Annotated in this window: 106 protein-coding genes, 2 tRNA genes and 1 pseudogene (1 of these 109 running past the window's edge); 69 read left to right on the top strand and 40 right to left on the bottom strand. The window is 58.7% G+C overall.

Annotated elements, in window-relative coordinates:
* Positions 1–252: 252 nt before the first annotated feature.
* From rpsO to rbfA, 6 genes are all read right to left on the bottom strand, one after another.
* Positions 253–522, bottom strand: coding sequence for a 30S ribosomal protein S15 (gene rpsO, locus A8B82_RS04255; protein ID WP_067288615.1), 270 nt, complete (start codon positions 520–522; stop codon positions 253–255).
* Between the two features lie 177 nt (positions 523–699).
* A complete protein-coding gene (locus A8B82_RS04250; protein ID WP_067288612.1) occupies positions 700–1,617 on the bottom strand; it encodes a calcium-binding protein in 918 nt (305 codons plus the stop codon).
* A 100-nt stretch (positions 1,618–1,717) separates the two neighbouring features.
* Positions 1,718–2,251: a DUF1643 domain-containing protein gene (locus tag A8B82_RS04245; protein ID WP_067288609.1), complete on the bottom strand. Its 534-nt coding sequence runs from the start codon at positions 2,249–2,251 to the stop codon at positions 1,718–1,720.
* Positions 2,252–2,258: 7 nt separating this feature from the next.
* Positions 2,259–3,182, bottom strand: coding sequence for a tRNA pseudouridine(55) synthase TruB (truB, locus tag A8B82_RS04240; protein WP_067288606.1), 924 nt, complete (start codon positions 3,180–3,182; stop codon positions 2,259–2,261).
* 102 nt (positions 3,183–3,284) lie between these two features.
* Positions 3,285–4,019, bottom strand: coding sequence for a phosphodiester glycosidase family protein (locus A8B82_RS04235; RefSeq protein WP_067288603.1), 735 nt, complete (start codon positions 4,017–4,019; stop codon positions 3,285–3,287).
* On the bottom strand, positions 4,016–4,435 hold the full coding sequence (gene rbfA, locus A8B82_RS04230) for a 30S ribosome-binding factor RbfA (RefSeq protein ID WP_067288702.1): 420 nt from the start codon (positions 4,433–4,435) through the stop codon (positions 4,016–4,018). Before rbfA ends, A8B82_RS04235 begins: the two co-directional genes overlap by 4 nt.
* 81 nt (positions 4,436–4,516) lie before the next feature.
* Between rbfA and dapB the strand changes: the two genes are divergently transcribed.
* Positions 4,517–5,338, top strand: coding sequence for a 4-hydroxy-tetrahydrodipicolinate reductase (gene dapB / locus A8B82_RS04225; RefSeq protein ID WP_067288600.1), 822 nt, complete (start codon positions 4,517–4,519; stop codon positions 5,336–5,338).
* Positions 5,339–5,432: 94 nt separating this feature from the next.
* On the top strand, positions 5,433–5,789 hold the full coding sequence (locus A8B82_RS04220) for a dihydrodipicolinate reductase (RefSeq protein WP_067288598.1): 357 nt from the start codon (positions 5,433–5,435) through the stop codon (positions 5,787–5,789).
* Positions 5,790–5,805: 16 nt separating this feature from the next.
* Here A8B82_RS04220 and A8B82_RS24745 read toward each other — a convergent pair whose 3' ends face one another.
* Entirely contained in the window at positions 5,806–6,069 is a 264-nt protein-coding gene (locus tag A8B82_RS24745) for a DUF1674 domain-containing protein (RefSeq protein ID WP_082899132.1), read from the bottom strand.
* Positions 6,070–6,173: 104 nt separating this feature from the next.
* Between A8B82_RS24745 and A8B82_RS04210 the strand changes: the two genes are divergently transcribed.
* Positions 6,174–7,448 (top strand): RsmB/NOP family class I SAM-dependent RNA methyltransferase, encoded by a 1,275-nt coding sequence (locus tag A8B82_RS04210; protein WP_067288595.1) that lies wholly within the window; start codon positions 6,174–6,176, stop codon positions 7,446–7,448.
* A gap of 657 nt (positions 7,449–8,105) precedes the next feature.
* Here A8B82_RS04210 and A8B82_RS04205 read toward each other — a convergent pair.
* Positions 8,106–8,582, bottom strand: a complete 477-nt coding sequence (locus A8B82_RS04205; protein ID WP_067288593.1) for a winged helix-turn-helix transcriptional regulator — start codon at positions 8,580–8,582, stop codon at positions 8,106–8,108.
* A 141-nt stretch (positions 8,583–8,723) separates the two neighbouring features.
* Between A8B82_RS04205 and A8B82_RS04200 the strand changes: the two genes are divergently transcribed.
* The 6 genes from A8B82_RS04200 (at position 8,724) to A8B82_RS04180 (ending at position 13,821) form a co-directional block, all read left to right on the top strand.
* Complete coding sequence (locus A8B82_RS04200; RefSeq protein ID WP_067288590.1) at positions 8,724–9,020, top strand: YciI family protein; 297 nt, start codon at positions 8,724–8,726, stop codon at positions 9,018–9,020.
* 14 nt (positions 9,021–9,034) lie between these two features.
* Positions 9,035–9,877: an SDR family NAD(P)-dependent oxidoreductase gene (locus A8B82_RS04195; protein WP_201120737.1), complete on the top strand. Its 843-nt coding sequence runs from the start codon at positions 9,035–9,037 to the stop codon at positions 9,875–9,877.
* A 269-nt stretch (positions 9,878–10,146) separates the two neighbouring features.
* A complete protein-coding gene (locus A8B82_RS23845) occupies positions 10,147–10,401 on the top strand; it encodes a hypothetical protein (RefSeq protein ID WP_138069664.1) in 255 nt (84 codons plus the stop codon).
* 114 nt (positions 10,402–10,515) lie between these two features.
* Entirely contained in the window at positions 10,516–11,259 is a 744-nt protein-coding gene (locus A8B82_RS04190) for an SDR family NAD(P)-dependent oxidoreductase (RefSeq protein ID WP_235604615.1), read from the top strand.
* 2 nt (positions 11,260–11,261) lie between these two features.
* Entirely contained in the window at positions 11,262–11,876 is a 615-nt protein-coding gene (locus A8B82_RS04185) for a 2-hydroxychromene-2-carboxylate isomerase (RefSeq protein WP_067288578.1), read from the top strand.
* Positions 11,877–12,042: 166 nt separating this feature from the next.
* Positions 12,043–13,821, top strand: a complete 1,779-nt coding sequence (locus A8B82_RS04180; protein ID WP_067288577.1) for an acyl-CoA dehydrogenase C-terminal domain-containing protein — start codon at positions 12,043–12,045, stop codon at positions 13,819–13,821.
* Positions 13,822–13,931: 110 nt separating this feature from the next.
* Here A8B82_RS04180 and A8B82_RS04175 read toward each other — a convergent pair whose 3' ends face one another.
* The 4 genes from A8B82_RS04175 to A8B82_RS04160 form a co-directional block, all read right to left on the bottom strand.
* Positions 13,932–15,197, bottom strand: coding sequence for a TetR/AcrR family transcriptional regulator (locus A8B82_RS04175; RefSeq protein WP_067288574.1), 1,266 nt, complete (start codon positions 15,195–15,197; stop codon positions 13,932–13,934).
* 138 nt (positions 15,198–15,335) lie between these two features.
* On the bottom strand, positions 15,336–17,066 hold the full coding sequence (locus tag A8B82_RS04170; RefSeq protein WP_067288697.1) for an aldehyde dehydrogenase family protein: 1,731 nt from the start codon (positions 17,064–17,066) through the stop codon (positions 15,336–15,338).
* 33 nt (positions 17,067–17,099) lie between these two features.
* Positions 17,100–18,731, bottom strand: coding sequence for a long-chain fatty acid--CoA ligase (locus tag A8B82_RS04165; RefSeq protein ID WP_138069662.1), 1,632 nt, complete (start codon positions 18,729–18,731; stop codon positions 17,100–17,102).
* Between the two features lie 13 nt (positions 18,732–18,744).
* Positions 18,745–20,376: a GMC family oxidoreductase gene (locus A8B82_RS04160; protein ID WP_067288568.1), complete on the bottom strand. Its 1,632-nt coding sequence runs from the start codon at positions 20,374–20,376 to the stop codon at positions 18,745–18,747.
* Positions 20,377–20,993: 617 nt separating this feature from the next.
* Between A8B82_RS04160 and A8B82_RS04155 the strand changes: the two genes are divergently transcribed.
* The 5 genes from A8B82_RS04155 to A8B82_RS04135 all read left to right on the top strand — a co-directional run bounded on the left by A8B82_RS04155 (position 20,994) and on the right by A8B82_RS04135 (position 25,320).
* On the top strand, positions 20,994–21,440 hold the full coding sequence (locus A8B82_RS04155; protein WP_201120736.1) for a hypothetical protein: 447 nt from the start codon (positions 20,994–20,996) through the stop codon (positions 21,438–21,440).
* A gap of 172 nt (positions 21,441–21,612) precedes the next feature.
* Positions 21,613–22,041, top strand: a complete 429-nt coding sequence (locus A8B82_RS04150; protein WP_235604614.1) for a PaaI family thioesterase — start codon at positions 21,613–21,615, stop codon at positions 22,039–22,041.
* On the top strand, positions 22,038–23,246 hold the full coding sequence (locus A8B82_RS04145) for a multidrug effflux MFS transporter (protein WP_067288560.1): 1,209 nt from the start codon (positions 22,038–22,040) through the stop codon (positions 23,244–23,246). The genes A8B82_RS04150 and A8B82_RS04145 overlap by 4 nt, the downstream gene beginning before the upstream one ends.
* Before the next feature lie 71 nt (positions 23,247–23,317).
* Positions 23,318–24,511 carry an acetyl-CoA C-acyltransferase gene (locus A8B82_RS04140; protein ID WP_067288557.1) on the top strand — a complete coding sequence of 398 codons (1,194 nt, stop codon included), beginning with the start codon at positions 23,318–23,320 and terminating at the stop codon, positions 24,509–24,511.
* A 272-nt stretch (positions 24,512–24,783) separates the two neighbouring features.
* The gene (locus A8B82_RS04135) at positions 24,784–25,320 is read left to right on the top strand and encodes a winged helix-turn-helix transcriptional regulator (protein ID WP_067288555.1); all 537 of its coding nucleotides are present in this window, start codon (positions 24,784–24,786) and stop codon (positions 25,318–25,320) included.
* Between the two features lie 33 nt (positions 25,321–25,353).
* On the opposite strand, the gene A8B82_RS04130 is transcribed toward A8B82_RS04135, so the two are convergent.
* From A8B82_RS04130 to A8B82_RS04125, 3 genes are all read right to left on the bottom strand, one after another.
* A complete protein-coding gene (locus A8B82_RS04130) occupies positions 25,354–26,511 on the bottom strand; it encodes an iron-containing alcohol dehydrogenase (protein ID WP_067288552.1) in 1,158 nt (385 codons plus the stop codon).
* 128 nt (positions 26,512–26,639) lie between these two features.
* Entirely contained in the window at positions 26,640–26,792 is a 153-nt protein-coding gene (locus A8B82_RS24135; protein WP_161489416.1) for a hypothetical protein, read from the bottom strand.
* 26 nt (positions 26,793–26,818) lie between these two features.
* Positions 26,819–27,811 carry an NAD(P)H-dependent flavin oxidoreductase gene (locus A8B82_RS04125; protein ID WP_067288550.1) on the bottom strand — a complete coding sequence of 331 codons (993 nt, stop codon included), beginning with the start codon at positions 27,809–27,811 and terminating at the stop codon, positions 26,819–26,821.
* A gap of 491 nt (positions 27,812–28,302) precedes the next feature.
* On the opposite strand from A8B82_RS04125, the gene A8B82_RS04120 reads away from it, so the two are divergent.
* On the top strand, positions 28,303–30,375 hold the full coding sequence (locus A8B82_RS04120) for a 3-hydroxyacyl-CoA dehydrogenase NAD-binding domain-containing protein (RefSeq protein ID WP_235604613.1): 2,073 nt from the start codon (positions 28,303–28,305) through the stop codon (positions 30,373–30,375).
* Between the two features lie 262 nt (positions 30,376–30,637).
* On the opposite strand, the gene A8B82_RS04115 is transcribed toward A8B82_RS04120, so the two are convergent.
* Complete coding sequence (locus tag A8B82_RS04115; protein ID WP_067288546.1) at positions 30,638–30,802, bottom strand: rubredoxin; 165 nt, start codon at positions 30,800–30,802, stop codon at positions 30,638–30,640.
* Positions 30,803–30,827: 25 nt separating this feature from the next.
* Positions 30,828–31,787 carry a fatty acid desaturase gene (locus tag A8B82_RS04110; protein WP_082899124.1) on the bottom strand — a complete coding sequence of 320 codons (960 nt, stop codon included), beginning with the start codon at positions 31,785–31,787 and terminating at the stop codon, positions 30,828–30,830.
* 142 nt (positions 31,788–31,929) lie between these two features.
* On the opposite strand from A8B82_RS04110, the gene A8B82_RS04105 reads away from it, so the two are divergent.
* From A8B82_RS04105 to A8B82_RS04085, 5 genes are all read left to right on the top strand, one after another.
* Complete coding sequence (locus A8B82_RS04105) at positions 31,930–33,030, top strand: helix-turn-helix domain-containing protein (protein WP_161489415.1); 1,101 nt, start codon at positions 31,930–31,932, stop codon at positions 33,028–33,030.
* A gap of 603 nt (positions 33,031–33,633) precedes the next feature.
* Complete coding sequence (locus A8B82_RS04100; protein ID WP_067288538.1) at positions 33,634–34,239, top strand: TetR/AcrR family transcriptional regulator; 606 nt, start codon at positions 33,634–33,636, stop codon at positions 34,237–34,239.
* Positions 34,240–34,525: 286 nt separating this feature from the next.
* A complete protein-coding gene (locus A8B82_RS04095) occupies positions 34,526–36,994 on the top strand; it encodes a 2Fe-2S iron-sulfur cluster-binding protein (RefSeq protein WP_067288532.1) in 2,469 nt (822 codons plus the stop codon).
* A gap of 214 nt (positions 36,995–37,208) precedes the next feature.
* On the top strand, positions 37,209–38,024 hold the full coding sequence (locus A8B82_RS04090; protein ID WP_067288529.1) for an oxidoreductase: 816 nt from the start codon (positions 37,209–37,211) through the stop codon (positions 38,022–38,024).
* A 71-nt stretch (positions 38,025–38,095) separates the two neighbouring features.
* Positions 38,096–38,992 (top strand): alpha/beta fold hydrolase, encoded by an 897-nt coding sequence (locus tag A8B82_RS04085; protein WP_067288528.1) that lies wholly within the window; start codon positions 38,096–38,098, stop codon positions 38,990–38,992.
* A gap of 532 nt (positions 38,993–39,524) precedes the next feature.
* Here the strand turns inward: A8B82_RS04085 and A8B82_RS04080 are convergent.
* Positions 39,525–39,851: a 2Fe-2S iron-sulfur cluster-binding protein gene (locus A8B82_RS04080; RefSeq protein WP_067288695.1), complete on the bottom strand. Its 327-nt coding sequence runs from the start codon at positions 39,849–39,851 to the stop codon at positions 39,525–39,527.
* Positions 39,852–40,228: 377 nt separating this feature from the next.
* Here A8B82_RS04080 and A8B82_RS04075 point away from each other — a divergent pair, with 377 nt between their 5' ends.
* The 3 genes from A8B82_RS04075 (at position 40,229) to A8B82_RS04065 (ending at position 43,946) form a co-directional block, all read left to right on the top strand.
* Positions 40,229–41,515: a cytochrome P450 gene (locus A8B82_RS04075; RefSeq protein WP_082899122.1), complete on the top strand. Its 1,287-nt coding sequence runs from the start codon at positions 40,229–40,231 to the stop codon at positions 41,513–41,515.
* 53 nt (positions 41,516–41,568) lie between these two features.
* On the top strand, positions 41,569–42,699 hold the full coding sequence (locus A8B82_RS04070; RefSeq protein ID WP_082899121.1) for an iron-containing alcohol dehydrogenase: 1,131 nt from the start codon (positions 41,569–41,571) through the stop codon (positions 42,697–42,699).
* A 467-nt stretch (positions 42,700–43,166) separates the two neighbouring features.
* Positions 43,167–43,946, top strand: a complete 780-nt coding sequence (locus A8B82_RS04065; protein WP_067288512.1) for a helix-turn-helix transcriptional regulator — start codon at positions 43,167–43,169, stop codon at positions 43,944–43,946.
* Between the two features lie 43 nt (positions 43,947–43,989).
* On the opposite strand, the gene A8B82_RS04060 is transcribed toward A8B82_RS04065, so the two are convergent.
* Complete coding sequence (locus A8B82_RS04060; protein WP_082899120.1) at positions 43,990–44,562, bottom strand: MarR family winged helix-turn-helix transcriptional regulator; 573 nt, start codon at positions 44,560–44,562, stop codon at positions 43,990–43,992.
* 199 nt (positions 44,563–44,761) lie between these two features.
* Between A8B82_RS04060 and A8B82_RS04055 the strand changes: the two genes are divergently transcribed.
* The gene (locus A8B82_RS04055; protein ID WP_067288509.1) at positions 44,762–46,276 is read left to right on the top strand and encodes an AMP-binding protein; all 1,515 of its coding nucleotides are present in this window, start codon (positions 44,762–44,764) and stop codon (positions 46,274–46,276) included.
* 26 nt (positions 46,277–46,302) lie between these two features.
* Here A8B82_RS04055 and A8B82_RS04050 read toward each other — a convergent pair whose 3' ends face one another.
* The 3 genes from A8B82_RS04050 to wrbA all read right to left on the bottom strand — a co-directional run bounded on the left by A8B82_RS04050 (position 46,303) and on the right by wrbA (position 49,123).
* On the bottom strand, positions 46,303–47,217 hold the full coding sequence (locus A8B82_RS04050; RefSeq protein WP_067288507.1) for a hydroxymethylglutaryl-CoA lyase: 915 nt from the start codon (positions 47,215–47,217) through the stop codon (positions 46,303–46,305).
* Positions 47,217–48,440 (bottom strand): CaiB/BaiF CoA transferase family protein, encoded by a 1,224-nt coding sequence (locus tag A8B82_RS04045; protein ID WP_067288506.1) that lies wholly within the window; start codon positions 48,438–48,440, stop codon positions 47,217–47,219. The genes A8B82_RS04050 and A8B82_RS04045 overlap by 1 nt, the downstream gene beginning before the upstream one ends.
* 83 nt (positions 48,441–48,523) lie before the next feature.
* On the bottom strand, positions 48,524–49,123 hold the full coding sequence (wrbA, locus tag A8B82_RS04040) for an NAD(P)H:quinone oxidoreductase (RefSeq protein WP_067288504.1): 600 nt from the start codon (positions 49,121–49,123) through the stop codon (positions 48,524–48,526).
* 165 nt (positions 49,124–49,288) lie between these two features.
* Between wrbA and A8B82_RS04035 the strand changes: the two genes are divergently transcribed.
* From A8B82_RS04035 to A8B82_RS03995, 12 genes and pseudogenes are all read left to right on the top strand, one after another.
* On the top strand, positions 49,289–50,470 hold the full coding sequence (locus A8B82_RS04035) for an alpha/beta hydrolase (RefSeq protein WP_067288502.1): 1,182 nt from the start codon (positions 49,289–49,291) through the stop codon (positions 50,468–50,470).
* A gap of 39 nt (positions 50,471–50,509) precedes the next feature.
* Positions 50,510–51,679: an acetyl-CoA acetyltransferase gene (locus A8B82_RS04030; protein ID WP_067288499.1), complete on the top strand. Its 1,170-nt coding sequence runs from the start codon at positions 50,510–50,512 to the stop codon at positions 51,677–51,679.
* Between the two features lie 88 nt (positions 51,680–51,767).
* Positions 51,768–52,403, top strand: a complete 636-nt coding sequence (locus tag A8B82_RS04025; protein WP_201120735.1) for a VOC family protein — start codon at positions 51,768–51,770, stop codon at positions 52,401–52,403.
* A 78-nt stretch (positions 52,404–52,481) separates the two neighbouring features.
* Positions 52,482–53,690 carry an NAD(P)/FAD-dependent oxidoreductase gene (locus A8B82_RS04020; RefSeq protein ID WP_067288496.1) on the top strand — a complete coding sequence of 403 codons (1,209 nt, stop codon included), beginning with the start codon at positions 52,482–52,484 and terminating at the stop codon, positions 53,688–53,690.
* 73 nt (positions 53,691–53,763) lie between these two features.
* Complete coding sequence (locus A8B82_RS24655; protein ID WP_268873790.1) at positions 53,764–53,892, top strand: hypothetical protein; 129 nt, start codon at positions 53,764–53,766, stop codon at positions 53,890–53,892.
* A pseudogene (locus A8B82_RS24405) lies at positions 53,893–54,027 on the top strand (IS3 family transposase); the annotation flags it as partial.
* A gap of 418 nt (positions 54,028–54,445) precedes the next feature.
* Positions 54,446–55,477, top strand: a complete 1,032-nt coding sequence (locus A8B82_RS04015) for a TRAP transporter substrate-binding protein (protein WP_082899119.1) — start codon at positions 54,446–54,448, stop codon at positions 55,475–55,477.
* The gene (locus tag A8B82_RS04010) at positions 55,474–55,995 is read left to right on the top strand and encodes a TRAP transporter small permease (protein ID WP_067288489.1); all 522 of its coding nucleotides are present in this window, start codon (positions 55,474–55,476) and stop codon (positions 55,993–55,995) included. Before A8B82_RS04015 ends, A8B82_RS04010 begins: the two co-directional genes overlap by 4 nt.
* A 13-nt stretch (positions 55,996–56,008) precedes the next feature.
* Positions 56,009–57,319: a TRAP transporter large permease gene (locus tag A8B82_RS04005; RefSeq protein WP_138069661.1), complete on the top strand. Its 1,311-nt coding sequence runs from the start codon at positions 56,009–56,011 to the stop codon at positions 57,317–57,319.
* 109 nt (positions 57,320–57,428) lie between these two features.
* Positions 57,429–58,250, top strand: a complete 822-nt coding sequence (locus A8B82_RS04000) for a 2-keto-4-pentenoate hydratase (protein WP_067288689.1) — start codon at positions 57,429–57,431, stop codon at positions 58,248–58,250.
* 185 nt (positions 58,251–58,435) lie between these two features.
* A complete protein-coding gene (locus A8B82_RS23840) occupies positions 58,436–58,858 on the top strand; it encodes a YybH family protein (RefSeq protein ID WP_138069660.1) in 423 nt (140 codons plus the stop codon).
* 364 nt (positions 58,859–59,222) lie between these two features.
* Positions 59,223–60,203 (top strand): quinone oxidoreductase family protein, encoded by a 981-nt coding sequence (locus A8B82_RS03995; protein ID WP_235604612.1) that lies wholly within the window; start codon positions 59,223–59,225, stop codon positions 60,201–60,203.
* A 205-nt stretch (positions 60,204–60,408) separates the two neighbouring features.
* On the opposite strand, the gene A8B82_RS03990 is transcribed toward A8B82_RS03995, so the two are convergent.
* The 3 genes from A8B82_RS03990 to A8B82_RS03980 form a co-directional block, all read right to left on the bottom strand.
* Entirely contained in the window at positions 60,409–61,422 is a 1,014-nt protein-coding gene (locus A8B82_RS03990; protein WP_067288485.1) for a quinone oxidoreductase family protein, read from the bottom strand.
* Between the two features lie 547 nt (positions 61,423–61,969).
* Positions 61,970–65,080, bottom strand: a complete 3,111-nt coding sequence (locus A8B82_RS03985; RefSeq protein WP_067288482.1) for an efflux RND transporter permease subunit — start codon at positions 65,078–65,080, stop codon at positions 61,970–61,972.
* Positions 65,081–65,082: 2 nt separating this feature from the next.
* On the bottom strand, positions 65,083–66,192 hold the full coding sequence (locus A8B82_RS03980; RefSeq protein ID WP_067288479.1) for an efflux RND transporter periplasmic adaptor subunit: 1,110 nt from the start codon (positions 66,190–66,192) through the stop codon (positions 65,083–65,085).
* Between the two features lie 74 nt (positions 66,193–66,266).
* On the opposite strand from A8B82_RS03980, the gene A8B82_RS03975 reads away from it, so the two are divergent.
* The 3 genes from A8B82_RS03975 (at position 66,267) to A8B82_RS03965 (ending at position 69,119) form a co-directional block, all read left to right on the top strand.
* Complete coding sequence (locus A8B82_RS03975; RefSeq protein ID WP_138069659.1) at positions 66,267–66,722, top strand: TetR/AcrR family transcriptional regulator; 456 nt, start codon at positions 66,267–66,269, stop codon at positions 66,720–66,722.
* 89 nt (positions 66,723–66,811) lie between these two features.
* Positions 66,812–67,627, top strand: a complete 816-nt coding sequence (locus A8B82_RS03970) for an oxidoreductase (protein ID WP_067288474.1) — start codon at positions 66,812–66,814, stop codon at positions 67,625–67,627.
* 142 nt (positions 67,628–67,769) lie between these two features.
* A complete protein-coding gene (locus A8B82_RS03965) occupies positions 67,770–69,119 on the top strand; it encodes an MATE family efflux transporter (protein WP_201120734.1) in 1,350 nt (449 codons plus the stop codon).
* 364 nt (positions 69,120–69,483) lie between these two features.
* On the opposite strand, the gene A8B82_RS03960 is transcribed toward A8B82_RS03965, so the two are convergent.
* Positions 69,484–70,506, bottom strand: a complete 1,023-nt coding sequence (locus A8B82_RS03960; protein WP_067288469.1) for a LacI family DNA-binding transcriptional regulator — start codon at positions 70,504–70,506, stop codon at positions 69,484–69,486.
* Between the two features lie 143 nt (positions 70,507–70,649).
* On the opposite strand from A8B82_RS03960, the gene iolG reads away from it, so the two are divergent.
* From iolG to A8B82_RS03910, 10 genes are all read left to right on the top strand, one after another.
* Entirely contained in the window at positions 70,650–71,648 is a 999-nt protein-coding gene (gene iolG, locus A8B82_RS03955) for an inositol 2-dehydrogenase (RefSeq protein ID WP_067288466.1), read from the top strand.
* A gap of 113 nt (positions 71,649–71,761) precedes the next feature.
* Positions 71,762–72,682, top strand: coding sequence for a sugar ABC transporter substrate-binding protein (locus tag A8B82_RS03950; protein ID WP_067288463.1), 921 nt, complete (start codon positions 71,762–71,764; stop codon positions 72,680–72,682).
* A 73-nt stretch (positions 72,683–72,755) separates the two neighbouring features.
* Positions 72,756–73,862, top strand: coding sequence for an ABC transporter permease (locus A8B82_RS03945; RefSeq protein ID WP_067288460.1), 1,107 nt, complete (start codon positions 72,756–72,758; stop codon positions 73,860–73,862).
* A gap of 1 nt (position 73,863) precedes the next feature.
* Positions 73,864–74,682: an ATP-binding cassette domain-containing protein gene (locus A8B82_RS03940; protein WP_067288457.1), complete on the top strand. Its 819-nt coding sequence runs from the start codon at positions 73,864–73,866 to the stop codon at positions 74,680–74,682.
* 210 nt (positions 74,683–74,892) lie between these two features.
* Positions 74,893–76,830, top strand: a complete 1,938-nt coding sequence (locus A8B82_RS03935) for a bifunctional 5-dehydro-2-deoxygluconokinase/5-dehydro-2-deoxyphosphogluconate aldolase (RefSeq protein ID WP_067288456.1) — start codon at positions 74,893–74,895, stop codon at positions 76,828–76,830.
* Between the two features lie 12 nt (positions 76,831–76,842).
* Complete coding sequence (iolD, locus tag A8B82_RS03930) at positions 76,843–78,687, top strand: 3D-(3,5/4)-trihydroxycyclohexane-1,2-dione acylhydrolase (decyclizing) (RefSeq protein ID WP_067288454.1); 1,845 nt, start codon at positions 76,843–76,845, stop codon at positions 78,685–78,687.
* A gap of 23 nt (positions 78,688–78,710) precedes the next feature.
* Positions 78,711–79,607 carry a myo-inosose-2 dehydratase gene (iolE, locus tag A8B82_RS03925; protein ID WP_067288452.1) on the top strand — a complete coding sequence of 299 codons (897 nt, stop codon included), beginning with the start codon at positions 78,711–78,713 and terminating at the stop codon, positions 79,605–79,607.
* A gap of 9 nt (positions 79,608–79,616) precedes the next feature.
* Positions 79,617–80,411: a 5-deoxy-glucuronate isomerase gene (gene iolB, locus A8B82_RS03920; protein WP_067288449.1), complete on the top strand. Its 795-nt coding sequence runs from the start codon at positions 79,617–79,619 to the stop codon at positions 80,409–80,411.
* Positions 80,412–80,441: 30 nt separating this feature from the next.
* Positions 80,442–81,221, top strand: coding sequence for a TIM barrel protein (locus A8B82_RS03915; protein WP_067288444.1), 780 nt, complete (start codon positions 80,442–80,444; stop codon positions 81,219–81,221).
* Between the two features lie 694 nt (positions 81,222–81,915).
* Positions 81,916–81,992: transfer RNA gene (locus A8B82_RS03910), tRNA-Arg, on the top strand.
* Positions 81,993–82,102: 110 nt separating this feature from the next.
* On the opposite strand, the gene A8B82_RS03905 is transcribed toward A8B82_RS03910, so the two are convergent.
* The 9 genes from A8B82_RS03905 to leuC all read right to left on the bottom strand — a co-directional run bounded on the left by A8B82_RS03905 (position 82,103) and on the right by leuC (position 91,332).
* The gene (locus A8B82_RS03905) at positions 82,103–83,587 is read right to left on the bottom strand and encodes a Tad domain-containing protein (protein ID WP_067288439.1); all 1,485 of its coding nucleotides are present in this window, start codon (positions 83,585–83,587) and stop codon (positions 82,103–82,105) included.
* 635 nt (positions 83,588–84,222) lie between these two features.
* A tRNA-Pro gene (locus tag A8B82_RS03900) sits at positions 84,223–84,299 on the bottom strand.
* Positions 84,300–84,319: 20 nt separating this feature from the next.
* Entirely contained in the window at positions 84,320–85,330 is a 1,011-nt protein-coding gene (locus A8B82_RS03895; protein ID WP_138069667.1) for a DMT family transporter, read from the bottom strand.
* A gap of 133 nt (positions 85,331–85,463) precedes the next feature.
* On the bottom strand, positions 85,464–86,570 hold the full coding sequence (leuB, locus tag A8B82_RS03890) for a 3-isopropylmalate dehydrogenase (RefSeq protein WP_067288421.1): 1,107 nt from the start codon (positions 86,568–86,570) through the stop codon (positions 85,464–85,466).
* A gap of 83 nt (positions 86,571–86,653) precedes the next feature.
* Entirely contained in the window at positions 86,654–87,646 is a 993-nt protein-coding gene (locus A8B82_RS03885; RefSeq protein ID WP_082899118.1) for an endonuclease/exonuclease/phosphatase family protein, read from the bottom strand.
* On the bottom strand, positions 87,643–88,467 hold the full coding sequence (locus A8B82_RS03880) for a hypothetical protein (protein WP_235604611.1): 825 nt from the start codon (positions 88,465–88,467) through the stop codon (positions 87,643–87,645). The genes A8B82_RS03885 and A8B82_RS03880 overlap by 4 nt, the downstream gene beginning before the upstream one ends.
* Before the next feature lie 303 nt (positions 88,468–88,770).
* Positions 88,771–89,376 (bottom strand): 3-isopropylmalate dehydratase small subunit, encoded by a 606-nt coding sequence (leuD, locus tag A8B82_RS03875; protein WP_067288410.1) that lies wholly within the window; start codon positions 89,374–89,376, stop codon positions 88,771–88,773.
* Between the two features lie 87 nt (positions 89,377–89,463).
* A complete protein-coding gene (locus tag A8B82_RS03870; RefSeq protein WP_067288404.1) occupies positions 89,464–89,868 on the bottom strand; it encodes a DUF308 domain-containing protein in 405 nt (134 codons plus the stop codon).
* A gap of 57 nt (positions 89,869–89,925) precedes the next feature.
* Positions 89,926–91,332, bottom strand: a complete 1,407-nt coding sequence (gene leuC, locus A8B82_RS03865) for a 3-isopropylmalate dehydratase large subunit (protein WP_067288402.1) — start codon at positions 91,330–91,332, stop codon at positions 89,926–89,928.
* Between the two features lie 299 nt (positions 91,333–91,631).
* On the opposite strand from leuC, the gene A8B82_RS03860 reads away from it, so the two are divergent.
* The 3 genes from A8B82_RS03860 (at position 91,632) to rlmH (ending at position 94,251) form a co-directional block, all read left to right on the top strand.
* Positions 91,632–92,984 carry a mechanosensitive ion channel family protein gene (locus A8B82_RS03860; RefSeq protein WP_067288399.1) on the top strand — a complete coding sequence of 451 codons (1,353 nt, stop codon included), beginning with the start codon at positions 91,632–91,634 and terminating at the stop codon, positions 92,982–92,984.
* Positions 92,985–93,396: 412 nt separating this feature from the next.
* Positions 93,397–93,762, top strand: coding sequence for a ribosome silencing factor (gene rsfS, locus A8B82_RS03855; protein ID WP_082899128.1), 366 nt, complete (start codon positions 93,397–93,399; stop codon positions 93,760–93,762).
* Positions 93,763–93,780: 18 nt separating this feature from the next.
* Positions 93,781–94,251, top strand: a complete 471-nt coding sequence (rlmH, locus tag A8B82_RS03850) for a 23S rRNA (pseudouridine(1915)-N(3))-methyltransferase RlmH (RefSeq protein WP_067288397.1) — start codon at positions 93,781–93,783, stop codon at positions 94,249–94,251.
* Positions 94,252–94,327: 76 nt separating this feature from the next.
* On the opposite strand, the gene A8B82_RS03845 is transcribed toward rlmH, so the two are convergent.
* Both A8B82_RS03845 and A8B82_RS03840 read right to left on the bottom strand, forming a co-directional pair.
* Positions 94,328–94,681, bottom strand: coding sequence for a hypothetical protein (locus A8B82_RS03845; RefSeq protein ID WP_067288392.1), 354 nt, complete (start codon positions 94,679–94,681; stop codon positions 94,328–94,330).
* Between the two features lie 43 nt (positions 94,682–94,724).
* Entirely contained in the window at positions 94,725–95,417 is a 693-nt protein-coding gene (locus A8B82_RS03840) for a DUF599 domain-containing protein (protein WP_067288389.1), read from the bottom strand.
* A 79-nt stretch (positions 95,418–95,496) separates the two neighbouring features.
* Here A8B82_RS03840 and A8B82_RS03835 point away from each other — a divergent pair, with 79 nt between their 5' ends.
* From A8B82_RS03835 to A8B82_RS03810, 6 genes are all read left to right on the top strand, one after another.
* Entirely contained in the window at positions 95,497–96,945 is a 1,449-nt protein-coding gene (locus A8B82_RS03835; RefSeq protein WP_067288386.1) for an FAD-linked oxidase C-terminal domain-containing protein, read from the top strand.
* Positions 96,946–97,021: 76 nt separating this feature from the next.
* Positions 97,022–98,131, top strand: coding sequence for an FAD-binding protein (locus tag A8B82_RS03830; RefSeq protein WP_067288384.1), 1,110 nt, complete (start codon positions 97,022–97,024; stop codon positions 98,129–98,131).
* The gene (locus A8B82_RS03825) at positions 98,128–98,496 is read left to right on the top strand and encodes a hypothetical protein (protein WP_067288381.1); all 369 of its coding nucleotides are present in this window, start codon (positions 98,128–98,130) and stop codon (positions 98,494–98,496) included. The genes A8B82_RS03830 and A8B82_RS03825 overlap by 4 nt, the downstream gene beginning before the upstream one ends.
* Positions 98,497–98,529: 33 nt before the next feature.
* Complete coding sequence (glcF, locus tag A8B82_RS03820; RefSeq protein ID WP_067288378.1) at positions 98,530–99,900, top strand: glycolate oxidase subunit GlcF; 1,371 nt, start codon at positions 98,530–98,532, stop codon at positions 99,898–99,900.
* Positions 99,901–99,996: 96 nt separating this feature from the next.
* Positions 99,997–100,785, top strand: coding sequence for a trypsin-like serine peptidase (locus A8B82_RS03815; RefSeq protein ID WP_067288375.1), 789 nt, complete (start codon positions 99,997–99,999; stop codon positions 100,783–100,785).
* A 145-nt stretch (positions 100,786–100,930) separates the two neighbouring features.
* Positions 100,931–101,401, top strand: coding sequence for an Hsp20 family protein (locus tag A8B82_RS03810; protein ID WP_067288372.1), 471 nt, complete (start codon positions 100,931–100,933; stop codon positions 101,399–101,401).
* A gap of 254 nt (positions 101,402–101,655) precedes the next feature.
* Here A8B82_RS03810 and A8B82_RS03805 read toward each other — a convergent pair whose 3' ends face one another.
* Positions 101,656–102,117 (bottom strand): hypothetical protein, encoded by a 462-nt coding sequence (locus A8B82_RS03805; RefSeq protein ID WP_067288371.1) that lies wholly within the window; start codon positions 102,115–102,117, stop codon positions 101,656–101,658.
* A 273-nt stretch (positions 102,118–102,390) separates the two neighbouring features.
* On the opposite strand from A8B82_RS03805, the gene A8B82_RS03800 reads away from it, so the two are divergent.
* Complete coding sequence (locus A8B82_RS03800) at positions 102,391–103,152, top strand: hypothetical protein (RefSeq protein ID WP_067288370.1); 762 nt, start codon at positions 102,391–102,393, stop codon at positions 103,150–103,152.
* Between the two features lie 74 nt (positions 103,153–103,226).
* On the opposite strand, the gene A8B82_RS03795 is transcribed toward A8B82_RS03800, so the two are convergent.
* Positions 103,227–104,702: an NAD-dependent succinate-semialdehyde dehydrogenase gene (locus A8B82_RS03795; RefSeq protein ID WP_067288368.1), complete on the bottom strand. Its 1,476-nt coding sequence runs from the start codon at positions 104,700–104,702 to the stop codon at positions 103,227–103,229.
* Between the two features lie 98 nt (positions 104,703–104,800).
* On the opposite strand from A8B82_RS03795, the gene A8B82_RS03790 reads away from it, so the two are divergent.
* The 10 genes from A8B82_RS03790 to A8B82_RS03745 all read left to right on the top strand — a co-directional run bounded on the left by A8B82_RS03790 (position 104,801) and on the right by A8B82_RS03745 (position 114,519).
* Positions 104,801–105,592 carry an alpha/beta hydrolase gene (locus A8B82_RS03790; RefSeq protein ID WP_067288365.1) on the top strand — a complete coding sequence of 264 codons (792 nt, stop codon included), beginning with the start codon at positions 104,801–104,803 and terminating at the stop codon, positions 105,590–105,592.
* A gap of 181 nt (positions 105,593–105,773) precedes the next feature.
* The gene (locus A8B82_RS03785) at positions 105,774–106,865 is read left to right on the top strand and encodes a histidine kinase dimerization/phosphoacceptor domain -containing protein (RefSeq protein ID WP_067288356.1); all 1,092 of its coding nucleotides are present in this window, start codon (positions 105,774–105,776) and stop codon (positions 106,863–106,865) included.
* Between the two features lie 125 nt (positions 106,866–106,990).
* Positions 106,991–108,067, top strand: a complete 1,077-nt coding sequence (locus A8B82_RS03780) for a hypothetical protein (protein ID WP_067288355.1) — start codon at positions 106,991–106,993, stop codon at positions 108,065–108,067.
* A gap of 114 nt (positions 108,068–108,181) precedes the next feature.
* Positions 108,182–109,303, top strand: coding sequence for a hypothetical protein (locus A8B82_RS03775; RefSeq protein ID WP_067288354.1), 1,122 nt, complete (start codon positions 108,182–108,184; stop codon positions 109,301–109,303).
* A 107-nt stretch (positions 109,304–109,410) separates the two neighbouring features.
* Positions 109,411–109,608 carry a hypothetical protein gene (locus tag A8B82_RS24465; protein WP_067288353.1) on the top strand — a complete coding sequence of 66 codons (198 nt, stop codon included), beginning with the start codon at positions 109,411–109,413 and terminating at the stop codon, positions 109,606–109,608.
* 15 nt (positions 109,609–109,623) lie between these two features.
* The gene (locus A8B82_RS03765) at positions 109,624–111,564 is read left to right on the top strand and encodes an ATP-binding protein (RefSeq protein WP_067288352.1); all 1,941 of its coding nucleotides are present in this window, start codon (positions 109,624–109,626) and stop codon (positions 111,562–111,564) included.
* Positions 111,561–112,256, top strand: coding sequence for a hypothetical protein (locus A8B82_RS03760; protein ID WP_138069657.1), 696 nt, complete (start codon positions 111,561–111,563; stop codon positions 112,254–112,256). The genes A8B82_RS03765 and A8B82_RS03760 overlap by 4 nt, the downstream gene beginning before the upstream one ends.
* Complete coding sequence (locus A8B82_RS03755; protein WP_067288348.1) at positions 112,256–113,611, top strand: DUF6638 family protein; 1,356 nt, start codon at positions 112,256–112,258, stop codon at positions 113,609–113,611. Before A8B82_RS03760 ends, A8B82_RS03755 begins: the two co-directional genes overlap by 1 nt.
* On the top strand, positions 113,612–113,878 hold the full coding sequence (locus A8B82_RS03750) for a hypothetical protein (RefSeq protein WP_067288346.1): 267 nt from the start codon (positions 113,612–113,614) through the stop codon (positions 113,876–113,878). It abuts the gene before it with no gap.
* A gap of 11 nt (positions 113,879–113,889) precedes the next feature.
* A complete protein-coding gene (locus A8B82_RS03745) occupies positions 113,890–114,519 on the top strand; it encodes a DUF1523 family protein (protein WP_067288344.1) in 630 nt (209 codons plus the stop codon).
* A 124-nt stretch (positions 114,520–114,643) separates the two neighbouring features.
* On the opposite strand, the gene A8B82_RS03740 is transcribed toward A8B82_RS03745, so the two are convergent.
* Positions 114,644–115,343 carry the 3' portion of a DUF5928 domain-containing protein gene (locus A8B82_RS03740; RefSeq protein ID WP_067288343.1) on the bottom strand. It continues 878 nt past the right edge of the window, so 700 of the gene's 1,578 nt are visible here — the last part of the coding sequence; its start codon lies off the right edge, out of view; its stop codon occupies positions 114,644–114,646.

The following is a 115,343-nucleotide window of genomic DNA, read 5'->3' as shown; positions in this document are numbered from 1 at the left end:
GCATTGCCTCCCCGGTCAGCTGGCTGACCAGCCCCGCAGCCAATCCGGCATGGCGTTTTCGGCCTGTCCCGGCAGAGCGACGGACGGGGTGCCGAACGCGGCACACAGCACCTTGATCGCATCCGCTTCCGTCCCCGCAAATCGCGTCAGCAGAGGGGTGCAATCGGGGCTTGCGATATGCGCGACTGCGCAAACAAAAAAAGGGCCGCCTTCCTTGCGGAAAGCGGCCCTTTTATCAAAACCGATAGGCGCTTAGCGGCGCAGGCCCAGACGTTGGATCAGGTCCTGGTAACGGGCCACATCCTTGCTTTTGACATAGTCCAGCAGCTTGCGGCGTGTTGCCACCATCTTGAGCAGGCCACGGCGGCCGTGGTTGTCTTTCTTGTGGGTCTTGAAGTGCTCTGTCAGCGTTGCGATACGCGAGCTGAGCACGGCAACCTGTACTTCGGGCGAACCTGTGTCGCCTTCCGAAGCACCGAATTCCTTGATCAGGCGTGTCTTTTCTTCTGCAGTGATCGACATCGGGGTCTCCTTCTTGAGAAAGGGTTAATCGGAATGGCGCAGGCCGGGATGTCGTCCAGCACAGGCCCATGGAGAAATCGACCCTGAATCAGATTCGAGGCCGATGGGGGCGTATATGAAAATCCCCAGGCTTTGGCAAAGGGTTATTCGCGGGCTGGTGATTGCGTATCTTCGCCGCTAACCAAGGAACCCCAGCCCCTGTGCCGTGCTGAGCGGGATCAGCGAGATATCGGCAGCCTCAAGCAGGCTGTTGCCGTGCAAGGTCGCCATCACCTGACTGCCCATGACGATCTGAAGCTGGCTATCGTCCTCCGGGTTCTGGATCACGGATATCTGCGGTTCTTCTGCGCCTTCGTTGCTGTCGTCCCAGACAAACAGCAGAGAATCCTCCTGCGGTTCGAAATCCATCATCTCGGCCGGGCCACCCGTTCCGATCCAGTCGCCCAGCACGATCTGGTCCGCCCCGTCCCCGGCAGTGACGATATCGCCCTGACCGGCGATGATCAGGTCGTCGCCGCCACCACCGTTCAGATAATCACCCACATCGCTGTCGCTGATCCCCGGTGCCAGCGTGTCGTCCACAATGCCCGACAGCGTGTCATCGCCCCAGCCCCCGAACAGGGTATCACTGCCCGCCCCGCCATGCAGGGCGTCGTCGTCGAGCCCGCCCATCAGCGCATCGTCGCCCGCCCCGCCATACAACAGGTCATCCCCGGCAGAGCCTTGCAGGCTGTCATTGCCCGCATTGCCGTGGATCACGTCATCGTCATTGTGCCCGGCCAACTGGTCATCTTCGTCGCCGCCGAACAGGTCGTCATCCCCGTCTTCGCCGTGCAGGGTGTCATCGCCCATGCCCCCCTGCAGGCTGTCGTTTCCTGCCGCGCCGTGGATGTCGTCATTGCCCGCGCCGCCGTCGACGACGTCGTCGCCACCGTATCCGCCAATCTGGTCGTTGCCGTCGCTGCCAGTCAGCATGTCATCACCATCGCTGCCGGACAGGATATCACCCTCCGCCTCGGGCTCCTGCGCAGCGATGTCCACATAGACAACGGCGCTGACCGCCATCAAACCCATCAACCCGGCAAGAAACATCATCGGCGCACACCATCAAATCAAGGCATGGCGCAACGCGCACCACCCCTCGGGCATCTTCCAGAAAAACCGCCAATGGGTCAAAACCAAACCGGAAGACTGGTTAATGCGGGGTTATTGCGGCGGCGTCCCGAACCCACTCTTCAGGCTGTTGCGCATAGGGCAGGTACAGCGGATGGCGCGGATGCCCGGCCTTGGACAAGCCCAGATGGAACAGGGGCGCGGCACCGGCCATCAGCATCCTTGCCACCTGCGGCCCCCGGTCCAGATGCGCGCCGTGAACACCCCAGGCCGCGATGACGTGATCGGCCCAATCCATCCCTTCGGCCAGCACCGAATCGTTTTCCGGCCCTACCGGATCATCCGCCGCCCGCATGTCGCGCGGATCGGTGGCGCGCCAGGCAAAGATATTCGTCACCCGAAATCCGCCGTATCCAAGGTGCCGTGCGCGCCGTTCGCAGCGCTCCACTGTCGGATCGTTCTGCACCTCCGTTGCGGTGGAGGGGTTCAGCATTACGAACATCACCTTCAACGCGGCTGCATCCCAGACCCGCGTCAGGCTGTAACGGTAAGCCCCGCAACTGGAATAGACCGCTGTGGAGGGCGCGTCGCCCTTGGTATGGCTGCGGGTGATCATGCCTGCCTTACGAATCGCCGTCCTGCGACAGGTTAAACACCCGCGAGGGGTGCAGCTCGCCCGCCTTGAACCGGCCCACGGCAACGGCCTGTCCCTCGAAGGAGGCCCAGCATTCATCGCCGTATTCGACGCCGGATGCGATCACCATGCCGGGGTTGCCGTTGCGCAGCCGGGTGGCCCCCTCGGCGGTGGCCTTGACCTCGGGCAGGTCGTCCAGCCCGACCTCAAGCGGTTGCAGATGCGCATCCAGTTCCGGCGTGCGCGCCATTTCGGTGATCTGGTCCAGCGTCAGGCCGTCCGCCGCGTCAAACGGCCCGGACCAGACCCGACGCAGGTCGCGGACATGGCCAAGACAGCCCAGTTTCTGTCCCAGATCACGGGCAATCGACCGCACATACCCGCCTTTGCCACAGACCATCTCAAGCGTGACATGGTCGGTGTCGGGCCGGTCGGTCAGCAACAGGCTTTCGACAAAAAGGGGCCGCGCGGCCAGTTCCATCTCTTCGCCGTCCCGTGCCCGCTTGTAGGCCCGCTGGCCGTCGATCTTGACGGCGGAAAACTGCGGCGGCACCTGCTGGATGTCGCCGACAAAATCCGCCAGCGCTGCCTTGATCGCGTCGTCATCGGGGCGCAGCTCGGATGTGCCCAGCACTTCACCCTCGGCGTCATCCGTGTTTGTGGCGATGCCCAGCCGGATGGTGAATTCATAGGCCTTGAGCGCGTCGGTGATGTAGGGAACCGTCTTGGTCGCCTCGCCCAGCGCAATCGCCAGCACGCCTGTCGCCTCAGGGTCCAGCGTTCCGGCGTGACCGGCCTTCTTTGCGTCCAGCGCCCAGCGGACCTTGTTCACAACGGCGGTCGATGTGGGACCTGCCGGTTTGTCCACGACCAACCAGCCGGAAATATCTCTGCCCTTGCGTTTGCGCGCCATGTCTCACCTGTCTGTTTCGCGTGGGAGCCTATACAGACAGCCGCCCCCGCTGCCCAGCAGATATCTGCATTTTGGAACAACGGCACCGTCTCCCGCAGGCGATCAGTTGGGTTCGACCACACCGACGATTGGCCCGATGGCAGTGAACCCCACATCATCGCGGCCCAGACCGGGCGCGCGCAGCCGCGAGACGTTGCCATCGAAGTAAAGCGCATTCGGCAGGCCCAGACGGTCGCGAAAGAACGTGCCGAACGCGTGAAATGTGACCGTATTGTCCGATATGACAAAGACCGCCCGCGTGCCATCGGCCGAGGTGCCGACGCCGTTGCGGATGTAACGCGACGTGCTGGCCTTCAGGAATCGCGGATGCAGCTTGCCGTCGATGACCAGCATCGGCCCCGATTGCGTGGCAGAGCGGCAGGCGGGCTTTGCCTTGAGAAAGGCGGTGGTTTCCATGACATCGGCGCGGCCCTCGCGGATGCAGAAGATCCCGTTGGGCAGCAGGCCGAAATTGCCGGGGCCATCGGTGCTGATCACGTCCTGCACCTGATGGCCATTCTCCAGATAATAGCCAACCGGCGCGCGGTTCTCGTGATACATCCCCGCATTCATCGCAAAGCCAAGGTGAAGCCCCCTGGCCGCAAGCGCCTTTTCCACATTTCCGAAATGCCCGTAGATGCTGCCGGTCTCGTCTGTCAGGAACAGCTCCAGCCGCTCTTTCGTCAGGTCAACGTCGCAGATGGAGAATTTATTTCCGCCATAGCTTTCCTTGCGACAATCCGTTGCCTGTGCAGTGCCTGCCACAACCATCAGGCAGAGCCACAGCAGCAGTCTCATCCGTCGCTGTCCGGCCCGGTGGGCGCATCGGCGTCACGGCGCACCGCTTCCTGATTCAGCATGCGGCGGGTTTCGTCCATCTGGTCAAAGGTCTCGTCCAGACGAAACCGCAGTTCGGGGGCGAACTTCAGCGTCAGCTTCCTGGCCACCTGCCTGCGCAGCTCGCCCTTGTTGCGGGCCAGCAGCTTGATCAGCTCGTCCTGACCTTCGCCGCCCAGAGGCAGCACATAGGCTGTGGCAATCTTCAGATCGGGAGAGGTTCTGACCTCGCCCACGGTGACTGACATGCGGTTGAGATCGGTGTCATGCACGTCGCCACGCGCCAACACCTCGGACAGCGCCCGGCGGATGGTTTCGCCGACCCGCAATTGGCGTTGTGACGGGCCTGCGCCCTCGTGACTCTTGTTTCTGGACATGACCTCCATCTAAGACTTTGCAAGGCTTTTGCCAAGGCGGCGAATGCAAGCTAAACGGGCCTGAGCAAAGGAGCGCAGATCATGGCAAAACTTCCCGGTGTCACAATTACCGGCGCTTCCGGGCGCATGGGGCAAATGTTGATCACGCAGGTGCAGGCGTCAGAGCAACTGGTGCTCGCAGGCGCGGTCGAACGGTCTGGTCACCCCTGGGTCGGACAGGACATCGGCATGGCCATGGGGGGCGCTGCCATTGGCGTGACGGTCAGCGATGACGCCCAAGACGCGATTTCCGCCGCCGATGTGGTGATAGACTTTACCGCGCCCGCCGCGACGGTTGCCTTTTCGGCCCTTGCTGCGGCGTCGGGCGTTGTGCACGTGATCGGCACCACCGGCATGACCGACACCGAAATCGCGCAGCTTGCACCGGCGGCGGAAAAGACGGTGATCATCCGGGCGGGCAACATGAGCCTTGGCGTCAACCTGTTGACGCAACTGACCAAACGCGTCGCCGCAGCGCTGGACGCGGATTACGACATCGAAATCGTCGAGGCGCATCACAACAGAAAGGTCGATGCGCCCTCCGGCACGGCCCTGATGTTGGGCGAAGCCGCCGCAGAGGGGCGCGGCGTGAAGCTGGCCGAGGTCTCTGACAGGGGGCGCGACGGCATTACTGGCGCGCGTCAGCGCGGTGACATCGGTTTTGCCGCCATCCGGGGCGGTGACATCGTGGGCGAACATGACGTGATGTTTGCCGCCGAAGGCGAGCGCATCATCCTGCGTCATGTGGCATCGGACCGCTCTGTTTTTGCGCGCGGCGCGCTCAAGGCAGCAGTTTGGGGCCTTGGAAAGGCACCGGGGCAGTATGACATGCTGGATGTTCTGGGCCTGAACGACGGGCGCTGAACCGGTGGTTTTTTGCGCGTCAATTCTCCGAGGGTGAAACTTCCCCTGTCCTTTCGGCGTGATTGCACCAGATCATGCCAAAAGGAGAGTACATATGAGACCCCTTTCATTCGCGTTGACCGCGGCCCTTGTCACAATGGCCGCCCCTGCATTTGCCGATTTCCAGAAAGTCACCACACGCAGCGATTTCATCGCGCTTGTGGGTGGCAAGACCCTGACTCGGCCGCTGGTCAAGATACAGGTGCTTCCAGACGGCCAGATCGCTGGCAAGGGCGCGGCCTGGGCTGTGACCGGGCAATGGCAGTGGAAGGGCGAATATCTGTGCCGCAGCCTCGAATGGGGTGGCGATGACCTTGGCTACAATTGCCAGGAAGTGAAGGTAAATGGATCGAGTGTCCGCATCACCTCTGACCGTGGTGCCGGGCAATCAGCGGACTTCAGCCTCCGTTAAGATCCGGGGTCAGGCCTCAAAAATCGACCGCGATTCCTTTTTTCTCCCAATCGCCGTATCTGATCGGCTCGGGTCCGTCTCTGCCGCCCAGTTCGGGGGGCAGGTCCAGCGCTGCGGCGGCCTTCCGGCGCGCTTCGGCCTCGTCCAGCGCGCGCTGGGCGGCGGGGGGAATGGGCTTTGGGGCCGGATTCGGCTGCGGCGGGAGATCGGGCCCCGGCGTCGGGGTCGGATCGTTCGGCGTATCCGGGATCGGCTTTGGGGCCGGTGTCGGGTTCCGCATGTCGACGGGCTCTGTCATGTCATCCTCTTGAGCGGCTGCCGCCTTTGATATACGCCGCCTCATGGGCACGGCAACCCCGGCCCCCGACCAGAAAAGGCAATGGCATGGCAGACACAGGCGTACAGGCACGCAGAAGCGCCGTATATCTTCTGGACCAGATCCTGGGGGAGGAACCGCGCCTGATGTCTGAATTGCTGGCGGGCGGTGCGCTGGACAAACTGCCGCCCGACGACCGCGCCCGCGCGCAGCGGCTGGCCCAGGAAACCCTGCGGGGCTTGGAACGCGCCGACCGGCTGCTGCAAAAACACGTCAAGAAATCTCCGCCGCTCACGGTGCGCAATGTGCTGCGGGTTGGCACGGTCGAACTGTGCCAGGGCGGCGCGGCGCATGGTGTGGTGAACGCCATGGTGAATCTCGTCTCGCAGCACCGGACATTGAGCCACCTCAAGGGGTTGACCAACGCCGTCCTGCGCAAGATCGCCGCCGAAGGGCCGGAAGCCTGGGGCGCGCTGCGTGCGCCACGCCTGCCGAAATGGCTGCGCGGCCCGCTGACCGAGGCCTGGGGCGCGGATGCAATTGCCGCGATGGAGGTATCGCATTTTGCCGGTGCTCCGCTCGACCTGACGGCCAAGGGTGATCCGCAGATGCTGGCAGAGGCGACCGGCGGGGTGCTGCTGCCCACGGGGTCGGTGCGCGTGATGGATGCGGGTCAGGTTTCCAACATGCCGGGGTTTGCGGCAGGCGACTGGTGGGTACAGGACGCTGCCGCCGCGCTGCCGGTCCGCATCCTTGCGCCCAATGCGGGCGAACAGTTGCTGGACCTCTGCGCGGCCCCCGGCGGCAAGACCATGCAACTGGCCGCAGCCGGGGCCGATGTCACCGCCGTCGATACCTCTGCCGCCCGTATGGTGCGGGTGGGCGAAAACCTTGCGCGGACAGGCTTGCAGGCCAGGCTGGTGACCCAGGACGCCCGCGCGGTGACCGGTGCATATGATGCGATCCTGCTGGATGCGCCCTGTTCCGCCACGGGCACCCTGCGGCGGCACCCGGATCTGCCCTATGCCAAGGACGGATCGGAATTCGGCGATCTGATCGAATTGCAGGCGGAGTTGCTGGACCACGCCTGGTCCCTGCTGAAACCCGGTGGTCGGTTGGTGTTCTGCACTTGCAGCCTCTTGCCCGACGAGGGGGAGGTGCAGGTGGACGAGGCGCTGGAACGGCACACCGACATGGCTGTTGATCGTGACGCATTGATGGTGCCGGGGGTCGAAGCGGGTTGGGTCACGTCAGAGGGCGGTCTGCGGTTGCGCCCGGATTTCTGGGCGGACCGGGGCGGGATGGACGGATTCTATATCGTCTGCCTGCGCAAGGGCGGCTGAAGGCGCGCTGTCTGTCGGTCCAAGGTAACCGCGGCCGCGCCCGGCGGACTGGAGCGTTAAACGTCAGGTGGCAAGAGTTGCTTCCAGGTAAACGCGCAACGTCTGTCTTATGACTTTCCCTGTCTCCATGTGAACAGGGTTTCTCTGCCCGAAGCAACATTTGTAGCGGGCAGAGGCGGCGAGGGGGTCGTGAACCGCTTGGTCGTGATGGGCCGTCTTAAAGATTGACCGCCCGTCGTCTTTCATGAGGGCTGAACAGATAGGTCACTTCTGCGCAGTCGCCGCGCCGATTTGATCTCTGGCCCCGACAATCGCGAAAGATTTGCTTTGCTTCTTTGAAGTCAAAGTTTGGGTCCCACCAGTGAGTCGTGACCTTGTCCGATGGCCTTGGGTCCAAGTTCCAACTGACTTTCAGTGTTAATTCAGAACCATATATTGCCCTGAAACACGGCGCGTCCAGTTCGCCTCGCCCCCAATCGCGTTGTGCGGTTGCGGTGCAAACAGCCGGGTCACGTCGCAGGAAGGTCCATCGCGGGTGGCTGGACGAATGCGCGCCCTCGGGCCGCGAGATGTCAGCCAAATTGCCCCGCCTAAAACTTGATAAGCCCATTCCCTGCTGCGCTGTGCGCTCATGGGACATTGGCGATGTCAATTGCCTCAGGTTATAGGCCGGACGCCGTCGTTGTCGCTTTCGCCCAGGGGTGCAGATGGCCTGGCGAGGCGAAGCGGTCGCGTCCCGATCGGTGCACCGGTGGCTCTATCTATCGAAACCAGATCAATTTCTGTTTCTGCTTCGACATCGTAGAAACGGGCGAATTCTCCCCCGCCCCGGTGTTTTCTACCCCAAACCGCAAGCGCCAGCAAAACGGGCAGAAGATCGAGGCCCTCCGGCGTTAACAGATATTCGTCGCGGCAGGGGCGTTTGGAATAGCGCCGTTTCTCAAGCAACCCTTCTTCGGTCAGGGTGGCCAGTCGGTTCGACAGCATCGTCGGAGCGATGCCCAGACTTTTTCTGAACTCTTCGAAACGGGTGAGGCCCGCATGCGCATCGCGCATGATGAGCATGCTCCACGAATCCCCAAAGAGCGCGAGGCTTCGCGCGATGAGACAGGGGAGGGTCGAAACATTTTTCATGTAAATTTCATTTTGGCACTGACAAGCTATCAAAATGATAGTATATCGTTCATCGTCGCCGGTCCACAAAAATCGCGCGGCAAAAGTAGTCGAATGTCATCAACAGGGGGATGCACTTCCCCGAACTCCGGAGAGACAAAGATGAAATACTATCTGTGTAAATACATCCCGCCGCGTGCGGACTTTTTGGCGACGATGAGCGCGGATGAGAAAGTTTGGATGGGGCAACATGGTGCCTTTCTCGACGATCTTCTCGAAAAGGGCACGGTCGTGGCGCATGGACCCGTCATGGATCCTGCAGGCGGCTACGGTGTCTCGCTCTTCCGGATTGCTGATGATCAAGACATTGCGGTTATCACCGCGCAAGACCCGGTCGTGATGAACGGCGCAGGGCATTATGAGCATCATCTGATGCGACATCTGAAGGCGCGCGACTGACACTAAACACACCTGTGCGCCGTGCAGCGCTTGCCAAACCAATCCCGGCGTTTGAAGCGTCGCAATCTTTCAAGGAAACAGAAATGACTGTCGCCCTTATTACTGGCGCCTCGAGCGGCATCGGTTCGATCTACGCAAGCCGCCTGGCAGCCCGTGGACATGATCTCGTCCTGGTTGCCCGCGCCGCCGACCGGCTGAACGCACTCGCCGAAGAGCTCCGTTCCACCCATGGTGTGAACATCGAAGTGATCACCGCAGACCTGACAGATGCCGCACAGTTGGGGACGGTAGAACAGCGGCTGCGTGCCGACCCGCCGGTCGATATTCTGGTGAACAATGCCGGTGCAGGTGTCGCCGGTGGCCTGGCCAACTCCGATCCTGCCGCGCTGGAAAACCTGCTGCGCCTGAACACGCTGGCACCAACCCTGCTTGCGGCGGCGGCCGTTGATGGCATGGTGAAACGCGGCGGCGGTTCTATTGTCAATATCGGTTCAGTGCTGGGTCTCTTGCCTGAGTATGCACCGGGCATCTATGCCGCGACGAAATCCTATATGCTGACCTTGTCGCAGAGCCTGCACACGGAAGTCGGCGGACAGGGTATCTATGTGCAGGCGGTTCTTCCAGCAGCGACCCGTACCGAATTCTATGCGCGTATGGGTGGCGATATCAGCGCGATGCCCGCAGCGATGGAAGCCGACGATCTCGTTGATGCGGCCCTTTCCGGCTTCGACCAGAAAGAGCTCGTGACCATTCCCCCGATCCCCGATGTTGCAGCCTGGGAGGCCTTTGAGCAGGCCCGCATGACGATGGCGGGCGGCTTCACCAACACCAAGCCCGCAGAAAGATACCGCGCATGACATCACGGGCTGCCCGAACATTCGGGCAGCCGACATCGTGAATCACCAGGCCGCCGGGCCGTTCCGGCGGTCGGTGTCGGGGCTGCTATACGGGTGCCTTGGGCGAACAGGTCACGACGCCTCTGAAGGCGAAGGCAACTGATGACCTTTTGACTTTCTGCCGTTGCTGTTCGCGAGCGGCCTGTCCCCGGTTATTCAGTATCCCACTGGCCAGACGCGCCGAAGAAGTGCGGCAGCATTCTTTCGCCGACAAGATCATGGAGCCCCAAATGGCAACCGCCGCCGTGCAGGATTTCGGCACGGGGGTGTGGGTTGCCGGCCCCGCACTATTTGGGCGATCCAGCCCGCCAGCCACCTGTTTGCATCTGCGCGCGAGGAATCAGACGACACCGGATCTTCAGAAAAAGTCGCAGGACATGCTAACTGGAGCTCGGGCCTTACCTGTGCGAGAACTAAATACAAGAATTAAAATAGAACTAATGAAGCCGGCGAAATCCTTCGTAGCGGCAAAAATTTCAACTTGACCAAGTTTGAGTGTTGATTTAGTTAATACTAATATAGAACTCACTGATGATCGGCGCACATGCCATCGTTCAGCGGTTCCGGGCCCTGATGGCCCTTGCAGGGGAGGAATGACTTTGAGCGCACCTAAACGAAACGCTTCTGTCGCGGTTGTCGGCGCCGGTGACTATATCGGCGGAGAGATTGCCAAGAAATTCGCGTCAGAAGGCTTTGACGTCTATGCGGGCCGTCGCGGTGGCGACAAGCTGGAGGGGCTGTTCGACGAAATCAGGGCAGCCGGTGGCAGCGCACAGGGCCGGTCGCTCGACGCGCGGGTTCCCGAAGATGTAACGGCATTCCTGCAAGAGGCCGAGGCCATATCGCCCCTGGAGGTGGTAATCTTCAACATCGGCGCAAACGTCAATTTCCCCTTGGTGGACACCACCGACCGTGTGTTCCGCAAGGTCTGGGAAATGGCTTGTTTCGCAGGCTTCGTGACAGGCCGAGAAGCGGCCCGTATCATGCTGCCGCGGGGCAAGGGGAACATCTTTTTCACCGGTGCCACTGCCGGTCTGCGCGGCGGGGCCGGTTATGCCGCTTTTGCCAGCGCCAAATTCGGCCTTCGCGCGGTCGCTGAAGCCACTGCGCGCGAGATGATGCCGCAGGGCCTGCACGTTGCACATCTGGTGATCGACGCAGCCGTCGACACGGCTTGGGTGCGCAATCTTGTCGCTTCGAAGGAAGGTGCCGAGGCTTTGGAAAAAGAGGGTCGTTTCATGGATCCCGCCGCCGTGGCCGAGGCCTATTGGTCGCTTTACAACCAGCGCCAGGATGCCTGGACCTTCGAAATGCAAATTCGTCCCTCTGGCGAAACGTGGTGACCATGAAAGTTGAATTCCTCTTCGACTTCGGCAGTCCGAATGCCTATTTGTGCCACCGTGTGATCCCCGAGATCGAGCGTCGCACGGGTGTTACCGTTGCCTATGTGCCGATCCTGCTGGGTGGCATCTTCAAGGCCACCGGCAACCGCTCGCCGGTCGAGGTCTATGCCGGTGTGGAAAACAAGAACAAATACGACGCATTGGAAACTGAGCGGTTCTGTGCTGAACATGGCATCACCGACTTCAGCTTCAATCCGTTCTTCCCGATCAACACACTTGTGCTGATGCGCGGCGCGATCGCGGCGCGCAAGTTGGGTGTGTTCGAACCCTATGTCGATGCAGTCTACCGATACATGTGGAGCGACCCGCGCAACCTGAATGACCCGTCTGTCATCGGCGCATCGCTGACCGAGGCGGGGCTTGATGCTGCCGCACTGATCGCGAAGTCCCAAGACCCCGAGGTAAAACAGGAGTTGGTACAGGCGACCCAGGAGGCCGTTGAACGTGGCGCCTTTGGGTCGCCGACTTTCTACGTCGATGACGAGATGTATTTCGGCAAGGACAGGTTGCACATGGTCGTTGCAGAGATTGAAAAGCGCAAGGCTGAGACCGCCTGACGTCGAGGGCCTGCGGGCAAACGGAAATCTGGCTGCTTTCGACAGCCAGGATACCTGACAGCGGGCATGGCGTGGCCGGTGCCATTTGTTCGCGCGCAATCAGGCACAAGTTTTGATCTGGGACAGGCCTTTTGCGGGTCGTCGGGTCTGAAGGAGAACGGAAATCATGACGAAATACAGCATCCCGATCGCGGATTATCGCTTTGTCCATACAGCTCTAGGGCTGGATGAACTGTCCAGCCTTCCGGGGCACGAGGATCTGTCCTGGGACCTTATCGAACAGATCCTGCTTGAAGCTGGACGCTTTGGCAGCGAAGTGCTGCTACCGCTCAACCGGCAAGGTGACGAGATTGGCGCAAAGTTCGAGGACGGCAAGGTGACGTCGCCTCCGGGGTTCAAGGAGGCCTATGACCGCTTTGTCGATGGCGGCTGGCTTTCGCTGACCGGGCCGGAAGAATTCGGCGGGCAGGCGCTGCCGCATTTCATGGAATACTGCGTCACCGAGATCCTCAGCGCCTGCAACATGACCTTCCTTCAGTACACCGGTCTGACCCATGGTGCGGCGATGGCAATCGAGGCTCATGCCAGCGAAGAGTTGAAGAACACCTATCTGCCCAACATGATTTCCGGAGTTTGGTCCGGGACGATGTGTCTGACCGAGGCGCATGCCGGCACCGATCTCGGCCTGATGCGTACCAAGGCGCAACCGGGCAATGACGGCACCCATATGATCACCGGCACCAAGATCTTCATCACGGGTGGCGAGCAGGACCTGTCGGATAACATCGTCCATCTGGTTCTGGCCAAACTGCCGGATGCGCCAGAAGGGGCGGGCGGTATTTCGTTGTTTCTGGTGCCGAAATTCATTCCCGACGAGAACGGCGCGCTCGGGGAGCGCAATACGGTCACCTGTGGGTCGATCGAACACAAGATGGGCATGAAGGGCTCGGTTGCCTGTGTGATGAATTTCGACAACGCCAAGGGCTGGATCATCGGTGAACCGCACAAAGGCCTCAGGGCGATGTTCACAATGATGAATACCGAACGTCTTTTGTTGTCAGGCATGGGGCAGGGTGCGGCGGAAGTCTCTTATCAGACTGCGGTCGACTATGCCCGCGACCGGCAGCAGAGCCGGTCGATCAGCGGCGCGAAGCGCCCCGATCTGGCGGCCGATCCGATCATCGTTCACCCGGATGTGCGTCGCATGCTGTTGACCATGCGGTCGCTCGGCGAGGGCGCGCGGGCGCTGGCACTTTGGGTCATGAAGCATGTCGATATTGCCGACCGTCATCCGGACGCCGCCACGCGCGCGGATGCGGCGGCTTTCGTGGCGCTGATGACGCCGGTGGTCAAGGTCTGGCTGTCCGAGATCGGTATTGAAGCGGCCAACCACGGAATTCAGGTCTTTGGTGGCCACGGCTATGTCCGCGAATGGGGGATGGAACAGATCCTGCGCGATATTCGCATCGTCTCGCTCTACGAAGGCGCGAACGGCATTCAGGCGTTGGATCTGGTGGCCCGCAAGCTGCCGATGGAGAAGGGCCGGATGGTTCAGCACTTGTTCCGGCCCATCGAAGACCTGATTGCCGAACACAGCGACAACGCGGCTTTGGCCGAAACCATCAAACCTCTGGAAAAGCTCTTTGGCACGTTGAAACGTGCCACCGCCGTACTGACGGAAGCAGGTGCCGCCGATCCCGACGCTCTGGCTGCCGGCTCCATGGACTATCTGAAAATCCTGTCGCTGACAGCGCTTGGGTTTGTCTGGGCCAAGATGGTGATCACCGCCGAGACCGACACCAGCTTTCCCAAGGAACAGCGTGACGGCAAGCGTGCGATGGCGCGGTTCTTCTTTGCCAGGGTCTCTCCACAGGCCGACAGCCACATGGCCGCGCTGGAAGCCGGACCGGATACGCTGATGGAACTTGCCGACGCCAGCGTGTAATCTTGGTCAAGGGAAACTGGATGCTGGAGAGCGTCACGCAGGATTCTTCGTGACGACTGCGGCCTCCTGTGCCTCAACCCGAATCCAGTTTTCTGCGGTTGGTCAGGGGTTCAGCGCACGGCTTCGATCTCGGGTTTGACGAGGTATTTACCAGCGGCGATCAACTTGAAGTCAGCCTCGAATTCCTTTCTGACGAGAGCCAGAGTCGACAATTGCGGGCTGGAATAATGAATGCGAACCAGCTTGCCTGCGAATTGCGCGACAGCCAGGATGCCAAGCGAATGCTGGGGCCGTCCGAGAACCTGTTCGAAAACCCGGTCCCAGGCCACCGCCTGACTGCGTATCGAATCCCAGACCTTTAGACGGATCGCCGGTTGCCGGGAGGCTTCAATCCAGAACTGATAAAGTGTCAGGCTTTCCTGCGCGAAGTTCATCGCTTCACGTTGCAGGATGACTGCTGTCGTGTCGGAAAGTTGCTCGAACGTCCAGGACTGACTGCCAGCCTCTGCTGCAACCTCGCGATAGCGATCCTTCGATGCCTCGAAAAGCGCAACCTGGACATCTTCGAGGAGCGCCGAAATACTCGGGTAGTGATAGCTGGGTGCCGAAGCTGCCAGCCCCAGCATGGCGGCGACCTTGCGGTGGGTCAGGGCGGACATGCCCTCTGTGGTCACCACTTCAATCGCGGCCTCCAATATTCGCGCCCGCGTCTTTGCTTCTTTTGGTGCCTGCCGCGCCTTTTTCTGATCTGGAACGGCGGCCTGAACGATGTGTTTTGACGGTTTCCAGATTTCCATTGCCGGACGTTGCCGCAGAAACGTATCGTCGACCTGACGTTTTCGCAGATCAAGGCCCAGACCCATGTAGGTCAGTCCGACCACGAGGTCGATCCGTGACCGGAGCGCTTCATCACTGAAGTCCGGCTCTATCAAATCCCTTATGCGTCCCCAGACGTCCTGAAGTTCCTGCATGGATTCACAGACCAGGGCAGCACTGTCCGGGTTACGCAGACCGTCCAGAAAGACTTCGGCCCAGGCCAAAGCCTGCTCTCGATTTTCATCAACTGTGATGCGGATCACCCTGATGGTAAATTCCGACATACTTTGAGGAACATGATCCTTGCGCAGGTATCTTTCCAAAGCCCGGTCGAATCTGTGCCGATAGCGTTCCAGCACCGTCTTGGAAACCGACACCAGAATGTCGGCCTTCTTGGGGAAATAATAGGTCGTCAGCGCCAGCGAGACGCCGGCCTTTTGGGCGAGCTTGCGATGGGTCAGGGCAGACAGGCCTTCGGCGGCGATCAGGCCAATGGCGGCGTCGGTCATGTTGCGGAGAGTCTCGACCGAACGCGATTGCTTGGGTTTCTTGGCGTACATGGTGCCCGGACGGCCTTTCGTTCGATCGACCCGCAGAGATTATGAACTGCGCCGCCTTGGATTTCGGTGGGCGGCGCAGCGTTCGGCCGCCCACCAGTTCAAGCCCGATTATCAAATCAGATAACTGACCGGCAATGCCTATCCAAGCAATGCATTGAAAAAAATGCGCGGGATCTTGAACCAACTTGGCCGGTGCAAAAAGCGTGTCAGCAGGCGACCAAGGCGCACTTGTCTGCGGTTGGTGACGAACCAGGGCGGCCGTGGCAGCAGCGTCATTCCACCGGACAGCATCGCCCGCGGGGTGGGGCGCCAGGGCGCGCGCAGGATGGTGCGTTCGGTCTTGTCGAACATATAGGCGTTGTGAACCGAGCCGATGCCGGACTGTACGTCATCCAGAGTGTGCCCCGGAAACGCGCCCCAAGGCGTTTGTGAGATCGAGAAGCCGACAAGGGCCCAGGTGTTGATCCCGATGGTGCCATAATGAAGATCGGAGATGATCGATTCGAAGCGTTTCTTGCCGATACTTCGGATGGTTCTGGGGTGGATCAGGACACTAGCCCCCAGGGTGCCATGCAGGTTTTCGTTGGCCCATTTGACCGCCGCCACCAAATACGCTTCCGCGTTCTTGGCGGTGATCTTGTGGACTCCCAAAGCGGGACCAAAGACCTCGGTTTCGGCGTGATGCTCTTTTGAGTGCTCGGTGAATTCCGAGATCAGGAAGGGCGATGACTTGCCACGTGGCAGCATGACGATGTTGTCGCCATGCTCTTTGAAGTCGTTGACCCGCTGTTCGGTGCCTGGGTAGAAGGCGATCCGGTCCGACTTGGAGATGTGCCGCTTGACGGCCTCCATCAGCTTGCCGGTCTTGCTCCAGTTGCCCGGCAAAACCAGTGTCTGACAGGCGATGCAGTTATAGCCGGAGTTATAGAGCTTCTGGGTTGCGATATGTTCCGCCTGAAAGGCGATATCAGCCCTGGTCCAGGGACCGGGCACGATGATCGTCGGGCAGACTGCGCCCAATTCCGAAGTGACACGGCGGGTATTGCGCGGTGTCCCGGCGGCCTTGTTCGCCTTGCCCTGTGCACCGGGACCCCAGACAATGGCATCATGGGTGGCACCCGCGCCGGTGATGTGGATTTCTTCGATGTCCGGGTGACTGGTCAGATATTCGCCGACAACCCCGTCGCCGCGCACAATGCGCAAGGCGTCGATGTCGATCAGCGGTTTCAGGGCCTGGTTGAAAATCGGGGTCAGATAGTCGTTGACCGGGTTCATCTTCAAAATCACCACCTGATGCTCGACAAACAGCTTATAGAAGCAGTCGAGCGGCGCGATGGAAGAGATATTGCCCGCGCCCAGAACCAGTGCGACCTTGCCTTTGCGCTCATTCGCAGGCGCGTTATAGCTGCTGGCTGTATTATCCTTCAGATTGTTCAGGGTCACGCCGTCCTGCATCCAGACTTCGGCCGAGACACCAGACATCAAAAGCCGGTCCCACTTGTTGTGTGGCATGACCCTGACCGCCACTTGCCCGGACGTTGTTACACGCTTGGACAGGCCGTTCAGAAACTTTTTGCCTTCCATCTGCGACAGGGTCTCCATCAGACCGTTGCAGCCCGCGATGGCGGCATAGGGTCCGCCGAACCACTCTTCACCGACCTGTTTGGAGTCGGCCGGCAACATCTTGCGGCGCCCCGAAATCTCGACCCAGGCTGGCGCCTGCTGCATTATTCTGTCTTTGACTTGCGCCAACAGACCAAGCCGTTTGGCAATCGAGGTTTGGGCCCAACTGTCCTTGGCCGCCACAAGCGCAGCGATATCGGAATCGAGCTGCGAGTAATCTTCGGGAGCAATGTCCTTGTGTTCCATCGTCATCTCACTTTTTCTCCATGTTGAAAGTTGTCAGGCGGTTTCGGTTATCAGCACGTCGCCATAGGTTTCGCGCAGCGTAGCCTTGAGTACTTTTCCGGTCGCGCCGAGTGGCAGTTGCTCGACAAAAATCACCTTGTCCGGCACCTGCCAGCGGGCAACTCTGTCGTCGAAAAGCGCCAAGATCGTCGCCTCCGTGACGTCCGCCCCAGGCTTTTTCTGAACAATCACGATCGGGCGCTCGTCCCATTTTTCGTGGCGCGCGGCGATAGCGGCGGCATTGGCGACACTGGGGTGCGCGATCGCGATATTTTCAAGCTCGACGGTCGAAATCCATTCGCCCCCTGACTTGATGATGTCCTTGGCGCGATCGCGAATGCGCATAAAGCCGTTTTCGTCGAGCGTCGCCACATCGCCGGTATCAAACCAGCCATCGTCGGTCAGCGCGCTGGCACCGCTGCGGTGATAGCTTTCCACGATCCAGTGGCCGCGGATCTGCAGCGCGCCCTGGGTCGTGCCATCATTGGGCAGGGCGGTGTCGGCGTCATCGACAATCCGCAGTTCAACGCCATAGGGCGGGCGGCCCTGCGATTCACGGATTTTCGCGCGCTCGGTTTCAGGCAGGCCAAGCTGGCTTTTCACCTCGCGGTTCACTGTGCCCTGCGGCGAGGTTTCGGTCATGCCCCAGACATGTACCGCCTCAACGTCATAAAGCTCACGGAACGTGCGGATCATCGAAGGCGGCATGGCCGAACCGCCGACAAGCGTGCGCTTGAGGCTGGGCACCTTGGAACCGGACTGTTCAAGGGCCTGCAACAGGCCCTGCCAGATGGTGGGGACACCCAATGCAATTGTCACCTCTTCGTCGTCAATCAGTTTCACCAGGTTTGGGCCGTCCATGAACGGTCCGGGCAAAACCAGCTTGGAACCAATCGCTGCCGCGCAATACGGCACCCCCCAGGCGTTGACGTGGAACATCGGCACCACCGGCATCACGGTGTCGTGGTTGGAGAGCGCAAGGCCATCAGCGGTGTTGCCGCCAAGGCAATGCAGGACTGTCGACCGGTGGGTATAAAGAACGCCCTTGGGCAGTCCGGTGGTGCCAGAAGTATAGCACAGGCTCGACGGTGTATTCTCGTCGAGGTCGGCGGGATAGCGGTAATCGGCGTCACCCGTCTCCAGAAGTTCATCATAGAACATCAGGCCGGGCACCATCGCTGCCGCCTCTTCATCGCGCGGCCCCAGCAGGACGATGTGTTTTACAGTATTGAAATGCGCGCCAAGCTTTGCTGCGTAGCCCAGAAACGTCTTGTCGAGGAACAGAACCTTGTTTTCGGCATGGTTCACCACATAGGCGATCTGTTCGGGTGTCAGGCGCGGATTGATCGTGTGGCAGATCAGCCCGCTGCCGGAGACGCCAAAGTAAATCTCAAGGTGACGGCGGTTGTTCCAGGCAATTGTGCCGCAGCACTCGCCGAACGTGATGCCAAGCTTGGCCAGGGCCGAGGCCAGACGCCGGGAATTGCGCGCCACCTCTCCCCAGGTGCTGCGGTCAATGTTTCCGGCTGTTTCAACCGAAACGACCTCGCTTCCTGGGTAGTTACGCTCTGCGTGATCAATCAGCGAACCGATCGTCAACGGAAAGTACATCATTGAATTTTGCACGGTGTTTCCTCCTTTATTCTGCCGCGGCACGCGCCGGAAGGCGTCCGCGAATGATGTCGGCTGCGCGCTCTGCAACCATGATTGTCGGGGCATTTGTGTTGCCGCCCACCAGCGTCGGCATGACCGACGCATCGACGACACGCAGTCCTTCGATGCCGCGCACGCGCAGCTCCGGGTCGACCACGGCCATATCGTCCGTGCCCATCTTGCAGGTGCCGACCGGGTGATAGATTGTATCGGCGCGGGCTCGGATATGGCTCTCCCAATCCGCATCGGTCATGTTGTCGCCGACGCCGAAGAATTCGCTGACCTCGTGCTGCACCATCGAGGGCGCTTTCATGATCTGGCGCGCCATCTTTGCGCCCTTGATCATTGCGTCCATGTCGCGGCGGTCGGTCAAAAAGGCAGGGTCAATGCCCGGCGGCGCCAATGGATTGGCGCTTTGCAAAAAGACCTCGCCGCGCGAATGTGGCCGCAAGACGCACATATGGGCAGAATAGCCGTGACCCAGGTGCAATTTCCGCAGATGATCGTCGACCATGCCGATGGTAAAGTGAAGCTGGATGTCGGCCCGTTCGAGGTTGGGATCGGTTTTGAAGAATGCCGCGCCCTCGGCACCGGAGGAGGCCGCCATACCTTCGCCTGTTCGCATCCAATTTATGACGTGCCCGGCAATCCGAAGCGCCGGGACCGGCCCGACACCAAAGCCGCCTTTGTAACTGGTTACGAACGACAGGACAAAGTCGATGTGATCCTGCAGATTCTGGCCGACGCCCGGCAATTCATGCACCATGCCGATGCCGTATGGGCGGATATCCTCGGGCCGTCCGATGCCGGACAACTGCAACAGCTGCGGTGAATTGAAGGCGCCGCCGCAGAGCAGAACCTCGTGCCGCGCCTCGACCGTCTTGTCGGCGCGACCCTGACGATAGGCCACGCCGGTGGCCCGCTTGCCTTCAAACAGGATGCGTGTCGCCTGGGCTTTGGTAATGACCGTGAGATTGGGGCGGTGCCGGTTCGGAGCCAAATAGCCAAAGTTGGTCGAGCAGCGCTCGCCGCGCTTTTTGCCTTTGTGGAACTGGGTCACCTGAAAGTATCCGACGCCCTCATTGTCGCCGGTGTTGAAATCATCGACCTGACGTAGTTGCATTTCCGTGCCGGCCTTGACGAAATCGTCGCTGATCGAGCGTGGCGACCGCAGCTTGGACACCTGAAGCGGCCCGCTGTCACCGTGGAACTCGTTGCCGCCAAGTTCATGGTTCTCGGCGCGCCGGAAATAAGGCAGACAATTGTCCCAGTTCCAGCCTTCGCAGCCCAGATTGTCCCAGTCGTCATAATCCGATTTATGGCCGCGCATATAGATCATGCCGTTGATTGCGCTGGAGCCGCCCAACCCCTTGCCGCGCGGCTGATAGCCGCGACGCCCGTTCAATTCTGGTTGCGGCACCGTGTCATAGTTCCAGTTCGCGATCCGGCCATTGCTGCCAAAGATCGGAATCATGCCGATCGGAATTCGAATGATGAGGCTGCTGGCATTGCCGCCTGCCTCAAGAAGGCAAACCGAAACATTCGGATCTTCGGTCAGGCGGGCTGCCAAAACAGCACCCGCCGAGCCCCCTCCGACAATAACGTAATCGTATTTCATGTGCTCCTCCCCGAGCAATTTCCGTCGATCTTGCATCCGCGGCCCGCCGGGCATTTGGTAGTACCGGAACACGTTCAGTGACCCTGGTATCCAGCGCCACGCGCAGCGCACGCAGATCTCCGCTCCTCAAACCTTAGGGCACTCAGCATTGTCACAAGAGTGCCGTCCGAAATGGCCTTTCGTTTTCAAGTGACGGCCATGAACGGCACCGCTTGGGGCGGCACTGTCCATCGGTCCATCAAGGCACCATGACGAAGTTACTGACGGAACGTACAGTTCCTTTCCGTTGCGCGGTGGAATCAGCGCTGCGATGTTCAGGTTTCATCGCCGGTTCACCATCTCATTCGAGATGGCGCAGTCCATTATCATATGCCAATTTCTGATCTTCGTTTCTCTCCCAGTGATCGTCAGATAGCGCCGCGATCACGCCCTCCAGTGACTCCTTTTTAGACTCACTTTCGCTTGACGCAACAAAAATCTGAACATATGTACAGTTTTTGAAGGGGGCGTCTGTTTACCTGCGTCCAGATGGAGGGGCAGCACCGTGGATGCTGTAGTCACATACACATGGATTGCGTCAGGATAGCCCCGCTAGTCGGGCCCGAGCCGGACCCAAGTTGAACCAGCTACAAGAATCAAATTTGGAAGCAGAAGGCGGACCCATGCGAAACGCGCTTAATGTGTCAACGGCACGAACAGCTATTGGTACGACCTGTCGCGGCTTTTTCAATGCGACCCCGCCGACTCAGCTTGCCGCCCACGCCATCAAAAACGCGATGCCGCGCCGTGGTGTCGATCCTGCGGAAATCGACAATTGGCGGCTTTGCCGCGCATTGCCGCAAGGCTTTGTACGCACGACCGGGTGCACAGGGGCCCTGCGTGCGGGGCTACCGGTGACCGTTTCGGGCATCACACTTGATCGGGAATACACCTCGGGGCTGATTGCGATGGCCACCGCATCCAAGCGGGTGAGCCTGGGCGGAATGGCTCTCGCCGGGGCGAAACCGGATGAAATGTGCATCGGCGGTGGTATGGGCGCAATCGAACCGTCTGAGGTTCTTTGACAAATGCAAATGAACATAGTCACTTATTGGAACGCGATTCATTTCATGGAATGGACCGCCGATTTCACCGGAGCCGAGAAGGAAATTTGGCATGACGACTAATGCAGACGGCGCGCAAGCGGAATTGCCGCCAGCGGGCGGAAAGAAGCTTTCGCGTGCAGAGATCATGCAGATGACCGGCTTTGAAATGGTCAAGGGCCTGTCCGCCAATGTTGTGCCGCGCCCGCCGATGAAGCAGATCATGCCGTTCGAAATGCTCATGCCCGAGAGAATCGGCGAAGTCGAACTCGTCGCGACACCAGAGCCGCGGTTTGCAAATTTGCTGAATATGGTTAACGGCGGTTGGGGCATGACCTTGCTGGACACGGTCATGGGACTGGCTGCACAAAGTACACTGAATGTCGGTGAGATGGCCCCGACCCACGAGACTTCGGTCAAATTTATCCGCCCGATCCCGTTGGACATCGGACCGCTGCGCATCATCGGCAAAGTCGTTTCGCAGGGAAAAACGCTGATCACACTGGAAGGGCGGATCGAGAATTACGAGGGCAAGTTATTCGCCCACGGCACCTCGACTTGCGTTGCCGTGAGCGCATTATGAGCGTTGCAGCAGAGCGCCCGCTGACCCGTGGTATCATAGTTCTCCTGGCGGCGCTGGCGGCGTTGGGGGCGCTGGCGACCAACATCATTCTTCCGGTCTTTCCGCGCATCGGTGCCGAGCTGGGTGTGGATCAGCGCGCATTGACGGTGACTCTCAGCAGCTTTTTCATCGCCTTTGCGGTGGGGCAGCTTGTCGTCGGTCCATTCTCTGATCGGTTTGGCCGAAAATGGACAGTCATGAGCGGTCTCGTGCTGTTCGTGATCGGCAGCGTGCTCTGCGCGATGGCCAACGACCTCTCTGAATTGGTCCTGGGCCGTATCGTCCAGGCGCTTGGGGCCTGTGCGGCGTCAGTTCTGTCGCGCGCCATCGCCCGCGACCTGTTCGAAGGGCCAGCCCTGGCGCGGGCCATGTCAACGGTGATGATCGCCATGGCAGCGGCGCCGGGCTTTTCACCTTTGATCGGCAGCACTCTGGATAGCCTGTTCGGCTGGCGTATCACCTTTGTCTTGGTCGCCGTCATCGGCGCTGTGCTGGCGGTGTTCTACTGGATCGGCGCGGGGGAGACCTTGCCAAAGGCTTCGCGGGTCAGCATGTCCGTGACCGCCATTCTCGCCAATTACGGTCGCCTCTTCGTCGATCGGTTGTTTCTGTTTCCGGCATTGGCGGTCAGCTTTGCGGTGGGAGGGCTCTATACGATCTTCGCCACCGCCCCGGCAGTGTTGATCGGCACCTTTGGCCTGAGCGCGTTCCAGCTTGGCCTGTTCTTCGCCGGAACGGTTCTTGTCGTTTTCGCTGCGAGTTTTCTGGGCCCGCGCCTGTCGCAGAGATTTGGCCCGGCCCGTATCGGCATGGTGGGCATTCTGATCAATCTGATTGCGGCGAGCTTGCTGTTGGGCCTGGGCGAAATGCTCAGCTTTGCCTCGTTCTGCGGGGCGCTGACGTTCTATCTGTTCGGCAGCGGGTTCATCGCCCCGCTGGGAACAGCGATTACGCTTCAGCCCTTTGGTAAGCAGGCTGGTTTGGCCTCGGCATTGCTGGGCTTTCTTCAAATGGCATTTGCAGCGGCTGGTGCCACAGTGGCGGCCATGCTGCCAATGTCGGCAAACGGTGCGCTGGCCAACGTCCTGCTCATATCGTCGGCGCTGTCGTTGCTGATTTTTGCACCCGTTGCATTCAAGCGCAGAGCTGGCGCGCAGGTAACCTGATCTCAGATCTGTATGAAAAAATATCTCTCAGCGGGACTGTTTCGCTGAAATAACATCCAAAGGAAAAGACCATGACTACCACCTCAGACCCAATCGTTATCGTCTCGGCGGTTCGTTCGCCGCTCGGCCGGTTTCTCGGTGATCTTGCGCCGCTGCAAGCCAGCGAGCTTGGAGCCCATGTCATTCGATCGGCGCTTGAACGTGCCAATCTTGCAGCCGACATGGTTGAAGAGATGTTCATGGGCTGCGTCCTGCCCGCCGGGCAGGGACAGGCACCCGCCCGACAGGCGGCACGTGGGGCCGGACTGCCTGATGCGGTAGGTGCAACGACAATCAACAAGGTGTGCGGATCGGGGATGAAGGCGACCATGCTGGCGCATGATCTGATCCGGGCCGGAACTGCCGAGATTATCGTCGCCGGTGGCATGGAATCGATGTCGAACGCGCCTTTCCTTCTCAAACAGGCGCGTTCGGGCTATCGCGCCGGACATGGGCAGGTCTTTGACCACATGATGCTCGACGGGCTGGAAGACGCCTATGAACCCGGTCGTCCCATGGGCGATTTTGGTGAAGCTGCTGTCGAGGCTTATCAGTTCACCCGTGCCGATCAGGATGAATTTGCAGTCGAAACGCTGACGCGGGCCCGCAAGGCGATAGAAGACAAAGCCTTTGCCAATGAGATCGCGCCCATAGACGTGCCGGTAAAAGGCGGCGTCAAGCAGGTCGATACAGATGAGCACCCGTTGAAAGTCTCGCCTGAAAAGATCCCGACATTGCGCCCGGCCTTCCGCACAAATGGCACCATCACTGCGGCCAGCGCTTCGGCAAATGCCGATGGTGCCGCGGCATTGATCCTGACCCGTCGTTCCGTAGCCGAGCGTGAGGGCCTGCCGATCCTGGCCGAGATCAAGGCCCATGCCACCCATAGCCAGGAACCAGCCTGGTACACCACCGCGCCAATTCCGGCGATCCGCAAGGTGCTGGAAAAAACTGGCTGGAGCGTCGCCGATGTTGACCTGTTCGAAATCAACGAGGCATTTGCCGTGGTCGCGATGGCGGCAGCCAAGGATTTGGGGATCGCCCGCGACAAGCTCAACGTCAACGGCGGTGCCTGCGCGCTTGGCCATCCGATCGGCGCCACCGGCGCCCGGTTGATTGTCACATTGCTGCACGCCCTGCAGCGGCGCGGTTTGACGCGCGGCGTGGCGTCGTTGTGCATCGGTGGCGGTGAGGCGACCGCGATAACGATTGAACTTGCGGCCTAAGCCCCGCAACTTGCCGCGTTAGCACAACTTCCGCAAACCCGGTCAGGCACCACGTTGGTATCCGCCCTTACCTTGGGGCGGATGCAGGCATTGGAAACTTGCATTGGAAAATGGAAGACCCGGCCTGGATCTGACCGTCTTGACCCATAAAAAGAACTCGTTCGGAATTGCTAACCCTATTGGCTCTGCACTTTTTAGTTGTGGGTACCTTGACGTTTGCGCATATTAGTTCATATTTTACACTGACCGCAGCTCAAAAGGACCATTGACCGATGCAATGGAGCGAACTCGGAGATCAACACTGTTCCTTCTCGCGGACCTTGTCCGTAATCGGCGACCGCTGGACTCTCATGATCGTCCGCGATTGTTTCCTGAAGGTGCGTCGTTTTGATGATTTTCAGCGCCGTCTTGGGATCGGACGGCCTATTCTGACCGACAGGCTCAAGAAACTTGTCGAACATTTTGTTCTGACCAAAGTTGCCTATCAGCAGAACCCCACGCGTTACGAATACCGGCTCACCCAGAAAGGGTTGGACCTTTATCCTATCGTCATGTCCCTGGTCCATTGGGGCGATATCCACATGACCGGGGGCAAGGGGCGTCCGCTTCTGCATCAACACCTTGAATGCGGGCAAATTTTCGAGCCGGTGATGACCTGTTCGGAATGTGGTGAAGAGGTAACAGCGCGCGAAGTGCGTGTTATTCCAGGCGAGGGCGCTGACAGCGCCATCCATTTGCCTTTGGGTGTGCTTCCCGACAAACCGCACAAACATCCACACAAGCCGAGACGCGCTGCCAAGCAGGCCTGAACGTGTCAGGCCTGCCAGCGAACATGATCGACCTCAGGCCGCAAGCTTGAGGATCGTTTTCACGTCGGCTTCGTTCGTGATCGGGTGTGGGTTCAGTTTCACGAACATGTGGTTGATCGCAATCGACGCGATCTTGTCGAAGTTGGCTTCTTCAACGCCGACCTGCTTAAGTGTCGAGGGCAGGCCGAATTTGTCGAACAGGGCGCGCAGCGCTGTTGGCGCGTCCTGGCCATCCTCTGCCCGCAGCGCTTCAGCGAGCCTGACTTGCGCCTCGCCTGTCGAGGGCGCGTTGTAGCGTAGAATACTGGGCATCATCACCGAGGTGCAGAAATAATGTGGGACGTTGAACGTACCACCGAGAACGTGACCGATGCCGTGGCTGGCACCCATCATCACCCGAACCTGCAGGCCCGACGCGGCAAGCCAGGCACCATGTTGCGAAAGGCGTCGCGCTTCGAGGTCAGTGGGATCGGCAAGGGTCGCGAGCATGCCGTCGCGCAGCGCGCGGATTCCGGCGAGCACGACGGCATCTGTAAGAGGCGTGCCGTTTCTTGAGCACAGTGCCTCGATGCCGTGATCCATCGCGCGGGTGCCCGAGCCAAACCACAATTCTGTCGGGGTCAGCATGGCCAACTCCGGGTCCATGATCACCGAAACCGGCATCATCAGCGGATGGAAGAAGATTTGCTTGAGGTTGGTGCGTTCGTCAGTGACCAGCGCGGCGGCGTTGAATTCACCGGCGTTCAGTGTCGACGGAACCACGACCACCCGGAACGGCGGCGGCTGGAACCGGATTTTGGGTTCGATCCCGACGTAATCGTCCAGGCTGGCTTCGGTGGGCGGATTGTCCCCCATCAGCATCGGTACAATCTTGGCTGCGTCCATGATCGACCCGCCGCCAATCGCCACGATCAGATCGGCACCGGCGTCGCGCGCTTTGCCCGCCGCGTCCAGACAGGCCTTGCGAGTGGTGTGCTGAGGCATGCCATCATAAGTGCCTGCATAGCGGTCGCCGAGCGCCTTGCGGATCTTTTCAATCTCTTCGGTCTTGGTATTCAACGTCCGGCTGGCCAGGAAGAAGACCCGTTTGGCACCGACCAGATCGACCTCGGCCAGGACCGCCTGCGCCGCAGGCTTGCCGTAGATCACCCGCTCCATCTCTGGAAAATTGTGTTGTCCCTCAAGTCTCATGGTGTTGTCCCTTTCTGTCAGGCTAGGTACTGCGCGACGTGTTGCAAATGATGTTGGTTATTGTTGCCGGATAAGTGAACGGTTCTACAGAAGACGATTGGCGAAATGCGGTTCATCCACCTGTTCGGTCATACTGATACCGCTGTGCAGTTGAATCGACTTTGGTCGTCCACGTCTCTGTCACGCCTTTTGTCCGACAACCGACCAGGCAGTTCAGCGGCGAAGAACTCACGAACCTCGCCGTTGAAGCGTTCTTCTTCGGCAGTGTTGGCAAGGTTCATGAGCCCGCTCTTTCCAGCGGAGAGGGTCAGGAGGCTGCGGCCATCGGTGCTGAGATCAGGCCGAATTGACGGCGAATGATCTCGTCGGCCTGTGCCATCGTGCGGTCGATCAGTTCGGCCACGGTCGGGATATCGTCGATCAGGCCGGCCACCATGCCGCAAGACCAGGCCCCGGCGTCCATTTCGCCTTTGTACATGATCCGCGGATAGACGCCCGCGACTTCGTCGGCGATGTCCTCGAACTTGAGGCTTGCCCCAAGCTCCTTTTCCTTCTCAATCAAACGCTCCACACCCTTGTTGTTCAGAACTCGCTCTGTGTTGCGCAGCGGGCGCATCACCAGCCGGGTGTCGAGCTCGGTCGCATCCAGAATCGCCTGTTTCACATTCTCATGCACCGGCGCGTCCTTGGTCGCGACAAAGCGCGTGCCCATGTTCATGCCACCGGCGCCAAGCGCCAGCGCGGCAACCAGCGAACGTCCGTCCGCCATGCCACCCGAAGCGACGAAGGGAATCTTCAGCTCGTCAGCGGCGCGCGGCAGCAGGATCATGTTGGGAATGTCGTCCTCACCGGGGTGGCCACCGCATTCGAAACCGTCGACGCTGACGGCATCGCAGCCAATCGACTCGGCTTTCAGGGCGTGGCGTACCGAGGTGCATTTGTGGATGACCTTGATTCCCGCTTCGTGCAGTGCCGGCAGCACTTGGGACGGATTATTGCCTGCGGTCTCTACAATTTTGACGCCGCTTTCGATGATGACCCGGACATAGCCCGGATAGTCGGGGGCATTGACGGCAGGCAGGAAGGTGAGGTTCACGCCAATCGGCTTGTCCGTCATCTCCTGGCAGCGCGCGATCTCCTTGGCCAGGTTCTCGGGCGACCCTTGCGTGAGTGCGGTGATAATTCCCAACCCACCCGCGTTCGATACCGCCGCGGCAAGTTCTGCCAAACCGACGCAATGCATGCCGCCCTGGATGATCGGGTGTTCGATGCCGAAAAGTTCCGTGATGTTTGTTCGCACTGGAAATGCCTCCTCTCGTTTAGGCCGCCGTCAGCCGAAGGGCGTCTGGGTGCTAACTTAGTGCTAATAATGAACTGTAGTTTTCTGTGTGGCAAGAGGGCAGTTCACTTTGACGCAACGTCCTTGCGTCAGTAATGCAGCATTCGCATCTGGCCACTGGTCGTCGAAAGCGCCTGGCCTGATTCCCGAAGCCCTCAATAATCAGTTTTAATATATGACCAACCATTCAAATCCGGATTTTCCGCCAGCATATTAAATCAAAACAATTTATGGAGCCAAAAAACTGCTTGTGATGTCTTGGTCTTATAAATAGGTTTTATATTAGCACTAACTTGAACAAAGTGATGTCGAGGCGGATTTTGGTGCGAAGACCGCTTTGATCGCGGCCGCAGACTGCGCCGTTCGATCAGTCTTACTGTACGGATGTGTCTGATCTGTCGCTGAATATTCGCGCATCAGTTCAAAAAATGAATCGTCGAGGGAGGCGAAAGGTGGAAATAAACGAAGTTACGAGCCTGACAAGGGAAGGCGACATTGCCGTGCTGGCGATCGATTCGCCGCCAGTGAACGCGCTGTCGCTTGCGGTCCGCAAAGGGATCATCGACGCGCTGAAACACGCGCAGGACGATGCCGCGGTCAAGGCAGTTGTGCTGCTCTGCGAAGGGCGGACTTTTATCGCCGGGGCGGACATTACCGAATTTGGCGCGGCGCCTGCCTCGCCCAATTTGTATGACATGCAGGATGCCCTGCTGGCGGCGACAAAGCCCGTCGTTGCGGCGGTTCATGGCAGTGCACTTGGCGGTGGATTCGAAACCGCGCTGACGTGCCATTACCGGATCGCAAGCCCGTCCGCGTCGTTCGGTTTCCCTGAAGTTCACCTGGGGCTGATCCCCGGTGCCGGTGGTACACAGCGCCTGCCGCGACTCGTCGGCATCGAAAAATCATTCCAATTGATCACGAGCGGCGCGCCGTTCAATGCCAAACAGGCCCTTGAGATGGGCGTGATCGACGAACTGACCGGAGAGAATTCGCTGCGGGCGGACGCGGTCGCCTTCGCCAACAAGATCGTCCAGGATGGTGGGCCGCTGCGCAAGATAGACGACATCGACGATAAAGTCGTGTCGGCCAGGGGTAAGCCGGAAATCCTTGAGACGCTTCTCAAGGATGCCGACCGCAAGATCCGCGCCGCCTATACGACGGACTATGTTATGCGCGCTCTCGACGCAGCGGCGAATCTGCCGGTTGCGGAAGGTCTGGCACTGGAACATCAGATGTTCTTTGAGCTTATGACCAGCGAACAGTCAGCAGCCCTGCGGCATGTCTTTTTTGCCGAGCGTCAGGTCTGGAAAGTGCCAGGGCTGAGCGCTGATACGCCAGCGCGCGCGATTGGCACGGTTGGCGTCATCGGGGCCGGCACCATGGGCGGCGGCATTGCGATGAATTTTCTCAATGCGGGCATTCCGGTCAAAATCGTCGAAACCAACCAACCTGCGCTTGATCGTGGCGTCGAAACGATCCGGCGCAATTATGAAAACACCGTCAAGAAAGGCCGCCTCTCACAGGAAAAAGCTGAAGCCCGGATGGCGCTTCTCAGCCCTTCGTTACAGCTTGAGGATCTGGGAGATGTCGATCTGATCATCGAGGCGGTGTTCGAGAATATGGACATCAAGAAAGAGGTGTTCGGCAAGCTGGATGCGATCGCCAAACCCGGTGCCATTCTGGCCACCAACACCTCGTTCCTGGATGTTGACGAAATCGCGGCGGCGACCTCGCGGCCGCAAGACGTGCTGGGTCTTCACTTCTTCTCGCCCGCCAATGTCATGAAGCTTCTGGAAATCGTACGCGGCAAGGAAACGGACCCTGCCAATGTCGCCACCGCGATGGCACTGGCGAAACGGATCGGCAAGATCGGGGTGCTGGTCGGGGTCTGCTTTGGCTTCGTCGGCAACCGGATGCTGGCGCAGCAATTGCGCGAAATGAAAGGCCTGATCCTGGAGGGCGCAATGCCCTGGGACGTCGATCGCGTCCACCTGGAATTCGGTTTCGCAATGGGGCCCTTCTCCGTCGCCGATCTGGCGGGGCTGGACCTCGGCTGGTCGCGGGAAACCTCGACCGGATCAACGATTCAGGAAATTCTGTGCGAGATGGATCGCCGTGGCCAGAAGACCGGCGCAGGTTATTACGATTATGATGAGAACCGCAGGCCCCAGCCATCGCCAGTTGTAGAAGAGCTGATCCTGGATTTTGCCGCCAAGAACGGCATCGCCCGTCGGACGATTTCGGATGAGGAAATCCTCGAACGCTGCGTTTACCCGATGATCAACGAAGGCGCGAAGATCCTCGAAGAGGGGATCGCGATCCGGGCCTCTGATATTGATGTGGTCTGGGCCAATGGCTATGGATTCCCAAGATCTCGCGGCGGGCCAATGCATTACGCCGATACGGTTGGGCTCGACCATATCGTCGCGCGGTTGGAAAGCTATCAGGCGAAGCTGGGCGAGGATTTCCAGCCCGCGCCGCTGCTCAAGAAACTTGCCACGCAAAGCAAGGCATTCAACGCATGACTGTGCGGTGCCCATGAATTTGGGGACCAATTCTGGCTACCCTCATCGAGACAGATGAAACCAACAATGGAAGCCGCCGTCGCACTTAACTGTGCGAAGGCGGCTTTTTTCGTATGTTGAGGGCAGGGGGTGTCGCGGCCTGTGATCCTGCATCACAACGCTCGCTTCCGAGCGCGTGCTGCTTGTTCATCTCATGAAAAAACCCAGCCGCATCTGGTGCGGCTGGGTGTTGTCGGGGTCGAGGCGTCTGATTTTGGCAATCTCATTCCATGATGAGATGATAATCACTCTTGCCCGCACCGCATTCCGGGCAATACCAGTCGTCGGGGATATCCTCATACAGGGTTCCTGGCGCAATGCCGGAATCCGGGTCACCCAAGGCTTCGTCGTAGATATGGGCGCAGTAAGCGCAGCGATATTTTCTCATTATGTTCTCCCTTTCCTTGCTTGGCTCACTCTGCAGGCACGGCGGACGCGCGGCCGTGATGCAAAACGGGGATCAGGTCAAAGTCGTGCTGGATGCGCAGATCGCGCTCGCGCAATTCAGGTTCCAGAAGCGCCCAGACCTTGGCGTGATTGTAGGACGGGGTTGTCGGCCAAAGATGGTGGATCAAGTGGTAGTTGTGCCATTGCAACAGCGGTGCGAGGATCTTTTCGAACCCGAGCCGCATGGTGGTGGCCGCCGTCAGGGTGTCGCCGGTCGTTGCAACATGGGTGCCCGCCCCGATATGCGCCAACTCGCCGTGTTCATCACCGTCAATATGCGGCAGCCACAAAACGGCAAATGAGATCAGACCAAGCGCAAGGCGCAGCGGCATGTACCACAGCAGCAACAATTCCCAACCATAACCCATGTAGATCAGTACTGCGTAGATCCCGAACATGGTGATCGACCAAGGCAGCGTTTTGATCATGACCTTGCGCCCGCGCGGATCTTCCCGCGTTAGATTGTACCAAGTATAATGATAATCCATCGTCATCCAGCGAAACGGCAGCGTCCACCATTTGCCGTGGAAATAATGGTCAGGGTCATTCGGTCCGTTGACGAAACGGTGGTGCATCATGTGCGAATAGCGCGCCGCGCCCAAGTTGACGTGAAAGCCCACTGCGATCAGGACAAGCCGACCGATCCAATCGTTGATCTTGACGTTGGACGAGGCGGCCCGATGAAACGAATCGTGCATGACATGGAAAAACGGGTACATGGTCGCGACGTTCAGGATCATCCCGAGCCAAAGCGGGATAACCCCGGTCAGCGCCGCAATGTCCACGGCGATGACGCCACCCATGACATAGAGCAGCACCGCTACCGTCGGCCATGCAATGGTTGGCGGGTTCGTCAGGCGGTAAAGCTCGGTCTGCTTTTCCTTCGGAATAATCACGGGATGGCGTGCCGACGCATTAGTGCTCATGGCTGGTCTCCCCCACGAACTTTTCGAAAGTGTCGGATATTTGATAAATCATGCTAGCTCCTCCCAAAGCAATTCCGGCCCCGCGCCTTCAACGAGGTTCCGTCCCGTAAACTGTGACGCGCGAGCCGTCAGTGGGCTATGGTTGAAGTTGCCAAAAATTTGGCTTAAAGTGACATTTCACAGGGATGCGGGGCTGTCCATGGCGGGGCACATCCATAACAGACCGGAAAACTATGGCGAATTACCACCGTCGTGGTTTGAACCATGCCTTCACTCTGCATACTTTCATATCGCGGCCAAACACTTCGGGGCGTATCCACGCGCCGCATCCGGACAGCCGCGGCTGCTTCCCCTCCTGACCTTTCTGCCCATGCTCGTGGCCTATAGAGGTGCCTTGCAGCCTGTTGCCGGTATCGAACTTGGTTTGGCTTTTCCACCGGCGGCGCATGGATTGGTAGGCTTGTTTGCATCGACCAGCGAGACGCTGTGGGATGCCATGATGAACACGGGGCGCTATACTGCGCTGCGCAATGCGATGTTCGAGTACCGAAGCCTCCAGCAAGGCAATATGGCAGTCCTGGAACTACGCCCGCGCGTGTATCTGAGTGAATTTGAGAAATTCCTCAGCTACGCCACCGCGACAGCCCTTTTCAACATTCTCAGGGCCGCTGCTGATGATGCTGTTGCCGACACGATTCGCCTCACCTTTCCCTGGGCGATGCCGTCGCTGCCGCGACATTTGACCCAATCGGAGCTCCCTTTCGATTTCGAAGCGCAAACACTCAGTATTCAGGTGCCGCTGGATATGGCGGCAAAGCCCTTGCCGGGCGCAGAGCCGGGATTGTGCGAACAGCTCAAGATGGCTGGTGAAGACGAGCTGACAAGAATGATGGGCAGTACGGCCGCCAAGGTTCGGCACATAATCCGCCAGAAAATGAACTTCTGGCCGACACTGAACGAAGTGGCTGACCAACTCGCAATTTCAAAAAGGACGGTCATCAGAAAACTGGCATCCGAGGGCGTGAGCTACCAGCTATTGCTCGACGAGGCGCGATGCGAGTTGGCATGCTGGTTCCTGCGCACCTCGGACATGCGGCTTTCTGCTATTGCCGAACAGATCGGCTTTAGCGATCAGGCCGGGTTCACCCGAAACTTCCTGCGTGTACAGGGCTGCAACCCCAGCCAATACAGGGCCGCGCTGCGCGGTGCGTTGGGCGGGGCCCGACAGACGGAAGCGCCCTAGCAACGGCATTTCACGGCCTGCCTGAGAGATCTGTTGTTGGTCGAGGCGCGGGCAACACGCGCTGTGCTGTCCGCTGAATGCGGTGGGCGCCTCACGACATGCATTGGCATGGAAGTGGGCATGCGCGTCGGCGAATGGGACGAAATTGGGCAAGCGGGCGGGGTGGCGCGCGCCAGACAAAGCCCCCACTTTTCAAGGACCCGGTGGTTGGCAGCCCTGGTCCTTCGGGCCCTAAAGTTGGTTCTGAAATAGAAGTAGAAGATTTGTTGCCGCTCAGGCGTCCTGTGCAGGTTCCGTCAAAGAGGTGACGTTTCACGATTGTAGAGACAATGGCGTCGCCGCCTCATGATCTTCTCTTCAGCGATGCTGAAGTCCAGGCAGGCAGGACCATTGCGAGGCCCGGAGTCGGCGCGCACTTACCAGTCTATTCTCGGATGTCTTCAGATAGGGTGGTGGTTGCAGCCACCCGCGGGCGGCATTGCGCATGCCTTCCTCGACGGATATTAGTTCCAATTTAGCACTATAGGGCGCAAATATTGATTGCGTTCGAACTGTAATTGCAGTATTGATTATTAACGAAATCTAAAATAGGGGAGGGTGAGGATGCGTGTAAGTCGTGTTCAGGCTGCGGAGAATCGCGAAAGAGTGATCAACGAGGCAAGCCGACAGTTTCGGTCCCACGGATTTGACGGCATTGGGGTCAAGGATCTGATGAAGGCGGCCGGGATGACACAGGGCGCATTCTACAAGCAGTTCGCGTCCAAAGAGGATCTAACCGTGCTGGCATCCAAGCGGGCGATGGAAAGCGCGACCGACAAATGGGCGGAGTTGGAGAAGTCTAATCCGCAGGATCCACTGCGCGCGATACTCGACTTCTATCTTGGTCAGGATCATCTCGAAATGAAGATGGATGGTTGCCCGGTTGTTTCGCTCGGCTCAGACGCCGCGCGGCAGGGCGCCGGGGTAAAGGCGTCTTTCGAGCCCGGAATCAAAGAATACCTCAGCAAGATTGTTGAATGGATCGGTGAAGCCGAGGATGAAAAGACCGGCCCAAAGGCCATGACCATACTGTCGACGATGGTCGGCGCACTTCTCATCTCGCGCATTGTCAACGATGAGGAAATGGCGACGCAGTTCCGACAGTCGGCGGCCGAGAGCTTGCTGGCTGGATTGACTGCAGGCAGCGGTATGCAAGGGCAGCAACAATGACGTTGCGCGCGCCTTTTGTAACTGGCGCGGCACAGAATTCGACCTGCAGCCCGGCAGCACCTGAATGGTCGGCAAGATTTTTCTCCATACACGCTTGCCCGAACAGGGACAGTTCTTGAGGCGACTTTCACGCATCCCGGCACGCAGGTGTGGCGCGTCCGAGGCGGCCAAGCACCGCAATCGGGTCGGCTTTCGTAAGACATTTTGGACGTAAACTGCCTGTCGTTACTGCTTCGGAAACAGACGAATTGACGGCAAGAAATATGACCTCAAGGAGAGGAATAGTATGAAACTCGATGAACACCCCACTGTAAGACATATGCGCGAAGCGGGCCGGACTGTTGGTGGGGCTGCCACTGTTCAATCGCTTACCGGTGACGAGTTGCGCGCGCTTGCGATCGAATGCGGTGCCGATGACGCCGGGCTGGTCGAGATCGGCCGCACCGAACTCGATCCGCAACGCGACGAGATTCTCAAGAATTACCCCTGGACGAAATCACTGGTGAGCATCGTCATCAAGATGGCGCGCGAGCCCGTGCGGGGAACGCCGCGATCAGTGTCCAATATGGAATTTCACCGTGCCGGTCACGAGACCAATGAGGTTGCGGCACGCATCGTCGCCCGCTTGCAGGATCGCGGTATTCGCGCGGTGAATCCGGCGATGGGCTTTCCGATGGAGATGGAGAAAAATCCAGGTGCCGCGGTGTGGATCGTCTCGCACAAGCCAGTGGCCGTTGCCGCAGGTCTTGGCCGGATGGGCATCCACCGTAACCTGATCCACCCAAAATTCGGCAACTTCGTCCTGCTTGGCACGGTTCTGCTCGATCAGGAAATCAACAAGGTCGACATCGCAATCGACTATAACCCCTGCCTTGAATGCAATCTGTGCGTCGCGGCCTGCCCGGTGGGCGCAATCAAACCCGATGGAGAATTCAATTTCTCAGCCTGCTTTACCCATAACTACCGTGAATTCATGGGCGGGTTTAACGACTGGGTCGAACAGATCGCCGACTCCAAGGATGCGATCGATTATCGTAAGCGCGTCAACGAGCCCGAAACCTCTTCTATGTGGCAAAGCCTGACCTATGGGGCGAATTACAAATCCGCTTATTGCATGGCGGTATGCCCGGCGGGCGAGGATGTGATTGGCCCCTATCTGAACGATAAGGCCGCTCACCGTCGGGAGATCCTGAGGCCGCTTCAGGAGAGGTCGGAGACGATCTATGTGGTGTCCGGGACCGACGCCGAAGCGGTGGCGCGGCGCAAATGGAAGAACAAGACCGTCAAGCCCGTCGGCAACGGTATGACGCCCCGCACGATTTCCGGTCTCTTGACCTTCATGCCAATTGTGTTTCAGCCTGACCAGTCGCGCGGCTTGAATGCGACCTATCACTTTACCTTCACCGGCGCCGAGAGTCGTAAGGCCACGATCACCATCAAGGACCGCAAGATCACCATCCGCGAAGGGCTGATCGGCAAAGCCGATCTTCGCCTGACCGCAGATTCAAAGACCTGGCTGGGATTTCTTGCCAAGGAGAAAAACCTAGTCTGGGCACTCGCTCGGCGCAAGTTCAAGATATCTGGTAACCCCAAGCTTTTGCTTGCCTTTGGCAAGTGTTTCCCTTCCCCGGAAATCAAGCGCGAGCATGTTGAGGTGCTGCCCGAAGCATCGCTGATCGTGCCTGCGATCCGACCGTTTGAAAAGAACGACCCGACAAGCGGCAAGGTCCGCTGGTTCGGGGAATTGGTTCTGAGTGACATCGAACAGGTGACCCGCAACGTCAAAACCTTCCGTTTCACCAATCCGCGGGGCGGCGATATCCCGTTCCGGCATGTGGCCGGGCAATATCTGACGCTCGACATCGCACCCCATGGCATCGCGACCCGGCGCTCCTATACCATCGCCTCGTCACCGAGCTGGCGTGACCGGATCGAAATCACCGTGAAACGCGAAGACATGGGCCTGGTGTCCCGATGGCTGCACGACGATTTGAAAGTCGGTGATCGTATCAACGTCGAGGCCCCGAGCGGCAGCTTTGTGTTTTCGGGCAGCGAAGGCCCCAGCGTGGTTCTGATCGGCGGCGGTGTCGGGATCACCCCGATGATGAGCATCGCGCGCTACCTGACCGAGACCGAGTGGCCCGGTACGATCTATATGCTGAGCAGCTTCCTGACCCCGCAGGACTACATTTTCCAAAGCGAGATCGACAGCCTGAAGGCCCGCAATCCGCGGATGCGGGTTGCAACGGCGATCACCAATCCCGAGGGCACCGATTGGTCCGGCGCCACCGGCTTTATCAATGACCGGTTCCTGCAGGCCAATGTCCCGGACATCGCGCTGCACCCTGCCTTGATCTGCGGACCAACGCCGATGATGGATGCTGTCAAGGAAACGCTGATCGGACTGGGCGTACCGGCCGGACAGGTTCGCACCGAATCCTTTGGCACGGACAAGCGCGATCCGACGAAAAAGGTCGACAAGTCGGCCAAGGTCGTCGCTCAGGTCTCGTTCGTTGACTCCGGCCTGACGGCGAACGCCCGCGAGGGGATGACGCTGCTGGACGTGGCCGATGAAACCGAGGTCTACATTGATAACGCCTGTCGTTCGGGGACCTGCGGCACATGCCTTGTAAAGTTGAAGAGCGGCAAGGTCCGAATGGGAACAGACGAAGCGCTCAGCGATGATGAAAAGGAAGAAGGCTACATCCTGGCCTGTCAGGCAGAACCCGACGGAAATGTGGTGTTGGACGTCTAAGCCTGCCTTGGCCCCGCCGCCCCGAACCCAAGTGGCGGCGGGATCAGTAGAATGCCATGGCGACGATGGACCGGGGCAGCCACGTCCAGACGAAGTAAGAGCGAGAGCGTGCATACAAGTTCTGACCATCGACAACGTTTACCGACCAGACCTTGCCTCTCCGGCGGAAGCGTCGATTTGAGACGCAAGTTGGCAAAAAAAGGAAATGAATAAGATGAGCAAGACCAAGCCAGGGGTCGCCCTTGTGACCGGGGCATCCTCAGGTATCGGCTATGCAACGGCCAAAGCCCTGCTCAAGGCGGGCTATGCTGTCTTTGGCACCGGGCTGCGCGCTGAGGAAAAAGCCCCGGAAGGCGTGACCTCGCTGATCTGCGATGTGACCGATGATGCCGCCGTGGCGGAGCTGGTCGAGCAGGTGCTGGCTGCTGCCGGGCGCATCGACCTGCTGGTCAACAATGCTGGCGTCGGACTTATCGGCGGCGCTGAGGAATCCTCAATCGCCCAGGCCAAGGCGCTGTTCGACGTGAATGTCTTTGGCACAATGCGCGTGACCAATGCCGTGCTGCCGACAATGCGCCAGCAAGGCGCGGGCCGGATCGTCAATATGAGCCCGGTCATGGGGCTGATCCCCGCGCCCTACAATGCGATCTATTCCGCCAGCAAACACGCCATCGAAGGCTATTCCGAGTCGCTCGATCACGAATTGCGCACCTTTGGCATCCGGGTGACCTTGGTGGAGCCCAGCTATACCGATACGCCGTTCGAGGTGAACAAGAGCACACCCGATCAACCGCTTTCGATCTATGATGCAGCGCGCAAGCAAAACGTCGCATTCATGATCAAGAGCTGCGAAAAAGGTGACCCCCCCGAAGTCGTTGCCGAGACCGTGCTGAAGGCGGCCAGCGCCGCCACGCCCGACCGCCGCTACCCGGCAGGCAAGATGGCGCGCCAGGTTCGCATGCTGCGGCGCTTTGTCCCCGAAGCCGCTTTCGACAAGAGCCTGCGCAAACAGGCGGGTCTGCCGGTGTGACGTCCTCAGACAAAAGCAGCGCACGACCCTACATCACGAACAACCCGATCACATAAATTCGAGAGTAGATCATGACGGCGAATACCTTCAAGGAGCATCAGGTTAAGGCCAATGGGCTTAACTTCACTTACATCGAGGAAGGCGAGGGGCCGCTGTTGCTGTGCCTGCACGGCTTTCCCGACCACGCGCTGTCGTTCCGTCCCCAATTGCAAGCCTTCTCTCGGCTGGGATACCGTGTTGTGGCACCCTATATGCGAGGCTACGCACCCTCCGACGTTCCGGCGGACGGTTCTTATCACAGCGCCGCGCTGGGTCAGGATGTCGTCGGGTTGATCGACGCCCTGGGCGGCGGCCACGCCAGTGTGATCGGTCATGACTGGGGCGCGGTTGCGGCCTACAGTGCCGCCGTACTCGCGCCAGAAAAGATCGAAAAACTTGTCACCCTTGCGATCCCCTTCGGTGCGGGCTTTGGCAAGGCGCTTATCGTCGACCCGGACCAGCAGCGCCGCTCGTGGTACATGTTCTTCTTCCTGTCACGGTTTGCCGAAACTGCACTCGCTTATCAGGATTTCGCCTTTGTCGACCGGCTCTGGTCAGAGTGGTCGCCGGGCTTTGATCTCCCTGCAGAGGATATGGAAGCGCTGAAAGCCACATTCCGCAAACCTGGCGTGGCCAAAGCCACCCTCAACTACTACCGCCACACCTTTGGTCTGGCAGACGACCGGCCCGAGTCGGCCGCATGGCAGGCCCGGCTCAATACCGATCCGGTTCAGGTGCCGACCTTGTACCTGCACGGTGCGGACGATGGCTGCATAGGGTCGGATGTGGGCGGCGATTTCGGGTCCAGATTTCCAGCCGGGTTGCGGCAGGAGATTGTGACAGAGTGCGGCCATTTCCTTCATCTTGAAAAGCCGGATGCCGTCAACGCCCTGATCAGCTCCTTCCTCGGGCAAGCGCCGTCAAACTGACCTACTGCGGACACGTACCGGGCGTCTGGCCGGGCCTTTGGGATGGCAGCCGTTGGCGGCAACTGGGATGCTCTGATTATATGATCCTTACTTTAGGTCCATATGGTCTGTTTCAGATGATGTGGAGACCCATGATGTTGATTTTCAACCACGGACCATACGGAGACCCCATGAAAGCATCCGGCCTTTAACCTGAGGCATCGCACATCACTTTTCGCGTTGAGCCGCAGGCGAAGGCAGCGAACAAGTGGTTCATGTTTAAGGCCGGACGCTCAAAGCAAGACCAACATGAATCTGTCAGAGCTTTTGCAAAAGTACGATCAACGAGACCTAATGCGCGGTATCGCCGAGGCGAACCTTCAACTGATCGTGGAGGCGGCTTAAGGCACCGCGCACGTTCAGGTGCCATTTGCCAGCGGGCGGACTATGGCGCTGAGATGTTACCCTCACTTCAGCCGCAGCGACCTTTCAAAATAGCACCTGAACAACTGGCCAATGCCCACCAACCATTTCTGGAGATCGAAACTCTTCCTCAATTAGCCTGTTCTTCCGGTACAACCACTACCAGCCCGTCCATGTCGTCGGTCACTTTGATTTGGCAAGACAATCGGGACAGTCGCTCATCCGGGGCAATGGTGAAATCCAGAAGGTCGATTTCCATGCCCTCAGGTGAGGGCAAACGGTCAATCCATGCAGAGTCGACATAAACGTGGCAGGTTGAACAAGAACAAGCACCTCCGCAATCCGCATCAATGCCGGGGATGTTGTTTTCGCGGGCACCTTCCATGACTGTGTTTCCTGTGGGCACTTCGACCTCGTGGCGTGTGCCGTCGTTTTCGACATATGTGATTTTGGGCATATCAGAACTGTCCATTCGCTTCTTGTATGTTTGCCTGGGTAGAGCTGGATGGGGTCTTCGTATTTCAAAAGCCCGCCGGGTCATGTCCCCCCAGAGGGCACAACTCGGGTGGTTTGAGCTTGGCTTCACCTCTTTCGAGCCGGAACTGTGCTAACCTGCATGACAGAAGCAGAGGTAAGGCTCTGGACACTAAGTCGCCAAGCAATGTAAATTTTCTTGTGTGCTCTACTTCCACGGGCTGGTCGCCTTGGCGGTCCGTGTGCAAAGGCAATGATGCGAAGGCGACGAATTTTTGTCCCATGTCCACCTTGCAGGTGACACGAAGGACTTAGCACTTTGTTAGCATCCCTTTATGCGTGGAATACGGAGAGTATAAGATGAGTGTAGCTAAACCCCCGAGTGATCTGGCTAAAGTTTGGGATCTGCCCAAGGCCGTCTGCCCCGTCGGCAGCATCGGTCATCGTTGGGATCCGTACGACCAACACGCCATGTACAAGGTACTGGGTGAGGCACGTCAATCCGAGCCGGTGTTCTATTCACCCGAACTCGATTACTGGGTGGTCACGCGCTATGATGACGTGATGAGCATTCTGCGTAATCCAAGCGTGTTCTCAGCGGCAAATGCCAACACGCCAGTCGCGCCAGTCCCCCAGGAAGCTCTGAGCATTCTCGATGAGGGCGGATACGCACTGGAAGGTATCCAGGTGAACTGTGACCCGCCGCGCCATGATCGTATCCGTACCCATGTCAGCCAGGCGATGGGGATGAAACGACTGATGGCACTTGAGCCACATATCGTGCGCAACGTCGAACTAGGGATAAAAAATCTGCAGGGCAAGAACCGTGTGGATATCTTGAAAGACTTTATCTACGAGTTTCCTGCGCGAGTGATCTTCAGTCTTTTGGATATTCCCGAAAGCGACGCGGCCCAAGTCAAAGCTTGGGCAATGGACCGGGCTTTGATGAGCTTTACACATTCCAGCAAGAACAAGCAGATTGATGGAGCACGCAATCTGGTCGAATTCTGGAACTATTGCGTGAAACACGTGCAAAAGAAAATGCTCAATCCCGGAGACGACTATGTCAGTGATTTGCTGGCCGTACGTGATGGCGACGACGACAAGCTGACTCTGAATGAGATCAACTCGGCCGCCTTTGGGTTGTTGTTCGCGGGCCATGAAACAACCACCAACCAATCTACCCATCTTCTAAATGCGTTGCTGTCAGGTGACGGCCTGTGGCAGCAGTTGGTGGATGAACCTTCGCTCATTCCATTGGCAGTCGAAGAAGGGTTGCGCATGTATGGCGCGGTGGCCAACTGGCGCCGTCGTGCGGTTGAGGACGTTACGATCGGGGGAATGGACATTCCTGCCGGTTCAGGCATCGTCATCTCTTTTGCTGCGGCGAACCGAGACCCGGAAATGTTCGAAGACCCGGATGAATTCCGTTTGGATCGCAAAAACGTGCGTAAGCATCTGACATTTGGAAACGGCCTGCATTTCTGTATGGGTGCCCCATTGGCGCGCCTCGAAATGAAACTGCTTTTCCAGACGATGACACGGGAGTTTCCGAACATGAAGCTTGCCGCGGATGAAGAGATCGACTTTGTCCGGGCCTTCGGCTTTCGCGCACCAAAGTCACTGTGGGTCGACCTTCAGGGGTGACGAACAGTGACGGGTTGGAACGACGCAACAGGTAACTAAGCTTCAGGTGAACTATGCCTCTGGTCAGATATGAACCGCCCGCTCGCCAAATCGTAATGTACGGCGACCCAGTTTCTCAGATGCTGCCCAAGGCTCTGAGCGAACTTTGGTCCCGGCAGACAATTCTGGTGACCAATATGACGTCGGCCGCTGCGGAAAGCTATGTTCAGTCGTTCCAGGAGATCTTGAGCGACGCATACTCTGAGCGGCTGTCGGATCGTGCGGACCGATCAGCGGTGCTGAGCGTTACCGGTGCGCTCCGTCACGCCGGAACCGAGGCGATGGTTGCAGCCGGTAGTGGCGCTGCGATCGAGACGGCAAAGGCAGCACGCGTGTGTCTGACCAATAATGTCGCCGTGCCAGAGGATTTCGAACGCCTGCGCAAATCGACAACAGCAGCCTCCCCGAGGCCGTACCTTATTGCTATTCCCACCACGCTTTCGGGCGAGGAATATCTTCCATTTGCCGTGATCGAAGACAAGGAAACAGGCGGGCTTCAACCGGTACAGCACACAGATCTGGCGCCCGATATCGTTCTGTTGGATCCGCATGCAACCCTGACCACACCGGAATCGGAATGGCTTGCCTCTGGAATGGCGTCCGTTGTCAACGCGATCGAAACCGGAGGTAACACCTTGGGTGAGAGACCGCTTGCCAAGGCCGCTGCCTTGCATGGGTTAACCTTGCTGACAAAGGGCCTGCGCCGTTCCCGAACACACCCGTTGGACACCGATGCGCGACTGATGTGTCAGAAGGGCGCTTGGCTGGCCACGCAAGGATTGGCGCAAGGGGCACTCCCCGGACCATGCCATCGGATCGGGCGCGTCCTGTCATCTGTCACTGGCCTGCCACGCGGCCTGGTGTCTGCAGTCATTCTGCCCCATGTTTTGCGCCAGTCTGGCGGAACAGCTGAGAGCCAGGCAGAGCTTGTTGCCGCGATGGAACTGAGCGACAACCCTCTTGATCAGGTTGTCGCCGAACTGCTTCTGGACCTCGGATTGCCATCCAGCCTCTCGGACTGCGGTGTCAAATCTGAAGCCCTGTCTGACGCCATTGATTTCTTTTCCGAGCCGGAGAATGCGGGAGATTTCGCGCAGCGCCCCTCTGCCGACTTTGTAAATGCTGTTCTCGATGCCGCTTACTGATTGAGAATCCCCCGCCCGTTGACCACTGTCTGCGCGTTCTCAAGCGAGCGGACGGAGCAAGCACGTTTTTTTGTATTCGGCAATTCGGCGTGGGCGAGGCGATCAACCTTGCCTGCCAACGTACGCGCGGCTTCTGATGGCCGCAGGAGATAGCAGAAACCGCATAGTGCCGTTCATCGAGACGGGCTGTGCGGGCGACCCGTTTCAAGGCCGCAGCCAGTGGTCTTCCCCAACACCAGACTGACGAATTCGAGCTGAGACGGGGTATCAGCCCGTCTCGCTGATTCTGTGTGGTTGCAAGTAATACGTGTGTGCTGCGCCAAAATTGGACGTGGCGATCTATGTAACTGATTAATAATAATATGGTTTTCACAACATCCTGATTTTTAATTGCATATTGCAATCTTTTCGAAATGTAACTAAGCTGAATCGGCGAGTGATGTCCATCATGATCATTGGAGGAGGTGATGACAGCGATGTTCGATATTCTGGAGGTAGATCCGTACGCCGAAGTCGGCTTAAACGACATGACAGAGGTTATCACCGAAATTGGCTTACCCCAATTTCCACGCAATCTACTTGGGGCGATAAACAAACTGATCGGCGTTGATTATTGCGTTTGCTACAGGCTTCGTAATTATGAGATCCGCGAGATATCCGCCGCGGGCCTTCTTCCTTCGACGAAGTTTCACGCGATTCAAAAAGATATCCACAACGTCAAACGCCAGATGATGACCGCGAGCCACGTCACACGTGTCAGAACATATAGTTCAGACGCGCCCATGGCTGGCAGGTCCGAGACGTCGGCGTCTGAAATTTTGGCGCTGGCGCGCGTGAAGCAGGATGTATTCTGCCTTAAGCTGGTGCGCTCGGATACGACGGCTGCGCTTTCCCAAGGAGACATTGAAAAGCTTCAACCCTATGCTTCACTAATCCTTGCTTCGGTGGCCAAACATGCCGAGCTGATGAACCGTAAGGTCAAATTCGCGCCTGCACTCTCAGTGATCGAGGATGTCGAGGATTGTCTTTCCGACGCCTCTAGCCTGTCGCCACGTGAAGTAGAGGTCTGCGCCCGAATTCTGAGCGGAATGACATCCAATTGCATCGCCTCTGATCTTGGCATCGGCAAGGAAAGCGTCATGACATATCGCAAGCGCGCCTATACCCGGCTGGAACTTAGAGGACAGCGCGAGTTGTTGGTCTGGTATCTTGAGATCTGGAGCGACTGGACGAAGAATGTGAACTAACATTCCGTGCGACAGGCTTTTCTGGCAGCGAAAGCGCTTTCGGCTACCGAAGATTTTCTTCCCTGTAGCCGTATTCGCCGATGATATGTTCCCAGTTTGTGCCTTCGCGCACAGTCTCATCCGAATGATCCTGTACAATCGAGAGCATCCGCATAAACTCCCGCCTTTCATCGGTCGACAAAGGAGACAGTATGGCGTTTTCGGTTGCAAACAACAGGGGCAGGATCTGGTTGTAAATATCGGTGCCGCGCTTGCTCAGCCGCAACAGTTGCCGTCTTCGGTCCTTCGGGTCCACTCTGCGCCGGATCAGATTCTTGTTTGCCAGTTGCTCGGTCGCCCGGCTTATGGTGACCTGATCGGTGGCCAGCATTTCTGCAATGTCCTTGGCCGAAAGCGGGGAATTTGTAGCCAGTATCGCCAAAATCCGCCAGCCGATCACATTCAACCCGTATCTGCTGATGTACATGCTGGATAGAATCCAACTGCCCCGGTTCGATAGAAGCGAAAAAGCCCGCAGAGCACTTCTTTCGATAACGAAATCGGAATCTTCAGGAAGTCGAAACTGAACCAGCAGCTCATCCGGCGGCAAATATTTTGTTTTTCTCTCTGTTTGCATTTTTCTTAGCCCAACCAGAGCGACCTCAATTTATCAATAAAGATTGATAGCATAGCGTTCAGCCAATTGTCTGTCACGCATTTGGGGACAGCTATCTGGCCAAACTGGGGATAAAATGCTGCAAGGTCAACGCTACTGGATGGCTGAATGTCATTTAGAGCGGCCAAAAATAGATAAGGAAGAAAATTGAGGCAATGGCATGAATATGTTCTCTTTGCTTGACCAGGCGGCACAGCGGTTTCCTGATTTGGGGGCCGTTTTTCGCGGTAAATGCCAAGAACTAACATTCGCAGAGCTGCATCAGAGATCTCTGAAGCTTGGTGCCGGGTTGCGCAATAGTTATGCCGCAGGCACCCGCATTGCCATCTATTCGGAAAACGTTCCCGAGTATGTGGAGGTAATGTTTGGCATATGGGCGGCGGGCATGGTTGCCACGCCGATAAACAGCAAATTGCATCCATTCGAAGCGGCAGATATCTTGGACGATGCGAGTGCGGAACTGGTCATCGTCTCCGATGGTAAACTGCAAGCGCTTGCCGATGCGATTGAGGACAGAGGCTCTTCGGTGTCCCTCGTCGGGATCGGTAGCCAGGGCTATCACGACCTTTTCGACAATTTGGCGAGTGCCGCGGCGCAGACCAAACCGGATCAGCTAGCCTGGCTCTTTTTTACCAGCGGCACTACCGGGCGCTCCAAAGGAGCGATGCTGAGCCACCAAAACCTCATGATGATGACGCTAAGCCACCTGGCAGATATGGATGATCCCGACACGCGGACAAGCTTGGTGCACGCGGCCCCGATGTCGCATGGTTCAGGGCTGTATATGCCAGCATATGTGGCACGTGGCGCTCGGCAGGTTGTTCCTGTCTCTGGCGGCTTTGACACCGAAGAATTCATGCAACTGTGCGAAGAACACCCCGGTGTGACTGCCTTTTTTGCTCCGACCATGATTCAAAGACTGCGCCTGGCCGTGGAAGCCGGAACGGGCAGGGCAGATGCCTTGCGCAAGATTATCTATGGCGGCGGGCCTATGTATCTGGGGGAAATAAAGCGCTCTCTGGAAGTTTTTGGCCCGGTCTTTGTGCAAATATATGGGCTTGGCGAAAGTCCGATGACAATCACCGGCCTGCGTTCGAGCGACTTCGGCAATGCGCATGACGACACGCTCGCTTCGGTGGGCTGGCCGCGCAGCGGTGCCGAGGTGAAGGTGGCCGATGCAGACGGTAAGCCAGTGCCGACCGGCGAAATCGGCGAAGTGATCGTTCGGGGGGGTGTCGTGATGCAGGGTTATTGGAACAATGAAGCTGCCACGGCGGATGCCATTCGCGACGGATGGCTATGGACCGGCGATATGGGCAGTTTTGACGCGTCGGGCACGCTGACTCTGCGGGACCGCTCCAAGGATATGATCGTCACCGGCGGGACCAACGTATACCCGCGCGAAGTCGAAGAAGTGCTGTTCACGCATCCTGATGTAGAAGAGGTCAGCGTTATCGGATTGCCGGATGAAGAATGGGGGGAGATCGTCGTGGCGGTGGTTGTTGCTGCACAAGGGAAAACTCCTTGCGAAGCCTCTCTGAACGATCTTTGCAATGCGCGGATCGCGCGTTTCAAACGCCCGAAGCGCTATGTTTTTATTTCGGAGCTTCCCAAAAATAACTATGGCAAGGTCGTAAAAAGACAATTGCGAGAACAACTGGTCCAAACGCAATAAGAAGCATTTGGACCAGTTGCGGGTCATCAGGCCACGCAATCGCCTTTCTTGGTCAGCGCATCGCGCACGCGCCCACCTGTCTGACCGCCGGGGATCTTCTCGGCGGCGCTGGACAATGGTATCAGTTTGTCCAAATCGACACCTGTCTCAACGCCCATTCGTTCGAACATCCACACCAGATCTTCGGTCGCGACGTTGCCCGTTGCACCGGGTGCAAAGGGGCAGCCGCCCAATCCTCCAAATGAGGCATCCATAATGCGAACGCCTGCTTGCCATGCTGAAAACACGTTGGCCAGCCCTAGCCCGTAGGTGTCATGTGCATGCAGAGCCCAGCGTTTCACATCCGGAAAGCTCTGACTTGCGTCGCGAAACAGTTGCCCCACCTGATCGGGAACTGCCTTTCCCGTAGTATCGCAGGGGCAAATCTCGGCTTCGGGCAAAGCCGGTGCAAGCTTTTCGATCATCCGCAGTGTCGCGTCGGACTCAATCCGTCCTTCAAATGGACAATCGAAAGACGTCGCCAGATCCAGCCGCATCTTTACGCCGTCAGGCAGTAGCGCGACAATTTCCAGATATTCATCCGCGGACTCGTCTGGATGACGCCGCACATTGTTGCGATTATGGGATTCGGACACGGAGAGCACAAAAACAAGATTTTGCGCGCCATGGTCCAGCGCCCGGCGGGCATATTTGGCATTGGGCACCAGAACCCGTGGGGTCACGCCTTGGATTCTGGCGCAGGCGGTCAGCAATTCCGGTGTGTCGGCCATCTGTGGCAGCGCGCGCGCACTGACGAAGGATCCGATTTCAATCTCGGTCAGCCCTGCCGCCACGAGCCTTTCAAGGTAGGCGATCTTTTCCTCTGTCGGAATAAACGGGCCAATGCCCTGAAACCCGTCGCGCGGGCCTACTTCGATCACCTTCAAACGTTCGTTCAGCATCAGATCACTCCGTTTGCAACTAATGTGGCGATGGTGTCTGCATCATAGCCAACTTCCGTCAGCACCTCTGTAGTGTGCTGGCCGATAGCGGGGCCGCACCACCTGACGTTTCCTGGGTCTTCGACGAAATGTGGTACGATACCGGGGTGCAGAACGGGTTTTGCAAACCGGGCATCCTCGACCTCGCGCACCATATTTCGCTGCCGGTACTGTGGGTCATTCGCGATCTCGGTCGCGCTGTAAATCCCGGAAGAAGGGATATCCGACTGCTCAAGAAGCGAAAGCAGCGAGGTGGATTCTTGCTGAGAGGTCCAGTTTGCGATGATGGCATCGAGCTCATCGACATTGGCGACACGGGTTGGGTTGCTGGCAAAGCGAACATCATCTGGCAGTTCGGGCGAGCCAATCAGCTCGCACAGGCGTTTGAAGATCGGTTCCGAGTTGCCAGCGATCAGCACCCATTTCCCGTCCTTTGTGGGGTAGGCGCTGGACGGTGCGGCCGTGGGAATGCGCGAGCCAGTGGGCTGGCGCACGTTCCCCAGCATACCATATTCCGGCAATGTGCCTTCCATCATGCTAAGAACAGATTCCGTAAGCGCAACGTCAATGGTGCGCCCCTTCCCATCGCCATTCGCCTGGTCGCGCTGCCAGAGTGCTGTAACCAGACCAAACGCTGCATAAAGTCCGGCCAGGGAATCCCCGATGCTGATGCCCGCCCGAACCGGGGGCAGATCACTTGTGCCCGGTGCATGGTCCGAAAGATACCGCAATCCCCCGATCGCTTCGCCGATGACGCCAAAGGCCGCACGGTCGCGATAGGGGCCGTCCTGCCCGAAGCCCGAAACATGGGTAACTATCAAACCTGGGTTGTCACGGCGCATGGTTTCATTGCTCAGCCCCATACGGGCCAGTTGGCCGGGACGAAAGTTCTCGACCACAGCGTCACAGTTGCGCAGAATATCCAAGACGATATCCGTGGCTCCCGGAGCTTTCAGGTTCAGCCGCACAGAGCGCTTGTTGCGCCCATGTACCGACCACCAGAGCGAATTGTCATCAACGGACGCACCCCATTTGCGCACCGGATCGCCCCCGTGCGGTTCTATCTTGATCACATCCGCCCCAAGGTCTGCCAGCAGGCGAGTACAAAACGGAGCAGCTACAAAGTGGCCGATTTCCAGGATCCTAAGCCCGCTCAGAGGGCCGGAGGCTTGGTCTGTTGTCATGATGGGTAACCAGATCTTGTCTTGAGGAAAATTGTAGGTGGGGTTTGACCGGGAAGGGTAGAGCGAGGGTTCCCGGTCGGGTCTCAATCAGCCGACAGCAATCGCGCGAAGCGCGCCATGCGTTGCCCCTGACTGCGGGCAGCATTCAGGATGGTGTCCGGCAGCTTGGAAACACCAGCGGCAGTAAAGCTCAGCCCGTATGGGTTACCACCTGCTGCGCCAAATGCGCTGTCGGTGTACCCGTTGGGTACGATAACCGAGCCCCAGTGATAGAAGGTGTTGCACAATGCGAGCAGGGTTGATTCTTGCCCGCCATGCGCATTTCCGGCACCGCCAAAGACACTGACGGGCTTGTCCTGCAACTTGCCTTGGGACCAAAGCGGCCCGGTTTGGTCAATGAACTGTTTTATCTGCGCTGCGGGTAACCCGAAGCGGGTCGGCGTTCCGAAGATCATACCGTTGGCCCAGTCCAGATCTTCCAGCGTGGCCTCGGGGATGTCCTGCGTCTCGGTCAGGTGATCGCGCCATTCCTTTCGGCTGTCGATCGCCGCGTCAGGTGCAGTCTCGGGCACCTTACGGATGCGAACCGTGGCCTGTTCTGCGCGTGCGCCTTCGGCAACGGCGTTAGCTAGCGCATGGGTGTGGCCTGTGCTGCTGTAATATACAATTGTAATATTGGTCACCTGTGGCTCCTGAAATTTTGTCTGCGACGGATAGGGGTAGAATAGATGCGCAGATGTTTGGGCATGAACCTGTGAGAAGGGACAGAGATTGTCCCTATCGTGGGTGACCAGTGGTTTCACTGGGCAGAGTAACGTCAAACTTGGAAATTTCAGGCAGGAGCGACGATGTATCAGGAACCGTTTGAACTTGAATTCAACTGGCTTCACATTCAGTACGAAGAGAGCAGTCAGTTTCAGGAGACCTACGGGTTTGCCGGAAACCAGGGTGCAGTGAACCTAGAGGGAATTCTTATTCGGCCCAAGGGTGTCACTTCAAAAACGCTGTGCATCTTCATGCATCCGGCTTCGACTTTGCAACTCCTGCCTGTGCCTCGGTCTTTGGCAGCACGCGGCGTTCATGTCCTGTGCGCGGCCAGTCGTTATGCAAAGAACGATACAGCCTTGATCCTTGAAAAAGTCCTGTTCGATCTGGGTGCTTACATACGCCACGCAAAGGAAGTGCTTGGTTATGAAAAAGTAGTGCTGGTCGGCTGGAGCGGCGGCGGCTCGCTGACGTTGATGTATCAGGCGCAGGCTGAAAGCCCGACCATCACGCAAACCCCGGCAGGCGATCCTGTAGATATCAAGGGAGCTGGGCTGATTCCGGCGGACGCACTGGTTTTCCAGGCGGCTCACATCTCACGGGCGCAGCTTTTGCTGGATAATATCGACCCGTCAGTTCTGGATGAGTTCGATCCCGACAAGAGGAATCCGGAACTGGACATTTACAACCCTGCCAATCCGAACCAGCCGCCTTACAGCGCCGATTTTATTGCGGCCTACCGCGTGGCGCAGCGCGCAAGGATTGATAAAATTCGCACGCGCGTTCTTGAGACACTTAATGACCTGAAATCGCGCGGCACCGCCGAGCTTGAACGTCCTTTCGTGACCCATCGCACTTTTGCAGATCCACGGTTTTTGGATCCGACGCTGGACCCCAATGACCGCAAGCCGAGGTGGAGCTACGTCGGCAACCCCGAAACAGCCAATACGGGGCCCGTTGCATTGGGTCGCTTTGCAACCTTGCGTGCCTGGCTTTCACAATGGTCAATTGAAGACACGAATGCTGACGGTGTCCGCAATGCCGCCAAGATCTCAGTGCCGTTGCTGGCCATCGAAAACAGCGCAGATGATGCGGTGCCGCCCTATCACACACCTTCAATCTATGCGGCCGCCGGAAGCGAGGACAAGACCTATCATGTGATTGAGGGGGGCACGCACTATTATGCAGGTCAACCGGATCACCTTGAAAAAGTAGTGGCGAAGCAGTTGAGCTGGTTGAGCAGTCATTCGTTGTTCGATGTCTGAAACAGCACACCTCCCCGCAGATATGAACAGGAGCACCACATGAATTCCGCAATCGTTGGCTGGCATCACTTGCCGTTTGGCAAACATGCCGATGAAACAGTTGAAACCATGATCAAAGCCGCCGCAATGGGTGCGCTGGAGCATGCCGGATTGGAACCGGGGGATATCGACGAGATTGTCCTGGGCCATTTCAACGCAGGCTTCTCGCAGCAAAGCTTTACGGCAAGCCTTGTGCTGCAAGCGGACAGCGGCTTTCGCTTCAAGCCGGCCACCCGAGTTGAAAATGCTTGCGCCACGGGTTCCGCAGCAGTCTACCAGGCATTGAAATCCATCGCGGCGGGTGAGGCCAAGACGGTTCTGGTGGTCGGAGTCGAGAAGATGACCGACTCCAAAGGCCCCGAAGTTGGAAACAACCTTCTAAGGGCGTCATATCTTCCCGAAGAGGGCGACATCGCCGGAGGGTTTGCCGGTGTGTTTGGCAAGATTGCCTCGGCGTATTTCCAAAAGTATGGCGACCAGTCGGACGCTCTGGCGCGGATCGCGGCCAAAAACCATAAAAACGGGGCATCAAATCCACTTGCGCAGATGCAAATAGACCTCGGGTATGAGTTTTGCAGGACGGAAAGTGAAAAGAATCCCTTTGTTGCCGGGCCTTTAAAGCGCACTGACTGTTCTCTTGTGTCGGATGGCGCTGTGGCCATGGTGATTACCAATCAGGACACCGCACAAACCATGCAGCGTGCAGTTGCGTTTCGTGGCACGGCACACTGCAACGATTATTTGCCGATGTCCGGACGCGATATCCTGAAGATGGAAGGGTGCACACGCGCCTGGCAAACCGCGTTCGACAGATCCGGCACCAGCCTAGATGATCTTTCCTTTGTAGAGACCCATGATTGTTTCACCATTGCCGAGTTGATCGAATACGAAGCGATGGGCCTTGTTCCGGCGGGACAGGGTGCGAGCGCCATTCGCGACGGGCTTGTTGATATGGATGGGAAACTTCCCGTGAACCCGTCGGGAGGCCTGAAAGCCAAGGGCCACCCCGTCGGAGCGACCGGTGTTTCCATGCACGCCATTGCCGCCATGCAGCTTTGCCAAGAGATGCCAGACCCGATTCAGATCCGTGATCCAAAGCTTGCAGGGGTGTTCAACATGGGCGGCACCGCAGTCGCCAACTATGCCAGCATTCTAGAGCGGATTCGCTAAAGGGTCCCACTAAGGGGGACATATACCTCTCAGGGAAATCCCTATCTTCTTCATAAATATCGCTGACCTAAAATTTGAGGAACTGACTATGTCCAAAACTGATGTTCAACCGTCAAAAGCTCCGGAAATCCGCAATCCCGGCCTGACGCCAATGATGCTGAATCATGCTGCTTGGGTGACGCATGATGTCGAGGCCACCTATAATTTTTACACCCGCATCATGGGTATGGAAATCGCCAGCACGGTCATCGACGATTCCGTCCCGTCGACCGGCGACGAGTTTCCCTATTTCCACATATTCTTCAAGATGAAGGATGGATCAACCTTTGCCTTCTTTGAGGCTCCAGGCCTGCCTGCTCCTGCAAAGTCGACACACCCGGCCTATGATGTCTTCACGCACATTGCGCTCGAGGCAGAATCCAAAGATGTCCTGATGCAATGGTACGATTGGCTGTTGGCCAATGACATTGACGTAGTTGGGCCCACCGATCACGGGATCATCTTGTCGATCTATTTCTTCGACCCCAATGGGGTTCGACTGGAGATCACTGTTCCGTTGGATGAAAACTGGAACAACCATATCGAAACCGCGGAGCAAGATTTCAAATTGTGGACAACAGCAAAGCGGCAGGCAAAAGAAGAAGGTCGGGACGTGGTTCAAGCCATGGTCGAACTCGCTCAGAAGCGTCGTGCAGAGAGAAACCTGGCTGGCGAGGGCCACTGACGGCCCGTTAGCATACCATCTTTTCAAAACCAGAAAAACGGGCGAACGATCGCCCGTTTCTTCGAATTAGGCTGAAGCATGAAGAATGTCGTCGTCATCGGCGCAGGGCAGGCTGGTTGTTCTGTTGTAACGCGGCTCCGTGGCAACGGGTTTGACGGGTCAATCACCTTGATCGGGGAAGAACCTGTTGTACCCTATCAGCGTCCCCCCTTGTCGAAAAAATACCTTCAGGGAGAAATGGAGCGCCCGAGACTTTTTCTACGGCCAGAGAAATACTATTTTGACAACAACATTGATATCCGCCTCAACCAGACGGTAACGGCGATCGACCGTGACAATAGAACAGTGCGTTGTGGTGAAAACACGCACAGTTACACCGACCTGGTTCTGGCCACTGGTGCCAAACCTCATCGTCTTCCCCGTGCCAGTGGGGGTGAACTACAGAATGTCTTTTGCGTACGGACACTGAAAGATATCGACCAGATGAAACCAGCGTTTCGTCCCGGCGCGCGGCTTTTGGTCATTGGCGGAGGATATATCGGCTTAGAGGCCGCTGCCGTAGCGGCAAAAACAGGGTTGAAGGTGACTCTTGTCGAAATGGCCGAGCGGATATTGCAGCGGGTGGCGGCAAAAGAAAGCTCTGATTACTTCCGGTCTTTGCACAAGGGGCACGGGGTCGACATACGTGAAGGCGTGGGCGTAACGCGGCTGTTGGGAGACACGCAAGTAACAGGTGCCCTGCTGTCCGATGGTTCCAAGCTGGAGGCCGACTTTGTGATATCGGGGATCGGCGTGGCCCCAGCGACCAAACTGGCCGAAGACGCCGGTTTGGCGATTGAGAACGGCGTCCGCGTTGATGAATTTGGGCGCACATCGGATGCAAACATCTGGGCGGCCGGAGATTGTGCGTCTTTCCCATATCAGGGCTCTCGTGTTCGGCTGGAAAGCGTGCCAAACGCGATCGACCAATCTGAATGCGTGGCAGACAATGTTATGGGCGCTGAAAAAGAGTATGAGGCCAAACCTTGGTTCTGGTCAGACCAATATGATGTCAAATTGCAGATTGCAGGGCTGAACCAAGGATATGACCGTGTTGTTTCCCGGACAACGGACAACGTCAGCAAATCGTTCTGGTATTATCAGGGAGAACGGCTGCTTGCCGTCGATGCCCTGAATGCTCCACGTGACTACATGGTCGCCAAGCGTTTGATTGAAAGCGGAAAATCACCTGTGCCAGAGTTGGTTTCCAATTTGGAGACCAATCTGAAAGCGTTGCTGCAAACATAGCCTCAAGATTATCCGATCAGGTGCATTGGGGGCTACATACCGTGCCATGCGGCTCCCAGCGAAATGGCACAAGATGTGGCTCTATCCGCTGCGCGGGTTGCAGGTGGATCACCCCAACCGGGTCTCGGCGGCAGGCACCACTTGCCTGCCGACACGCAAGGGTTTCCCGTATCTGGTAGAGACCAAGACAGAGTTCACCTGACGACGGTCTTGGGAAACGCAGTGGCAGGCGGAGATGGCCATCTTCGAATACCTGAACGGGTTCAGAAATCCGCGACGCAGAAACTCAGCACTTGGGTGGAAAAGCGCCGTCGCTTCCGAACGAAAGCTCGCCTAAACGAGCACATGGAGCGGCACAAAAATGTGACAGGTTCAGCGGGCGTCGGACAGTGGATCGAGTTCTACAACCGAAAGCGCGCCCATTCGGCCCTTGGCGGAAGGCCGCCATCCGTGGTCTAATGACTGAGCAACGAAACAGCTACGGCGTTTCACGTATACCTTGAGCCACTCCTTTTCGCCGAACACGTTGAAGTCTATGGTTTCGGGCAACGTTAGGTGACCCGAGTCTTGCGCGAGGCCCTCTAATCCCAAGCAGCAGGCGCAGAGAATAGCTTACCCTACGCGGAAACCTGACCAGGGTTTGGAGTGTATCTCGCTGCAACGAAGTTTTGTACCATCGGGGGGGGATATGCGTCGGCAAGATATTTGTTAACTTAAAAATACTTGCGGCTTTGCATGAATTTGGGAGAATTAAGATGAAGTTGTTCAACAAGATTGCGAGCGCGATTGCCGTTACAGCGTTATCGGCTAGCGTCGCGTTGGCTGAAGAGCCAATCACGCTGCGGCTTAGTAACTGGATTCCAGGGGGTCACCCCATGTCCAAATATCTGGACGAATGGGCAGCTTCGATCGAAGAGCGGTCGGATGGCCGAATTGATATTGAGACCTATCACTCGGGGCAACTGGGCTCGATGCCTAAGCACTATGATATGGTGCGCAAGGGGGCCGTCGATATTGGTCTTATCCTTGATGGCGCTACAAGCGATCGGTTCCCGTTGGCGATGCTCATCGACATTCCTTTTCTTGTAGATAACGCCGTGCAAGGGAACATGCTGGTCAACAAGCCCGAGCTGCGAACCTATCTCGACGCGGAGCACCGCGGCGTCAAAGTCTTGTTCATGACAACAAACCCGCCAGCGCAAATTTACACCAAAGGCCATCCGATCAATACGCCGGACGACCTGAAGGGGCTGCGCATGCGGTTTCCCACCGAAGCCGCAAAACTCTGGCTTGAGGAAATGGGCGCTACGGCTGTTGGTATTCCCTCAACAGAGATGGCGGAAGCGCTGCAAAAGAACGTCATCGACGGCCTGATGATTGACCATGGTTCGGCCGGCATTGCGTTCAAGCTTGGTGGGATGATTACAGATGCAGTTGAGCTGAATGCTTACATTTCAAATTTTGCTTTGATCATGAACCCAGACAGCTACGAGAAAATCCCCGAAGATCTGCGGGTTTTGTTCGATGCGATGCCAGATGGTTTTGGGAAGGATCTTGGTTCCCGCTGGGACGCCACCACGAAAGTTGGCAAGCAGATGCTGGTGGACGGCGGCGCGAATGTTGTCACGCCTACTGGCGAAGCGCGAAAGGCATTTGAAGACGCGGCCGAAAGGGTGCGTGACAAGCTGATTGCCGAACGTGAAGAGGCTGGGTTGCCCGCCGCTGAGGTCTACGAGCTGATGCAGCGCCTCGCAAAAGAAGTGCGGACTGAGGCCAACGCCGAATGAGTGAGCCTGAAAATCCCATTGTCAGGCAACCACTCGCGCGAATCGCCATTTTGGCGGTTCGCGTTGTTACCGCGGTTGCGCTGTTAGCAATGGTCGGAATAACGATTTTTGATGTTGTGGCTCGAAACTTCGTCGGGTTTGCAATGACCGGAGTTATTGAGATTGTAGAGCTCTCTCTGGTCTGGTTCATCTTTCTCGGTATCGCCCTGGCTGCCGCGTTCAATGTGAATATCGTCATAGATATCATTGATTTTGCCGTTGGAAAAAAGACTTCTGACGCGTTGAAGATGTTCGCAAACCTGATCAGCCTCGTGGTGTTCGGTTGGTTGGCTCATCTGGCCATCGAAGAATACCTAGACGTATTGGATTGGGGCGACGCGACGGTCGACATCGGCATACCGGTTACATGGTATTGGGCAGGCATAATATGTGGTTTTGCCCTGGCAACCATTTTCTGCGGCGCGCACTTGATACAGCAAATGGCCACATTCTTTAGCCATTTTCGAAATCAGCGATAAAATAGGTGTAATCTTGACTCCTGAATTCCTGGGCGTAGTTGCCGCACTTCTGTTAATCTTCATGATTGCCATCCGAATTCCGGTTGCAATTGCACTTTTTGTAACCGGATTTGTCGGATATGCCGGATATGAAGGGATAGTGCGAACGTCTGTTGTATTGTCCGCAATCCCGGCAGAAATGCTGCGTGGTTACTCACTCTCTGTCGTGCCATTGTTTGTGTTTATGGGCGCAATTGCATCACGCTCAGGCCTGTCGTCCGGTCTGTATGATGCAGCACGGGCGATGATGGGATCGCGGTCGCGTGCAGGACTGGCCAATGCTACGATTGTGTCCTGCGCCTTGTTTGGATCAATTTGCGGCTCCTCCGTTGCGACCGCAGCCACAATGACACCCATAGCAATTCCGGAGATGCGCGCAGCCGGCTATTCAACACGGCTTGCTTCCGCAGCAGTTGCTGCCGGAGGTACGATCGGCATTCTGATCCCACCGTCGGTCATTCTCGTCATCTACGCACTTCTGGTCGAGGAAAGCGTGCCCTCTCTGTTCGCGGCGGCGTTCATTCCCGGTATTCTGCTGACCCTGTTTTGCATCGTCGTCGTCAAGGTGATGGTCGCTTTCAATCCTTCTTTGGGTGGGAATGCTGCCGAACCGCTGACGCTGTCGGAACGCTTGCGTATGGGAGCAGGCATTTGGAAGATCGGAGTGATTTTCCTGGTTTCTCTCGGAGGGATCTATCTGGGTTGGTTCAGCCCCACCGAAGCTGCTGCGGTCGGCTCTGCATTGGCGCTGATTATCGCGGTGTTTTTTGCGGATTTTTCTTATCAAAAGCTGTTCGAAGCCATGGACGAAACCATTCGCACAACAGCGATTCTGTTCTTGATCTTCATGGGCGCATTGATGTTCAGCCGGTTCGTCGCTTTGTCAAAGCTTCCCGTGCATATCGTGGACATCATCCAGAGCTGGGGGCTGGCTCCTTGGCTGATACTTACTGTCATCGTCGCCATCTATCTGGTTCTGGGATGTTTTCTGGACACTGTGGCGATGATACTTGTTACAGCGCCCGTTTTTCTGCCGGTTGTCGAAAGCCTTGGATATAACGCTGTCTGGTTTGGTATCCTGATTGTAGTTGTCGCTGAAATGGGATTGATCACACCACCCCTCGGCATGAACATCTTCGTTATTCGAGCCCAGATGCCGGATATTGATCTGATTGAGATTATTCGGGGTGTCTTACCCTTCCTCTTTGCACATTTGGCGCTTGTGATCGCTCTGGTCACCTTTCCGCAAATCGCGAATTGGTTGCCCGATCTCCTTATGAACTAACCCGTGAAACGGTTTGCATGCATGATCGTTGGGATACAGGCAGGGGAGTTTCAAGCCGCACCTCACGCCGTTCCAACATACTGAAAAAGATAACCTACTGGAGCTGGAAATGCAGAATCCGAGTGCAAACGACCTCAGTACCGGCTTGAGCCATGCGGCCGCCACCGAAGCATCTTCGCTTCTTCACAGTGCCTGGACGAGTGGGTCAGTATTGGAGGAGTTACCAGCCGGATCTCGGCCAGCTACGCGCGAAGATGGATATTTTATTCAGTCCATTTTCGCGAAGCGTAGCGCCTTGCCAATTCATGGCTGGAAGATCGCCGCAACAAGCGTTGAAGGCCAGCGGCACATCGGCGTCGACGGGCCGATGGCCGGCCGAATCTTGTCCGAGCGAGTTGTGCCTGATGGCGGCAATATTCCATTCAGTCCCAATCGTATGGCAGTCGCTGAAGTCGAGTTTGCCTTTCGCATGGGAAATACCCTCGCCCCCAGAGATGAGCCATTTGTCTTGGACGAAGTCCTGGACGCAGTTGCCACTGTTCATGCTGCAATCGAGGTTCCTGATTCACGATATGTCGATTTCGCTTCGGTAGGCGCGCCTCAGTTGATTGCCGATAACGCTTGCGGGCATTTTTTTGTGGAAGGGCAAGCAACTGACACTGACTGGCGCGACCTGGACCTTTCTAAACACAAAGCCTCTGGTAAAGTCGAAGGGCGTTCAGAGTTTCAGGGCGTTGGAAGCAATGTTCTTGGTGATCCGCGGCTCGCTTTGCTTTGGCTTGCAAATGAACTTCGAATGCTGGGGCTCCCACTGGAAAAAGGGCAGATCGTTACCACAGGCACTTGCATGGCTCCACTGTCGGTTCAGCCCGGAGATAAGGTAATTGCAGACTTTGGGAGTCTCGGGAAGGCGTCGGTGCAATTCGATTAGGTGTCCGGCGTGGCTGACAACACTCGAATGGGCTGATTCTGAAATTCCGCTACTGCCTGAAAACCAGTGCTTGAGTGAAACAATCGTACTTCACGATTTTTGTTTTTTGGCGCTGTTTCCGGCACTCCTACAACGTCTTGTCTCGACGTAAATAAGAATTCTAAAGACTCCGAAAAGGCAAATGAATGGCTGACATAATTTCTCGCGAATTTGAACCGCTCCGCGAAGTGGAACGAAAATGGAATGCCGCGTCGTTTCCGTGGGTTCCTGCTTCGCTAAGCATGATATACCATGCCGATGCAGTCTTTTTTGGCGGGAGGACTGAACACTATTGCGGACGGGATCGGATCAAAAGTTACTTCGAAACGTATAACGAGATGTTCAATGCAGCATCTTTACGCCTTGTGCGACAGACCTTTGTGCCGATTGAAGACAACGCTGTCAGTTATCAGGGTTTTGGCGAATTTGACTTTCATCTGAATGACGGCAGGGTGACTCATGCAACACTTCGGACAAGCTTGGTGCTAAAAAACGACCCGGCAGACGGCTGGATTATTCTACTGCATCACTTTTCGCCAATTCCTGAACGCCCGCCGGTTCCAACCTAAACCCTATCACAAAGTAGAAAAGGCAGTTTTGGTTGCCGTTTGGTTAGATGCGTCGGTTCATCTCTGAATGGACAGTGAGCATGGCTATTATCAGGTCGTCTGCTGCTCTATGGGGTTGAATGTCCCTCTGGTGTGGGACTGCGTTTTTGGCCGTCTTAATTTAACAACAACAAGAAGACATAGGATCAGTCTGGGCCGCGTGAGTGCAAGCGCGGCCTGTCCGAAATGGTGCTTTCCTTAGCTGGAGAATGCGAATCTGAAAGCTGCGTCTGATGAGCGCCTAGATCTTATGAATTCATGTGCGAGATGTCATTTCCCAAAGACCTCTCGCGAGAAGTATCAATGAAAAACGAGAGGAATATGAATGACCGCCAATATGAACGCAGGTGTTGCGACCGAAGAGGGTATTGAACTTCGGGAAGTGGCGCGACCGAAACCTACTGCCGAAGAAGTTCTGGTAAAGGTCGAAGCGGCAGGCATGAACCGTGCGGATCTGGTCGCGGCAAAAGGGCTCTATGGCGGCAAGGAGTCGCTTGGAAAGCCGATTGGTATGGAATGGGCCGGCGAAGTGATCGAGGTCGGTTCAGCGGTACGGGATTTCAAACCCGGTGATCGTGTTATGGCCTCGGGCAGTGGTGGGTATGCCGAATATGCCGTCTCCGACCATGCCCGCACAGTCAAGATCGGCACGATGGACGCATCGCGTGCTGCCAGCCTGCCACTTGTGATATTGACCGCCTACGATGCTGTCGTCCTGAACGGAGGCTTTCTCAAAGGGCAGAGTATTCTAGTACAGGGTGCAAGCTCTGCGGTCGGCCTTATGTCGATGCAAATTGCGCGTCATATCGGGGCCAACGTCATCGCGGGGACGTCTTCGAATGAGGGCCGTCGTAACCGTTTGCCCGAATTCGGGGCAACACTGGCAGTCGATGCCAAGCAAGAAGGATGGGTTGAAGACGTACTCGCCGCCACAGACGGCAAGGGTGTGGACCTGGTGGTCGACATGGTCTCGGGCAACACGATTAACCAGTCCATGCAGTGCACCGCAATCTCCGGACGCATTGTCAATGTCGGGCGCCTAGGTGGCGCGCAGTCGGACTTTGACTTCAACCTGCACGCGCTTCGGCGCATTGAATACCGTGGTGTTACATTCCGAACACGCTCCGTTAGTGAAGTCCGTGAAATTGCACTTCGCACCCATGAAAATCTGTGGGATGCGCTGCAAACCGAGCGTCTCGGCCTGCCTCTTGATCGCACGTTCGGTCTTTCTGACGCGAAGTCGGCGCTTGGATACATGGACGCAAACGCACACTTCGGAAAGATCGTGTTGATACCTGGATCTTGATTCCATTTGCGAAGGCTGGCGCTTTGAAAAGCGCCAGCCAAGAAGCCGTCACCAAACATCATGCGTGAAGATTTTCTGCCAGATATATTCTCTGGCCGCGATGTCGAACGTGGGCGGAAATTTGGCGGCTCTCAAGTCCAATATTCAGAGGGAATCGAGCCGTGCTGACACGGTTCGATCAATTTATTAACCTGTGAACGCTGTGTTACGGTTTTAGAATAAGTGAGCCGGAATAACGTGCGGCTTCGGCATCCCTGTGGGCATCAGCAGCGTCTTTCAGGTCATATACCTTTTCAATTCGTGGTCGCAGAACGCGCTTATGTACAAGCTCAAAGAGTTCTGCTGCAACCTTGCGCAGCGCGTCTTTTGTTCCGATATGCCCCGTGACGCCCGCGCGCGCCACACTGAGCGAACGCACCGCCAATAGCTGGACGTCGATCGGCGCAACAGGACCCGAAGCATTGCCGTAATTGATGGCCTTCCCGAACTGGCCCAACAAAGGGATCGACGCGTGAAACGTATCCTTGCCAACGCCGTCATAAACGGCTGTCAGCCCTTCGGGTGCAAGGCTGGCGACCTCTTTGACAAAATCTGTTTCCCGGTAAGAAATGATGTGATGGCACCCATTCTGCTTGGCAATTTCGGCTTTCGCAGGTGAACCCACGGTGCCGATAACCGTAGCGCCAAGGTGGTTGGCCCATTGGCACAGCAACGAGCCGACACCGGAGGCAGCAGTATGGATCAGGATCTTGTCACCTGCATTGGGAGTATGCAGCTTGTTGATAATCAACGAAGCGGTACTCCCCTTCAGGAGAACTGCTGCGGCCTCTTCGAAACTCACTCCGTCCGGAATTGAGACAAGCCGATCCTCGGGAACTGCGCGCCGTGTGCAATAGGCACCGGTATCCTCGAAGAACTGACCGTGCATCCCGCCATAAGCAACAGGGTCACCGGGTTTGAAATCCGTGACCGCATCCCCGACAGCCTCAACAATTCCAGCGGCTTCATTGCCAAGACCCAGAGGAAAAGAGACCTCAAGCCCGTTACGGATCATTTTATAGAAACCACCCCGGCGAACGTTAATATCCGAAAAGTTCAATCCAATCGCCTGATGATGCACAAGCACCTCATTTGGCGCGAGTTCCGGGACTGGAACGCTTTCCAAACGCATGACCTCGGGACCACCGTTCTCGTATATCAGTATGGCATGGTTCGGCATGATGATCTCCTTTGATGTGGCAGTGATCCGGTACTAGGCGGAAAGTTTCTCGGGTGTTCCAGAACAAATGTCTGTCCCTACGAGGCGTGACATAGGGGCGTTGGGCTGTTGATTTTCACCAAAACGATCCAACGCAGTTGTTATCTTCTCCGCGTCAAGAAGGTGCCACTGCTTTTTGCCCCCTAGAGGCCGTTCCGGAAATCGGAACGGTTGGGACAGGTGGATTTCCCATACAACATCAGCCGGATGATGCGAGCGCGGAGAAGGCCATGTCAAGACGGCCACGCCGGTACCGGTGATCGACGTGATGTCCCTGCACGCCGAGATCGCAGAACTGGCGCTGGAGAAAGATGCGCGCAGGGCCTGCGCCGCCCCATTGGGGCCACGGTCCTGCAATGATGTCCGGTGTGCTTTTGTCATTCGTCGCTCAGTCTTGTCTCTGTCATGTTCGACCATGATGCTTGGCCTGGTGACCGCGGTCGGGCTGCGGGCGGTTGCAAAAGGACACAGGCATCTTGCAACACGCTCAATACCGCCGCTCGCACGCCTATTCAGCAGCGATTTCCCTGTGCAGATCAAGCGCGACCAACGGACCGACCACATCTGTGCTATCTGTCGCCGTAATACGGAACCAGATGGTATAGAGCGCAGGGAGGAACAGCAGGATCAGTACCGTCCCGGCCGCCGTCCCGCCGATCAGCGTGTAGGCCATTGACCCCCAGAAGACGGAGTGGGTGAGAGGGATGAAGGCCAGCACAGCGGCCAGTGCCGTCAGGATCACGGGCCGGGTGCGCTGTACGGTTGCCTCGATCACAGCGTGATACCCGTCAAGCCCGGCGATCCGGTTTTCCTTGATCTGTTCGGTCAGGATCAGTGTGTTGCGCATCAGGATGCCAGCCAGACCGATCAGCCCCAGTATGGCGTTGAAACCGAAGGGTTGGTTGAAGGCCAGCAGCATGGGTGCCACGCCGACCAGGCCAAGCGGGGCGGTCAGCACGACCATTGTCATCGTCGAGAAGGAACGCACCTGCAGCATGATGACGATCAGCATGGTGGCGATCATCACTGGGAAGACCTTGACCAGCGCGGTATTGGCCTTGGTCGCTTCCTCGATGGATCCCCCCATTTCGATGCGATACCCGGTCGGAAGCGCTGCGATCAGCGGTTGGAAGGCTGCCATGATCTCTTTGGATACCTCGGGAGGCTGGGTCGCTTCGTTGATATCCGCACGGACCGTGATGAAGGGTGTGCGGTCGCGGCGTTTCAGGATCGGTTGTTCCAGACGGATTTCAGCATGACCGATCTGATCAAGCGGGATCGACTGGCCGTCCCGGCTCATCAGCGAGAAATCCGCCAGCCGGTTCGGATCCAGCCGCTCCTCGCCAGCGCTGCGCGCCACCACAGGGACATTGCGGATGTCCTCGCGCACCTGCGTCACCGGAATGCCGCTGAGCAGGAACTGAAGCTGCAAGCCCACCTCGGCGGGCGAGAGACCGATCAGGTTCAACCGATCCTGATCCGGAACAAAGCGGAGTACGGGCACCCGGTCGCCCCAGTCGCGGTTGGCCTGGCGCACGTCAGGCACGCCGCGCATGATGTCGAGTGCCTGTTGCGAAATGTCGTAAAGTTTGTCGGGATCGGGTCCCAACACCCGGAATTCGACAGGGAAGGGGGTATAGGGACCGAACACGAGTTGGGTGGCGCGCACAAAGGCTTCGGGCGCGAGTCCCTCGGACAACGCCGCGCGCAGCCGGAGCTTCAGCGCATCTCGGGCCTCGGCATTCGGGGTCAAAACGACGATCTTTGCAAAGGCCGGGTCGGGCAGTTCCGGCGACATGGCGAAGAAGAACCGCGGCGCGCCCTGGCCGACATAGCTGGTGACGATCTTGGCTTCGGGCTGGTCTTCGAGCCATTGTTCGAGCTTTTCGGTTGTGGCCGTTGTGGTCGCGATGCTGGTCCCTTCCGGCAGGCGGACTTCGACCAGCACTTCGGGGCGGTCCGAGGTCGGGAAGAACTGCTGTTCGACCCCGCCCATCCCGATCACCGACAGCGCAAAGGCAATGCCGACGATGGTGCAGGTGACGAATTTGTGACGCACGGCAAAGACGATGACCCGCCGCAGGCGCTGATAATTCGGGGTGCCATAGATCGCGTGATGTCCGCCGGGTACAGGCTTGATCTCCGGCAGCATCTTGACGCCCATATAGGGCGTGAAGACCACCGCGACAATCCAGGAGACAACGAGCGCAAACCCCACCACCCAGAAGATATTGCCGGCATATTCCCCGGCGGTCGAGCTCGCAAAGCCTACCGGCAGAAAGCCGGCGATGGTCACCAGCGTTCCCGACAGCATCGGCGCAGCCGTATGGCTCCAGGCGTAGGCAGCCGCCTTGATACGGTCCATGCCCTCTTCCATCTTCACCACCATCACTTCGATGGCAATGATGGCATCATCGACCAGCAGGCCAAGCGCCAGAATCAGCGCGCCAAGGGTGATGCGGTCGAAAAACCGGCCGGTTTCCAGCATGATCAGGAAGACCACGGCGAGCGTCAGCGGGACCGCAGCCGCTACGACGATACCGACACGCCACCCCATGCTGATCAGGCTGATGATCAGAACGACGCTCAGCGCCATTGCGAATTTCAACATGAACTCGCTGACCGCCGAATTGATGTTGACGGCCTGATCGGAGACCTTGTCGAGCGTCATGCCAAGCGGCAGCGTCCGGGCGATTGCGTCGGTCCTGTCGTCCAGCGCCTTGCCAAGCGCCAGCCCATCCCAACCTTCCTGCATGACCGCGGCGAGCATGATGGTTGGTTCGCCCTGCCGCCGGATGAGATATGTGGGCGGATCTTCATAACCGCGGCGCACATCGGCGATGTCGGATAGTCTCAACGTTCGCCCACCGGCGACGATCGGCGTGTCGGCGATTGTCTGAATGCTGTCATAAGCGCCATCGACCCGGATAAAGACCCGTGGCCCCGCAGTGTCGATCGTGCCCGCCGGCGTAACGCTGTTCTGCCGTTGCAGGGCAGCGACGATGTCCTGGGCCGAGACCCCGAGTGTGGCCAGCTTGGCATAGGAGAATTCGACAAAGATCTGCTCGGGTCGTTCGCCGAGAATATTGATCTTTTTTACTCCGGGGACATGCAGCAAATCCTGGCGGATTGCCTCGGCCTGTCGCGCCAGATCGCGCATCGGCAATCTCTCGGCTTTGAGCGCATATAGCGCAAAACTGACGTCTGAATATTCATCGTTGACGAAGGGGCCGTAAACGCCCTTCGGCAGGTTGCCGGCCTCATCGCCAAGTTTCTTGCGCGCCTGGTAGAATTCTTCCTGTACGACAGAAGGCGGTGTGGAGTCCTTGAGCGTGACCGTCATAAAGGCAAAGCCCGGTCGTGTGGTGGTCTCGACCCTGTCGTACCAGGTCAGCTCCTGAAGCCGCTTTTCCAATGGTTCGGCGACAAGGTCCTGCATTTCGGCGGCTGTCGCGCCCGGCCAGGCCGTCGTGACCGTCATGGTCTTGATGGTGAAACTGGGGTCCTCAGCACGCCCGAGATTGAAAAAGGCAAAAATGCCGGCGGCCACCAGAAGCAGGATGAAGAACAGGGTGACGGCACGTTCGCGCACGGCGATCGCGGAAAGGTTGAAGGTCATGCTCAGTTGCTTTCACTTGCGGATTCGGGCCTGACGCGGGCACCTTCTTGCAGGAGATGGGCGCCAAGCGCGACAACCCGGTCCTGCGGGGTAAGCCCGGCGACCACTGCGGATTCGTCGGTGATACGGACAATCCGGACAGGGTGGAGATGGACGGTAGAGGTGGTCCCGTCCAAGATCCAAACGCCGGTCTTTTGACCGTCGTCATGCAGGGCGCCGAGCGGCACCTGGACTTCCGACTGCTCGGCCTTGCCTTCGATGCTTAGGGTCACCGTCGCGCCCAGCGGCGCAGCGCTGTCCTCGCCGTCCAGCACGTAGCGGGCTTCATAGGTCCGGGTCCGGGCGTCGGCGGAATTGGACAATTGCCGCAGATGCGCCGTGTAACCTCGCCTGTCGCTGCCATAGAGATTAACTTCGGCCGCCGAGCCAATCGCTGGCCGTATCGTTTCAGGAAGCGAGATCACCGCTTCACGCGGGCCGGCCTGAGCGAGCCGGACCACGGGTTGACCGGCGGCGACGACTTGCCCCGGTTCGCCCAGCGTTTCAAGCACCGTTCCATCGGCATCTGCCAGAAGGACGGCATAGGTTGCTTCGTTTCCGGCGACCTCCGCGTCAGCTTCTGCGGCGGCCAATTGCGCCTCGGCGGTATCCAGCGCGGCTCTGGTCTGTTCATAGCGCTGGCGGGGGACCCAGCCATCCTTGAGCAGCGCGGCGTAGCGTTCTTCATCGGCCCTTGCCTGCACCACAGCTGCCTGCGCCGCCGCGATGGCAGTGCGTTTGGCGGTAAGCGCAAGGCGAAGGTCGGTGTCATCAATACGCAAGAGCGGCTGGCCGGTCTTGATCTCGTCACCAACGCTCACGAGCCGGTCCACTATCTTGCCCGGCACGCGAAAGCCCAGATTGCTTTCGACCCGCGCGCCGATGATGCCTGTAAAGCCGCGCTCATTCGTGGTCACCGGCGTGGCCTTGACCAGCCTGACGATCGGGGGCGCTTGCCGTGCATCCGTCGCCGCCTCGGCCCGGTGAGCGGGATCGGGCAGAATGTCGAATGCGACCGCACCGGCCCCGGCGATCACGATAGCCCCCAGTGCGAAAACGGTTCTCTTCTTCATGGCATCGCCTCATAAATTTTAGATTGTGTTCGACTTCTATATTGAGTATAGGTGTCGAGTGCAATCTAAAATGAATGGAGATCAACGATGCGCGTAGGCCGTCTTCAGGTTACGGAAAACCGCGAAACCGTAATGGATGTCAGAGCCACCTGTTCCGGCAACGTGGCTTTAACGGCATTGGCCTCAAGGATTTGATGCCGGATGCCGAGCTGACCCTGGGCGCCTTTTACAAGCAACTAAAATCAAAGGAGGATCTCGCAGTGCAGACGTCCTGGCGTGCGATGCAGATCACAACCCATCGCTGGTCGAAAGCGGCCGCCGCAAGGCCTGGGTATCCGCTTGGCGCGGTTTTCGACTTTGACCCCAGCATGGATCACCAGGCCGAAATGATGAACAGTTTCCGAAACGTCGCCCTCGGTGCGGATGCGGCCCGGCAGAACTCCGAGGTGCGCAGGTCACTCAACGTCGGGCTTCGGGATCATCTTAGGATGTCTGAAGGCTTCATCGAGCGCGCAAATGACAACACGTGAGGGTGATGGCCAGAACCTGCCGCCCAGTGACGTTACCGCCCGCCTCACGCGGGCTCCTATCAACAAAACTCAAGAAGGTAATAAAATAGATGAAAAACACCAATCCTGCCGTCGCCCTGGTCACCGGGGCCTCCACCGGAATCGGATATGCGACAGCCAAGGCCTTGCAAAAGGCCGGTTACCGGGTGTTCGGCACCAGCCGCGGCGCTACCACCGCGCGCACTGACGGATTCACCATGCTGAACTGCGATGTCACGGATGATTCTTCGGTGGCGGAGCTGGTTGAGCAGGTGCTGGCTGCTGCCGGGCGCATCGACCTGCTGGTCAACAATGCTGGCGTCGGACTTATCGGCGGCGCTGAGGAATCCTCCATCGCCCAGGCTCAGGCGCTGTTCGACGTGAATGTCTTTGGCACAATGCGCGTGACCAATGCCGTGCTGCCGACAATGCGCCAGCAAGGTGCGGGCCGGATCGTCAATATGAGCTCGGTCATGGGGCTGATCCCTGCGCCCTACAATGCGATCTATTCCGCCAGCAAACACGCCATCGAAGGCTATTCCGAGTCGCTCGATCACGAATTGCGCACCTTTGGCATCCGGGTGACCTTGGTGGAGCCCAGCTATACCGATACGCCGTTCGAGGTGAACAAGAGCACACCCGATCAACCGCTTTCGATCTATGATGCAGCGCGCAAGCAAAACGTCGCATTCATGATCAAGAGCTGCGAAAAAGGTGACCCCCCCGAAGTCGTTGCCGAGACCGTGCTGAAGGCGGCCAGCGCCGCCACGCCCGACCGCCGCTACCCGGCAGGCAAGATGGCGCGCCAGGTTCGCATGCTGCGGCGCTTTGTCCCCGAAGCCGCTTTCGACAAGAGCCTGCGCAAACAGGCGGGTCTGCCGGTGTGACCGGCGCGACCCCAGGTCTCGGCCCAAGCGACGAACCCCCAGCAGCAGAATAAAGAAAGACCAGTCGATGACAAACCTGTCCACTCACCCTGCTTCTGCGTCTACGGATCCAGTGCCGCCGGGTGTACTCGCTGGCCCGATCATGCCAACGATGCTGCGCCTGGCAGTGCCGACAATCCTGGTGCTAGTTGTCCAGACACTTGTCGGAGTGGCCGAGACCTATTTCATCAGTTTTCTGGGAACCGATGCCTTCGCTGGGGTCACGCTGGTCTTTCCGATCCTCATGCTGATGCAGATGATGTCCAATGGCGGCATCGGCGGTGGCGTCGCTTCCGCCGTGGCGCGCGCGCTTGGTGCCAATCGCCGGGCCGATGCGGATGCTCTGGTCTGGCACGCGATCATCCTCGCCTGCTGCTTTGGCGTACTTTTCACTTTGGCGGCACTTCTGTTCGGCCGGGTGATCTATCAGGCGATGGGCGGTACGGATGCGACGCTGGTGGCGGCGCTGACCTATTCCGGCATCGTCTTCGCCGGCTCTGTCCCGATCTGGATCACCGCCCTGCTGTCATCGGCTCTGCGCGGTGCCGGCAATGTGGCGGTGCCAGCCTTTGTGATCATTTCCGGTGCGGTCATCCTCGTTCCGCTGTCGCCGGCCCTGATCTTTGGTTGGGGTATATTTCCGCAACTCGGCGTCGCCGGTGGCGGGGTCGCTGTCGTCATCTACTATATCGCCGCTGCTCTGACGCTGATCCTCTATCTGCGGTCGCCGCGCAGCCTCCTGAATCTCAGGATCGTTCCCCTGCATTTTCGCCTTTTCAAGGATATACTTGGGGTCGGCCTCCTCGCGGCGCTCGGTACGATTCAGGTCAACCTCACGGTGACCTTCGTGACCGCCGCTGTCGGCGGATTTGGTGCGGCCGCTATCGCCGGCTATGGCATTGCATCGCGGATCGACTACCTCCAGATTCCGGTGATCTTCGGTCTTGGCACCGCCATGGTGACCATGGTCGGCATCAATGTCGGTGCCGGGCGGATGGCGCGGGCGCGCCGCATCGCCTGGACAGGGGCCTTGTTGGCCTTCGCAGCAACCGCGACCGTCGGCGTCATTTCCGCAATCTTTCCGCATGCTTGGATGAGCTTGTTCAGCGCTGATCCCCAGGTGCAGGAGCTGGGCGCCCTCTATCTGCGCCATGTGGCGCCGACCTATGGCTTCGTCGGGCTGGGTTTGGCGCTCTATTTCGCCAGCCAGGGGGCCAAGCAGGTGCTGTTTCCGGTGCTGGCCGGCACGGTCCGTATGGTTGTCGCCGCGTTTATCGGCTGGGCGTCGGTGACATGGTTCGGAGCCGGTGCTGCGACCCTGTTCCAGATCGTCGCCTTGTCCTCGGTGGCCTACGGCGCACTCACCGTTGCTGCCGTTCTCGCGGCCCGCTGGGAGCGCCCGTCGAACATGCAGCCGCTGGTCCCGGTCGAAGGCAGCAGTTTGCTGGGTTGATTGAAAATATCGGTTCGGCAGGGCCCACCAACATTTCCGAATTGAATGGCATGCAGCGCAGCAAGATGTCCTGATGCGCTGCGTGCCAGACCCGGCGGCCACCCGGCATTGCGATCCTGATCTGGGGCCTTCCGGGGTTTCTGGGGCAGTCGCGACCTGCGACGTTAGCACCACGTCATTACCGCCGACTTTGGGCCGCACAGCGAGGCACCACAGGCGGCCATCGCCCGAGAGCGAAATTGTCGTGCTGCTGCCGATCCCTGCGCAGGCGTTGTTCCAGCCGGTAAAATGCGGCATCACAACTCGCAGGATAGGTTTGTACGCAACGTGTTTCTGTCGGATGGCAAAAGGGCAATGCGGAAGGCTACGCGCTTTCCCTCTCCACCAACTTGCCGATGAAATGGCATAGCTGGTCGCTGTCCGCCGTCCCTTTCAGAACCTGCACCAGCCCCTCGGCCATCGCCGACAGGGGTTGGCGATAGGTGGTGATCCGGTAATTGGCGCTATCAGCCTGGGGAATATCGTCAAACCCGGTGACAGCGATGTCCTGTGGCACGCGAAGTCCCATCTCGGTGCGGATCGCATCCATCGCTCCCAGGGCGAGGGCATCATTCTCGCAGACGATGACATCGGTGATCTCCTGCGCCGTGCGCCCGGCGAAATGGCTGACAATCCGATCATAGGCGAGCTGCGGGTCGTAGCGCGCCACCGAGATAAATTCAGGGGTCGTCGAGAATGTGTCGTGCCATTTCGTCAGGAAGGTCTCCTTGCGTCCCAGATGTGCCGAAGATGTCTGCGGGCCGGCAAGGAACAGCGGCCTGCGATAGCCTTTGCCAATGATATAGTTTGCGATCTCGTTCATTGCGGCACGGTCGTCACAGCAAATGGAGATCGTATTGGGGTTTTCGGAGGTGCGGGCAAAGACGATCAACTTGCGCACCCGTCGGGCACCGAGGGCAGTTGCGAGGCTGCGGTCAGTGAACTGGCTGCCGATCAGCACCGCGGCATCCACCCGCCTTTGGCTCGCGTTGAGGAGTGCGGCGGAAGTATCTTCTTCATCAGAGGTGTTTACCAGCAACGTGTCCCACCCGTTCTTGCGAAGGAACCTGGTAAGCCGTTCAAGCATGACGAGTTTATGCGGATTGGCGAAGTCATCGATCAATAGGCAAACCATATTGCTGCGGTCCGAAGCGAGACTTGATGCCAGCAGATCTGGTACGTAACCAAGCTGCTTTGCAGCTCCCATGACTTTTTCCCGACTCTTTTGCGAGATGGAAGCGTCTTTCTTGAATGCGCGATTCACTGTCCAGCGCGACACGCCAGCCCGTTTGGCGACGTCGTCGGCAGTTACCGTTTCATCTCGCTTGTCGACGTCAGGCTCTCGCATTGTGCACTCCTCTAGGACGATACTAGTGGTGATAAGTTTGGTTATCCACTAAAAATGCTCGCGCGTGCAAAAAACTCTTGCACGCGCGAGCAAATCACTGATACCAAAGTGCTGGGCCCAAGATTCGGGCAAGTGGAGGAAATATGTTGAAGGTAGGACTTCTTGGTGCTGGTCGCATTGCCGCGGTACATGCCAAAGCCATTACCGCGCACCCCAGAACTGATCTCGTTGCGGTTTCGGACGTCTTTACAGAAAGCGCCGAACGGCTGGCAGCCCGCTTTGGCTGCTCGGTGAGAAGTACCGCGGAAATCATCGCCGATCCGGCGATTGATGCGGTGCTGATCGCCACCTCGACGGATACCCATTCGGATCTGATCGAGCAGGCCACTGCGGCTGGCAAGGCGGTTCTGTGTGAAAAGCCCGTCGATCTGAGCCTGGAGCGCGCCCGTGCGTGCCAGAAGGCAGTCGTTGCCGCCGGACAGCCAGTCATGATCGGTTTCAATCGCCGATTTGATCCGAATTTTTCGGCTGTCAAAAGTGCCTTGCTCAATGGTGAGATCGGCAAGGCTGAATTGCTGTCGATCACTTCTTTCGATCCGGGTCCGCCACCCGTGGCGTATATCAAGGTTTCTGGCGGGCTGTTCCGCGACATGATGATCCATGATTTCGATATGGCGAATTTCATCATGGGAGAGCCCCCAGTCAGCGTTTCGGCCACTGGTTCGTCGATCGTGGATCCCGAAATCGGTGCGGCAGGCGACATTGATACGGCTGTTGTGACCATGGCCTATGCCAATGGCCAGATCGCGGTGATCATGAATTCACGCCGCGCGGTATATGGCTACGATCAGCGACTTGAGATTCTCGGCTCCGAAGGTCTGCTTCAGGCGCAGAACATGCTGGAGAACACCATGGTGAAATCCACCGTAGCGGGCGTGACCGCCGCAAAGCCAACGTATTTCTTCCTCGAACGCTACATGTCTGCCTACGAGGCGGAATGGGCGGCCTTTGTCGAGGCTTTCGAGGCCAATGCAACTTTTCCAGTTACTCTGGCTGACGGCGTTGCGGCATTGGCCATGGCCGAGGCTGCCAGCCAGTCGCTCAAGCTCGGGCGCCCGGTGAAAATAGAGGAGGTCGCGTAGACGCGCGACGGGAAGAGATCCGGCCTCAGATTGCCGGGGCTACAAAGTACGGCATCGCCGGATGACAGTGGGGCAGGACCCCAAGCACTGAGAAACCAAAGGGAGGAATACCAATGAAGAAACTTACCAAAGCGGCCCTGGCTGCGGGCATTCTGATGATCGCGACCCCGGCCTTTGCGCAGGACATCATCGTCGTCGCGCATGGGCAGGCAAACGATCCGTTCTGGTCGGTCGTGAAGAACGGCGTCGAAGAAGCAGGTCGAGACACTGGCGTTGACGTCGATTATCGCTCGCCCGAAACCTTCGACATGGTGGCCATGTCGCAGCTGATAGATGCTGCCGTGAACCAGGAGCCAGATGGGCTGATCGTTTCGATCCCCGATGCCGATGCGCTTGGGCCGTCGATTGAGCGTGCGGTTGCCGCTGGGATACCGGTCATTTCGATCAACTCCGGTTCTGACGTCTCGAAGGGGCTGGGCGCGCTGCTGCACGTCGGCCAGGACGAGTTTGACGCCGGTAAGGCCGCTGGTGCCAAACTGGCGGAAATGGGTGGCACCAACGCGGTCTGCGTCAATCAGGAAGTCGGAAACGTGTCGCTTGATTTGCGTTGCGAAGGCTTCAGCGAAGGTTTTGGCGGGACCGTCAAGGTGCTGCCGACCAGCAACGACCCGACTGAAATCGAGTCCAAGGTCGCCGCTGCTCTCGCGTCGGACGAAAGCGTTGACACCGTGATGGCGCTTGGTGCCTCGACCGCCGGCGAGCCGTCGGTCGCTGCTGCCAAATCCTCTGGTCGCCAAATCAATGTTGCGTCCTTTGATCTGTCTGCCAGCTTTCTGCAGTCCATCGTCGATGGCGACGCCGCCTTTGCGATTGACCAACAGCAGTTCCTGCAGGGCTATCTGTCGACCAACTTTCTTGCGCTGCACGCCAAGTATGGCCTGATGCCGGGCGGCAACGTGCCGTCGGGTCCGAACCTGATCACCGCCGACAAAGCGGCTCAGGTGATCGAACTGTCCGCAAAGGGCATTCGCTGAGCTCGGACTGCACTCTTGCAGGTAACGGAACGGCGCATTTCCGCGCCGTTCCACCGAAATCCGGGAGAAAAAAATGACCGACACATCGCAATCTGCGGCGGATGAAAGATTGAAGGCCGAACCATTCTTTTCACGGCTGATGAAACGGCCTGAACTGGGTGCAATTGCTGGCGTCATCCTCGTTATCATTTTCTTTTCGATCACCGCCGATAGTACCATGTTCAGCCTGTCCGGGGTGATCAACTTCATGACACCGGCGTCGCAACTTGGCATTCTTGCGATCGGTGCCGCCCTACTGATGATCGGCGGCGAATTCGATCTCTCGATCGGCTCGATGGTCGCCTTCGCAGGTTTGTTCTTTGGCGTCTGCGTGGTCACCTGGCAATTGCCGCTGATCGTCGCAATTCCGATGACATTGATCTTTGCGGTATCGGTCGGTGCCGTCAGCGGCAACCTCGTCATCCGCTCCGGCCTGCCTTCGTTCATCGTGACGCTGGCCTTCCTGTTCATCCTGCGCGGCCTGTCCCTTGTCGGGCTAAAGGCCGCAACCGGCGGCTCGACCCAGTTGCGTGGTGTGCGAGAAGCCGTGGAAGGCGACTGGCTTGCCCCGTTCTTCTCTGGCGATGCTTTCACCGGGCTGTTCGCAAGTCTTGCAAAGATGGGTCTGATCGAAAATTTCAAGAACGGCACGCCCAAGGTTCCAGGCATCCCCGTCGAGATCCTCTGGTTCATCGCGATCGCCCTGACCGCCACTTATGTCTTGCTGCGTCTACCGTTCGGCAATTGGATCTTCGCCTCGGGCGGTGACCGCAATGCCGCCTCGAACTCGGGTGTGCCTGTGAACAAGGTCAAGGTCTCGCTCTTCATGCTGACCGCTTGCTGTGCGGCTCTGGTGGCGATCATCACCGTCATAGATGCAGGGTCCACCGACGCCCGCCGCGGCTTCCAGAAGGAATTCGAAGCGATCATCGCAGCGGTGGTGGGCGGTTGCCTGCTAACCGGCGGGTACGGCTCGGCCATCGGTGCGTTCTTCGGCGCCATCATATTTGGCATGGTTGTCATTGGACTGACCTATACTGATTTCGACCAGGACTGGTTTCAGGTATTCCTGGGTGGCATGCTTTTGATCGCTGTGCTGTTCAACAACGCCATCCGTAAACGCGTGACAGGGGAGCGCTGAAATGTCGGAAGATACCACATTCCACCACGGCAATGCGCCCGAGACGGCGCCTATCGTCCAGATGAAAAATATCGAAAAGCATTTCGGTAACATCATAGCCCTCGCCGGCGTCAGCTTTGACGTCCGCCCCGGCGAGTGCCACTGCCTGTTGGGTGACAACGGGGCCGGCAAGTCGACCTTCATCAAGACGATGTCAGGTGTCCACAAGCCCACCAAGGGCGAGATCCTGTTCGAAGGTACACCGATGGACTTCTCCAACCCGCGCGACGCGATGGAGGCAGGCATCGCCACGGTGTTTCAGGACCTTGCAATGATCCCTTTGATGAGCGTAACGCGCAACTTTTTCATGGGGCGCGAACCAACCAAGGGCAATGGTTTAGCCAGACGATTTGACATAGAGACCGCCAACGAAGTCTGCGTAAGCGAGATGCGCAAGATGGGTATCAATCTGCGTGGTCCGGATCAGGCGGTCGGGACCCTGTCGGGTGGCGAGCGCCAGACCGTGGCAATTGCCCGCGCAGTCTACTTCGGTGCCAAGGTTCTGATCCTCGACGAACCGACCTCTGCACTGGGTGTGCGCCAGACCTCAAATGTCCTGGCCACCATCGACCGGGTTCGCAAGCAAGGCATTGGTGTGGTCTTCATCAGCCACAACGTGCGCCACGCGCTGGCGGTCGGGGATCGCTTTACTGTCCTGAACCGGGGGAAAACTCTTGGTACTGCCAGACGTGGTGAAATCAGCCCTGAAGAGCTTCAGGACCTGATGGCGGGCGGCCAGGAAATGGCTCAACTCGAAGGCTCTCTGGGCGGCACCGTCTAGCGCCGGAGCACCATGGCAAAAATCGCGCGCGGACATTGCGACCCATTTTGCGAACGGCAAGCGAGACCGGTGCCCCGGTCCCGCCTCGCAATATCCGCCAGTGCGTCTGGCTGCCGACGCGCCGGTCGGGCGCGTTGGCAGCAGGGGAAACCATATCAATGCTGACTACTTTCACAATCCGAGCGGTCCGAATTCCACAAGGCAGAAAACATGAAAAAACTTGATGTCATCACGATCGGACGAGCAGGCGTTGATCTTTACGGCGCGCAGATCGGTGGCCGCCTTGAAGACATGGGCTCCTTTCAAAAATACATTGGCGGATCACCGACCAATATCGCCTGTGGCGCGGCGCGGCTGGGGCTGAAAACGGCGCTGGTTTCCCGTGTCGGCGACGAGCACATGGGCCGGTTCATTCTTGAACAACTGACCCGCGAAGGCGTCTCGACCGAAGGTGTCGTCACCGATCCCGACCGGCTGACGGCACTTGTGATCCTTGGAATCCGTGATCGTGAACAGTTCCCGCTGATTTTCTACCGCGAGAATTGTGCCGACATGGCGCTCTGTGAGGATGACATCGACGAAGCGTTCATCGCCTCTGCCCGAGCAGTTGTCGTGACCGGCACACATCTGTCCAACACCAGGACCGAAGCCGCCGTGATCAAGGCGCTGAAACTGGCGCGCAAGCACGGGCTGCGCACCGCGCTCGACATCGACTATCGCCCGAATCTCTGGGGTGTCTTGGGCCATGGAGACGGTGAGAGCCGTTTTGCCGAAAGTGCCGAGGTCACGGCCAAACTGCTCTCCGCCCTGCATTATTTTGATCTCATTGTTGGAACCGAGGAAGAATTTCACATTGCTGGCGGCTCCACCGATACGCTGACCGCGCTGCGGGCGGTGCGCGAAAAATCAGAGGCCGTTCTGGTGTGCAAGCGCGGCGCACTTGGCGCTTCGGCCTTTCAGGGCGAAATCCCCGGTAGCCTCGATGACGGGCAGACCGGCGAAGGTTTCCCGATCGAGGTCTTCAACGTGCTCGGCGCAGGCGATGGATTCTTTTCCGGACTGCTCAAGGGGTGGATGCAGGCGGATGGTCCTTATGACGCGGACTGGTCGCTGGCGCTGAAATACGCCAATGCCTGCGGTGCCTTTGCCGTCTCTCGGCATGGCTGCACCCCGGCATACCCTTCCCTTCAGGAGCTTGAGTTTTTCCTCGACCGCGGCGTAGTGAAAAGGGATTTGCGCAATGATCCGGCGCTGGAGCAGATCCACTGGTCCACGACCCGTCACACGCGCAACGCGGGCGATTGGTCGGATATGCGGGTCTTTGCATTTGACCACCGCCTGCAACTCGAAGAGATGGACGGCTATGATCTCGAAAAGGGTGGCACCTTCAAGGAACTCTGCCTCGAAGCAGCCTTGCAGGTCAAAGGCGACGGCGAGGGCTATGGCATCCTGTGCGACAACCGTATCGGCCGTTCCGCGCTGCACCGCGCGTCCGGGTCCGGTCTCTGGATTGGTCGCCCGACCGAATTGCCCGGCTCGCGCCCGCTTGAGCTTGAGCCGGAGCTTGGACCTGACTGCGGCACGTTGGTTGAATGGGCGACAGAAAATGTAATCAAGGTACTGTGCTTTTGTCATCCCGACGACGCGCCTGAAAAACGCGCTGCTCAGGAAGCAACAGTCAAGCGCCTGTTCACCGCCGGACGGCGCAACAATCTCGAATTCCTGCTCGAAGTGATACCGTCCAAAGTTGCCCCGGTGGACGACGACACCACTGCCACGCTGATCCGGCAGTTCTATCAGGCGGGCGTTTATCCAGACTGGTGGAAGCTGGAGCCGATGGCCAGCCATGACGCTTGGGCCAAGGCCGTGAACGCCATCGAAGAACACGACAAATACACCCGTGGCATTGTCGTTCTGGGCCTTGATGCCCCGGAAGAAGAGCTTGGCGCCGCTTTTGAAGTCGCGGCATCCTTTGATCTGGTCAAAGGCTTCGCGGTGGGGCGCACTATCTTTGGCGACGCCGCGCGCAGCTGGTTCAAGGGCCAGATAGACGACGCGACCGCCTTGGCGCAAATGGCGACCCGCTATGCCCGGCTGTGCGAGATTTGGGCCGAAGCCCGCATCAATGCCCGCCGCAACGCAGGTTGAAGGAGAAGAGCGATGAGTGAAACCATCCGGCTGACCGCAGCACAGGCCATGATCAAATGGCTGTCTGTGCAGAGAACAGAGACCGGCGAGCGCTTTATCGACGGGATCTGGGGCATTTTTGGCCATGGCAACGTGGCGGGTCTGGGCGAGGCGCTTCAACAGGCGGGAGATGCGTTCCCCACTTGGCGTGGCCAGAACGAGCAGACCATGGCCCATTGCGCCATCGCCTATGCCAAGGGCATGAAACGGACCCGCGCGCAGGCGGTGACGTCCTCCATCGGGCCGGGTGCCGCCAATATGCTGACGGCCGCCGCGCTGGCGCATGTCAACCGTCTGCCGGTGCTGTTCATCCCCGGTGACGTCTTTGCAAACCGCCGTCCCGACCCCGTATTGCAACAAATAGAGGATTTCGAGGATGGCACGCTTTCGACCAATGACATGTTCCGTTCAGTCAGCCGCTATTTTGACCGCATCACGCGCCCCGAACATCTGCTGACCGCTCTGCCCCGCGCATTGGCGACAATGACCAATCCGGCCAGCTGCGGCCCGGTCACGCTGTCCTTTTGTCAGGACGTTCAGGCGGAGGCTTATGACTACCCGGCCGCGTTCTTTGCGCCGAAGGTCTGGCGTATCCGCCGTCCGGAGCCCGACCCTCGCGAAATCGAGGAGGTGGTCGCCTTGATCCTGTCCGCAAAGAACCCGGTGATCGTCGCCGGGGGCGGCGTGATCTATGCTCAGGCCGAAGAGACGCTGGGCAATTTTGCGACCCGCTTCAACATCCCGGTGGTGGAAACGCAGGCGGGCAAATCGGCGCTGGCGCAAAGCCATCCCATGAACTTCGGTGCCGCCGGCGTTGATGGATCGGCTGCGGCCAATGAGGTGTCTCAGGCGGCTGATCTGGTGATCGGCGTTGGCACGCGTTTTCAGGATTTCACCACCGGCTCATGGGCACTCTTTGGCAACCCTGACCGCCGTCTGGTGTCGATCAATGTCGCTGCCTATGACGCTGAAAAGCATGGCGCAGTGCCGGTTATGGGCGATGCCAAGGTCGCTCTGGAGAAAATCGCAGCGAAACTGGGCGATCACGCCGCGAACCCGGTGGACGCCGACGCACGCCAGGGCTGGCTTGACGCTGTGACTGCCCATTGCGCCCCGCGGACTGACACGCCGGAAGGATACCGCCCCCTGGACGCGGAAGTCATCGGCGCGGTCCAGCGCGCCACTGGCGAAGAAGCCATCGCCATGTGTGCCGCGGGCACCATGCCAGGGGCGCTCAAGCTCTTGTGGCAGCCAAGCCAGGGCGGCTATCACATGGAATACGGCTATTCCTGCATGGGCTATGAGATCGCCGGGGCGATGGGCCTGAAACTGGCACGGCCCGAGCGCGAGGTGATCTGCTTCGTTGGTGACGGCTCCTACATGATGGCCAACTCCGAGCTGGCCACTGCCGTGATGCGCAAGATCCCTTTCACTGTCGTGCTCACCGACAACCGGGGTTATGGTTGCATAAATCGCCTGCAACAGGGCTTGGGCGGGCAGGCATTCAACAACCTCTACAAGGATTGCAACGTCGAGACCCAGCCACAAATTGACTATGTGGCGCATGCCGGCTCCATGGGCGCGCACGCGGCCAGGGCCGCTGATATCGCAGACCTGGAGGTCAAGATCGCTGAGGCGCGGGGACGCGACATCCCCACCGTAATCGTAATTGATACCGATCCGACCGAAGGCCCCAGCTTTGGTGAGGCGGGTTTCTGGTGGGACGTGAGCGTGCCGGAAGTATCCGCCCAGACCAAGGTCCGCGCCGCCTACGCCAATTATCTCAATAACATGCAGCGCCAGAGATTGGTGAACTGACATTGCGTTCAGGAGCAAGACCCATGATTAAATTTGGTACAAACCCCATCGCCTGGGCCAATGACGACGATCAGACCCTTGGCGCGGATATTCCGACTGAACGCATCCTCGAAGAGGCCAGTCACCTGATCGGCTTTGACGGCATCGAAAACGGCCACCGCTGGCCACAGGACGATCCACAGGCGCTCAAGGAACTGCTCAGCGGCTACGGGCTCAGCTTTGTGTCGGGCTGGCATTCGATGAACGTGCTCGCGCATTCGATCGAGGACGAGAAAAAGGCGATCCAGCCCCATCTCGACAAGCTCAAGCACAACGGATGCACTGTCTGCATCTGCTGCGAGACTTCGAATACCATTCAAGGAAAGCAAATGGCGCTCTCTGAACGTCCTGTGCTGGATGCTGCGGGGATGAAGGATTTCGGTGCCAGGGTCGAAGAAATCGCGCAGTATTGCGCCAATCAGGGCATTGATCTGGTCTATCATCATCATATGGGCACAGTGGTGCAATCGCCCGAGGACATCGACGCTTTCATGGGGTTCACCGGCCCGGCGACCAAACTGCTGTTCGACGCAGGTCACTGCTATTTTGGCGGCGGAGATCCGGTCGCCGTTCTGGAAAAATACGTCTCGCGCGTTGGTCATTTTCACGCCAAGAACGTGCGCCCTGCTGTCCGGCAGAAGGTCGAGAGAGAAGGCCTGTCTTTCATGGACGGCGTCCGCGCGGGTGTCTTCACCGTGCCGGGAGATCAGGAGGGGGGCGTCGATTTCACGCCGCTTTTACAGATCCTCAAGGCGTCGGGATATGACGGCTGGATCATCATCGAGGCTGAGCAGGACCCAGACGTGCGTAACCCGCTGCTCTACCAGACCCTTGGTCTACATACACTCAAGCGCATTGCGCGCGAAACCGGACTGATCTGAGAGGACCTCATGCCTGATCTCTTGAAAAAACCCTTTGGCACCCACGGCAAGGTGCACCAGATCACGCCGGACTCGGCGGGCTGGCGCTATGTCGGCTTCGAACTATACAAGCTGCGCGCCGGTGAACGCGCCAGTGACGTCACCGGCAGCACCGAAGTTATCCTGGTGTTGGTCGAGGGCAAGGCCAGGTTTACAGCTGCAGGGCAGGACTGGGGCGAGTTGGGCGAGCGGATGAGCGTCTTTGAAAAGACGCCGCCGCATTGCCTCTATGTGCCGAACGATCAGGACTGGGCCGCAGAGGCGAGCACCGATTGCACCATCGCGGTCTGCAAGGCACCGGGCAGTTCCGGCCATGCGGCGCGGCGCATCGGACCCGATGGCATCACCCTGACCCAACGCGGCGAAGGCAGCAACACCCGGCACATCAACAACATCGCGATGGAGAACGAGGACTATTGCGACAGCCTGCTGGTGACCGAGGTTTTCACCCCGGCGGGAAACTGGTCGTCCTACCCCTCGCATCGCCATGACGAGGACGATTTTCCGCGTATTACCTATCTCGAAGAGACCTATTATCACCGACTGAACCCCGCCGATGGTTTTGGCATCCAGCGCGTCTACACGGACGATCTGTCGCTGAACGAGACGATGGCGGTGCATGACGGCGATGTGGTCTGCGTGCCGCGCGGCCACCATCCCTGCGGAGCGCCGCACGGCATAGAGATGTACTACCTCAACGTCATGGCCGGTCCACTGCGCAAATGGCGCTTTGTCGCGGCACCCCCCGTCGAACACTTAATGTAAGCCAAACGGCTTTTCCCGGAGAAATTGTAAATGACCCAACCTTTTGCTTTGGCAGCCTGTGCCGAGATGCTCTGGCTGGACAAGCCCATCGACTGGCGCGCTGCGCGTCTGACCGAGATGGGCTTTGGCGTTGGTCTGTGGAACTGGCCCGACCATGACCTGAATAAGCTGGAGGCCACCGGTGCCAACTTTACCATCATGAACGGCTACCTTCAGGGCCGTCTCAGCGACGCCGAAGGGGCCGACATGCTGCTGGCGTCGGCGCGCGAAACCGCGCTGGTCGGCAAACGGCTTGGGGTAGATCGGTTGAACCTGCATGGCACGGGCCTTGGGGATGGAGGCATCCCGCTCCCGCTCCACGGTGCGTTTTCTCCCGGCATGATGCAGCGCGCGGTCGATACACTGAACCGCATCTGTGACTTGGCGGTGGCAGAGGGCGTGACCTTCACGCTGGAAAACCTCAATCCGCTCGATCACCCCGGCTGCCCGTTCGGCAGCACGGCGGATGTGCTGGCGCTGGTTTCTACCGTAAACCGCCCGCAATTGCGCATCAACCTCGACCTGTATCACACCCAGATCGGCGAAGGTGATCTTGTGCGTTGGTGTAAGGCCTGCCTGCCGTGGATCGGTGAAGTGCAGGTCGCCGACAATCCGGGGCGGTGCGAACCGGGCACTGGCGAAATCAACTATGCCGGTATCGCGTCGGCGCTGAACGGGATGGGCTATCGCGGTCCAGTGGGTATGGAAGCCTTTGCCGCCGCCGATGCAGAAGCAGCGCTGGAGGCATTCCGGTTTGCATTCACTCTCTAAAGGCGACAGTTGCGTTAACCATTTGATCAGGCGTTGGTTGCAAAAATCAAGGTCCCCGAAGGGCATTGCCCAGAAGTTTAAAGCATCGAGCCCTTAATTTGATCCATAGCCTGCTTCCCAGAAGTCATTCCAGCAATCCTTCGGTCTCAACAGATCGCAGGCTTCCGCGAGAGCGTCGAACATCTGGCCAAATGTTCTGGCCCCGATCCGTTCCAGGTGCACTTGTCAAAGATGGCTCACGCGGCCACCGCCTATCAACTACAGCATTTCGCGTTTACCTTGAGACACCTCTTATTAGGGCCCAATGCTTTGATACCTATGGTTTCAGGCAGCGCTAGATGATTAATATTTAACGCGAAACGCTCTCTTCGATTTTTCGTTTCGGTCGCCGCTAGATACCTCAACTGCGCATGTTGCAATGCAGGTTCGACTATGACCATGGGAACTCTGTCGTAACTGCGTTCACAGGAGCGCTCCAAGTGCCGTACCAATGACGATCCGATAAGCCAAATGCGCAGGCCCTCGCCGGTTCTACTCTCTTGATGTAGCGGGAGGGGCACGGTATCTGCTCTGTTGAAGCACAGGTTGCCAGGTCTCATTTTTCGCGCAGCTCTGGTGCTGCTCCGGCAGGGCCTGTGCTTGGGTCAACTTCGGAACTACATATAAGTATCTGATCAACAGGATATTTATACGTGGCCCCGTGGCTCAACTGGATAGAGCAGCCCCCTCCTAAGGGGCAGGTTGCAGGTTCGAATCCTGCCGGGGTCACCAGAACCGTGCGGTATCATCCGAACTTGGTCACTTTATTCGTGCGGACAGTTCAGAACTCTGTCCGCACGATAGCGCGCTTGCGCGGCTGGCAGGTTTCCTCTCGGAACCGTTTATTGAGTCAGCCGAAGCTGCCGGATCTGGTAGGCGATCGCCTCGAAGACATCAGCGATGTTGTCGCCGTCAGCTTTGAAAAAGTGGGACGGAGAGGAAGCGCAGTCGCGCATCTGCTGCTCGGGCGTACCGGGTGCCTCGAAGGCAATCGTATAGACGATGATCGGGCGCGGGCTTCTGCTTTTGGCGAGATCGCATTGCTGAAAGAAGCTGTCGACGTTGGTGCCGGCGGATGTGATTGTTTCGCGTTCGTTGTGTCGGCCTTTCTCCAGCTCTCGGACCGGGTTCTCAACATCCATCGTGTCAATGGGGCGCACCTGCTCAGTGATCTGGCCGTCTGTCATCAGGATGATGTACTTTTGTGTCGTGCTGTCGCCGTAGGATGCAGGCCGCCCGATGAATTCGGGGGCGGCGAGACCTGCGTTGGCCAGCGCTGTCACATCGTCCTGTGACGATGGGTCCAGCATGGAGACGGCCCATTTCATCGCGTAATGCGTGCCGGTGCCGTCATGCATCCGCATGTTGTTGATCAGGTTCTTCAGGCCCGTCCGGTCATTGCTGAGGTATTGGATCGATGTCTGATCCTGCGGGCACCATCCCCAGTCCATCACATTGCCGGCAATATCCCAGTTCATGAAATGCGGGGTCTGCGGATACAGGATGCCCGATGGCAGTTCTGCCGAGGAAAAGCCGCCGGTCCCGATATCCAGACAGGATGAGACGTTCGGATAGACATAGCGCGTGTTCTCATCCGACCCGGTGCCGCCTGGTGCGTCGGCTGGCAGTTCACCATGGCTGAGGTGCTCTGCAATGCCGCCGTTAGCTTCATCCAGGGCCATCGCCGGGTAGCGCTCACCGTTCAGGCGGTCGAACATGAAAGGGCCGGGGTTGGTCTGACCAGCATAGGGAACAAGCGTGACAGAGGTTTTCTGGGCATTGGCATCATCCAGCACAATGTCGAGAAAGTCCGACGCAGCAGGCCGCAGGTCATTCATGCGGTTGGAGAAACGCATTGAACCAGAGATATCAAGAACAAGTGAAATCTCGACATTTGGTACGCGGTCCTCTGCGGTGGCGAGGGCAGGGACGTTCAGCGTTTCGACGCCGAGGTAATCCATGAATTGCGTGGTCATGGTGGTGGACGCACCCACGGTCACGGTGCGAAAGCTGAGCCCCTGACTGACCTCGACATTCGACATGAAGTCCCGGATGCCGGATTTTGTGAAATAGTCCGCCACCACATCTTCGGGGGCGAGGCGCTGGTTCAGCGAGGTCGCGGCAAGCACGGCCCGGTCCGCCGTCGCCTGGAGGCGGCTGCGGTCCATCTCGTGACGCATCATGTCAACGGAGATGCCGCAGACCATCAGCATGCAGAAAACCATGAAGCAGGCAAAGATCGTGATCGACCCATCTTCGCCGCGGCCAAAACTGCGGACCGATGCGGTCAGACTATGTATTTCGGGTGGCGTTGATCTTGTTGCCATTGTCGTGAACCTCTCAAATGTGCCCCACTTGATCAGCGCCGCCCCAGAATACGGCCTTGGTCTGGCCAATGTTTTGCCTCAATCGACCGGAAAAGATAGGTAGGCTTTTCTTAAAAAACGGGGCCATTCTCCACTGCCGTGCATCAATGCGGTCACCTGCCCGGCACTGGGTGGCGAGCGGAGACAATGCCACAATTGCTTGGGTCCCGTTGCCTTTCTGTTGCCCGGAAAAAGGCCTGATTGCTCAAGCCAAATGGCACGGAACTGCGCGATAACGACTGGTGATTCTTGCTGAACGGTTCCGATGCGGCGCAGATTCCGGGCCTATTCTGGCTGAGACGGCGTGAGTTCCCAGTCGGCAGGCCCTATTTCATGATACAATAATAATTGCCTGATTTTCGGCGGCGTGGGGGCCGTGAGGCTCGTGCGGTTACAGGATGTTATTTGCCCTCCCGGATATGACCTCGATCCGCGAAGTCGCGCAGACTGGCATCTCTCGGGTCAGCTATGGCTCTGGGCCATACCGCAACGCGCAGTCTGATCTGACGGCAAGGTTTGAGGCTCTGGAATAAGGGAGTGTTTGTTCAGGCCATGATCTTCTGAAGAACCGGTTCTACCTGATGGCATCTTTTTATTGGTCGGGCTGAGAGGATTCGAACCTCCGACCCCCTGCTCCCGAAGCAGGTGCGCTACCAGGCTGCGCTACAGCCCGACCGATGCGCGCCACATAGCTTAGTGGCGCTGCCTTGGCAATTGTTCTCTTACGCTGGCGACGGTCTTGCGGGCGATCAGGCTGAGGCGGGGCATGCCGCCCATTTCCGGCCTGCGGCTGAGATTGTTGAGCACCGGGCGATGTTCCGACGTGCCACCGCCTGCTTCGCGCAGAACAATATAGCCGCCGCTGGCGATGATGATGCCTGCGCCGACGAATGTCAGAACGTCCGAGGTCTCACCGAAGAACAGCCAGCCAAACAGCGTCGCCCAGATGATCTGGCTATATTGCATCGGGGCGACCATGGCTGCATCGGCAAGGGTATAGGCGCGTATCATCAGGCTCATCGCGGTGACGGCAAGCAGGGCGATGAGCAACACCAGGCCAAGATCGGCAAGGGGCATCGGAACATAGACAAATGGCAGGATGCACAGCATCAAACCGAAGTTGGCCAGGAGCGGATAAAGCAGCAGAACCTCGCGCCGTTCCCGCGCACCGATCTTGCGCATGACGACAGCGGCAAGCGCGCTGCCGAAGGCGGATATCAGCGCGGCCATATGGCCAAGACCCAGTTCGGCTGACCCCGGCCGCAGCACCACCAGCACCCCGATCAGGCCGACAAGGACAGCGAGCCAGCGGTGCACACGCACGACCTCTCCTAGCAGGGGGACAGACAGGACCGTGATGATCAATGGCGAGGCAAAGAGAATTGCGTAGGTTTCGGCAAGGGGCAGGACGGCAAATGCATAAAATGCGCAGAAGCCGCCGATCACGACAGCGGCGGTGCGCACTGCGGCCCAGAATGGATCGCGCGGGCGCAGGTTCTCGGCCTTTGTGTCACTGACCAGCATCAGTGTGACCATCGGAAAGCTCAGCAATACGACAAAGAAAACGATCTGGAATGGCGAATAGGTGCCGCCAAGTGATTTGATCGCCGCATCGTGGCTGGCGTAGAGAGCAAAGGCCAGCAGCCCCACCAGCACACCCTGGAGGGTGGTGCTGCGGGCCTGCTGAAGGTTTTCAGTGGTCATGGTCGCCTCGGTCATGACCCCGAGTTAGTGCTGCTGCGGCGCAGCGTAAAGGGTGGGCCGGGCGATGCACCGGCTTGTGCAGTGAATTTGTTCGGCCTGCCCAAGCGCTGTGCATCACGTTAAGCCGCAGCTGTCACAGGCTGGCGTCCAGCGCAGCCAGGATCGCATCGCCCATTTGCGAGGTGGAGATTGGCGTGCCGCCGTCGGGGCCCATCAGGTCAGCGGTGCGCGCGCCGTCGGCCAGAACCTTTTCGACCGCCTGTTCCAGCCGCGTCGCCTCTTCGCCTTGATCAAAGGAATAGCGCAGCGCCATTGCAAAGCTGAGGATGCAGGCAATCGGGTTCGCCTTGCCCTGGCCCGCGATATCGGGGGCAGAGCCGTGAACAGGTTCATAGAGGGCCTTGGGTCGGCCATCTGCATTCGGCGCGCCAAGCGAGGCGGAGGGCAGCATGCCCAGCGACCCCGTAAGCATCGCGGCGCAATCGGACAGGATGTCGCCGAACAGGTTGTCAGTCACAATCACGTCGAACTGTTTGGGCGCGCGAACAAGCTGCATCGCGCCGTTGTCTGCGTACATGTGGCTCAGCTCGACATCCGCATAATCCGCGTCGTGGACGCGCTGAACGACTTCACGCCAAAGAACGCCGGATTCCATCACGTTGGCCTTTTCCATCGAGCAGACCTTGTTGCCGCGACGGCGCGCCAGTTCGAATGCCGACCGCGCCACACGTTCGATTTCGGATTCGGTGTAGCGCTGGGTGTTGATGCCGACGCGCTCGTTGCCTTCCTCGAAGATGCCGCGCGGTTCGCCGAAATAGACGCCCGAGGTCAGTTCGCGCACGATCATGATATCAAGCCCGGCGACGACGTCCCTTTTCAGCGATGAGAAATCTGCCAGCGCGTCAAAGCATTGTGCCGGGCGCAGGTTGGAGAACAGGTCCATTTCCTTGCGCAGGCGCAACAGGCCGCGTTCGGGTTTCAGGCTGAAATCAAGCGCATCGTATTTCGGCCCGCCCACGGCCCCCAGAAGCACCGCATCTGCTTCCAGCGCCTTGGCCATCGTATCGTCATGCAAGGGGGTGCCATGCTTGTCATATGCCGCACCGCCGACCAGATCATGTTCAACTTCAAATGCAAGATCGCGTTTCGCGCCGAACCAGTCGATCACGCGGGTGACCTGCCCCATGACTTCCGGTCCGATGCCGTCACCAGCAAGGATTAACAGGGTGGGGTTTGCCATGGGATGCTCCTGAAAGATCATGTTTCAGGCGGCGTAGCCTGCCCGGCGCGGCGGGTCAAGTTGGGCATGGCGGTTGGCCGGTATCAGTTCCCCAGTTCGACCCAGACAAGCTGATGGCGGCTTGCGTCCGGATTGGGCGCGGTGATCCCCGCGTCCATGATGGTCCAGTCGGCAGAGGGCAGGGCGTAGTCCACCCGCATCGGACCTGTTTGGGGCCAATTCACGGTTGCCTGTCCCGGCAATGGGTCTTGCAGACGTGGGTCTCTCAGCACCCGGCGTATTGCGATGCTGCGGCCATCTCCCTTGTTCGGATCAAGGTTCGCATCACCAACCAGAACAAATCGCGCTTTGGGCGGGGGTCCGAAATGGCCATCAAGGTAATGCAGCCAGAACATCGTTTCATCGTGATTGCGCCTGCCATTCCGGTCTTCCGGCCCGTCAAAGACCGGGGGCGCGGCGTGATAGGTCAGGATGTGAACGGGCCCCAGGGTGGGATGGGCGATGGGCAACACCCAATGTCCGTTACTCGACAGGCGTTGTATCGCCAGCGCATCGGGGGCGGGAAAAGGGTTTTCTTTCGTTCCGGGCAGGAGGGCCTCTGGCAGATCGCGCCAGAGCAGGGTCGAAAAGTCCTGTACCTCTGACTGCAAGATCGGAAAGCGGGACAGGACCGCCATCGCCCCCCGGCCAAAGAACCGCCCAAAACCCTGGGCATCGCCCGGCCCGCCGAACCTGTCGTCGCCATCAAGGTCCAGGTCTGTCATCAGCCCTGCGTTGGGCGGCCCTGCAAATCGGTAGGGGTAATTCAGGCCGTCTAATTTCAACCTTGCGGCAAGGGCGTCCAGGGCGCGCCCTTCAAGGTCATAATCCACACCCTGAAGAACGAGGATATCGGCACGGGAGGCGACCATCACGTCGACAACGGCGGTGACCTGTGGGTCGTTTCCCTTCAGGACGTCTCGGAGCAGGAGACCGGGGCCCTTGCGCGCAAGTTCGGTGTTGTAGGTGGCAATCCGGACTGTTTCTGCCGATGCAGTCGCTGCCCCGCAGAGCAGGCACAGCAAAAGGGCGATCAAGCCGTTTGGAAAGGCGCATCCGCGTCGGCGTAGGTGCGGCGACGTTTGTCTTCGATCATGTCGGCGACCTTGCCCATTGCAAGGCCACGCATGATCATGCTGGCAGGCAGAAAAGCCCATGCACTGAGAGTCCAGATCAGGGTTTGCGGATTTTGCAGTGTGATCGGGTCTATCAGGTCGGCAGCCGCCTTGACCAGAGCGGGGATGATGAAAGGCAACAGGAAACCCAGCGCGATATTCACACGGGCATCGCGTTGCAGACGATATACAACGTCACCCCCCACCGTAGGGTCGAACAGGGGAAGGTTGACCCAGACGTTGAAGATGCCCTTCCGGGCGGGCCAGTTCATCAGCCGGACAAGGATCAGGAAGGCCGTCATTGCCACCAGCGAAATCAGATAGGCCAGCCCGGCTGATGTCCGGACTGAGGCAACCAGTTGGGGGCTGGCGGATTCAGGCAGCATCAGGACCACCAGGCGCACCGGCGAATAGGGAAAGTCAACGGCGTTGCCAATGATCGTCCCGAGCGATGTCAAGGCGCCGGTCAGCAAGGTCGGCTCGGTTGCGCCGCGCAGGATCATGCTGAGCAGCAGCACCGTCACGAACAGGCTGGCAAAGCGAAGCCGGTTGAAGGGCGGTGCATCGCGGAATTCCATGATGCTTGGAAAGTTGGAGTTGTATTCGACAAAGGTGAGGAAAGCGGCCAGCAGTGCAACGAGAACGGAGATCTGTGTGGAATCGGCAGCCATGCCCGGAAGCACAAGCGCTGGCAGCAATACCAGCAGGGCCACAAAGAGACCACGCGCCGCGGCGCCTGTCATCCGTCCGATCACTAGTTTTCCCTTCCAAACTGGCCAGCCACGGTGCATTGCCGCGTACTTGTCCCAACTTGCTGCCCCCGGGGTTTGGGAGACTGCCTCAATATCGCCCAATTTGTGCCTTCTTTCGTCTCAATCCTCAAGACTATTGATGAACAGAACTTAAACCTTGGGGCTTTTTGAGGGCAGGGGTGGTGCCATCTTGCATCTATTTTTGGGCGGGAAGATGGCGCAGGGCATATCTTGTGGGCGGCGCGGTTTCGCCCACAAGTGCTTTGAAATCTTTGCTGAAATATTCAGCGCCAGTCAGACCCAGGGGCGGCTTTGCGCGACGGCTGTTTCGAAACTGTCGATGGCAGCGACTTTTTCCATCGTCAGGCCGATGTCGTCCAGGCCGTTCATCAGGCAGTGTTTCTTGAACGAGTCGAGCTCGAAGGAAAGCGACTCGCCGTCCGATGTTGTCACTGTCTGCGCTTCAAGGTCGATGGTCATACGCGCATTCGCGCCCTTTTCAGCGTCCTTCATCAGTACATCGACCTGTTCCTGTGGCAGGGCGATGGGCAGAATGCCATTCTTGAAGCAATTGTTGTAGAAGATATCAGCGAAAGAGGGTGCAATCACGCAGCGGATGCCGAAGTCTTTGATCGCCCAGGGCGCATGCTCACGCGACGATCCGCAGCCAAAGTTGTCACCAGCCACAAGGATTTCCGCATCGCGGTATTGCGGTTTGTTCAGGACAAAATCCGGAATTTCCTTGCCGTTGTCGTCGTACCGCATCTCGTCGAACAGGTTCACGCCAAGGCCGGAGCGCTTGATGGTTTTCAGAAACTGTTTGGGGATGATCATGTCGGTGTCGATATTGATCATGGGCATCGGTGCGGCGATGCCGGTGAGGGTGTCAAACTTGTCCATTGAAATGAACTCCTGATTTAGGGCCGCAACGCGATGTGGCCATGTCGTTGGATGCACCTGCCAAAGGTGCAGTTGATGTGATGGCATTCATGGCTGGCGCCTGCGCAGGACAAGCCCGACGGCGGCAAAACCGATGCCGTCCATGACCAGTTGAATACCCAGAAGAAACCCCAGCACCTGGGTTGCCAGCGACTGGAAGTCGGAAAAGATCACCACGCCCACAAGAAGCGAGGCAGCGCCGGACAGCAGCAGGGGCACATAAGAAGGCGTGTCCCGGCCTGCCCGTGTTGCCCAGATGATCCGCGCGATTCCAGAAATCACAAAACCCACACCGACAACAATGGCGAGCGATATTGTTCCTTCCAGCGGGTTGGCCAGTAACCAGACACCGACCACAAGGGTGATCAGCGCGATGATCCAGTTCAGCGCGCCGTCAAAGCCTCCGACAATCAGCACGACGCCCATGAGGACAAGTATGAGCCAGGGTTTCATCGTAATTCGTTCCTTCTGACGTGCGGTGTGTCAGCCGAAATCCGGCTGGCACCTGTGTTACATCATGGTCCGTACATCGGTCAGCTTGCCGGTGATTGCCGCTGCCGCGGCCATTGCGGGCGACATCAGATGGGTGCGTCCGCCCCGGCCCTGACGGCCCTCGAAGTTGCGGTTCGAGGTGGCCGCGCAGCGTTCGCCGGGCGACAATTGATCGGGGTTCATGGCAAGGCACATGGAACAGCCGGCCAGACGCCATTCGAACCCGGCCTCTTTGAAAATATCGGCAAGGCCTTCTTCTTCGGCCTGGGCCCGGACAAGGCCCGAACCGGGTACGATCATGGCGCGCATGCCTTCCTTGATTTTCTTGCCCTTGAGGATCGCAGCGGCGGCCCGCAGGTCTTCGATCCGGCCATTGGTGCAGGAACCGATAAAGACGGTGTCAATCGCCACTTCGGACAAGGGCGTGCCAGAGGTCAGGCCCATGTAGTCGAGCGAGCGTTGCGCCGCCCCGACCTTGCCGCCTTTGAAATCTGAGGCGGCTGGGACATTGGCGGTGATGGGCAGGACGTCCTCGGGCGAGGTGCCCCAGGTCACGACGGGCGCGATGTCCTCGCCCTTGAGCGTGACCACCTTGTCCCAATGGGCGTCGTCGTCGGAATAAAGCGTCTTCCACCAGTCCAACGCCGCTTCCCATTGGGCACCCTTCGGTGCATGAGGGCGGCCCTTGCAGTAGTCGAAGGTCTTTTCGTCCGGTGCGATCAAACCCGCGCGCGCGCCGCCTTCGATGGCCATGTTGCAGACGGTCATGCGCCCTTCCATCGACAGCTCGCGAATTGCCTCGCCGCAGTATTCGATGACATAGCCGGTGCCGCCTGCGGTGCCGGTTGCGCCGATGACCGACAGGGTGATGTCCTTGGCCGTGACACCAGGGGCCAGCTTGCCTGTGATCTCGACCTTCATGTTCTTGCCCTTGCGCTGGATCAGCGTCTGGGTGGCAAGGACGTGTTCAACCTCTGACGTGCCGATGCCGTGGGCCAGTGCGCCGAAGGCGCCGTGGGTCGCGGTGTGGCTGTCGCCACAGACGACGGTCATGCCGGGCAGGGTCCAGCCCTGTTCGGGGCCGACGATATGTACGATGCCCTGCCGCACATCCGTCACCGGATAGTAGTGCAGGCCGAATTCCTTTGCGTTGGTGTCCAGCGCCTCGACCTGGATGCGGCTGTCCTCGGTCATTGTCTTGGCGTTGGCACGGTCCAGCGTGGTCGGGACGTTGTGGTCCGGCACCGCGATGGTCTTGTCCGGTGCGCGAACGGTGCGACCGGTCATACGCAGTCCTTCAAAGGCCTGCGGGCTTGTCACTTCGTGCACAAGGTGGCGGTCGATATAAAGCAGGCAGGTGCCGTCGTCGGCTTCATGGGCCACGTGGGCATCCCAGATTTTATCGTAAAGCGTTTTGGGGGACATGGGTCCTCTCCCGTATTGGTGGTGTGGAACAGGCGAAAAGGCCGCGCGGTTGCGCGGGGCAGGCTTATAGGCGTGCCAGCACCGAATGGGTGGCACCGAAAAAGCGTTCGCGCAGGCGCGCGCGATCAGTTTGATCGAAGACCTGTATCATGAGGATGGGATAAGGCACCGCGCAGATTCCTGCAAGGTGCCTCTTGATGCTGGCCGGTGCCGTCCGAAAGGGACGATGCCGCTGCCCGCGCCGTTGCGGGGATGGGGGTAATGTGCAAGCATGAAACCGTTCGGTAGCGAGGTAAGACATGGATCAATCCACAGACCCGTTTGCACATTTCCTGGGTTCGCTTGAGAGCGTCTGGATCAACGCAATGGGTTTCTTGTCGGGTGTGATCCAGCCCGGTTGGCGGCAGAACCAGGTGTTGATCGTGCTTGGACTGGCGCTGATTGCCTGGGTATTGCACCGGTTCAGCGATCGGGGGGTCCGCAATTGGGTTCGGTCGCGGCAGGGCTGGGCGAAGTGGCAGTTGCGGGTCATTGTGCAGGTGCGCCGCAGGCTGGGGCTGATCTGGTTCTCGCTTATGGCCTATATGGTCTACACGGTAATGCAGAACGTCACCTGGCCGTCGCGTTCCTACCTGATCGGTCTTGCCGCGACCCTGGCAATTGTCTGGGTCGGTATCGCATTTGCCGCACAACTGGTGCGCAACCGGCCGCTGCGCCGTATCGTGACCTGGGCCTTGTGGATCTACGCCACGCTCTATTTCCTCAACATTTCGGACGATGTCGCGGCATTTCTGGACGGCCTTGCCATCGAAGTTGGCGATGTCCGCCTGTCAATCCTCACCTTGATCACCGCGCTGGTGGTGATCGGTGCCCTGTTCACCGTGGCACGGCTGGTCAGTCAGGCAACGGCCAGCACGATCCGCAAGAACGAGGAAATCAGCCCCTCGATGCAGGTCCTTGCGGTCAAGGGTATCCAGCTGGCGCTTTATGGCTTTGCCTTTTTCATGGGGGTCAAGGCGGTCGGCATCGACCTGACCGGGCTGGCGGTGCTGTCAGGTGCCATCGGTGTCGGCCTTGGTTTTGGTCTGCAAAAGGTCGTGTCGAACCTCGTCTCGGGAGTCATCATCCTGATCGACAAGTCGATCAAGCCGGGCGACGTGATCTCATTGGGAGAGACATTCGGCTGGATCCAGACCCTGGGCGCGCGCTACGCGTCGGTTGTGACGCGGGACGGCAAGGAATACCTGATCCCGAACGAGGACCTGATCACCGGGCAGGTGGTCAACTGGTCCCACTCGAATGATTTCGTGCGGTTGGACATCTATTTTGGCACCGCCTATGGCGATGATCCCCATGTCGTCCGCAAGCTTGCGATAGAGGCCGCGTCAAGCGTGGAAAGGGTACTCAGTTTCAAGGCGCCAGTTTGTCACATCGTCGGCTTTGGCGACAGTTCGGTCGACTACATTCTGCGGTTCTGGATCAAGGACCCCACCGGCGGGCTGACCAACATTCGCGGCAACGTCTATCTGGCGCTCTGGGATGCTTTCAAGGAAAACGATATTTCCATCCCCTTCCCGCAACGCGAGGTCCTGATGCTGGAAGACAGCAAACTGGCACTGTCGCGCAAAGCCCGGACTACGGCACCGGATTGACTTGTCATGCGACCGGTGTAGACCCTTTCCCGCCCGAATCGCGGTGATCAACAGCTGCTGGCGGATGCGACCGGACCGGGTGCTGCGCAAGGGCGCATGCGGCGGGCGGGCTGGCAACCCGTCATCCAAATCGGAAATCAGCGATTTCAACCAGTCGGTTTCTTTCTGCGGTGCGCGTGGTTTCGTGCTGGATATCTGCGGTGCCTTGAAAAACCTGGTGCCAAGGAAAGCAGCAGCATCACCTGGGAAGGCTGGTAAATGCCGACAAATCCCGGTTGTCATTGAATTGTCACCCCCGGATTGCTAATTTGGGGTTACCCGGCACCGGGGGAAACGGTGCATTGAAAAGGAGGACAATGTCCTGTCAACCCAAGCCAACGCAGCTTTGGCTGCGAAACCTCAGGCGGCTGTCGTGACGGCTGCCGCTGATATGGCCACAAGCGACGCTGTGCTGGCCGCTGTTCTCAACTCTCTTCAAGACGACAAGGCCGAAGACATCGTACAGATTGATCTGCGCGGGAAGACGGCGATTGGGGATCACATGGTGATCTGCTCTGGTCGGTCCACGCGGCAGGTGTCGTCGATTGCCGAAAAGCTCGCGCAGAAGATCAAGGACGAATTTGGTGTCACGCCGAAGATGGAAGGCAAGGACATCGGGGATTGGGTCCTGATCGACACAGGCGATGTCATCGTACATGTGTTCCGTCCCGAAGTGCGCGACTTCTACCAGTTAGAGAAGATGTGGATGGCGGGCGGCGAGACCGCAGCGCAGAACTGATTTTTTCGGGTCGGCGCCATGCGCGTACATATCTGTGCTGTCGGGCGCCTGCGAAATGGTCCCGAAAAGGATCTGGTCGATGACTACCTGACCCGGTTCGACCGGACAGGCAGGGGGCTGGGCCTTGGTCCGGCGCAGGTAATCGAAGTGGATGACCGCAAGGGCGGCGGCATGTCTGCCGAGGCGGTCCTGCTGGAAAAGGCCCTGCCGAAGGGGGCGACCCTGTGCATTCTGGACGAGCGCGGCACTGTTGAGGCGTCTCCGAAATTTGCAAAACGTCTGGCGGGCTGGCGCGATGGCGGGGTCAGTGATCTTGCCTTTGTGATTGGCGGGGCTGACGGGATAGACCCCGAACTGCGCGCCAAGGCGCTGCATGGGCTGTCTTTCGGCAAAATGGTCTGGCCGCATATGCTGGTACGGGTGATGCTGTCCGAACAATTGTACCGTGCCGCATCCATCCTGTCCGGCGGGCCGTATCACCGAAACTGATGGGCATCACCGAAACTGATGGGCAGATGAACTTTGCGTGCGGCCCTGACTGGCTGCCGCATGGTTACAGCGCGGATCAACGCAGCTTGATGCGCTTGATATCGGGCGACCAGCCGTTGACCGTGTCGCGTGCCTGAATACCGATTTCCGTCACCCCGTCGGGGATGTTGACCCCTGAAAGGGAGCGGGTGAAAGGCTGCTCATTCACATGGGGGTGTGCAAGATTGCGCAGGCCCAGTTCCTTGCCCTCGCCATCCAGGATGCGCCAGCCATCGGCATAGTCGTCCCAGCCGGTATCTGTATGCTTGATGGTCACGTCGAAGTCCCAGCTGTCGCCGGTTTTCTTAATGTTGACGTTCTGTATCACCGGCGGGTCCGCCAGCACAGGCGTCGTGGCAAGAGCTATGGCCAGAATGGATCGCTTGAACATGGGACTCACCTAGGGAAAACTGGAAGCTATATATTTAGCATATCTACTTTTCCAAGAGTATCCCCCGAGAGTGGGAGGCAAATTCCCGTCTCCAGATCACAAATAGTGTCACAAATGCACCACCGATCAACAGCACGGCACCGCCCAGCCAGGCGACGCTGGCAAGCCCGAAATAGACGGAGCGCAGGCCACGGTTGAAGCTGCGCGCGGCAAAGACGTTTATTTCGGCGGCCTTGTGGGCCATCCGGGGCGCATCGGGATCGGCTACGTCATTGGGCACTGCCGCCATCAGGACAGAACAATAGCCGAAGAGCCGGTTTGACCAGATAAACTTCAAAAAAGCGTTCGCCAGGAAGAAAACAACAAGCAACAGTTTGATTTCCCAGACAAAGACGGGCTGATGCGCCAATGTCAGGTCTTTCGCCACGCTGGCAAGACGTTCGGCATTGCCAATCAGCGCGAGTGTCCCGCCGATGGCGATCACGCAAGTGGAGGCGAGGAATGAAGAGCCCTGCCTGAGCGTGCTGATGGTCTGGGCATCGAAAATGCGGGGCTGGCGGGTGATCATCTGGCGCATCCATTCGCGGCGATACTCTGCCATCAGCACGGACACCGAGGGCCGCGTGGCGGCAGGGTTCTCAATGCGCCACCCAAGAAGCAGCCAAAGCAAGAGGATGATCATCACGGCTGAAAAATCCAGCGGGTCAAACAGGGCAAGGCGGTCGATCCAATTCATGGGTTGTTCATACGCGACTGGAATACTATTGCCATAGCGGTAAATTGGTCATATTATTTTACCAAATTGGAGTAGTGCGATGGAAATGCCGGTCCCGGATGCTTCGGTCCTTGCGCGCAAGGCGCGTATCGTGGCGCGGTTGCGTGATGTCTTGCCAAGTGACGCGGTGATCGACGACCCAAGAGAGACGCGCGCCTATGAATGTGACGCGCTGACCGCTTACAGATGCCCGCCAATGGTGGCGGTGCTGCCCTCCACCACGGCAGAGGTCGCCGCGATTCTGCGGATCTGCCATGCGGAGGGGGTGCCTGTGGTGCCGCGCGGGTCGGGGACATCGCTGGCGGGTGGCGCCTTGCCGACGGCGGATTGCGTGATCCTTGGTGTGGCCCGCATGAACGAGGTGATCGAAACCGATTACGTCAACCGTCTGATACGGGTGCAGACCGGGCGGACCAATCTCAGTGTGACGGGTGCGGTAGAGGCGGATGGGTTTTTCTACGCGCCGGACCCGTCAAGCCAGCTGGCCTGTGCCATCGCCGGGAACATCGCGATGAATTCAGGCGGGGCGCATTGCCTGAAATACGGCGTGACAACCAACAACCTGCTGGGTGTCACCATGGTGATGATGGACGGCGAGATTGTAGAAATCGGCGGGGGCCATCTGGATGCCGGGGGCCTTGACCTGCTGGGGCTGATCTGCGGATCGGAAGGTCAACTGGGCGTCGTGACCGAGGCGACCCTGCGCATCCTGCCCAAGCCGGAGGGCGCGCGCCCTGTCCTGATGGGATTTGACGACAACGAGGTGGCAGGGGCCTGTGTGTCGGACATCATCAAAGCGGGTGTGTTGCCGGTTGCGATCGAATTCATGGACCGCCCCTGCATCGAGGCGACAGAAGCTTTTGCAAAGGCGGGATACCCGATGTGCGAGGCCTTGTTGATCGTCGAGGTCGAGGGATCGGTCGCGGAAATCGACCATCAGCTTTCGTTGATCAAGGAGATTGCGCAGCGGCATAACCCGATTGAGTTGCGCGAGAGCAAATCGGCGGAGGAATCGGCCAAGATCTGGCTGGGTCGCAAGTCCGCCTTTGGCGCGATGGGGCAGATCAACGACTACATGTGTCTCGACGGGACGATTCCGGTTTCTTCCTTGCCGATGGTCTTGCGCAGAATCAAGGAGATGAGTGCGGAATATGGCCTGAAGGTCGGCAATGTCTTTCATGCGGGGGATGGCAACATGCATCCGCTGATCCTGTTTGATGCCAACAAGCCCGGCGATCTGGAGCTATGCGAGGCGTTTGGGGCAGAGATTCTGAAGCTTTGTGTCGAGGTCGGCGGATGCCTGACAGGTGAGCATGGCGTTGGGATCGAGAAGCGGGACCTTATGCATGTTCAATACGCGCCGGAGGATCTGGAGGCGCAGATGGCGGTGAAGGATGTGTTCGACCCGGCGTGGCTGTTGAACCCGGCCAAGGTGTTCCCGCTGGACGCGTCTGAACGGCGGCGCGCGGTGATGCTGGCAGCCGAGTGAAGTCGCCGGGTGACCCCGGCGATCCGTTGGGGGCGCTGCCCCCAAACCCCCGGGAATATTTAAGGCCAAAAAGAATATGAAGATCAGTTCTGAAACGGAAGTCTGCGAGGCAATAGCCGGGGCCAAGGCACCTCTGTCGGTATGCGGTGGCGGCACGCGTGGTCTGGCCGGAGCGGGCAAAGTCCTGAGCGTGGCGGGCCTCACGGGGATCACGCTTTATGAGCCGGGGGCGCTTACGATGGTTGCGCAGGGAGGGACGCCTGTCGCGGCGATCGAACAGGCCCTCGCCAGGGAAAACCAGCGGCTGGCCTTCGAGCCGATGGACCACAGGGGGCTCTTGGCGACGAAAGGCGAACCGACGATCGGCGGGATATTCGCGGCGAATGTTGGCGGGCCACGGCGTCTGGCCGTCGGGGCGGCGCGAGATTTCCTGCTTGGGGTTCGATTTGTCGACGGTCAGGGCGCGGTGATCAAGAATGGCGGACGCGTGATGAAGAATGTCACGGGCTATGATCTGGTCAAGCTGATGGCGGGGTCATTTGGCACCCTGGGCGTCCTGACGGAGGTGTCGCTGAAAGTGCTGCCCCGCCCCGAGACCGAGGCAACTCTGGTGCTGTCTGGTCTTGACGATATGCGTGCCGTGGCGGCGTTGTGTCGCGCGATGGGCAGCCCCTTTGAGGTCACCGGAGCGGCCCATGATCCGGCCGCGGGGGAAAGCTATCTGCGGCTTGAAGGATTTGAAGCTTCGGTTTCTTACAGGATGGGGCGATTGAAGGACCTGTTGGGCGGCACCGACGTGCATGTTCTGCAATCCGACGCCTCGGCACGGAAATGGGTGGCATTGCGGGATGCCGAAGCCTTTCACGGTGTTTCGGGCGATGTCTGGCGGGTGTCATGCAAGCCGTCGGCGGGGCCGGAACTGGCGGCAAGGTCGGGGGCCGAGGCACATTACTTCGACTGGTCCGGCGGGCTGATCTGGTTGCGGGTGCCACCGGGCCATGACCTGCGCGGTCGGTTGGGGGTGTTTGGCGGCCATGCGACCCTGGTTCGCGCAGACGAGGCGACCAAGGCGCGGCTGGGCCGGTTCCAACCGGAATTGCCCGGCGTGGCACGGTTGTCAGCGGGACTGCGCGCACGGTTTGACCCAAAGGGCATCTTCAACCCCGGAGTGATGGAGGCTGTATGACAGTCCTGATCGGAATTTTCACGATGTTCTTTGTTGCCGGGCCGTTGGTCTTCCGGGCATTGACGCAGCCGACCCCGTCGCGGCATGGGCTGCATGCGCTGGCTGTCTTCGCGGGAGTCTTTGCCCTGTTCGGACTTGGGCTGCGCTTTGGCCTCGCAGGACCATGGGGGAGTGATGTGATGCTGACGGTGGGCTGCATTCTGGCACTGTGGCTCGCCTGGATCGGCGTGCTGGCCCTTGGTGCGCAGGCATTCCGGCGGGCGGAGCCGGGACTGCAGATGCACCGCTGGACCGGAATACTGGGCGCAGGAGGGACCACCGTGCCCTGGTTCGGCCTGGCCTCCGCCCAGTTGCTGGTGGGCTGAGCCCGTTGTCAGATAACAGTTAACGGAGCAGTCATGCAGACCACCTTTACCCCGGCCCAGTTGAATGATCCCGACGTCGCGCGCAGCAATGAGATTCTGCGGTCCTGCGTGCATTGCGGGTTCTGTACCGCCACCTGCCCGACTTACCAATTACTGGGGGACGAGTTGGACAGCCCCAGGGGCCGTATCTACCTAATCAAGGACATGCTGGAGAACGAACGGGTGCCGGATGCCAGGACGGTCAAACATATCGACCGCTGCCTGTCCTGTCTGGCCTGTATGACGACCTGTCCGTCCGGGGTCCACTATATGCATTTGGTGGATCATGCCCGCAGCTATATCGAGCAGAACTACAGGCGGCCCTGGGGTGATCGTGCCTTGCGCTGGATGCTGGCGCGTATCCTCCCCCATCCGATGCGGTTTCGGGTGGCCTTGCTGGGTGCAAAGATCGGACGCCCCTTTGCCCGGCTGATGCCGGATGCGCGTTTGCGGGCGATGCTGGACATGGCGCCCAGGGTCATTCCTCCGGTCAGCCGGAATGATGATCCCCAGACGTTTTCCGCCAAGGGTGACCGCAGGAGACGGGTGGCGCTGATGACGGGCTGCGCGCAGAAGGCGTTGAACACCGATATCAACGACGCAACGATCAGGCTTTTGACCCGCATGGGCTGCGAGGTTGTCGTGGCACAGGGGGCGGGCTGCTGCGGTGCCTTGACCCATCATATGGGAAAGACCGACGAAAGCCATGAATCGGCTGCGCGCAACATTCGCGCATGGACTGCCGAGATGGACGACGACGGGCTGGACGCCATCGTGATCAACACCTCGGGCTGCGGCACCACGGTCAAGGATTATGGCCATATGTTCAGGAACGATCCACTGGCGGCAGATGCCGCGCGGGTTTCCGCGATTACAAAGGATGTATCCGAAGTTTTGACAGACCTGTCCGATGGGCTTGCCACAGGTCAGATGGCGGCGGCAGCGGCGCGCGGCAGCGATCATCAGCCGCCCGCAGCAGGTTTGACCGTGGCCTATCACGCGGCCTGTTCGCTGCAGCATGGCCAGCAAATCAAAAACCATCCGAAGGACCTGTTGAAGGCTGCTGGATTCACCGTGGTGGAGCCTGCGGACCCACACCTGTGTTGCGGTTCGGCAGGGACGTATAACCTGATGCAGCCGGAAATTTCGAAGCAATTGAAGGCCCGGAAAGTGCACACGCTGGAGGCGCAGCAACCCGACGTCATCGCCGCAGGCAACATCGGCTGCATGATGCAGATCGGGTCTGCGGCGTCGGTTCCTGTTGTCCATACAGTGGAGCTGCTGGATTGGGCGTCAGGGGGGCCAAAACCGCCCGCCCTGTGCGGAAAATTGCCTGCCGAGGCGGAAATTCCACGGTTGCGTTAAAGGCGTTGCCCAATTTTTGCCGCAAGTTGTCGATAACAAGGCAGCAGCGACTTTGCTTGGGGGATTTTCGTGCAGCGCTTATTGGGATTTACTCTGATGGTGATCGTCACCACCTCGGCGGCTTTTGCGCAGGACGCCGGACTCAAGCGTCTGGATTCGGGTGACGACGCGGCCGCCTGGGAGGCCGTAGGTCGGCTCGATATCGCCGGAATCGGGTTTTGCACCGGCACGCTGATCGCCCCACGCCTTGTGCTCACCGCGGCCCATTGCCTGTTTGACCGCGAGACGAAACAGCGCGTCGATCACAGCAAGGTGCGCTTTCTCGCCGGATGGCGTAACGGGCGCGCCGGTGCCTACCGGGACATCCGCAGGGCGGTGGTTCACCCCGATTACATTTATGACGGAGTCGTATCTTCGGATCGGGTTCGCAACGATCTGGCGCTGCTGGAACTGCAGCGACCGATCAACAACACTACGATCAAGCCCTTCGGCACTGCCGCGCGCCCCAGACCGGGCGATTCCGTTGGCGTTGTCAGTTACGCCAAAGACCGGTCCGAAGCGCCCTCATTGCAAGAGGTCTGCAAGGTGATCGCGCAGCAAGAGGGCGTTCTGGTCACCTCCTGCTCCGTTGATTTCGGATCAAGCGGCGCGCCGATCTTTTCGCTTGAAAACGGCGAGGCGCATGTCGTTTCCGTGGTGTCGGCCAAGGCGGAAGTGGAGGGGGAAACGGTTTCCCTCGGGACGGCGCTGTCTACGCCGCTGGCATTGTTGCAGGCGCAAATGGTTGCTGGACAGGGCGTGTTCCCGGTGAGTGGCAGCGGCAGCAAAAGCATTTTGGCCGGTCAACGCAGCACAAGCACGGGCGCGAAATTCGTGCGCCCCTGAGCTACCTGCGGGGGACTTGAAACCCCGACGTTTTATTCCCACATCTTCGGCATCAGGACGCCTCTGCAGGGTCCTGATAACAGAACTGGGCCTGTCCAATGGTGGAAGGCTCGTATCGTTAATCGCTCAAAGATGAGGATGACAAATGCGTACTTATGATTTTGCACCGCTTTACCGGTCCAGCGTTGGTTTTGACCAGATTGCCAACATGATGGATCGCGTGTTGAGCAATGATGGGGCCACCCCCAGCTACCCCCCTTACAACATCGAGAAACTGAACGACGACAGCTATCGCATTTCGATTGCGGTGGCAGGTTTTGCCGACGCTGACCTGAGCGTCGAGGTCCGTGAAAAGGCGCTGATCGTGTCCGCGCGCAAAGCTGATGGGGACGAAGACAAGACCTTTCTGCATCGCGGCATCGCGACACGGGCATTCGAACGCCGGTTCCATCTGGCGGACCATGTCCAAGTGACAGGTGCGACGCATTCCAACGGCATGCTGCACATCGAACTGCAGCGTCAGGTTCCCGAGGCGCTGAAGCCGCGCCAGATCCAGATCGCATCGGATACCAAGGCGCTGGACAAGGATGTCGTCGACGCGAAATCCGTCAACTGAGGCGGCCGGTTCACGCTGGTCAACCCCAAGGGGCGGATCACGGTCTGAACCTCACTCAAGACGGACCGGGGCCCGGAGCAGAGATGTTCCGGGCTTTTTGATGATTACTTGTCAGGCAATGGGTTGAAAGGCTTTTCAGCAGGAGGTGAGGATCGCCTGCAAGGCCCGAAATCTGACAAAAGGGGGCCGGCACTGCCACAGCAGAACCGACCCCCAGGACAGCCGAGGCAGCCTTGGGTTCAAACCGGGAGAAGTCAGTTTGTCTGCGTCTCGGTGCCCGTCCCTGCACCACTGCCCAGCTGCTGCTGGACTGCGGCGGCGAATTCCTGTTCGGTGACTTCCAGTTCGAGCTGACCTTCGGAATTCAATTGGTCTGTGCTTTGGATCGCCACGCGGCCCCCTTCGACATCATATGTGTCGCCCAGGGCGATTTCATAGCGGTTGGTGCCGTCCTCCAGGGCGGTCACCGTTTCGATCTTGCCGATCACCGCATCATCAGAGGTCACGGCGACGGCTGTGCCGTTCTCGATCGCTTCCTTTGTGGTGCTGGCAATCTCGGCCGGAACCTCGGGGGTGGCTTCGGGCGCGACCTGTGTTGTCGGCGCTTCCGGTGCCGGCGACGTTTCCGGTGCTTCCTGCGCCATCAGCGGCATGGAGAATGCAGCCGCGAGCGCCGTCGAACCGACGAGGGTACGGGTGATTTTCGAAAAGGTCATAGATCTTCCTTTCAGTCGTTGTTGGCGAGAGCCCGGCAAGCATTCTGCCTGCCGGTTGTGGTGCCAACCCGAACATGGGCAGGGGGTTTCCCGCTTGCCACAGCGTCGGCGGCAGGTTGCGCAGAACGCAGGGCGTCGGCGGCAGACCGCTTCTTGCGCCCGGACGCGGGCGCGGTCAGGGCCTTGCAATCGCCGCGCGGTTTCCCAAGGGGGAAGTTACTGAATATTAGGATGCAACTGCCAATCTGCGCCGGTCCCCGAGCCGGAGCCGTGATGCGCGACGTTTTCCCCATTCTGATGACAGTTCTCTGTGCCCTGGTTCTTGGCAGTAACGCCCGCGCCGAAGGCGGATCATTGTTTTCCCAGGGCGACTGGGGCGGCGCGCGGGTCGGGTTGATTGCCTCGCGGGCGCTGTCGAGTGATGGCGAGGCGGACCCCAGCCTGTTTGTGGGCCGCGCGGCGCAGGGCCTGTTCGCGGAAAGGCCAGCCCATGAACCTGCGTTCGAAAATGCGCCGCTTGCGTTGGTGCAGGGTTCGGACGTTGCGCGGATACGCGCGCTGATCGGCGCGGCGGAATCGCGGCGTGATGGCTATGACGCGGTGCAACATGGCGCGCGCATCAAAACACCGAAACCTCCGACGCAGATGACATTGGCCGAGATCTACCGCTGGATCGAGGAGACGCCGGCTCAGCCGCATGCCATCGGCCGATACCAGTTCATCCCGGCGACATTGCGCCGGGTTGTGGCGAAGTTGGGCATCGCCCCGACTGCGCGGTTCAGTCCCGGCGTTCAGGACCGTCTGGCAGATGTTCTATTGGCGGAGGCGGGTCTGCATGAATTCCGCGCGGGCAGGCTGGGGCGCGTGGGTTTCATGAACAATCTGGCAAAGATCTGGGCCGGTTTGCCGAACTCCACCGGCAAGTCGCATTATCACGGACATGCGGGCAACCGGGCGTCGATCACATGGGCCCGGTTCAATGCGGAGATGGCGAGGATTGATCCGGCAATGATTGCCGATCAAGCGCTTGAGTAAGGGCATGCCCCCTCACCCTAACCCTCTCCCCCGTGGGGGAGAGGGGATATGTTGCGTCTGTGGTGACCGGGTGGTCAGACGGACATGCAGATGTATTTCATCTCAAGGTAATCTTCGATCCCGTGGTGGCTGCCCTCGCGGCCCAGGCCGGACTGCTTGACGCCGCCGAAGGGGGCAACCTCGGTGGAGATGATGCCGGTGTTCACGCCGACGATGCCATATTCCAGTGCCTCGGCTACTTTGTACACGCGGCTGAGGTCCTTGGCATAGAAGTAGGATGCGAGTCCGAAGATCGTGTCATTGGCCATCGCGATCACGTCGTCTTCGTTATCGAACTTGAACAGGGGGGCAAGGGGGCCGAATGTCTCTTCCTTGGAGACTTTCATCTCCTGGGTCACGCCGGTGATGATGGTCGGTGCCAGGAAATTGCCTTCCATCTTTTCGCCTTTCGATCCCAAAAGGATCTGGGCGCCTTTGGAAACGGCATCCTCGACGTGTTCCTTGACCTTTTCGCTGGCGTCGCCGTTGATCAGCGGACCCAGTTCGACGCCGTCCTCGAAGCCATCGCCGACCTTCATTTTGCTGACGCGGTCCTTCAGCTTGGCGGCGAAAGCGTCGTAGACGCCTGCCTGGACGTATATCCGGTTGGCGCAGACGCAGGTCTGGCCGTTGTTGCGGAACTTGCACAGGATCGCGCCTTCGACGGCGGCATCGAGATCGGCGTCGTCAAAGACGATAAAGGGCGCATTGCCGCCAAGTTCCATGGAGCATTTCATGACCTGATCGGCGGCCTGTCTGAGCAGGATGCGACCCACCTCGGTTGATCCGGTGAAGGTCAGTTTGCGCACGGCGGGGTTTTCGCAGAATTCCTTGCCCACAGCAGAGGAGGACGAGGAAGGCACTACGTTGAATACCCCGGCAGGGATGCCCGCACGTTCGGCCAGGACACCCATGACGATGGCCGACAGCGGTGTTTCCGCAGCGGGGCGCGCGACGAAAGCGCAGCCGGCAGCCAGTGCCGGTGCGGCCTTGCGGGTGATCATTGCGTTGGGAAAGTTCCATGGCGTGATGGAGGCCGCGACGCCGATGGGCTGCTTGATCACCGTAATGCGCTTGTCGCGCTGGTGGCCCGGTATCGTCTCGCCGTAGATGCGTTTGGCCTCTTCGCCGAAGAACTCGATGAAAGACGCGCCATAGGCGATTTCGCCCTTGGCTTCGGCCAGCGGCTTGCCCTGCTCTGCGGTCAGGATTTTCCCAAGGTCTTCCTGGTTTTCCATCATCAGGTCGAACCACTTGCGCATGACGGCGGCGCGTTCCTTGCCGGTCCAGGCGGCCCATTCCTTTTGCGCCTTTTCGGCCTGTGCAATGGCACCTGCGACCTGCGCGCGGCTGAGGTTCGCAACCTTGGCGATCACGTCGCCGCGGGCGGGGTTCATTACGTCAAATGTGCCATCGTCCCCGTCCACCCATTTGCCGCCGATATAGGCGCGGGTTTCCAACAGGCCGGGATCCTTGAGCATGGATTTCAGATCGGTTTTTGCGTCAGTCATTTGTGTTGTCTCCGCTTTTGTTTGTGGCACCCAAAGCAACATTGGCTATGATTGTCCAGTTCCCGTTTGATTTCGGGGCGCTATCCAAAGGACGATTTATGACGCAGTTTGACGATGCCTATGACAATTCCGGCCATATCGAGGGCGCTGACACATTCCCCCCGAAGTGGGAAAAAGCAGCAGCAGCTTTTCGTAACGATCTGGGCGCACGGGCGCAGGTCGGGGTGTCTTACGGCCCTTCCGACAGGCAGGTCTTTGATTTCTTTCAGCCCGAAGGCGTGTCGCGCGGGACTGTTATTTTTGTACACGGCGGTTACTGGAAGGCATTCGACAGCAGCTATTGGTCCCACCTGGCCGCCGGGCCATTGTCGCGCGGCTGGGCTGTCGCCATGCCGTCCTATGATCTTTGCCCCGATGTGCGCATCGGCACGATCACTACCCAGATTGCCGCGGCCGTTACCGAGATTTCCAGGCGAACGTTCGGCAGGCTGTCGCTTGTGGGTCATTCGGCGGGCGGGCATCTGGTGTCTCGGATGACCGATCCGCTGGTGCTGCCGTCCGAGGTGCGCGACCGGATCGAGAACATCGCCCCGATCTCCGCCCTTGCTGATCTTGGCCCCCTCATGCAGACGTCGATGAACGATGTGCTGCGTATCGACGCAGCTGAGGCGCTGGCGGAAAGCCCGATCAACATGAGCCCCCCGCATGGGGTCAACGTAACCGTCTGGGTCGGCGCGGATGAGCGGCCTGCGTTTCTGGAGCAATCCGAGCAGCTGGCGCGGACCTGGGGCGCGCGTCAGGTCGTTGTCGAGGGCAAGCATCACTTTGACGTCATCGACGCGTTGGCCGATCCTGAAAGCGACATGGTGAGGGCCGTGTTGGGGGGGTGAACGCGCCCCTGTCCGGTGCGATGGCGCGGCTTGCACAGGTTGAACCCAAAAGAGGGTTCTTGCCTGCCCAGAGGTCAGGGCCCGATCAGCCTTGACCCGGCAGGTCAGTTAAACAATACCGTTGTGAAATTCACGTTCGGGCCACATCTTTCCGATAAGGCGCGGCAATGAAAGAGCCTGGATGTCAGACAAGCTGATTGACGATGAAGAGATCCGCCTGGCGCTGCTGCGCGGATACAACATTCTGGACACGGCGCCCGAAGAAGGCTTCGATGAAATCGTCAAACTTGCTGGCGAGATATGTCAGACGCCCATCGCATTGGTGTCGCTGGTCGAAAAGGATCGCCAGTGGTTCAAGGCGGTTCAAGGTCTGGACGTGACGGAAACGCCAATTCAGATGAGTATTTGTGCCCATGCCATCCAGTCTGGTGATTTTCTGGAGGTCCAGGATACAACCAATGACCCGCGCACCGCTGCAAATCCGCTGGTCACGGGTGATGACCAGATCAGGTTCTACGCCGGGGCTTTGCTGAAAGGCGCAGATGGCGTGGCGTTGGGCACATTATGTGTCCTTGACCGTGTGCCGAGGGTCTTGAGAGAAACCCAGCGCACCACGTTGAAGATATTGGCAAAGCAGGTGATGCGTCACCTTGAACTGCGCGAAGCGCTGGGTGCTGCCGAAATGCTGCGCCGCGAGGTCGACCACAGGGTAAAGAACTCCCTGCAGGCGCTGGAGGCGTTGATCCGCATTCAGACTCGTTCGGTTCAGACGGAGGAGGCGCGCGAGGCGCTGGAGGCCGTACAGGGCCGGCTTGCCATGGTCAGCAACCTGCATGAGGCATTGTATCTTTCCGATGCCGGCGCGATGGTAAATCTGACCAGTTTCCTTGATCGCGTGGTTCTGACCGCTTCGGCACAAATGCCGAAAGGCATTCACGTGCGGCATGATGTGGAATCATGCAAGCTCCAGTCCCGTGCCGCGTCAGCGGTCGGCATGATCGTGAACGAGGCCATCGCGAACGCGGCGAAATATGCGTTCGAGGGGCGCGACAAGGGGGCCTTGGACATCATCGGAAAGATTGATGGCGACAGCTATGTGCTGACCTGTGTCGATGACGGCGGACCACCTGCTGCGGGCGGCGTTCAGACCATTGTCGGGACTGGTCTGGGGATGCGTATCATGCAGGCGGCGGCGCAGCAGTTGGGTGGCGATCTGACCTCGCATCACGGTGACAAAGGGCATGTTGTTACCCTGCGCTGGCCTCTGACCTGACGCGATCCCCTCTTTTCAAGGGCATGGGCATTTGCCACACTCCGGTTAAATTGCGGGCATGGGTGATGTAAATTGCCGTAACATTACCTATATATGTTTCAACCTATTGGAAAACGGAGATTTTAATGGCGAATTTGGATGCACAGGTCAAGGAATCCCAGGCGCAGGTGGCACAGGCGCAATCCAAGATTGCGGAACTGACCAGCCGGATCGAGACAGCACGCGCCAAGTTGAAGACCGGTGACGATGCGATGATCGACATCGAAAACGCCTCTCTCGAAGACGTCCATGCCCATACCGACATCATGAACGCGAACATCGCGGAACTGATCATGGGCCTGGACGATGTCACTGCCGGGTTCAGCCGCGATTTCGATGAGATGCGCAGCAAGACGGGGATGGAAACCTTCATCGGTATCTTTTCCCGCGCAAAGGCCGACAGCATGCGGCAGGAACGCGTCCGCTCAGCCTCGATCGACGACAAGCTGCAGGATCTGATTAGCAAGTCGGATGTGATTGTCCAGTTGCTGGAGGGGCAGTTGGCTATGCTGGAAGAGCAGAAGGTCAAGGTTGAAAGCAACCTGAGCGAGACGCTGGATGAACGAGAACTGACGGTGGGGGAACTGGAAACCATCCGTGCCGATATCGGTGGCATGGACCCGGACATCATCAAGCTGGAAAACGCCATCGCGTCAGAGGCGGATGCCGCGAAACGCACCAAGCTGGAAACGCAACTGGCGGAGGCCAATGCGAAGTACAACGCGCTGGTGCAGGAGGAGCAGGTCAAGCTGGCCAAGTCCCAGACGCTGGAGCGCTATATCGAGAAGGGCAAGACCTGGATCGACTCCCTGCAGAACCAGGCGGCGACGCAGATGGTGCTGATCAACAAGTTGCAGACCGATACCAAGCAGCGGGTGGTGCTGTATGACGCGTTGACCAAATCGCTGAAAACGGCGCAGCAGCAGGATGTGGCGCACCGCATCAACGAGATCGGCGTGAAAACGGATCAGGAGGCGCAGTCGGCCATGGCCGGGATCGGCGCGGCGACGAATGCACGCATGGCCGAAATGATGGAGAAACACGAGGATCATATGGTCTTTGCCCGCGAGGTGCTGGAGGCCAAGGCCAAGGCGGATGAGCGTTTTGCCCGGCGGTTCGCGAAAATCATCGAGAAGCACGACAGCAATCAATATGGCGGGTAATGCGATACCTCGGCCCTTGTCGTCATCCTCGGGCTTGACCCGAGGATCGCGTGAAACGAAGCGCGTGATCGCGAGAGATCCTCGGGTCAAGCCCGAGGATGACGTGAAACTCCCGTGACCGACCCCGCCAACGATCACATCGGCCTCACCGACACATTCGCTTCGCGCCGCTACTTCGCCAAGTTCGAAGGGATCATGCAGCACATGTTGCATGTGGCCGGCGTGATGGAGGCGGAAGGGGCGCTGGACCGGGCGGAAATCGAGATCCTCACCCGCTATGCCGCCAAGCTGACCCATAGTTTTCGCGCGCTCAGCTACAAGTATCTGTTGGTGGGGCGTGAAACGGGACGTTTCTTTGGCTCGTTGACCATGGACAACCGCGACAGCGGCTTTCCGGTGGCGGCAGAAATCATGACCATGGCCAATGACGCGCAACAGGCCGCGAAACACCTGGAAAACATGCCGTCCGAAGCGCGACTGAAGGATGAGATGGTGCAGACCATCCTGGGCGACCAGAAAATTCCCACCAAGCTGCAATTCGCCCTTTCGCAACGGCTCTACTACGCGGAACTGGCGCGGGGTGATCTGTTCTGGGTGCACAACGACCCGCAGGCGGCCTGGATGGGCAATATCGGCGAGGGGCGCCGACGGTTCCGCCTGCACTGGGCCACCTATGATTCAGAGGTCAATCTGCCGGTCATCTACCTGATGGAACTGGAGGACACGGGCCATATCGGCCTGCCCAAGGACCAGCGGCGCTGGCCCGAGGTGCAGGCGCATCTGAGCGCGCAGGCGCTGGGTGGGCTGAAACTGCTGACCATCGCGCGCGGCTTTGATCAGGATTTTGACGACCTGCACCCCAAGCGCTTGCGCCGGTTCCATCTGGGGCCGATGTACAGCCATGCCTACACCCGGCAGGCCGGCCCCCTGCGCGAGGTGCTGGCAGAGGCAAACGCGCCTGCAGGCCAGGATTGGGCGCTGGTCTGGACCGAGGAGGAACTGGTGAGCGACCGGGTGATCGAAGAGAAATCCGGCTGGTTCTCCACCGTGGAGCGTGAAGTCTTCGCGCTCGACCCCTTTGGCGTGCAGGGGCCGGACCTGGGGGCGACGCGAACGGAGCGCAGCATCATCCTGCCCCAGCGGCCATATCAGGTGTTGGAGGAAAAACGCCCCCCCGGATTTGCCTCGGTGCGGAAATACGTGGTCAGCCAAAAAGGACGGGTTCTGCGATATTAGGGCCTGTGGACATTCATCTTCCACCACCCGTTTCAGTCCAAAATTGCTCAGTTCCAGGCAAGAGAGCGCAGGAATAGCCAGCTATTTCAAGTTCTCTTAACGCAGAAATGGGCAATTTTGGCGAAACCCTTGCAGGGCGCGGCGGATTTTGCCTCTGCCATCTCGGATTTTCGCTTCCAATGATCACATTGCTGCGCTCAAATCAGAGCGCCAGCGGCAAAATCCGACTCGCGCGGGTGGCGGAAGATGAATATCCACAGGCCCTAGTGAAGCTGCGCCAGAAGAGTGTATTTGTTGAACAATGAAAATGAGTTTGAAATATGAGCCAGACATCTGACGCAATGGAGCTTCGGGAAGAGGACATTGCAAAGCACGTGAGCGTGGCGCAGTCCCTGCTGGAGGGTTTCGACCACGCGCCGCGCATCGGCAAGCCCTCAGATGAAGCGCCTCGGGCAGAACGGTCGTCGGGCATTGGCACGCGGCGGCGGTTTCGCAGCACCACGCCGGGTCTGGCCACGCGGCGGACCACGCCCAGCGGTGCCGTGCAGCTTCTGGCGCGGATCGAAGGGGCGGATGATGGTGACACATTGGTCACGCCCTTGCAGGCTACCGTTATGCACGCCCTGCGCCGCGCCACTGCCATCGCGCTGGCCGTGGCAGAGAACGTGGCGGAGCAATCCGGGCTGGGCGATCTGAAGCGCGCCAACCTCGAAGGATCATTGCCAGCCGCCCGCAAGTCCGAATTCTCTGAGCTGTTGGCGGCTGAGGCGCTGGTGACGCTTTATGTCTTTGGCAATGCCACGGCCTATTTGCTGTCATCCCACCTGTCCGAAACAACGGTCGAGGTCGGCGATGTGGACGAGGTCCTGACCGACAATGGGCAAACCGCCCTGCATGGCGCGCTCTGGGAACTGGATCAAGACATCGCGGCCAACGCGCAGGACGACGCGCGGCTGGTGGCCACGGTCAGCGCCTTTGCCGAGGCGCTGATGGAAAAGGTCGCGCTGCGTGCGCAGTCCGCCCCACGCCTTGAGGGGTACAAGGGGGCATCCTGGCGGATCGAGGCGGATGATTTCACGGTATCCGGGTTCTCGCCCGCGTCGAAGGCGAAATCGACCAAGCTCACGATGACCTTCAAAAAGCCGAATGAGGTCGTGGGCAACCACATAGCCAAATATCAGGCGATGAAACTGGCCAAGATGCTGATGGCCTATGATTTCGACCGCCGCCTGAACCCTTTTGCCGATCTGGGCGGGTTCATCTTTACCTTTATGGGCGACGGCGCGCCGGGGACGGGCAAGACCACGCTGATCCAGATGATGGCGGGGCTGATCAGCGAATATTGCGGCAACGCGGGCTATCCGTTCCGCTATCAGAACCTGAGCACGGACAACATCGACAGCTATCAGGGCAAGTCGGGGCAGAACGCCAAAGCCTTTATCAACAACATCATCGACCCCTCGGTGATCGGGTTCGGGACCATTGACGACATCGACCAGTTGGCGGGCAAGCGCGGCGACAGGCAGTCAAGCGCGGGGCAGTTGGAGATCACTGCCGTGCTGATGGAAAGTTTTGCCGGGGCCAATACGGTGGTGCGGGGGAACTGCACCTTCGGCATGTTCTCGAATTACCCGGAGAACGTGGATGACGCCCTGCGCCAGCGGGCGGGCGCGCGGTTCCTGGTGGACGGGCCGCAGACGCGGGAAGATTACGTCGATATCCTGTATCTGCTGATGGGCAGGAACCACGACATCCCGCTGGGCGATCATAATGTGTTCGAGGCGCAGGCGATCAAGAAGGCGGTCGCGGCGTCGTTTGAATCGCACTCCCGCCCGCATGAGGCGGGGCTGGTGAAGGTGTTCGAGGCGGTGCAGGACCGGATCGGGGCCTTGGATACGATCAACAAGCTGGGGACGTACCTGAAGGGGATACAGGAGGCGGACGAGCGGTTCACGGGGCGGGCGATCAAGAACATCACCGACGCGGTGAAGGTGCGGGCGATGGACTTTGAACTGCCCGACGAATGGATGGAGAACCCGGAGCTGTTCCTGTTCAAAGGGTATGACGAGAAGAAAGCGATGATCGAGGACATGCGCCAGCCGATCACGGTGGAGATGGTGATACAGGAGATCAACCGCTACGCGGATTCAGAGTTCCGCTATGCGGACAAGTCGGACGAGGTGGCGATTGAGAACGCGGTGCGGGAGATGGGGCGGATGGAAGAGGCGAAGAAGCGGTATTTGAGTGGGGGTGAGGGGTGACTAAGAAAGGCTCCAGTGGAGCCTTTCCACCGCGAACGGGAGGAGCCCCGGTTTGGGTCCCTATGAATGTGTTTCCAATAGTCGTCTATTCTATCTTAGTGTGTCTTCTATTCGCAGCGCCGGTTCATCCGGATGAAGAGGACCCGCTGATTATCGAAAAATTCACGGACGATGAGTTTTCGCGAGTCTTGCTGCGAAACTCCGGTGTCGCCGTGCCCGAATTCTTTGGCTGCAATCGAATGGGTAAAAACGAGCCGAAGCTTCCTGTTGTTTGCTTACATGGAAATATTCAAGCGAGAATTGATCGAGTAAAGAATTCCGCGGCAAACCTCTTTGAGGTTATTTCCACTATTCCGCAAACGGATTGGTGGGAAAGTGGACTGCAAGTGCAGAACCTCAACTTCATATCCTGGACGGTAAAGCCAAGATATTACTGGCATGCCCGTAGTTTCAGAAGGTCAGTCTTATGTGTGATCGGTACTCCGATCAATCAAACGAATAGTGATTTTTATGGTGCCGAATGTCTTCGCACGTTTCCAAGCTCGAACCCATCAGAGAGTGGGAGCGTGCTGAAAGTAACGTTTGAAGATCACGGGGTCTTTGGTGTTTTGGGGCAGAACACAACCAGAGATGAACTGGAGTTCAGGGTCTTCGTGACTTACTTCGCGATGAATGTCTGGAGTTTCGATTAATGAACCGTCTCATCCGCCACGGACTCATGTTCGGCAATCTGTTCCACGTCGCCTCGCCCGCCCTCGTGGACCGCTACAACCGCGCGCTGGAACACCTCACCGGGAAACGCACCAAACTCACCGATTTCCACGTCGACATCTCGGGCTATTCGCCTGAGGTGGGGGATGAACTCAATGATCACCTCTACCTCAACCATGCAGGCGTGAACCGGCAGTTCATCCTGCTGAGCATGGAGCAGCGGACGGCGCCTTTGCTCAACATGAAATTCTCCACCTCTCGCGGTATCCTGCAGCAGTTCATCGCCGAGAATGAGGCGCAGTTGTTTGCGCTGACCGCCCGCGACGCGGTGGCGGGGGAGTTGGTGAACTCCGTTTACGATGTGTCAGAGCCAAAGCGGCTGTTCGACATACGGCGGGTGAAGCTGGAAGCCGACACGACCGCAGGCACGGTGCGGGATGCGGCGAAGCTGGGGCAGATGGTGGACCGGTTCAAGACCGAAAAAGACGGCTGGTATGACGATGTGCTGATCGCGCAGATGATCGAACTGGCGGGCAAGACCGGCGATGTGGTGCGCAACCCGGTCAAGCTGCGCCAGATGTCCTTTGACCAGCGGAATTTCTGGACAGCGCATTTTGGCGGGCTCTACCTGTTTCAGGAACTGGACCATCCGGCGGTGATTGCGCCAAGTGGCAAGGATCATCTGGGCGATCTGCCGATCAAATATGTCTTTGACGCCGACGACCGGAACCAGCTTGCGAAGTTTTTCGAATACAACGGCCTGACCGAAACGATTGTGGAGGCGCGGGGCATCAATTCGGCGGCGATCCTGCGGCAGAAGATGGATTTCATCCTGATCGACGCGGTGGCGGATCAGGGGGGCGACCTGACCGGGGCCACGCGTGCCGATATGCGGCGCCTGGCGCGTGAACATGTGGACAAGTTGCCTGAGGAGTTTCACGCGGTGGGTGCGCTGGTGAACTGGGCCGAGAACGGCGGCAACTGGCCGCGGATATCCTCGGACCATCCGGCGTATTTCTACACCCTGCGCGCCAGCGACACCAAGGATGCGGCGCTGGTGAACATGTTGCTGGCAGAACTGGCACCCAAGGACGCGCGGCAGATGTTCATCTGCCACAAGGAATTGTTCTACCAGACCTATGCGCGCTGGCCGGAGGCGAAGAAGGCCTATGTTGCCGATTTCCTCGTGGCCGAGTATCAGATGGACAAGGCGGGCGCGCGGGCGGCGCTGTTCGGACACGACGCGCCGATGGAAGAGCCCGCCCCCCGCAGGCCTGACCCGGTGTCCGACATGATCGCCCGCGTCGGCCCCTGGGGCGCGGTGAGGGAGAGATAGATGTTTGCATTGGCACGTCTTGTGGTGATGGGGTTCATCGTTTTGACGGTGATCTATGTCTGCCTGTCGTTCTATTCGCGCAGCGTGCGGCGGTCGAAACTGCGCAAAAAGTGGTACGAAGGCAAGCAGTTGGTGGACCGCGACACGTTTGTGCAGCGCGGGCTGGAACGCTATGACGGGTCCATAAGGCGCAAGCTGATCCTGGGTGTCTACATCGTGCCAATCGTGGTGATCGGTGTGATCATCTATCTGACGAATTTTTCCTGAGAGGGACCAAGATGGCGATTATCAAGTGGGTTTTCTGGATCACCATCTGGGTGCTGGTGGCCGCGTTTTTTCATTATACGCTGCCGCAGACAGACATCGTGCGGATCACGGATACCTACGAGAAGCGTGTCGATCCGGGTGAGAATTCGATCTTCTGGGCGCAGGCGGATGTGGGTACGGACGGGACGCTGGCGAACCGGGATGTGTTCTTCATCCAGACGCGGCGGGCCAAGGGCGACGTCATGGTCTATCGCAACGAGGATACAGGCTGGGGCTGGCCGCCCTATTTCAAATTCGACACGTCCAACCTGCAGGCCGAGGCTGCGGATGCAAAGTCGACCGGAGCGGCATCGTCGTGGTATGCGGTCAAGCATTATGGCTGGCGCAACGAGTTTCTGACGGTATTCCCCAATGCCATTTCCCTGCGCAAGGTCGAGGGGCCCGATGCGTCCAAGGGGATACCCTGGCTGAACATTTTCATTCTCGTGGTATTTTTTGCCCTGGTCTATGGCATCTGGGTCCGCTGGCGGCGGTTCCGGCGGGCGCGGATCGACCCGACGCTTGAGGCGCTCGAGGATGACCTGGCAGAGAAACGGCAGGGGCTGTCACGGTGGTTTGGCAGCTGGCGGGCGAAAAAGTGACCGCGCGGTCGTGATCCGAATGTGAGGCTGCGCCGCATCCGACTCGTTTTTTGCTGATGAGGGGGCTGCGCGCCCCCTCACACTCCCTGCGGAGTATTTGCGGCAAAAAGAATGATGATCGGCGTCAGTCCGCGAAGAGGTAGTCGGTCTTGGCGATTTCGCGCGCCTTGTCCTTGGAGATGTTCAGGAATTTCTCAAGGTTTTCTGCGTTGACCTCAGGTTCGGCAGCCTCGCGGATGCGGATATGGTTCTCGAACTGGGCATCGCGGATGCGGTCGCTTTCGTGCACCATGTCATTTCGGATCGTAGGCAGCAGGCGTTCCAGCGTGTCCTGCGATGTCTGTTCCCCGGCGAGGCCCACGCGCATCGCGTGGCCGATCAGGTAATTGTCCGTGAATTGGCATTCGATTTCGAGGATGCGGGTGATGGAGCGATCCGAGGCGAAGTCGTTCAGAAGCTCGATGTTGCCAGGGTCCATGCAGACAATCATGCGGTCGGTTTCGAAATAGTCGAACAGCATCCGCATCAAGGCCCGCCGGTGGCGGTGACGTTTTTCCAGTGTGTTCTGGATCCCGCCCAGGTCGGGCAGGGTCGTGTCCTCTTCGTTGAAGAGGTATTCGATCGCGGGGACATTGGTGACCTGCCGGATGCGATCCAGGACCCTTTTGGCGACATGCCATTTCTTGCAGACAACGATCAGCAGTTCGCGTTCGCGGCCCAGCGTGCTTTCGGTTTCCCAGAAACGGGTGGCAAAGCGGCGGCCGATCCGGCCCCGGCCTGACAGGAACTTGAACAGGCCGCGACCTTCGTTGCTGATCTGGAAC

Origin of the sequence: Sulfitobacter sp. EhC04 (assembly GCF_001650875.1) — a bacterium.
Taxonomy (GTDB): Bacteria; Pseudomonadota; Alphaproteobacteria; order Rhodobacterales; family Rhodobacteraceae; genus Sulfitobacter.
This window is presented reverse-complemented; position numbering and strand designations above follow the sequence as displayed.

Excerpts from the sequence above, each read along its gene's own strand:
- rpsO (WP_067288615.1), bottom strand. The coding sequence starts at position 522 with ATGTCGATCACTGCAGAAGAAAAGACACGCCTGATCAAGGAATTCGGT.
- A8B82_RS04250 (WP_067288612.1), bottom strand. The coding sequence starts at position 1,617 with ATGATGTTTCTTGCCGGGTTGATGGGTTTGATGGCGGTCAGCGCCGTT.
- A8B82_RS04245 (WP_067288609.1), bottom strand. The coding sequence starts at position 2,251 with ATGATCACCCGCAGCCATACCAAGGGCGACGCGCCCTCCACAGCGGTC.
- truB (WP_067288606.1), bottom strand. The coding sequence starts at position 3,182 with ATGGCGCGCAAACGCAAGGGCAGAGATATTTCCGGCTGGTTGGTCGTG.
- A8B82_RS04235 (WP_067288603.1), bottom strand. The coding sequence starts at position 4,019 with ATGAGACTGCTGCTGTGGCTCTGCCTGATGGTTGTGGCAGGCACTGCA.
- rbfA (WP_067288702.1), bottom strand. The coding sequence starts at position 4,435 with ATGTCCAGAAACAAGAGTCACGAGGGCGCAGGCCCGTCACAACGCCAA.
- dapB (WP_067288600.1), top strand. The coding sequence starts at position 4,517 with ATGGCAAAACTTCCCGGTGTCACAATTACCGGCGCTTCCGGGCGCATG.
- A8B82_RS04220 (WP_067288598.1), top strand. The coding sequence starts at position 5,433 with ATGAGACCCCTTTCATTCGCGTTGACCGCGGCCCTTGTCACAATGGCC.
- A8B82_RS24745 (WP_082899132.1), bottom strand. The coding sequence starts at position 6,069 with ATGCGGAACCCGACACCGGCCCCAAAGCCGATCCCGGATACGCCGAAC.
- A8B82_RS04210 (WP_067288595.1), top strand. The coding sequence starts at position 6,174 with ATGGCAGACACAGGCGTACAGGCACGCAGAAGCGCCGTATATCTTCTG.
- A8B82_RS04205 (WP_067288593.1), bottom strand. The coding sequence starts at position 8,582 with ATGAAAAATGTTTCGACCCTCCCCTGTCTCATCGCGCGAAGCCTCGCG.
- A8B82_RS04200 (WP_067288590.1), top strand. The coding sequence starts at position 8,724 with ATGAAATACTATCTGTGTAAATACATCCCGCCGCGTGCGGACTTTTTG.
- A8B82_RS23845 (WP_138069664.1), top strand. The coding sequence starts at position 10,147 with ATGGCAACCGCCGCCGTGCAGGATTTCGGCACGGGGGTGTGGGTTGCC.
- A8B82_RS04185 (WP_067288578.1), top strand. The coding sequence starts at position 11,262 with ATGAAAGTTGAATTCCTCTTCGACTTCGGCAGTCCGAATGCCTATTTG.
- A8B82_RS04180 (WP_067288577.1), top strand. The coding sequence starts at position 12,043 with ATGACGAAATACAGCATCCCGATCGCGGATTATCGCTTTGTCCATACA.
- A8B82_RS04175 (WP_067288574.1), bottom strand. The coding sequence starts at position 15,197 with ATGTACGCCAAGAAACCCAAGCAATCGCGTTCGGTCGAGACTCTCCGC.
- A8B82_RS04170 (WP_067288697.1), bottom strand. The coding sequence starts at position 17,066 with ATGGAACACAAGGACATTGCTCCCGAAGATTACTCGCAGCTCGATTCC.
- A8B82_RS04160 (WP_067288568.1), bottom strand. The coding sequence starts at position 20,376 with ATGAAATACGATTACGTTATTGTCGGAGGGGGCTCGGCGGGTGCTGTT.
- A8B82_RS04150 (WP_235604614.1), top strand. The coding sequence starts at position 21,613 with ATGACCGGCTTTGAAATGGTCAAGGGCCTGTCCGCCAATGTTGTGCCG.
- A8B82_RS04145 (WP_067288560.1), top strand. The coding sequence starts at position 22,038 with ATGAGCGTTGCAGCAGAGCGCCCGCTGACCCGTGGTATCATAGTTCTC.
- A8B82_RS04140 (WP_067288557.1), top strand. The coding sequence starts at position 23,318 with ATGACTACCACCTCAGACCCAATCGTTATCGTCTCGGCGGTTCGTTCG.
- A8B82_RS04135 (WP_067288555.1), top strand. The coding sequence starts at position 24,784 with ATGCAATGGAGCGAACTCGGAGATCAACACTGTTCCTTCTCGCGGACC.
- A8B82_RS04130 (WP_067288552.1), bottom strand. The coding sequence starts at position 26,511 with ATGAGACTTGAGGGACAACACAATTTTCCAGAGATGGAGCGGGTGATC.
- A8B82_RS24135 (WP_161489416.1), bottom strand. The coding sequence starts at position 26,792 with ATGAACCTTGCCAACACTGCCGAAGAAGAACGCTTCAACGGCGAGGTT.
- A8B82_RS04115 (WP_067288546.1), bottom strand. The coding sequence starts at position 30,802 with ATGAGAAAATATCGCTGCGCTTACTGCGCCCATATCTACGACGAAGCC.
- A8B82_RS04110 (WP_082899124.1), bottom strand. The coding sequence starts at position 31,787 with ATGAGCACTAATGCGTCGGCACGCCATCCCGTGATTATTCCGAAGGAA.
- A8B82_RS04100 (WP_067288538.1), top strand. The coding sequence starts at position 33,634 with ATGCGTGTAAGTCGTGTTCAGGCTGCGGAGAATCGCGAAAGAGTGATC.
- A8B82_RS04095 (WP_067288532.1), top strand. The coding sequence starts at position 34,526 with ATGAAACTCGATGAACACCCCACTGTAAGACATATGCGCGAAGCGGGC.
- A8B82_RS04090 (WP_067288529.1), top strand. The coding sequence starts at position 37,209 with ATGAGCAAGACCAAGCCAGGGGTCGCCCTTGTGACCGGGGCATCCTCA.
- A8B82_RS04085 (WP_067288528.1), top strand. The coding sequence starts at position 38,096 with ATGACGGCGAATACCTTCAAGGAGCATCAGGTTAAGGCCAATGGGCTT.
- A8B82_RS04080 (WP_067288695.1), bottom strand. The coding sequence starts at position 39,851 with ATGCCCAAAATCACATATGTCGAAAACGACGGCACACGCCACGAGGTC.
- A8B82_RS04075 (WP_082899122.1), top strand. The coding sequence starts at position 40,229 with ATGAGTGTAGCTAAACCCCCGAGTGATCTGGCTAAAGTTTGGGATCTG.
- A8B82_RS04070 (WP_082899121.1), top strand. The coding sequence starts at position 41,569 with ATGCCTCTGGTCAGATATGAACCGCCCGCTCGCCAAATCGTAATGTAC.
- A8B82_RS04065 (WP_067288512.1), top strand. The coding sequence starts at position 43,167 with ATGACAGCGATGTTCGATATTCTGGAGGTAGATCCGTACGCCGAAGTC.
- A8B82_RS04060 (WP_082899120.1), bottom strand. The coding sequence starts at position 44,562 with ATGCAAACAGAGAGAAAAACAAAATATTTGCCGCCGGATGAGCTGCTG.
- A8B82_RS04055 (WP_067288509.1), top strand. The coding sequence starts at position 44,762 with ATGAATATGTTCTCTTTGCTTGACCAGGCGGCACAGCGGTTTCCTGAT.
- A8B82_RS04050 (WP_067288507.1), bottom strand. The coding sequence starts at position 47,217 with ATGCTGAACGAACGTTTGAAGGTGATCGAAGTAGGCCCGCGCGACGGG.
- A8B82_RS04045 (WP_067288506.1), bottom strand. The coding sequence starts at position 48,440 with ATGACAACAGACCAAGCCTCCGGCCCTCTGAGCGGGCTTAGGATCCTG.
- A8B82_RS04035 (WP_067288502.1), top strand. The coding sequence starts at position 49,289 with ATGTATCAGGAACCGTTTGAACTTGAATTCAACTGGCTTCACATTCAG.
- A8B82_RS04030 (WP_067288499.1), top strand. The coding sequence starts at position 50,510 with ATGAATTCCGCAATCGTTGGCTGGCATCACTTGCCGTTTGGCAAACAT.
- A8B82_RS04025 (WP_201120735.1), top strand. The coding sequence starts at position 51,768 with ATGTCCAAAACTGATGTTCAACCGTCAAAAGCTCCGGAAATCCGCAAT.
- A8B82_RS04020 (WP_067288496.1), top strand. The coding sequence starts at position 52,482 with ATGAAGAATGTCGTCGTCATCGGCGCAGGGCAGGCTGGTTGTTCTGTT.
- A8B82_RS24655 (WP_268873790.1), top strand. The coding sequence starts at position 53,764 with ATGTGGCTCTATCCGCTGCGCGGGTTGCAGGTGGATCACCCCAACCGG.
- A8B82_RS04015 (WP_082899119.1), top strand. The coding sequence starts at position 54,446 with ATGAAGTTGTTCAACAAGATTGCGAGCGCGATTGCCGTTACAGCGTTA.
- A8B82_RS04010 (WP_067288489.1), top strand. The coding sequence starts at position 55,474 with ATGAGTGAGCCTGAAAATCCCATTGTCAGGCAACCACTCGCGCGAATC.
- A8B82_RS04000 (WP_067288689.1), top strand. The coding sequence starts at position 57,429 with ATGCAGAATCCGAGTGCAAACGACCTCAGTACCGGCTTGAGCCATGCG.
- A8B82_RS23840 (WP_138069660.1), top strand. The coding sequence starts at position 58,436 with ATGGCTGACATAATTTCTCGCGAATTTGAACCGCTCCGCGAAGTGGAA.
- A8B82_RS03995 (WP_235604612.1), top strand. The coding sequence starts at position 59,223 with ATGACCGCCAATATGAACGCAGGTGTTGCGACCGAAGAGGGTATTGAA.
- A8B82_RS03990 (WP_067288485.1), bottom strand. The coding sequence starts at position 61,422 with ATGCCGAACCATGCCATACTGATATACGAGAACGGTGGTCCCGAGGTC.
- A8B82_RS03985 (WP_067288482.1), bottom strand. The coding sequence starts at position 65,080 with ATGACCTTCAACCTTTCCGCGATCGCCGTGCGCGAACGTGCCGTCACC.
- A8B82_RS03980 (WP_067288479.1), bottom strand. The coding sequence starts at position 66,192 with ATGAAGAAGAGAACCGTTTTCGCACTGGGGGCTATCGTGATCGCCGGG.
- A8B82_RS03975 (WP_138069659.1), top strand. The coding sequence starts at position 66,267 with ATGGAGATCAACGATGCGCGTAGGCCGTCTTCAGGTTACGGAAAACCG.
- A8B82_RS03970 (WP_067288474.1), top strand. The coding sequence starts at position 66,812 with ATGAAAAACACCAATCCTGCCGTCGCCCTGGTCACCGGGGCCTCCACC.
- A8B82_RS03965 (WP_201120734.1), top strand. The coding sequence starts at position 67,770 with ATGCCAACGATGCTGCGCCTGGCAGTGCCGACAATCCTGGTGCTAGTT.
- A8B82_RS03960 (WP_067288469.1), bottom strand. The coding sequence starts at position 70,506 with ATGCGAGAGCCTGACGTCGACAAGCGAGATGAAACGGTAACTGCCGAC.
- iolG (WP_067288466.1), top strand. The coding sequence starts at position 70,650 with ATGTTGAAGGTAGGACTTCTTGGTGCTGGTCGCATTGCCGCGGTACAT.
- A8B82_RS03950 (WP_067288463.1), top strand. The coding sequence starts at position 71,762 with ATGAAGAAACTTACCAAAGCGGCCCTGGCTGCGGGCATTCTGATGATC.
- A8B82_RS03945 (WP_067288460.1), top strand. The coding sequence starts at position 72,756 with ATGACCGACACATCGCAATCTGCGGCGGATGAAAGATTGAAGGCCGAA.
- A8B82_RS03940 (WP_067288457.1), top strand. The coding sequence starts at position 73,864 with ATGTCGGAAGATACCACATTCCACCACGGCAATGCGCCCGAGACGGCG.
- A8B82_RS03935 (WP_067288456.1), top strand. The coding sequence starts at position 74,893 with ATGAAAAAACTTGATGTCATCACGATCGGACGAGCAGGCGTTGATCTT.
- iolD (WP_067288454.1), top strand. The coding sequence starts at position 76,843 with ATGAGTGAAACCATCCGGCTGACCGCAGCACAGGCCATGATCAAATGG.
- iolE (WP_067288452.1), top strand. The coding sequence starts at position 78,711 with ATGATTAAATTTGGTACAAACCCCATCGCCTGGGCCAATGACGACGAT.
- iolB (WP_067288449.1), top strand. The coding sequence starts at position 79,617 with ATGCCTGATCTCTTGAAAAAACCCTTTGGCACCCACGGCAAGGTGCAC.
- A8B82_RS03915 (WP_067288444.1), top strand. The coding sequence starts at position 80,442 with ATGACCCAACCTTTTGCTTTGGCAGCCTGTGCCGAGATGCTCTGGCTG.
- A8B82_RS03905 (WP_067288439.1), bottom strand. The coding sequence starts at position 83,587 with ATGGCAACAAGATCAACGCCACCCGAAATACATAGTCTGACCGCATCG.
- A8B82_RS03895 (WP_138069667.1), bottom strand. The coding sequence starts at position 85,330 with ATGACCACTGAAAACCTTCAGCAGGCCCGCAGCACCACCCTCCAGGGT.
- leuB (WP_067288421.1), bottom strand. The coding sequence starts at position 86,570 with ATGGCAAACCCCACCCTGTTAATCCTTGCTGGTGACGGCATCGGACCG.
- A8B82_RS03880 (WP_235604611.1), bottom strand. The coding sequence starts at position 88,467 with ATGACAGGCGCCGCGGCGCGTGGTCTCTTTGTGGCCCTGCTGGTATTG.
- leuD (WP_067288410.1), bottom strand. The coding sequence starts at position 89,376 with ATGGACAAGTTTGACACCCTCACCGGCATCGCCGCACCGATGCCCATG.
- A8B82_RS03870 (WP_067288404.1), bottom strand. The coding sequence starts at position 89,868 with ATGAAACCCTGGCTCATACTTGTCCTCATGGGCGTCGTGCTGATTGTC.
- leuC (WP_067288402.1), bottom strand. The coding sequence starts at position 91,332 with ATGTCCCCCAAAACGCTTTACGATAAAATCTGGGATGCCCACGTGGCC.
- A8B82_RS03860 (WP_067288399.1), top strand. The coding sequence starts at position 91,632 with ATGGATCAATCCACAGACCCGTTTGCACATTTCCTGGGTTCGCTTGAG.
- rlmH (WP_067288397.1), top strand. The coding sequence starts at position 93,781 with ATGCGCGTACATATCTGTGCTGTCGGGCGCCTGCGAAATGGTCCCGAA.
- A8B82_RS03845 (WP_067288392.1), bottom strand. The coding sequence starts at position 94,681 with ATGTTCAAGCGATCCATTCTGGCCATAGCTCTTGCCACGACGCCTGTG.
- A8B82_RS03840 (WP_067288389.1), bottom strand. The coding sequence starts at position 95,417 with ATGAATTGGATCGACCGCCTTGCCCTGTTTGACCCGCTGGATTTTTCA.
- A8B82_RS03835 (WP_067288386.1), top strand. The coding sequence starts at position 95,497 with ATGGAAATGCCGGTCCCGGATGCTTCGGTCCTTGCGCGCAAGGCGCGT.
- A8B82_RS03830 (WP_067288384.1), top strand. The coding sequence starts at position 97,022 with ATGAAGATCAGTTCTGAAACGGAAGTCTGCGAGGCAATAGCCGGGGCC.
- A8B82_RS03825 (WP_067288381.1), top strand. The coding sequence starts at position 98,128 with ATGACAGTCCTGATCGGAATTTTCACGATGTTCTTTGTTGCCGGGCCG.
- glcF (WP_067288378.1), top strand. The coding sequence starts at position 98,530 with ATGCAGACCACCTTTACCCCGGCCCAGTTGAATGATCCCGACGTCGCG.
- A8B82_RS03815 (WP_067288375.1), top strand. The coding sequence starts at position 99,997 with ATGGTGATCGTCACCACCTCGGCGGCTTTTGCGCAGGACGCCGGACTC.
- A8B82_RS03810 (WP_067288372.1), top strand. The coding sequence starts at position 100,931 with ATGCGTACTTATGATTTTGCACCGCTTTACCGGTCCAGCGTTGGTTTT.
- A8B82_RS03805 (WP_067288371.1), bottom strand. The coding sequence starts at position 102,117 with ATGACCTTTTCGAAAATCACCCGTACCCTCGTCGGTTCGACGGCGCTC.
- A8B82_RS03800 (WP_067288370.1), top strand. The coding sequence starts at position 102,391 with ATGCGCGACGTTTTCCCCATTCTGATGACAGTTCTCTGTGCCCTGGTT.
- A8B82_RS03795 (WP_067288368.1), bottom strand. The coding sequence starts at position 104,702 with ATGACTGACGCAAAAACCGATCTGAAATCCATGCTCAAGGATCCCGGC.
- A8B82_RS03790 (WP_067288365.1), top strand. The coding sequence starts at position 104,801 with ATGACGCAGTTTGACGATGCCTATGACAATTCCGGCCATATCGAGGGC.
- A8B82_RS03785 (WP_067288356.1), top strand. The coding sequence starts at position 105,774 with ATGTCAGACAAGCTGATTGACGATGAAGAGATCCGCCTGGCGCTGCTG.
- A8B82_RS03780 (WP_067288355.1), top strand. The coding sequence starts at position 106,991 with ATGGCGAATTTGGATGCACAGGTCAAGGAATCCCAGGCGCAGGTGGCA.
- A8B82_RS24465 (WP_067288353.1), top strand. The coding sequence starts at position 109,411 with ATGGGCAATTTTGGCGAAACCCTTGCAGGGCGCGGCGGATTTTGCCTC.
- A8B82_RS03765 (WP_067288352.1), top strand. The coding sequence starts at position 109,624 with ATGAGCCAGACATCTGACGCAATGGAGCTTCGGGAAGAGGACATTGCA.
- A8B82_RS03755 (WP_067288348.1), top strand. The coding sequence starts at position 112,256 with ATGAACCGTCTCATCCGCCACGGACTCATGTTCGGCAATCTGTTCCAC.
- A8B82_RS03750 (WP_067288346.1), top strand. The coding sequence starts at position 113,612 with ATGTTTGCATTGGCACGTCTTGTGGTGATGGGGTTCATCGTTTTGACG.
- A8B82_RS03745 (WP_067288344.1), top strand. The coding sequence starts at position 113,890 with ATGGCGATTATCAAGTGGGTTTTCTGGATCACCATCTGGGTGCTGGTG.